Genomic DNA, 85,944 nt, shown 5'->3' on the forward strand with positions numbered 1-85,944 from the left:
TTGATTAGAAAAGACGCCTTCCTATTAAAGAAAAGCGCCCGATTGTGGTTGGATCTGTCACTTTAAAGAAGAAATGAAATCAAAGCATTGAATGTGCCATTTTCAAACATAATATAAATTCCTAGCCCTATAAAAACAATTGGAACAATCCAACGTTCATATTTCTCAATTTTTTCCGATACAAAATTCACGTGGGCTAAACGATAGCCGACATAGAGTAAAACACCAATCATAATTAAAATAACAATAATAGTAACAAGGATTTCAGTCGCATTTAACGTTGTGAAATACGGTACATAAATGGAAAAGTCATCCGCACTGGAAGCCAATACGATAAAAGTGACTGACAGCCATAATTGATTAAACCTATCTGAGGAAAATATGGACAAAATTTTGCCTTCATCTTCATCCTCTTCTCCTTTAATCCATATTTTGATACCTAAGTAAAGTGGTAAAAGTCCAAGTAGTCCTATAACCCATTGTTGGGGAATTAGGTTTGCAACTCCTAGAGCAACTAAAAGGCTTACTCCTATAACAATTATCGTTCCAACATACTTTCCTATCCAAATATGTTTTTCCTGTCCTTTTTTTATTTGTGAAAACAGGAGAATCAAAATAACAAGGTAATCAATCCCTGTTGCTATATAAACGGCAGCTGCTGTAAGTATCGTTGTAATCATTTTCCCACCTCCAACATATTCTCCCTATTGAGTTTATGATGGTTCCTATGTGTCAACGCAATCGTCATTATTTCCTTGATACGTGCATCATCTAATGAATAAAATGCAAGTTTCCCTTCTTTTCGATACGTCACAACGCCTTGCTTATAAAGTCTTCGTAAATGTTGAGATGCATTTGCAACTGTCGTACCTATAATATTTGCTATATCGCAAACACACAGTTCTTCATCCTGACACAAAACATATGCGATTTTTGCTCTTTTTTCATCAGCAATAGCTTTTAACAATTGGACAACACTAGAAATATCTACTGTCTGCAAATCCCCTTGTATTCGATTGACCTTTTCTTCGTCATAACAATAAATCTCACAAGTATCTTTTTTATTCATATCCTCACCCTATTCTCATTCAAGTATTTGATTGAATATAGTATAACTTTCTTTTATTTATCATTCAAGTAAATACTTTAATGATAAATAAAAAAAATTAGGATTTCCTAATTCTAATAAAAATTCCTCAACTAAACTGCCAGTTAGCAGTTGTTATGATCCACTCTTTTAAAACTAAAACAAAATGATTTTTAAAAATTGACCACAGTCAATTACCATCATCAATAATTATCCTATACTAGAGTCAACAACAAAAGAAAAGGTGAAATGTGGAGGGAAACAACATGCAGAGATTTATATTAGGCAAAAAAAATCAGATTACATTAATCAGTGCCATTTTAATTGTTCTTGGATTCTTTGGTCATTTTGGTTTAGAAAGTATGTTCATTTTCAACTGGTCGCTCATTATTGCGTCCATTCTTGGAATCGCACCGATTGCAATTCAAGCGTATCAAGCATTAAAAGTAAAGGTCGTCAGTATTGATGTTTTAGTCACCATTGCTGTAATTGGTGCTGTGTTAATTCAAAACTACGAAGAATCAGCCATCGTTACGTTCTTGTTCTTATTTGGTTCTTATTTAGAACAACGTACCTTAAACAAAACACGATCTGCCATTAAAGAATTAACAGAATTGGCACCAGAAAGTGCTTTGAAACAAATGGACAATGAGGAATTTGAAGAAGTTGAAGTGGATGATGTAGATGAAGGCGACATATTATTAGTGAAAACTGGTGCAAAAGTGCCTGTAGATGGAACGGTACTGGAGGGTGTTGGTCATATTAATGAAGCAAGTATAACAGGTGAGTCTCTACCAGTAAGTAAATTAAAGGGTTCGGAAGTTTTCGCTGGAACCATTTTGGAAAATGGAACGATTCAAATCCAAGCTGACCGTGTTGGGGAAGATACGACATTTGGTCGCATTATCGAATTGGTAGAAGAGGCGCAGGATTCGAAATCAGAAGCAGAACGTTTCATTGATCGATTTTCCAAATACTATACACCAGCCGTTTTAGTCCTTGGTATTATTGTTTGGCTGTTTTCGCAAAATGTGGAACTCGCTATCACTGTTCTTGTTTTAGGATGTCCAGGAGCATTAGTCATCGGTGTCCCTGTATCCAACGTTTCCGGAATTGGAAATGGTGCACGAAATGGAGTCCTTTTAAAGGGAAGTGAAGTCATCAATGATTTCAGTAAAGTAGACACGATTGTTTTTGATAAAACAGGAACATTGACAATAGGAAACCCAGAAGTAGCAGAAAAGGAATTTTATGGAGAGAATACAAAAGAAGTTCTTGGATATTTGGCAAGTGTTGAACGTGAATCAGATCACCCATTAGCAAAAGCAGTCCTACAAGATATTGGTGAGACGAACTTTTCCACTGTAGAAGAAACGGAAGTGGTGAAAGGTGGCGGGATTGTCGCAACAGTAGATGGTCACCGTATCGCAGTTGGTAATGTAGCTTTAATGGAAAAAGAAAATGTCGTATTAAATGAAAAGGTCAAAAAAGATGTGGAACGCTTTGAACAAAATGGGAACTCCCTTGTCCTTACAGCAGTTGACGGGGTATTACACGTTCTGATGGGCATTCGAGATCAAATTCGCCCAGGTGTGAAACAAGACTTACAAAACTTGAAAAAACTTGGTGTGAAAAATCTTGTCGTCCTTTCTGGTGATAATCAGGGAACCGTAGATTTAGTTGCTCGAGAACTTGGATTAACAGAAGCACACGGTCATATGCTTCCAGAAGGAAAATCCGCATATATTGAAAAAATGCAAGCAAAAGGCCAAATCATTGCCTTTGTCGGTGACGGAGTGAATGATAGTCCTTCATTAGCCTTAGCGGATATCGGAATCGCCATGGGAAGTGGAACAGATGTTGCAATTGAAACATCGGATGTCGTTTTAATGAATTCTGACTTTAGTCGTTTACCACACGCATTAGGCTTAACAAAATCAACTGCAAGAAACATGAAACAAAATATTGCCATTGCAGTAGGTGTCGTATTAATCTTATTAGCCAGCTTACTGTTTAGTGAATGGATGAATATGTCTATCGGAATGTTGGTTCATGAAGCAAGTATCTTAGTTGTTATTTTCAACGGGATGAGATTGCTTCGATACCGTTTAAGAGGATAATTTTAATAGAAAGCGGTCTTGACGAATGATAAAGGGGAAGTATTCAGGTAGGAAAAACAAAATACTCCCCTACTTTTTTCTTATAACTTGATTTGCGTCAATTTCATATCGTTGAACCTGAGCTATACTTAAATTGTAAAGAAGAAGAGGGAAAACAAAAAAATCAAAGATAAGATGAAAGGAGAAATAATTCATGCAAAAAGCAGTTATTCAATTAGAAACATTATCTTGTCCATCTTGTATGCAAAAGATTGAAAATGCGGTGAAAGGATTAAACGGGGTTAATCAAGATAGCTTAAAAGTATTATTCAATGCAAGTAAAGTGAAAGTAGATTTTGATTCCGAAACGGTAGACATCGAAAAGATTGAAAAGGCAATTAAAGACCTAGGCTATCCAGTCATCAAATCAAAGGTAAAAGCAGCCTAAGGTACAATTAATATTGAAGTTGATCCAATGTATGTTTAGTAATAATGGCAACAAATAGTTAAAATAATAGGGAGGAAAAGAAACATGGTACAAGACAAAACACCACACGAAAGACTGCAAGAAGAGCAAAAACACAAAGAACACGTGCACCATACAAAAATTAATGCAGCAGCCATCGCAGATCATATTTTAGGCAATATCCATACAATGCATGTAAAGTTGCATCAGTATCATTGGTATGTGAAAGGACCGCATTTCTTCAGTATCCATGACAAATTGAATGAAATGTACAACACAAATGAAGAGTGGTTCGATAAAATTGCAGAACGCCTAATTGCTTCCGGTCATAAGCCAGCTTCTACAACTACTGAATTTGAAAAGTATTCTATGCTTTCGGAAGACCCTGCTGACAAGTATTTGAAAGCGGAAGAAATGGTTGAAAATGTAATTGAAGATTTCAGAAGCACCCGCGGCTTAACCGTTCGCGCGATCCATTTGGCACAAGAAGAAGGCGATGATGCATTTGAAGATACACTGATTGCTTTCAAAAGTCATTTGAATGAAAATATCTGGATGCTGCAGGCCTATCTTGGCAAAGAAGCATTAGAAGACGACGATGATTTTGACGAGGATGACGACGAAGAGTAAATCTTCCTTTCGTAGCCGGGGGTACCAGTCATTGCGTTAGACATCAACAATAATTTTTTGCAGCCCCTCTCATGATGAGAGGGGCTGCTTTTTGATACTTCTTGTTCATAAAAATAACTTTTTACCACTTTGCCCCATTCGCAGTCAGACGATGATTTCATATGTACACAAGCACGCAATCGATCCAAAATAATATCCTCTATTCCAATTACATAAACATGAAGATTATTCTCTAATTGTAACTCAATAACCTTGGCATCATCTGCATCTTCTAACATATCATTAGGAATCTCGATGCTAATCATCAATTCCTTATGATACCAGTGCCGACCTTCTGATATAAACCCAGGGGATTTCAAATATCTGTCTGCAATTTTTCGCTGACTAAAAATAATGTCTATATCCGCTGTTGTATATTCACTTCGGGTATAAATTTCTACAGCTAACCCTCCAACACTAATTGGTTTCAATTTTTCTTGTTCAAATAACTTTGTAAGAATTGCTGTAGTTTGTAACATCTTCTCGAATTTTGATTTCCCTTTCAACTTAGATAGCTGAAATCTAGCATCTTCAATCGAACTCATAATACCACTTCCGTTCTGTGATATATTTTACTTTCCCATTTTCCTCGGTCTTTTCCCAGCGTTTGACGCATAGTATATCCAGTATTTTCTGTTCATCGATGTCTCGTTTACGCATACGAACGATCCTTTCGCTTTTTCTATCCCTAGCAATGATTCGTTCTACATCAGATTTCCGACTCTCTATAAAATGGTTAAGATCATTTATGTTTAGTTTTTCCATGTAGAGCACCTCAAAAAATATCCCCTCATTTTATTTCTGGCTTTTATAATCCAAAATAAATTTATTCTACCTTATTTTCTGTATCCTTCTTTTAGAATTGCACCCTTTACTTTAATAACTTTGGGTCTATTTATTTTTAATGTTATCAGAAAAAAGTTTGACAAGGAATAAAGCTACAACTGCTAATCGGTAACGTTTATCAAATGTTAAAGAATCACAGTCTTTCATAAATTCATCTAATTCTATTTCATCTATTTTTGCATATAAAGCCAATGTTTCATTTGAAATTTGAAATTCTCCATTTAAGATTTCAATAATTGCTTTAACTCTTTCATCTGCTGTTACGAGAGTCATTCCGTCTGATAATAAACCAATCATTGACACAATATGCCCTTTTTGTTCGTGAGATAAATGTTCTAAATCATTTTTATGATTTGCAAATTCCATTACTGTTTTTTCATCAAGACCACTGATTAAACCAAAAGTGTAAGGGGTTATTTTATAGTCCTCAAGAATGATCTTTAAATCATCTCTTGGGTCTCCACTTTTTATATCCATCGTTAAATCCTCCCGAAAGTATATCTTTATACAACATTAGTTCAAATACCAATTGTTTAAATTCCTTCTTGAAATAACCTTGTCATTTACATACAGAAAAGCACTATCGTTGTTGCGGTAATGCACCCTATAGCATAATAAGAAATTTGAATAAAAAATAACTTTATTCAAAGAATAAAATAAAGGACTTAAAGTGGAGGTAGCAATGAAAAGATTTAACGTAATATTTATAGTTTGTTTAACGTTAATTATTCTAATTGGATTTGATAAACAACAAAATTTGATATTCGCCAATATTAAAGTAGATATAAAAGATAATATTCTAAGATATGAAGTAATATTAAAAACAGAAGATGGTTCACCAATCAAAAGTAATTTTGATTATCAAGGGCACAGAATCCAAGGTTTTGAATTAGCAGTTATACCAAACAAACCATTAGCACAACTTATGGAACTTGAGGATAATGGGTCAAAGTATACAAAGATGCTTCCACATTCGGGAGGAACTTCATCTCTTTCCGAAGATGAACTTCTTATATATGCTGAATATGTTATTAAAAAAGGTTCCAACACGAATAAAATTAAGAAACTCGCAAGTGATGAGGCAACTTTATTTATCTTTGATGGTGCTAACAAAATAAAGGAACTACCACTTGCAACGCAATAGGTGATTACCTCCTATTGCGTTCCTAATTAGTCTTTTTAAACCACAGGCTCTGCCTGTGTGCAAACAAAACTTGTAGAGTTGTAACAGAAAAAATCTCCAAACGTTATAATAGAACTTGGCCGCCAAACCAAATTCAAATAACGAGAGGAGAGCAACTCATGTCGAGTGACAATAGTTTATCACACACAAGATGGAATTGTAAGTACCATATTGTGTTCATACCAAAATACAGAAGAAAGATTGTATACGGGAAATTAAGAAGAGATATCGGAGCTATACTTAGAAGATTGTGTGAAATGAAAGATGTGGAAATCATTGAAGCACATGCAATGCCAGATCATATCCACATGTTAGTGAAAATACCACCAAAGATGTCCGTATCGTATTTTATGGGATATCTAAAAGGTAAGAGTTCTTTAATGATCCACGATAGACATGCCAATTTAAAATATAATCATGGAAATCGTATATTTTGGGCCAAAGGATATTACGTAAGTACGGTAGGCTTAAATGAAAAAACGATCGCCAAATATATTCGAGAGCAAGAAATGGAGGATCGTCTCCGAGACAACATGAGTAAACGAGAATACGTGGATCCATTCAAAGATAAATAGAGAGTAAACGGTTGGGGGTCACTTTAGGGGTCACTTTAGGGGCCACTTTAGTGGCTGTGTTGGTAAGATGCCCTTATAGGGCGAAACTAAAACCGCCGGTTCTACCGGCGGATATTTACTTTATAAAATCTAAATTAGAGATATAATTCCTTATTCAAGATAAGCCACCCGTTAGTGCAATAAGAAAAGTGCCTTTTTAGTCAAAAATTTACACTTGAAATCACAAATAGAATTATTTTAGACGGTTCTCCAAGGATTCGATTGCCAGTTTGATTGCAGTTAAACGACGCTCATTTAGTGTTTTTTGGGAACTACCTTCTTTTGCTTTTGCTATCTGTTTTTCTATAGATGGAATGATACCTTGTAGAATATCTTTAGAAGTCAAAATATCTTCTTCATCATAGGAAAATTCCCCCTTTTCCCAAGCGTCTTTGAGGCTCTCCAAACCAATTTTTACGGAATTCCGTCTCTTTTTAACAAGGGTTGTATTTGAACCTTTTTCTATCATACTATTATAAGCATTTGAAAGTTTGTTTAAAGTTGACTCCAATGATTTAATTGACAAATCCTGGATTTCTCGACTAACATTCTTCATATGCAAACCTCCATCTTCATTTTATTGGTAATCCGTTTTGTAGAACAAAAGGTAAATAATTCTCCAATATACATTTTACCCAAAACATAATTAACCGTCTCCAACTCTTCTGCCAGTTAGTTTAAGTGAAACAATTCACAAACTCCACCTATTGTTACGGAAATATCTTCCCAAACTGACAATGGTAAATAATAACAATTATTTCACCAAAAAAATTCCCTTTAGACAAATTATAACTAAAGGGGTATGACGATACAACGTTAAATTAAATTTACTTTAAGCAATTTTTGCACAAAACACAAGAAAGATAATAATAAACGGAATTCCTAACACCCATATCCAAAACTCAACAGAGCCAACCATGCTCAAATAAAATTCAGTATGCATAAACCACTGGAAAACAGCCAAAAATATTATCCCACAAATGGTAGAAAAAGTGATAAACAGTACTAGCAAAAACATAACTAATACTGTTTTCTTCACCGCCCGAATCATAGCAACCATTACGAAAAACCTCTTTCACTAAATAAACCATATAGTTTTCTTCCCAGCATTTCTAAAGCTTCCTTTTTCAGCTCATAGTATCTTGTCTTTCCGATAAACAACTGAGGATAAATAACTTCATCACAGTATCTGGAACCATCATTACGCTTCTTCATGTACTTTAATTCAATTAATTTTTGTTCAGCTGGAGCAAGAGATTCCACTGCATATAATAATGTGTCTAACCATTCACTCGCTTGAACAGATTTTAGAGCAAATTGTTCTGTTTTACTATTGTTAAGATTTGATCCACCTGGTGTATCCGATATGACGGAAGTAATACTAGGTACGTGTGTTTTTTGCGACATTGCCTTTATTTTAAAATAACGGTCTAACCAGTTTTCCTCTGCATATTCAATATAAAATTGCTGTTCATCTTTTAAAAATGATTCAATTTCTTCTTTCGTAAAAACTCCTTCAATTTCAGCAGCAAAATTCATTTATCATCATCCTTTCTTATAAATGGAAATTTATATATTGCTTCATTTCAACTTCTTGTTCCTTTTCAATAGATGGATGATACTTTGATAAAGAATGAAGTACCCAAGCTATTCGTTTAAAGCATTCAGAAGCACATTGTAAATCACCCTTTTCAACTGACTCTAATGCTTGACCTAAATTAGTATCGTAAAGATCCCACTCTTTCTGCTCAAAGTTTTTCATACTTAGTGTCATTTCATCACCTCCTATGTGAAATGGCATTCAGTAAAGCGCTAATACGATCATATAATGATTGTGGAGACGAATAACATTCATGCTGTTCATCAGATACTATCTCGTACATTCCATATCTATTTTTCGTTACTTTTAGTTTTGTTTCAGGAATTAATAAAGAATGATTTACCTTTACACGCAATATATCTTCATAAATAGGATCATTTTCTTTCCCAAGATATTCATAAACATGCGTTTGTTCAATCGCATCATTCATTTTGTTCCTCCTTCCACTTCTCATATCACTTTTTTAAAACTATCTTACATGCTTCTCTTTTCTGACTGCTGGATTTTGAATTGCATACAACAGTTCACCGATATATTTTGCTTCCTCGCTATTATTTCCGTAAAGTTGCTGCATAAATAGTTGATAGGATGAAAGTGCTTCACCAATAAAATGTGCCTCTGAATAACTTGCGTGTATATTAATTTCCTTTTTATTAGTGCTATTTATAGCTTGCAAAACGATACCTCCCCAAATTCTTTTAACCACATATATCGCATTTAACTATCCTTCAATGAATGCTATAATATCTATGAGTAAGTCGGGAACGTTGCAGAGATACTAGGCATATCTTTTATTGTGACGTTCCTGTTCTATTAATCTTTTTTTAGTTTCTTCTGCCGTTGGTACATATTTGTCGCTAACAGCACTTTTATGCCTGTTCCACTCCATCCATTTATGTTCTGTGTCTTCTTGACTGTCCTTAGGGTCAAATACCATTACACTTTTCATTCCTTGCCACATTTAAAATCTCTCCTTTCGTCTATAACTTTCTCCTTCAAGTCGGATTGCTTTTGCTAAATCCATCATCCGATCAATAATACGATTGCCATGATTCCCATATTTTTCAGTAAGCATTTTCTCAGAATAATTCGTAGAACAAATAACTGATTTATTGAGTCGCATATCGAATATCTTATACAACACATCAGATGCCCAACTTTCATGTCCATATTCGTTTGCTTTCACATATTCAGAGCCAATATCATCAAGTACCAACAAATCTAATTCATCTATCATTTGGAAAATCTGCATTTCGCTTATGCTAGAATCCGGACTGTATGTGTTCTTGATAAAATCGAATAAATCAGTGACCTTGATATAGAGCGTTTTATAACCTTGTTGCCGCAGCGTTTTCGTGATTGCAAAAGATAAATGGCTTTTCCCCAGACCACAATCTCCACTAAATAGAAGTGAATGAACACCATCAAAGGTTTTCACATATTTTATTGCTGCTTTTTTTGCTTCGGATTGCGACGTTTCTTTCGGTATATAGGAATCAATCGTTGCTTGTTTCAAATCATGTGTAACTCGCTCAAAAGTTGCAATAAATCGTTTTTCTTTTAGTCTTTCTCTTTCTTCCTTTGTTGGTACGTTTAGCTCTTCTAATAACTGTTGTTCCATACAATGTTTACATGCTCCAAGAACACCTTTGGGAGTTTCATATAATTTGTATAGATTTCCGCATTGCTCACATTCCTTTTCACGACATTCTTTAAAAGGTAAAGATTTTTTAAGCAGCGTTCCTATAGCTTCCATCGATAACACCCCCTAAAATCTATCTCTATTCGGATCGTAATCTATTTGGCTTACAGCTTGCTTATTTCGGTTTTTGTGATTCTTATCGATTTCTTCAACGGTTAGTAAGGATTCGTTTTCCCAGTTTCTTAAGATGCCTTCCGTATATTTAAGTCGTCTAGCATCATTTTCACAAGCAATATTTAATGCCTTTAAAATGACTTCACTGGGATCCTTAAATGATGAATCATCCAACCACAACAACAACTGTTTTTTTGCATGAATGTTATTTACACCAAATCCGTTTTTATCCCAGAACTGAATAATCTGCGCTACGTCTTTATCTTGTTCTTGTTCTATTTCTATATCTTGTTCTTTATCTCTTTCTAGTTCTTCTTCTGTACCATCACGTGACGTCACGCTAACGTCAACTGTTTTATTTTCTAGTAATTGCTGCTTCTTTCTTTCGCGATACCTTTTGTTACGCTCTGCATTCAACTTCCTTACACGGTCCATTCCTTCAACATTTTGATGCTTTTCCCAGTTCGAAATTCGAATAAATGAATCATCATCAATAAAGATCATCCCGAACTCCCTTAGTGTTTTTAAAGCGAGCCTTACTGTATTGAGTGACCTATCAAATATAGTTGCAAGCATTTCCTCTGTATACGGGACATTTTCGTTCAAATAAATATAACCGTTGGCATTTGTTCTCCCGGCCTGTGACAGAAGTTTAATCCAAATGATTAGAATGGTATCAGCCTCTGGAAGCTTCTCTATAAGTTTTATTTTTTCATCATCAAACATGGCAGTACTTAACTTAATCCATTTAATGTTGCCCATTTTTTACCTCCAGAATTAAACAGGTTTAAATAATTTCAGGCAATTTAGATGCTTAATTCCCCTCCTACATACTCTTTTAGTAACTTTGGTGAGATATGGTATGTCCATTTACTAGACATTTGAATTGCAATACCAATTGGTAAAATATCTCGTTGTAATCCAATTCGAACAAATTGTTCAGATTTACCTAAAATCTTTGCTGCCTCAGAAACTTTAATATTCATGCTTTCTTTCTCATCAACACTTGTTTCCAAATTAATCCCTCCAAACGAATTGTTTTACCTTTTATTCAGTTGATAATGCTGTGTCATAATAAAATACTTCATGGAAACTTAAATCGTTAAAGCTCCGCAGAACACCTGCAATAAACTTACCTCCCGGATTTCTCTTGCCATTCATAATTCGGTTAACAGTAGTTTGCGTAACTCCTACCTTATCCGCAAATTGACTTTGAGAAATATCCTTGTCTTTCAAATATGCCTTCAAAAAGTCTAAATTAATTAAAATGACATTTACATCTTTCAAATGAACCCTCCTTTTACCTTTTGGTAATTATTTTTAGTAATATAAGTGTAGAAGGGTATCAGTGTTTAGGAGAGAAAACTATGAGCAATCAATTTGGAGAATATCTAAAAGCAAAAAGGGATGAAAAAGGTTACACCATCAATCAACTTTCTTTGTATTCAGGTATTAGCGCTGCGCAATTGTCCAGAATCGAAAATGGAAAAAGAGGCATTCCCAAAGCCGAGAATATCCAAAAACTTGCGGAAGCACTATCCATTCCTTATGATGAAATAATGAGGGTGGCTGGTTATTACAAACCAAACAACACCAAGCAAGAGGAAGATCTTCCTGAGCTGTCAGATAAGGAAGAGCGTGATATAGCTAAGGATCTAGAAAAGATGATAAATAACTTATCTAATGATGATGCATACTCACAATTCGATGGAAGGGCGATAGATGAAATGGATAAAGAAGATAGAGAACTACTAATTGCTTCATTGGAAAATTCACTTCGCATGGCTAAACGAATGGCAAAACAAAAGTTTACCCCCAACAAATATAAAAAATAAGGTATTCTATGGCGCATTTAATGCCTAGGAATACAGCAATAAAACTTATTGATAAATATGGAACAAATTGCCCTTTTGAAATAGCAGAGCGTAAAGGTATCATGATTATTTTTGAATCTCTGGGGGGATCTTTGGGATACTACACTTGCTACAAAAGGATTCAATCTATCCATATTAATGATAATATAGATGAGACATTGCAAAGATTTGTCTGTGCTCATGAATTAGGCCATTCGTTATTGCATAAAAGTGAAAATGCACCTTTTTTAAAGAAGAACACCTTCTTTACTACAAACAAAAATGAGGTAGAGGCTAATACATTTGCAGTTGAATTGCTTATTCCAGATAAATGTATTTATGAATTTAAAGATACAAGCGTTACCATAAATGAAGTAGCTCAAACGTATGGCGTTCCAGAAGAAATGTGCAATCTGAAAAAAATTGATCATATAAAGTAGGTATGCAAATATTGCATTCTTTTTTTTAACACATATATAGAACATATATTCCCATATGTCTATCCTGCTGATATGAAAGGTGGTAAGGAAATTGAAAAATCCAAATGGATACGGCTCCGTATGCAAATTGTCCGGTAAACGAAGAAAACCATTCGCGGTCATAGTCACTACTGGATGGAATGACGAAGGAAAACAAAGACGGGAGTATCTAGGATATTATAAAAGCAGAAGAGAGGCCATGGTAGCATTAGCTGATTATAATAATAACCCGTATGATTTATCAGCTGGCAAGCTCACATTTAAAGAAGTATATGAACGCTTAATAAAAGAACGTTTCCCTAAAATTTCAAAATCAAATCAACTTGGCTATGAAATGGCTTTTAGAAGATCAGAACCTTTACACGATATGAAATTTAATGAAGTAAGGAAGGCTCATCTACAATCTGTAATTGATAACTGTGATAAATCATGGGGTACAAAGAAAAAAATAAAAGTATTATTTAATCAAATGTATAAACATGCTTTAGAAAACGATTTAACACATAAAGATTATGCTAGATTTGTCGAGCTTCCAAAAAATGATACAAAGAATTCCAGAAAACCATTTACTTTGGATGAGATTAATATTCTTTGGGAAAACATCGACCGCTTCGATGACATTGATTCTGTTTTAATTATGATTTACACTGGTTTGCGCCCTGGGGAACTTGTGGAAGTAAAAAATAAAAGTATTCAATTAGATGAAAGGTATTTTCGGGGTGGCTTCAAAACGGAAGCTGGGACGAATAGGGTCATACCAATTCATAAAAAAATCCATAAATTAATTGAAAATCGTATGGATCCTAATAATGAATATCTGATTACAAACTTTGAGGGTAGTAAGTTGAGTTATTATGTTTATTATCACGAGAAGTTTAAAAAGATTATGCAGCAACTAGAATTAAATCATAGACCACACGATTGCAGACATACCTTCGCAACCCTTATGGATAATGCTGATGCAAATAAACTATCAATCAAACGGATCATGGGTCACGCAGCTAAAGATATCACTGATAAAGTTTATACGCATAAAGATATCAAGCAGCTTCTTATGGCAATTGACAGGCTATAAGAAAGCTGCTTTTTGTAGCTTTGAAACAAAGTTTGATCAGAAAGGCATGACAAGCCTGGATAATACCCTAATCAAGACGAATCCATTTTGAAAAAAGGATTGTTCAAAATGGATTCTCTCTTTGTGAAATGATATACATTTTTTATAAAAAGGTTTGACCATTTTCCTCCTTTTGGTGTTAAACAAACGCGCCCGATTGTTGTATTGTATTTTTTGATTTTTTCATGAGATAACATTTAAATACAAGTCAATATTATTGACAAAATAATTTAATTATGCTATAATTTACAGTTATTATATTTTCGTATATAATAAGATTCTCCTGGCCAGGGGAATCTGGGTGTTTTTGCCCAACCCCTCGAAAAGGCCCATTTCAAAACAATCAAAAAATATAACCCCTAATACATTCAGACATTAAAGATTCGCTTCATACTCTTTGACCCTTCTATAAAACGTGTTGCTTTTCATGCCCACTCGTTTCATGGCTTCGACTGCCGTGATTTTATTGTGTTTCCATTCGGGATAAACAGCTTTAAAGGTATCATCGATCTTATGTTTTTTCCTCCCGAACTTTACACCATTTTGCTTAGCAATTCGAATGCCTTCCTCTTGTCTTTCTCTTGTTCGTTTGCGTTCATCCTCAGCCATGTAACTCAATAATTGCAGGATTAAATCGGAGATCAAGGTTTCAAGACCATCCAAGTCTTTATATTTCATTGTGTTAAGCAAAGGCATATCTAACACGGCAATATCAATTTGCTTGGTTTTGACGAGGTCTTGCCATTCGTCCAAAATCATTTGTTTATTACGTCCCAGTCGATCCAACGATTTGATATATAAAGCGTCTCCTTCTCGAAACATTCGTTTCATCAATTGGTACTCAGGCCTCTTAAAGTCTTTACCGCTCGCTTTGTCTACAAATATATATTCCTCTGGAATGCCAATGTCTTTGGCAGCTTCAAATTGCCTTTCTAATGATTGATCTTTGCTGCTGACTCGTGCATAAAAAAAGGATCTCACGATGTCCCACACCTTCCCTAAATGAATGATTGATTTCTTAGATGATATATAGAAAAACTTATATAACTATTATAGATTTGTTTCAAAATATCTACAAGTTTATAGACATGTTTCAAAATGATTTATGTTATACTTATGACATATAAAACAACGATAAAAGGACTCTTTCAAAAGGTTTACTTTTTGAAATAGGGAAAGGAAGGAGAAACGATGACGGTTGAAACCACGAAAACACACCAAAAACGAATAAGCATTTTGGGGGAGGATGAATTTACAGCACTCTTTGAAAGGCCGCATTTTACATATGAAGATCGTTGTTATTATTTTTCCCTTTCCCAGCCCGAGAAAGAGTTGCTACAAAATCTGCATTCCTTTAAATCTAAAGTTTATTTCGTGCTGCAACTTGGTTATTTCAAGGCCAAGCACCTATTTTTCACATTTGATCTCCATGAAGTAAAGGAAGATCTTCAATACGTGCTGAAACAACATTTTAATGATAGAAAAATGGTTGATTTAAGTACCGTTCATAAGTCAACTCGTTTCAAGCAGCAACAATTGATCCTTGAACGATTCAATTACCGCAGTTGTGGTTCTGAGGAAAGAAAACAAATTGAAAAAAAGGCCTATCATGCCGTCACCATTTCCGGTAAACCCATTTTTATCTTCCGTGAAATCATGAATTATTTAAATGAACAACGTATTGTTGTGCCAGGATACAGTTTTATTCAAGAAACAGTGAGTCAGGCAATCACCTTTGAACAAAATCGATTAACAGCCATCATGCATAACCATCTAAAACAGCCTGATATCCAGGCATTGAAGGCACTACTCGAAGATGCTCAAGGGTTATATGAAATCACACTGCTTAAACGTGAACCTAAGGATTTTAGCCTGAAAGAAATCAAACGTGAGATTGACCGAGGGGAGCAAATCCAGTCTTTATACCAACTTGCTCACACCCTTTTGCCCAAGTTAGGCGTTTCGAATGAAAGCATTAAATACTTTGCTTCATTGGTCAATTATTACTCTGTTTACAAACTCAAAAGGCTGGATGAGTGGTTGGTGTACGTTTATTTATTATGCTTTGTGTATTATCGCTATCAGCGTATGAATGACAATCTGATCAATACCTTGATTTACAATGTTCGGCGATACATCGATGAATCCAAGTCAACGGCTAAAGATCAAATATATCAGCACTATGCGGAAAATCGACAAAACATGAAAAAGGCTGGCGAAGTGCTTCAATTACTCACTGACGACAGCATTGAGGCTGACACCCCTTTTGGCGATATTCAAGCGAGAGCTTTTTCTATCTTGGAACGGCAAAAACTTACTAATCTTGCCGATCAAATCGCCACGAATGCAAAGTGGGATGAAACAATTCTCCAATGGGAACACATTGACCAATTAGCTCGTCAATTTAAACGTCATTTACGCCCTTTGCTGCTTATGGTTAAATTTGCTGCTCCCTCCAAAAATGATCCACTTATGGAGGCTATAGATTTTATAAAGCAAGCTTTTCATCAAAATAAACCGTTAGGGCAATATGCTGCAGATCATTTACCTCAACTCTTTATATCGGATAGTATGAGGCGTTACATCTATGAACAAGACCCTGATGAGGAAAAGAACATCAAAGTTGATCGCTATGAGTTTCTTATTTATCGGCTTTTGCGTAATCGACTGGAAGCAGGGGATGCTTTCTGTCGTGAAAGCATTCGATTTCGTAGTTTTGAGGATGATCTCATTGATGATGAAAAGTGGCAACAGAAAGACAAATTGTTGGCTGATGCTGGTTTAATAACTTTCCGCCAGCCTATCCATGAGCATTTAGATAAATTAAAGCAACAGCTAGAAAGACGCTTAACAGAGGTGAACCAACGAATTGCGTCTGGCGAAAATGAACATGTTCATAAAAAACGGGGACGCTATGGCCGATGGACGCTTTCCAATACGCGAGATACGGAATCCATTAATCATACCTTTTTTGATGCACTGAGCCCGATTGATATTGGAAGTGTTTTGCACTACGCCAATCAACACTGTTCCTTTATGGAAGCGTTTGACCACATTTTAGGTCGTTATGCCAAACAGCCAAGAGAGGATCATGTTTTAGTTGCTTGTTTGATTGCTTGGGGTACAAACATGGGCTTGGGAAGAATGGGGGAAATCTCTGATATTCGTTATCCTTCGCTTTCAGCTACATCGGATAACTTTATTCGTTTAGAAACGTTAAAAGAAGCCAATGACCGAATCAGTAATGCCGTAACAGAGCTGCCAATCTTTCACCATTACGATATCGATGATACCATTCATTCCAGCAGTGATGGCCAAAAATTCGAAACGCAAATTAATACCATGAATTCGCGTCATTCACCTAAATATTTCGGCTTGAAAAAGGGGATTGTTTCTTACACTATGGTTGCTAACCATATTCCCGTCAACGCCCGGATTATTGGAGCAAATGAGCATGAAAGTCATTACGTATTTGACATCCTATATAACAACACAACCGATGTTCAGCCCGAAGTGCATTCTACTGATACTCATGGAACCAATGAAGTAAATTTTGCCATTCTTCACTTTTTCAGTTATCAGTTTGCTCCTCGTTACAAGGATATTTATGGCACCGTCAGCAGATCATTATACGGTTTCCAACATCCAAGTCACTACGGTGATATGTTAATTAAACCCGTTCGAAAAATCAACACAGATCTGATTGCTGAGGAATGGGAGAATATCCAGCGTATTGTTTTATCTTTAGCCCTTAAATCCACAACACAGAGCATCATCGTTGGGAAATTAAGTGCCTATGCCCGTAAAAACAGAACCAAGCGTGCATTATGGGAGTACGATAACATCATCAAAAGCCTATATTTTCTGGATTACATTGATTCGCCACCCTTACGCCGGAATGTGCAACGAACCTTAAACCGGGGTGAGAGTTACCATAAATTACGCCGGGCTGTATCGCATGCTAATTTTGGTAAACTACGTTTCAAAACCGAACAAGAACAACAAATTTGGAATGAATGTAGCCGTCTCATTGCTAATTGCATCATCTATTACAATGCCAGCATTTTATCAAACATCCTGACTTACAGAGAAAATCAGGGACAGGATTCAGATGTATTAAAGCAAATTTCTCCCGTGGCATGGCAACACATCAATTTGTATGGTCATTATGAATTTAATAAGTCACATGAATCGATCGATATGGATGCCATCACTAAAAGATTGAATCACTTTCCGGCAATACCAAACAATTAACTGATAACAATCCATGATCAGATTTACAATACACAAAGGTGCTACTTCGATTAAGAAGACACCTTTTTTTACTACAATTTGTTACTTCTATTCGGGGATTGCGCCCATCCCACCTTTTTTGGGGGGATGGGCAGAAACATCCTTATTCCATCAGTTCAATAACAATTTATTATTTTTTAATACATAGTTATTGAATTACAATAAATGTGTATGTTATTATAATAATAATGATGGATAAGCGAGGTGCTTTTAATGCAACGAGGAACAACACTCTTTTTAAGAATAGCTGTTTATCTTATTGGGATTATGGTACTTGCCTTGTTTATATTTTGGTTGCCTAGATTAGCAGACGATACAGCAGAAATGTTTCCGAAGTTTTCCTATTTACGATTTCCCGTTTTAATCGGTTTGTATGTAACAGGAATTCCGTTTTACTTTGCTTTGTATAAAGCCTTGAAACTTTTAACTTACATTGATAAAAACAATGCCTTCTCGAAGCTATCGGTAAATGCATTAAGATACATAAAATACTGTGCAATAACAATTAGCGTCTTATACGCCATAGGAGCTATCTTCTTATTGACTCAAAACGCTTTACATCCCGGAATAGCAATTATCATATTTACAATTATTTTTAGTTCCGTTGTTATTGCAGTCTTTACTATGGTTCTTCAGAAGTTGTTGAAAAGTGCTTTAGATATAAAATCAGAAAATGATTTAACGGTCTGAGGTGAAAACAGTGGCAATTATAATCAACATTGATGTGATGTTGGCAAAAAGAAAAATGAGTGTAACAGAATTATCCGAGAAGGTAGGAATCACAATGGCTAACATATCTATTTTAAAAAATGGAAAGGCAAAAGCGATTCGATTATCTACTTTAGAATCCATTTGCAGGGCATTGGATTGTGAGCCGGGAGATATTCTAGAATATCAAAAGGATTAGCTAATCAATACCAGGTAATGAAATGAAGGCCGGTACTTATTACATAAATTGAAAGGAAGTGTTAATCATTACAGTTTCATTAATATTTTTAGTGATTGTAGGTGTCATTGTACTTGCAATGTTTATTGCGCCGATGATTATAGCCATTAAAAAAAGTGAAAAAGGAAAACGTCCCTATAGTATTTCTTACGTAGTAGTAGGACTATTGATTTTTCAATGGGTGTTTTTCCTGGTTGGCGGCTACACTTTACTACCTGTGAATGTTGCGGATTCATTGTTTGTACCCATATGGTTAGTGTTGTGTGTAGGGAGTGCAATCACAGCTATCGTTGAATTCAAAAACAACAAGTTTTTTTCTATTCCCGTTGGAGGCCTAACAATAATTAGTTTTTTATTTAGTGTCCTTGCCTATGGAATAGGGGAAATGTGATTATCTGTTTATTTTGTTTCTGTTAAACAATAAAGCGGGCTAGATTATTGCATAAATAATCTAGCCTACAGATGGTTTAATGTTTATGATATTTTGTATAGTGCCCCTGTTTGTAAGAGCAATATGCTGCTCTGTATTTTTGATTACATTTATTATGCGCTTTACAATATCTTAGTGCGCCATAGTCGCAGTCACTGTGATAAAAATTAATAATCGCTTGTGGCTTCCATTTTTGTAGGTGCTTATTATTGCTTTTTGGGCCATTAAATCTATTACAATGGACTGGATCTCCATATTTAAATGTCTTTGAACCATAAGGGGGCATTTTCACTTTCGCTAATCCAATTTTGTGTTCTCCAGAACTGTCATGCTCGTCCATGTTCCCGATTATTTCATTTAAATTCTGTTCTAAGATTACTTCATATTCTCCATTTTCATTCTTTCTGATGGTTTCTTTATTATTTTCATCACTTTCAACCTCAATTGTTTCGGGGTTACCTTCTACCTCAAAACGACCATCATTTATTTCTGTTTTTTTCCCATTCACTATTAAAGTGTTTTCATTATTATGACCATCATGATTTTCAGGCTCTGTGCTTTCCAGCATCTTATTTTCAGGAGGAAGATAACCATCTTTTATAGCCTTATCAATTTCTTCCGGAACCGAGCGATATTGTACAAGAACCCCATCTTCTAATTCCCATCCAATTTCTTTTAGGTCTTCCTTTTCTTTAGGTGTTGCACTGTCCCAATCTGTTTCTGGAGCGGTATATTTAATAATGATTTTACCTTTCTCCGGTTTTGTTTGGTCTTTGCTTATTGTTTTGTTAGTACCTGTTGTCGCAAACGCTGAGGTAATTGGAACAATAGCGATTAAAGAGAGTATCGCAATAAAAAATGTGACGTAAATTGCCTTTCTTTTCATTAATACAACCCCTTTTCTATTTTATATATAAATGCTATCATAGCCTCGCATTAAATGTAAGCATTTTCCCAAAAATATAAATAATGATTAATTCAAAAACTTAATAACCCCCATCAATATTTATAACAATCCCGTTAGAAGGTACAAACCTTGTGAAAGACGCTTTAAACCTAACTTTTTTTGTTTCAAATTAAAGTAATGTAAAAGGGTGTAACCATTTTGACGAGGTTTGAGGTTAATTTAAATATTCTGAAACATACCTTTTCGAGGGGTTGGGCAAAAACACCCAATCTTATTTTTATTATATGGGGGAATCAATGTATGGAGAAAAATGAATCCAGTTTAACTTCCTTAATTTCAGCTTTTGGTCGAGCATACCATAGTAAATATGACACACCAAAGATTTTTGATGATTATATTGCAAAAGATTTAATTACCCAAAAGGAATTTGAAGATATTCGTAAAAACATGATTCAAGGAATTCAATTTTTTAATCATGAAATTGCTATAAAATTTCAAGATCAACCCGATGAAATATTAAAATGGATTACACAAGTTCAACTCTCACCAACTCCATTAGCACGTGCTGCCTATTGTGAAAAAGTATTATTCCATGAGATAGTACTAGGAGCTGAACAATATGTCATTCTAGGAGCTGGATTGGATACATTTTGTTTTCGGAACCCAGAATTAGACCCTAAGTTGGAAATATTTGAAGTTGATTATCCGTCTACACAAGATTTTAAAAGGAATAGGCTAGCCAAATCTAATTATCAAATTCCTTATAATTTTCACTTTGTTCCAATGGATTTCACCAAAGATATTATCCTACAAAACCTTATTGATGAGGGTTTTCAACCAAACAAAAAAACCTTTTATAGTCTCTTAGGTGTTTCCTATTACTTAACAAAAGAAGAAATTTCAAATTTAATTAAAGAATTATTTGCAGAGATTCCATTGGGAAGTTCCATCGTTTTTGATTATGCAGATGATAAACTATTTGAAGAAAAAGGATTGTCTAACCGAGTTCAGAATATGGTGCAAATGGCATCCGCTAGTGGCGAACCAATGAAATCATGTTTTACTTATGACGAAATAGAAATATTGTTAGAAGATGCAGGATTACTTATTTACGAACATTTATCACCCGATGTTATAAATAATAAATTCTTTAGCGATCGTTCGGATTATTTAAAAGCCTTTGAAACGATTCATTACATCCATGCTGTAAAAAAATAATTATTTGTTTAATATCAGCTTACCCCTTAATCCTCTATTTGATTGAGGGGTAGGCTTATTATTAATTATTACACAATCTGGCCCTTTAACGGCGCAATGCTTATTCAACAACTGCGCCCTATAAAGGAATAAACACAATAAACACTATAGTTTGAATTTCTTTAGTTAAGGGTGAGAATAAACTCTTCAACATCCTTACCACGCGCGTTTGCATACCCGCTATCTTCACCCGAAATCATGAACCCACATCTTTTTAAAACCTTTATGGATCCAGTATTGTCTTTTGCAGCGCGAGCATAAAGTGGACGAATTGAAACCTGTTTTAGAAATTCTTGTAAAGCGTTGGTTGCGATTCCCTTACCCCAGTATTCCTTTCCAATCCAATAGGTTACTTCTGGTTTTCCGGACTGCTCGAAGTGTACAATATGGCCAACTACGGTGTTCTCAACAATGATAGTTTGCTTAATAATATTCTTATTCGTAAGTATTTTGTTCCAGTGTTCAGCGAAGCTATTCCAATCATTAGGGTCCTTACTTGTAAAGGCGGCCATTTGGTTTGCCTCACTGTCCCGTTGATGCTTAAAAAAAATAGGAAGGTCATCCTCATCCACATTCCGAAGCACTAAATTGCTCATTAAACTCACCCTCTGTCGTTTACTTTATTCTAGCAAACGTACGTTCCCTAAGCAATATATTTTATCGTGTAAAACCACCTTGATATGCTTAGTACCAATTCATTTCCTTGTTCAACAAAATGGCCCTAATATGCAAGATGGGTGCTTCTCCTTATTAGGGAATAGCGCCCGATGAATCAACAATATGCGCAAGGCTTATTCCGCGAATGAGCCCTATTGCTGGAGATCAAACCCTTTAAATTAGTATTAAAAGATTGTTTATAAACGAGTACATATGCGTAATTGATTTCCATCAGGATCTACGACTGTCATCATACGAAGTCCTTCAAGATCCTCATTTGGAGGTTCCGTAATACGGATATCTTTTTTACTCTTTAATTCGTAGTACCATTTATCAACATTGGGAACAAATAAGTGAATTAACCCACCCGTTTCGCAGTCTCCAGTATGTTCAGTTAAATAAATAGTCATTTCGTCCTTAGTGATCTGAACAAAAACAGGAAAATCAGGTTCAAACCGATGCTCCCAATCAATTTGAAATCCCATTCCTTCTACGTAAAACGCCTTACTCTTTTTATAATCAGTAATGCGGAATGCAGGAACCACTTTTTGCATATTGACATCCTCCATGATAAGTTATTTCTAATTTTCAACAAGCAGGTTAGATGATCCTGCCTATTTAGTCTTTTTTAAAAAAATTAACCTCTAAATATCTTTTAGCCAGTAAACTTTGACAATCTGTCCCTTAAATGAAAACAGACGTATTTCTTAGAGAAACGCGCCCTAGTCTGGAATAAAGTCTAAACTATGTATTACTTTACATTAAATTTCTTGATACAAGCCAATCCTATTTCCGTATGGGTCTTCAAAAGAACACCAAGCAGCTGGGACACCTTCTCTGGTGTTAACACTTTCTATCTCTATGTTTAAAACTTCCACAAGCCTTCTTCTTTCATTTTCAATGTCTTCTACACCTAACCTCAATGGACCATTCCCATTTGTTGGTTCACCTTTAGCAACCTGAAGCCACGTGTTAGGAACAATCTCCCACTCTGCAAAGTCCCCGTGTGGTATGAAGTCAGGTTTCCTGTTAAAAAGCTTTTCATACCACTTTATCCCCTTTTCATAATCAGTAATTCTCACTTGAAATGTTACACCGGTATTCTTCTCCATTGACATTACCCCCCATTAAAGTAAACTGCTGCTCTTTTGTACAAAAATAAAATCAGATATAATACTACTTCGACAACCTCAGAAGCTTCTGCTTATACAACAAAATGGCCCGTTTGTTGCACTATCCCAATCCATCTTATCAATGTAATTGTATCAAACCTAATTTCAAAACCACAGTTTCTTTTTCTCTAAATTATTTGTCTGCTACTTGTATGTTACGTGTATGCTACGTGTGAATTTCCCCCTGTTTTTAAAGCACCGCATATACAGTAAAATCCCCCAACCATAGGTGGTTGAGGGATTTGCAAGTGTTGATTTATTAACGTTTTGAGAACTGTGGTGCACGACGTGCTTTTTTAAGACCGTATTTATAACGTTCTTTCATACGAGCATCACGAGTTAGGTAACCCTCTGATTTTAGAGCGCTACGGTACTCAGGATCAGCTTCTAGCAATGCACGTGCAACTCCGTGACGGATAGCTCCTGCTTGACCAGTGAAGCCGCCACCATGAACGTTGACAATAATGTCATATGTTCCTTGTGTTTCTGTTGCTACAAGTGGTTGGTTTAAAATTAACAACTGTGTTTCATATGGGAAATAATCAGCTGCATTACGACCGTTAATTGTAATGTTGCCTGTACCAGGTACTAAACGTACGCGCGCAGTTGATTTTTTACGACGACCTGTGCCATAGTATTGTACTTGTGCCAAAATGATTTACCTCCTTTTAATTACCCACGAAGCTCATAAACTTCTGGTTTTTGTGCTTGATGATTGTGTTCAGCGCCTCTGAATACATGAAGCTTCTTAGCCATTCTGCGACCTAAAGGACCGTTTGGAAGCATTCCTTTAACTGCCATCTCTAGCATACGCTCAGGATATTTTGTACGCATTTCCTCTGCATTACGTTCTTTTAAACCACCAGGGTGGTTTGTATGACGGTAGTATTTTTTATCTGTTAGTTTATTACCAGTTAATTCAATTTTCTCTGCGTTAATGATGATGACATGGTCACCTGTATCTGCATGTGGCGTGTAAGTTGGTTTATGCTTTCCACGAAGGATCGCAGCAACTTCACTTGCTAAACGACCTAATCGTTTGCCTTCTGCATCAACAACTAGCCATTTGCGTTCGATATTATTTTCATTTGCCATGAAAGTTGTGCGCATGTGTCTTTCCCTCCAAAATAATTAAATTCAAATTTCTATTCGTTCGTCTATTTCAACATAATTAGTTTCCGGGGCTAATCATGGTTTAGAAATAAAATGCCATTAATCATAATACACCAAATATCACTATTATGTCAAGGTTTATTCCTCTTCAACTTTACGAGATCGCCTTTTTTCACCCATAGAGCAAAGAATGCTTTAATATAGGCTCTTTACCATGTCCCACCCAAATGCGCACCACCCTATTTATTCCGTTTGGATTAGTAGTTACACTCTTCCAAATGGTTTGTGTTGCCGCAAATCACTACCCTTATCACTTGCAAGAATAATTAGTATTTCACACGACACAAATAGAGGCCTTGTGCGGGCACTGTTTCTCCTACTGCACGTCTATCCCTTTTTGACAGTAAAACAGCTATATCAGACGCTTCTCGCCTTCCTTGACCTATGTCTAATATTACACCAACGATGATGCGCACCATATTATATAAAAATCCGCTGCCGCGAAAAATAAATTCGATTTCGGCGCCTCTTTTTTCACAGGTTACTTGATAAAGCGTACGCTGTTTGCTCCCTCTTGTTGTTGCTTTAGCAGAGGAAAAGGTTGTAAAATCATGCGTTCCTTCCAAATAACGGCATGCTACTTGCATGGAAGCAACGTCTAATGCATACGGGAAAAAATAAGCATAATGGCGTCTAAATACATCCGGTTCCTTTGCATGATAAACATAATAACGATATTCCTTCTCTACTACATCATACCTAGCGTGGAACGTATTAGGAACCACTTCTACCTGCTTAACATAAATGTCATCAGGGAGCAAGGTGTTTAATGCTTGCTTCCAATTGTACATAGGGATGTTGTATGGAGAATCAAAGTGAATCGTCTGTCCTTTCGCATGAACGCCTGTATCGGTTCTCCCTGAAGGATGAATGCGTACAGGTTCACCTTTATGCATTTTTTGTAATGCTTTTTCTAGTATTCCTTGTACGGTTCTTTTTCCAGGTTGGATTTGAAAGCCCGAGAAATGAGAGCCGTCATATTGAAGTGTACATTTTAGTCGTTCCATGTTTTTGCAGCCTTTCTATCTAGTTCCTTGTAAAAAATAGTCCTAAGATGACGAATATAAATAAAATGTATATTCCTACGTCTAGCTTCGTAAATTTTAATTCTCGTAACTTGGTACGACCTTCGCCACCTTGATAGCCTCTCGCTTCCATCGCCATAGCTAGCTCTTCTGCTCGTTTGAAAGCACTGACGAATAAGGGAACGAGCAATGGCACGACGGCTTGTATGCGATCTTTGAGCTTCCCTGTTCGAAAGTCAACGCCACGTGACGCTTGCGCTTTTGAGATTTTATCTGTTTCTTGTAACAACGTTGGAATGAAACGGAGTGATATCGACATCATTAACGCCAATTCATGAACCGGAAATTTCACTTTTTTTAATGGTTGCAACATGCTTTCAATCGCATCCGTTATTTCTATCGGTGTTGTTGTCAATGTTAGTAGCGACGTGACTAAAATAAGTAGAAAGAATCGCATGGAAATAGCAAAACCTTGAATTAACCCACCAGAGTATACTTGAAAGGTAAAAATCTCGAATACGACATCACCTTCTTTTGTAATAATTACATGGAGTAGAAAGGTAAAAATAATTAAAAACCATACAGGCATTAAACCCTTTAAAACAAATCGTAATGGTACACGAGATGTTATCATACTTAAAAGTGCGAAAACAGTTAATATTGTATAGCTCCACACATTGTTCGCTAAAAAGACGACAAACACAAAGATAAATATAATTGTAATCTTCGTTCGTGGGTCTAATCGGTGAACAACGGAGTTCCCTGGTACGTACTGACCAATAACCATGGCATTATTCATGGCTTTTCCCTCCTTTAAGCACGGCGGTAATAGCAGTTGCTAATTCGCGCTCAGACTGCTTCGTAAAAGGGAGTTTGGTGTGAAATTTTTCATTCCAACGATTAATAAAGGCTACCATTTCGGGAACATCCAGTTGAACTTGTTGCAATGCTTCCTTTTGCACAAACACTTCCTCTGGTTTCCCTTCCATATATTTACTACCTTTATTTAAAATAATGACATGATCCGCATACGTAACGGCATCCTCCATGCTATGTGTGACGAGTATCGTTGTAAGCTGTTCAGACCGATGGCGTTCATAAAACATCTCCATCATTTCTTTTTGCCCTCTTGGATCAAGTCCTGCAGTCGGTTCATCTAAGACAAGGACGTTTGGTTTTGTAGCTAAAACACCAGCAATAGCGACCCTGCGCATTTGCCCACCACTTAAATCAAAGGGGGAGCGCTCTACATAATCTGCTGATAAACCAACAGCTTGTAATGCTTCTGTCACTCGCCGTTGTATTTCGCTATCCCCAACACCAAAATTTTTAGGTCCAAAGCTAATATCCTTCGCAACCGTCTCTTCAAATAGTTGATGCTCCGGATATTGAAATACGACACCGACCTTGCTTCTTAGCTGTTTCATATGTTTCGGCTTTTTTTCTGCCGTGAGCTCAAAGTCTCCTATCTTTACTTTTCCTGCTGTCGGCTGAACAAGACCATTTAAATGCTGAATTAAAGTTGATTTCCCTGAACCCGTATGACCTACAATGGCTACAAATGTTCCAGAAGGGATATGAAAGCTTAATTGGTCAATCGCTTTATGAGCAAATGGGGAGTGCTGTTGATAGATATAGCTTACGTTCTCGAATGTAATGTCCATAGTTCCTCCAACAGTTCTTCATGATTTAATGGTTCTTTTGTGATGGGAATGCCCGTCTGTTTTAAAGCTTTTGCTAAGGAAGCAATAAACGGAACATCTAATCCAATTGCAAGTAGATCATCTTGCTTAGAAAAAAGCTCTCTCGGATGAGACTCGTCCCAAACTTGACCTTCATTCATTACAATAACCCGATCTGCTTGGACAATTTCTTGCAGGTCGTGTGTAATTGTTAGTAAGGATACATCCTTATTTGCTTGCAAATGAGCGACGGTTTGCATAATATCTCTTCTTCCTCTTGGGTCTAACATCGCTGTTGCTTCATCTAAAATAAGCACTTTGGGAGATACAGCTAGCACGCTTGCAATAGCTATACGTTGCTTTTGTCCACCAGATAGACGATGAGGCTCCGTTAAGCGATAATCCACCATGCCAACTGCATGTAACACATCATCAAGTCGCTGTAGCATTTCCTCTCTTGGAAAACCTCTATTCTCCATGCCAAATGCAACATCGTCTTGTACCGTTGTACCTACAAATTGATTATCTGGATTTTGAAACACCATGCCGACATCTTTACGTACATCCCAAATGGTATCTTCCTGCACTTTTTTCCCAGCTACATAAATTTCCCCTTCTTGCGGAAATAAAAGTCCATTCATTAATTTAGCTATGGTAGATTTCCCCGAACCATTATGACCAATAATGGCAACCCATTCTTCGCGATCGATCTCAAAGCTACAGTTTTTCAGTACCCATGGCTGCTCTGCTCCATATCGAAATGATACATTTCTAAACTCTACCAATTTTTCATTGCTACTCATCTAAACTCCTCCTCTTGCCAAAAAGGGTACTTGTTACAAAACGCAAATTATAGTATTAGAAAAACTTGGCTTGTCGCCGCATCTTATGGTGGAAGCCGTTGGTTTGCTGATACTATAATCCTAGAAACTTTATACTTTCCTATAGACAAAAAAAGGGCTTGGATGTACCTCGTAGAAGAGATTCAGTCCTGCCCTTGTCGCCTGTGGTTACATTAAACTAGTTCAATGATTGCCATTTTCGCACCATCACCTTGACGAGCGCCCAGTTTAAGAACACGTGTGTACCCACCTTGACGGTCTTCGTAACGCGGAGCCACATCATTGAAAAGCTTCTGAATAACGTTTTGATCTTCATTAGCTTCTTGATTATATAGAAATGAGGCTGCTTGACGGCGTGCGTGCAGATCCCCACGTTTGCCTAATGTAATCATTTTATCAACAACGGATTTTAACTCCTTCGCTTTGGCTTCTGTTGTTTCAATCCGCTCATGAATAATTAAATCAGAAGCAAGATTACGAAGTAGCGCCATGCGTTGATCCGATGTACGACCTAATTTTCTAGCCATGGACTATCCCTCCCTTTCTTTGATGACTTTTAAAAACTTCCATTCAAACGACCTTGTATACTCACATTAGGTCTACCTTGTTTTATCTTTTCCTACGCACATCCTCTACTCTTCGTAAAAAAGCGATGACAGATCCTTTTCCAAAACGCAAAAAAGTGATGCAACGAACGAAAGCAAACTAAAAATACTGAATGGAGTAATTCGTATATGCAAGCACTATTTATCCGTGTGCCGTAATTTTCTAATGATGTCTATATGATTAGTCATCGTCTCGCAAGCCAAGACCTAAATCGTTAAGCTTCACTTTTACTTCTTCTAACGACTTACGTCCAAGATTGCGTACCTTCATCATATCTTCTTCAGATTTATTTGCTAGTTCTTGTACGGTGTTAATCCCAGCACGCTTTAGACAGTTATAGGACCTGACAGAAAGATCAAGTTCTTCAATCGTCATTTCCATCACTTTTTCTTTTTGGTCTTCTTCCTTCTCGACCATCACTTCAGCGTTTTTCGCTTCATCTGTTAAACCTACAAAAATATTAAGATGCTCTGTAAAGACTTTCGCACCTAAAGAAACAGCTTCTTCTGGACGAATACTGCCATCTGTACGTACATCTAATGTTAATTTATCAAAGTTAGCTACTTGACCAACACGTGTATTCTCTACTTGGTAGGTTACACGTGATACTGGAGTAAAAATGGAGTCAACTGGAATTATCCCGATTGGCTGATCATCACGTTTGTTTGCTTCAGCAGGTCGATACCCACGTCCACGTTCTGCAGTAATTTTCATATACAAGCTGCCTTTGTTATTCAATGTAGCAATTAACAAATCCGGATTTAGGACCTCTACATCACTATCATAGGTTAGATCTGCAGCCGTAACTTTTCCTTCTCCCTGCACATCAATCTCCAATGTCTTTTCTTCATCTGAGTAGATTTTTAGCGCTAATTTTTTCAAGTTCAAAATAATTGTTGTTACATCTTCAACAACACCATCAATCGTTGAAAATTCATGTAGCGCTCCATCAATTTGAACTGAAGTCACAGCAGCACCTGGAAGTGAGGATAGTAGGATACGACGCAAGGAGTTTCCTAGAGTGGTACCATATCCACGTTCAAGCGGTTCGACTACGAATTTTCCAAATGTAGCATCATCGCTGATTTCTACCGTCTCAATTTTTGGTTTTTCAATTTCGATCATTTCATAAAACCCTCCTTTAAAACGTCGAAACCCCGGTTAGACAGCGGTCTAACCGAAATTCCTCAAAAATGCAGTTGGCGTTTCTGCACTACTTGTAAATCTTTCGTACGTTCTTGTCTTCTGGAAGCTCTATTCCTAAAGGAAAACCAACCTTTAGACTTTTAGCTATCATAACCCATTATAGACAGGGTGACAAATTATATACGGTATAATTATACACGACGACGTTTTGGTGGGCGGCAACCGTTATGTGGTACTGGCGTTACATCACGAATAGCTGTAACTTCCAAACCTGCTGCCTGAAGAGAACGAATAGCTGCTTCACGGCCGGCTCCTGGTCCTTTAACGGTTACTTCAAGAGTTTTCATACCATGGTCAATTGCAGATTTAGCAGCAGTTTCAGCTGCCATTTGGGCAGCAAATGGAGTAGATTTCTTTGAACCTTTAAAGCCCAATGCACCAGCAGAACTCCATCCAAGAACATTTCCTTGCGTATCTGTAATCGTAACGATGGTGTTATTAAATGTTGAACGGATATGGGATATACCTGACTCAATATTTTTTTTCACACGACGTTTACGTGCGCTTGACTTTTGTGCCATTACCTTTTAACCTCCTTTAACATTTATTTTTTCTTTCCAGCGATCGCGCGACGCGGCCCTTTACGAGTACGTGAATTATTTTTTGTTTTTTGTCCACGAAGAGGAAGTCCACGACGATGGCGGATTCCGCGATATGAGCCGATCTCGATAAGACGTTTAATATTTAGAGATACTTCACGACGAAGGTCTCCTTCAATGGTATACTCGTCTGTAGCTTTACGAATTCTTCCTAATTCGTCCTCAGTAAGGTCGCGTACACGAGTGTCTTCAGAAACGCCTGCTTCTTTAAGGATTTTTTGAGCAGTAGTTTTTCCAATACCGTAAATATACGTTAGGGAAATGACTACGCGTTTATCACGTGGGACATCAATACCTGCAATACGTGCCATAAAGCTTTAACACCTCCTGTTTGTTATCCTTGTTTTTGTTTATGCTTTGGATTTTCACAAATAACCATTACTTTACCATTTCGTTTAATGACTTTACATTTTTCGCAAATGGGTTTTACAGATGCTCTTACTTTCATCATCTTTACCTCCTTTAATATCGGAGCTCACTTATTTATAACGGTACGTAATACGTCCTCTAGTTAAATCATACGGAGAAAGTTCAACCGTTACTTTGTCGCCAGGAAGAATGCGAATAAAGTGCATACGAATTTTCCCGGATACGTGGGCTAATACAGTATGACCGTTTTCCAATTCGACTTTAAACATCGCATTCGGCAATGTTTCGGTTACGGTTCCTTCCACTTCAATTACATCGTCTTTCGCCATCGTGTTGATCTCCCTTCTTCAAATCAGTCACAACTTCATTGATAAATTTCGCTATGGCAAATCGCAGTTTACCATTTGTGACACGACCAGTTTCTAGAAGGCTGTTTTGGACTTCTGGAGAAATATAATCCATTAACTCGATATGATGAAGATTCTTTTTCTTTGGTCGATCATATTTACGTTTTTCCCCATCTGCAAGCAAGACATACTTATCATCGACAGATTTAATAACGACTGCATATTGACCCGCTTCACGACCTTGCATAATTCGAACAACTTGACCTATCCGCGGTATCGAATCATCTTCGTTCAACAACGATCACCTTCACTTAGGCTATAGTTTATATAAGTGCCTGTTTATTGAAAAGAATTACTCACTTTTATATCCTGTGTCACCTTATTATCTATATAGAAATATGCCGCACTGTACTTCACGACTTATTATAACTTTTCATTACTAGAAATGCACTTCATACAATTCTAAGGCTATTATTGTACTTTAGCTTGAATATCTTGAAACACTTGATCAATATCCTGATCGCCATTAACTGTTACTAGATATCCTTTTTCATTATAAAAGTCTAATAACGGCTTCGTCTGTTCTATATTTACAGATAGACGCTTTTTCACCGTAGCTGGCTTATCGTCATCACGTTGGATTAAGGTTGAGCCATCTTTATCACAGACCCCGTCTTCTTTTGGCGGATTATAAACTACATGGTACGTTGTTCCGCATGTTGGACAAATTCTACGACCAGTTAGACGCTCCACTAATTTTTCTTCTGGTACATCTACATGAATGACGTAATCAATGGATTGATTGATATCCTGCAATAGACTTTGTAATGCTTCTGCTTGAGCAATAGTCCTTGGGAAACCATCCAATAAAAATCCATGTTTACAATCATTTTTACTCAAGCGTTCTTTAACAATACCATTCGTAACTTCATCTGGAACAAGTTCTCCTCGGTCCATGTACGCTTTTGCTTTTTTACCTAAGTCTGTTCCCTCTTTAATAGCTAAACGGAACATATCTCCTGTTGAAATATGAGGGATATCATATTTTTCGTTTATTTTCTCTGCCTGTGTGCCTTTTCCAGCACCGGGCAGGCCCATTAAAATTAAGTTCAACAGATTTCCCCTCGCTCTCGTCTTCGGCAAAATTACTTAATAAAACCTTTATAGTGACGTTTCACCAATTGACTTTCCAATTGCTTCATCGTCTGAAGCGCTACTCCTACAACAATCAGTAAACTAGTTCCGCCAATTTGTATGGACTGCGGCAAGTTAGCAACGCCGCTTAAAGCAAGCGGTAAGACAGATACAGCAGCTAAGAATAGTGCACCTACGAATGTGAGACGGTACAGTACTCTAGTCAAATAGGCCTCTGTGTTTTTACCTGGACGAATCCCAGGTACATAACCACCTTGTTTTTGTAAATTCTCAGCCATTTGCTCTGGGTTTACTTGAACAAACGTATAGAAATACGTAAAGGCGATAATTAACGCAACATAGATAACCATACCTATCGGCTGTGTATAATCAAAGATACGTTGGATGGTTGCAGCAATATCGTTTCCTTCAAAGAAGGTCGCAATTGTACTTGGCGCCATAATAAACGCAATGGCAAAGATAACTGGAATAACACCAGCAGCGTTCACTTTTAAAGGTAAGTGTGTTGACTGACCGCCTACTGGAGAACGATTGACAAGTTTTTTTGCATATTGAACGGGTATTTTACGTAACGCTTGTTGAATAAAAATAACTCCAACGGTTACGGCAACCACAACCAAAGCAATCAACGCAACAATAACAATATTAATGAACAGTTCTTCGCCAGGGTTAATAAAATACTGGCTGTATAGCTGTTGTACGCCATTTGGTACTGCTGCAACAATACCTGCAAAAATGATAATCGAAATTCCATTACCGACTCCATTCGCAGTAATTTGTTCTCCAAGCCACATTAAAAATGCTGTCCCACTCGTTAAAACAATGGCAATCACAATAAATTTCATGGGACCAGGATCAGCAATTAACATACCACCAGCCATAGCATTAAATCCTACTGACATAGCAATCGCTTGGATAAAAGCAAGCACAATGGTACCGTAACGCGTGACTTGGGCAAGCTTTTTTCTGCCTGCATCACCTTGTTTTTTCCACTCAGCAAATTTAGGTACGACATCCATTTGTAGCAATTGCATAATAATAGACGCCGTAATATAAGGCATAATCCCCATCGCAAAGATGGAGAAATTTTGCAATGCGCCACCACCGAATGTGTTTAAAAAGCCAAACACATTTTGGGAATTCATAAAGTCAATTGCCTGCTTATCAGTAAATGGCACAGGTATAAACGTGCCAAGACGGAAGACAACCAACATTAATAGCGTGAAAATTATTTTCCGTCTTATATCACCTACGCGCATAAAATTGGAGATTGTACGGAACATTAAATCACCTCTGTTTGACCGCCCGCTGCCTCGATTGCTTCTTTAGCGGAAGCAGAGAACTTGTGAGCTTTTACTGTTAGTTTTTTCTCGATCGAGCCGTTGCCAAGTACTTTAATACCTGCTTTCAACTTGCTAACTACGCCTTCTTCCAGTAATAGCTCAGGTGTTATTTCTGTGCCTTCTTCAAACCGATTTAACGTTTCTACATTTACAATAGCAAACTCTTTACGATGAATGTTTGTAAACCCACGTTTTGGCAAGCGTTGGAATAGTGGTAACTGACCACCTTCAAACCCTGGACGAGTACCGCCACCAGAGCGCGCTTTTTGACCTTTATGTCCACGTCCTGATGTTTTCCCGTTGCCAGATGACATTCCACGACCTACACGATTACGGTTTTTACGTGTACCTTCTGCAGCCTTCAATTCATGAAGTTTCATGCGAGCACCTCCTCTTACGCTTATTTCTTATTTAAACCTCTTTAACCGTTAGTAAATGAGATACTTTATTGACCATGCCGCGAAGAGCTGGAGTATCTTCATGAACAACCGATTGACGAATTTTCTTTAATCCCAATGCTTGAACAGTTTTTCTTTGAACTTCTGTTCCACCAATAACACTGCGCGTGAGGGTTATTTCTAGTTTTTTAGACATAACAGTTCCCTCCTTATCCTAACAGTTCTTCTACAGACTTTCCACGTAGTTTTGCTACATCTTCTGCGCGCTTTAAGTTTGTTAAACCATTGATTGTTGCACGAATCATATTAATCGGCGTATTAGAACCTAATGATTTTGTTAGTATATCACCAACACCAGCAAGCTCTAAAATCGCACGTACTGGACCACCAGAGATAACTCCTGTACCTTCCGTAGCTGGTTTCAACAATACATTACCTGAGCCAAATCGACCATGAATTGCATGTGGGATGGTAGTTCCAACAATAGGTACTGTAATTAAATTTTTCTTCGCATCATCTACTGCTTTTTTAATTGCTTCTGGTACTTCTTGTGCTTTTCCTGTACCAAAACCTACATGACCATTCTTGTCTCCGACAACAACTAGAGCTGCAAAGCGGAAATTACGACCACCTTTAACAACTTTTGCAACACGGTTTACCGCAACAACACGTTCTTCAAGATCTAATTTGTTCGGATCAATGTTTTTATTCATGTATGTCCCTCCTTTATCGTTTAAAATTCAAGACCTGCTTCTCTTGCAGCCTCTGCTAAAGCTTTCACACGTCCATGATAAAGGTAGCCACCGCGGTCAAAGACAACCGATTTGTAACCTTTATCCTGAGCACGTTTAGCTATTGCTTCTCCGACTTGTCTTGCTGCTTCTACATTACCAGTTGCACCTGTTAAGTTCAACTCGTTATCTTTTGTAGAGGCACTAACCACTGTGTTTCCACTTGTATCATCAATAAGCTGTACATAGATGTGTTTATTTGAACGGTAGACGTTTAGACGAGGACGCTGTGCTGTTCCGTGAACGGTTTTACGTACACGAGCGTGCCTTCTCTTACGCACCATATTTTTATCAGGTTTTGTAATCACTTAGGTCACTCCTTTCTGCTACCTAATCTTACTTGGCAGTTTTACCTTCTTTACGACGTACATATTCACCTTCGTAACGGATTCCTTTACCTTTATAAGGCTCTGGTGGGCGAATTGCTCTAATTTTAGAAGCAACAGCTCCAACAAGCTCCTTATCAATACCTTTAACAATAAGTTGTGTGTTTTTTGGTACGTCAATTTCAATCCCGTCAATTGGATCGATTTCTACAGGGTGTGAGTAACCAGCGTTGACGATTACTTTATTTCCCTGCTTCTGCGCACGGTAACCAACACCGATGATTTCAAGCGATTTTTCAAACCCTTTACTTACACCTTCAACCATATTGTTAATGAGGCTACGTGTCGTACCGTGTAATGCGCGATGATCCTTATGATCGCTTGGGCGCTCTAGCTTAATCACGTTGCCTTCCATGTTAACTTTAATATCTTGATGTAGATTTCTTGTTAATTCACCTTTAGGTCCTTTAACTGTAACGACAGTTCCATCGAATTTCACTTCTACTCCTTCAGGAACTTCGATTGGCTTCAGTCCTATACGAGACATTTCATGCACCTCCTCTTCTTTAACTACTCTATTACCACACGTATGCTAATACTTCGCCGCCAACAGCTTGAGAACGCGCTTCTTTGTCAGAAAGCACACCTTTTGAAGTTGAAACGATAGCAATTCCTAAACCGTTAAGTACACGTGGTACTTCATCAGCTTTCGCATAAACACGTAATCCTGGTTTACTTATACGTTTAATACCTGTAATTACACGCTCTTCGTTTGCTCCATATTTAAGGAAGATGCGAAGAACACCTTGCTTGTTATCTTCTACAAGCTCATAATCTGTAACGAAACCTTCTCGTTTAAGAATATCAGCGATCTCTTTTTTCATCTTTGATGCTGGAAGCTCTAACTTTTCATGTCTTACCATATTCGCATTACGAATGCGAGTAAGCATATCTGCAATTGGATCTGTCATAACCATTCATCATTACCTCCTTCCCAAAATCGGGTTTTACCAGCTTGCTTTTTTGACACCAGGAATTTGACCTTTATAGGCAAGTTCACGGAAACAAATACGGCAAAGTTTAAATTTACGGATTACAGAATGCGGACGTCCACAGCGCTCACAGCGTGTATATTCACGTACTTGGTATTTTTGCGGACGTTTTTGCTTTGCAATCATTGATTTTTTAGCCACTATTTTCCCTCCTTGTATTCGCTCTTTTGCTTACTTTTGGAAAGGCATGCCTAACTGAGTAAGAAGTTCACGAGCTTCTTCATCCGTGTTAGATGTTGTTACGATAACAATGTCCATCCCACGAATCTTACTCACTTTATCATAATTAATTTCTGGGAAAATAAGCTGTTCTTTCACTCCTAAAGTGTAGTTTCCACGACCATCAAATGCCTTTTTAGACACACCACGGAAGTCACGTACACGTGGAAGTGATACAGCAACTAGTTTTTGTAAAAATTCGTACATACGCTCACCGCGAAGGGTTACTTTAGCACCAATCGGCATTCCTTCACGTAGGCGGAATCCAGCGATCGATTTTTTTGCACGAGTAATCATTGGCTTTTGTCCAGAAATTAACGCCAACTCTTCGACAGCATTATCCAAAGCTTTTGAGTTCTGAACTGCATCACCAACACCCATGTTCACTACTATTTTTTCAATAGCTGGTACTTGCATTACAGACTCATAGTTAAATTTATTCATTAAAGATGGTAGTACTTCATCTTGATATTTTTTCTTTAATTGATTCATCATGTCGCCCTCCTTTCGCTGAACCTATTTATCTAACGCTTCTCCGGATTTCTTAGCGATACGGACTTTCTTTCCATCACGTACTTCGTAACCAACACGGGTTGGCTCTCCGGTTTTACGATCTATTGGCATCACGTTAGAAACATGAATTGGTGCCTCCTGATTAAGAATTCCACCTTGTGGATTTTCTTGGGAAGGTTTGGCATGTTTTTTAATCATGTTAATTCCTTCTACAAGCACACGCTCTTTTTTCGGGTATGCTTCTAAGATAGTGCCTTCTTTTCCGCGGTCTTTGCCGGAAATAACTTTTACTTTATCACCTTTTTTTACATGCATGCTTAACGCACCTCCTAACAAGGCTAAATTTTAGCTTATAAAGGCTGTTCAAAATTTATAGGAAGAAGGCATCTTGAAATTCTGGTTGACTTTAAAAGCCTGTTGAAAATCAAAATTCAATCATCCTCTTTTTGAACACACACTTATAATACTTCTGGAGCAAGAGATACGATTTTCATGAATTTTGCATCACGCAATTCACGTGCAACTGGTCCAAAAATACGAGTTCCTCTTGGACTCTTATCATCACGAACAATTACCGCTGCATTTTCATCAAAACGAATATATGAACCATCTTTACGACGTGCACCAGATTTCGAACGTACAATAACAGCTCTTACAACATCACCTTTTTTGACAACGCCGCCTGGTGTTGCTTCTTTTACCGTACAAACAACAACGTCGCCAATATTAGCGGTTTTTCGTCCGGATCCGCCCAATACTTTAATAGTTAATAGTTCACGTGCACCAGAGTTATCTGCAACTTTTAAACGTGTTTCCTGTTGAATCATATCGCTGTAACCTCCCTTCGGATACCTTCCGAGCGAACTTTATTATATAATTACCGCTTCTTCAACAATCTCAACGAGGCGAAAATGTTTTGTAGCTGATAGCGGACGAGTTTCCATGATGCTTACGATATCGCCAACTTTTGCTTGGTTATTCTCATCATGTGCTTTGAATTTTTTTGAATATTTAACACGCTTGCCGTATAGCTTGTGGAATTTATATGTTTCCACTAGAACAGAAATGGTTTTATCCATTTTGTCAGAGACAACACGTCCAGTGTAAACTTTACGATCATTACGTTCTGTCATTTTGAGGTTTACCTCCTCTCGAGATTCTAGTTATTTACGCTTAATTCACGCTGACGAACAACAGTTTTCATGCGAGCAATTGACTTTCTTACCTGACGAATACGCGCAGTGTTTTCTAGTTGGCCAGTTGCAAGCTGGAAGCGTAAGTTGAATAGCTCTTCTTTTAAGTCTTTTACTTTTTGTTCAATTTCGGCAGTGGTTAGTTCTCTAATCTCATTAGCCTTCATTGCTTTCACCACCAATTTCTTCACGTTTTACAAATTTTGTTTTAATCGGAAGTTTGTGAGAAGCAAGACGTAACGCTTCACGAGCAACTTCTTCTGGTACACCAGCGATTTCAAACATGATTTTTCCTGGTTTTACTACTGCTACCCATCCTTCTGGAGCACCTTTACCGGAACCCATACGAACCTCTAGGGGTTTTGCAGTATATGGCTTGTCAGGAAAGATTTTTATCCAAACTTTACCGCCACGTTTCATGTAACGAGTCATTGCAATACGAGCAGCCTCGATTTGACGGCTAGTAATCCACGACGCTTCTACTGCTTGTAGACCATATTCACCGAAAGCAACACTTGTGCCACCTTTGGCTTGGCCTCTCATTTTACCACGATGTTGTCTACGATATTTCACACGTTTAGGCATTAACATAATGCAGTGCCCCCTTCCTTATTTGTCAGTTTTCGTTGGAAGGACTTCTCCACGGTATACCCACACTTTGACACCTAACTTACCATACGTAGTGTCTGCTTCTGCTGTACCGTAATCGATATCAGCTCTTAATGTGTGTAGTGGTACTGTCCCTTCACTATAATGTTCCGCACGAGCGATGTCTGCGCCACCAAGACGTCCGGATACTTGTGTTTTAATTCCTTTTGCGCCAGCACGCATCGCACGTTGAATGGATTGCTTTTGTGCACGACGGAAAGAAATACGGTTTTCTAATTGACGAGCAATATTTTCAGCAACTAATGTTGCATCAAGATCTACTTTTTTAATTTCTACAATATTGATGTGAACTCGCTTGCCAGTTAAGCTATTTAAAGCTTTACGCAAAGATTCCACTTCAGAACCGCCTTTACCGATAACCATACCTGGTTTACCAGTATGAATCGTAATATTCACTCGGTTTGCTGCACGCTCAATATCAATAGATGAAACAGCAGCTATCTTCAAGCGGTTTTCCAAGTATTCTCTAATCTTAATGTCTTCATGTAATAAGTCTGCATAGTCCTTGCCGGCATACCATTTTGACTCCCAGTCTTTAATGACGCCAACGCGAAGACCAGTTGGATTTACTTTTTGACCCACTGACTAACCCTCCTTTTTTTCTGTTACCACTACTGTAATGTGGCTTGTGCGTTTATTAATTCTACTTGCACGACCTTGTGCACGTGGACGGAAACGTTTCAAAGTAGCGCCTTCGTTTACATATGCTTCTGAAATGACCAGGTTATCTGTATCCATTTCATAATTGTGCTCTGCATTAGCAATCGCAGAGTTTAATACTTTTTCTACGACTGGAGAAGCACCGCGTTGTGTATGGCGTAAAATCGCAATTGCTTCACCTACATTTTTTCCTCGAATAAGATCAACGACTAATCGTACTTTACGAGGAGCAATACGAACCGATTTTGCAACGGCTTTAGCTTGCATGTTGTGTGCCTCCTCTCCTATTAGCGTTTTGTTTTCTTATCATCGCCACCGTGCCCTTTAAAGGTACGTGTTGGCGCGAATTCACCTAATTTATGTCCGACCATGTCTTCTGTAACGTAGACTGGTACATGCTTACGTCCGTCATATACCGCTATTGTATGTCCTACAAAATTAGGAAATATAGTTGAACGACGTGACCAAGTTTTAATTACTTGTTTTTTATCACTTTCGTTTAATGCTTCGATTTTTGACATAAGATGGTCATCTGCAAAAGGTCCTTTTTTCAAACTACGACCCATGGATAAACCTCCTTTCGCATTGGAGAGACGGGCTTATCTTCCCGCCACTATTTTTAATTATTTTTTACGTTTACGAACGATATACTTATCAGATGGCTTGTTGCGTTGACGTGTCTTGTAACCAAGTGTTGGCTTACCCCATGGTGACATTGGTGATTTACGACCGATTGGCGCGCGTCCTTCACCACCACCGTGTGGGTGATCATTCGGGTTCATAACAGACCCACGAACAGTTGGGCGAATACCTAACCAACGAGAACGACCTGCTTTACCTACACGGATAAGCTCATGTTCAATATTACCAACTTGACCGACAGTTGCACGGCAAGAAGACAGAATTAAACGAACTTCTCCTGAAGATAAACGAACTAACGTGTATTTACCATCACGACCAAGAACTTGTGCTTCTGCACCCGCTGAACGAACAAGCTGTCCGCCACGTCCTGGCTTCAACTCAACATTATGAATAATTGTACCTACTGGGATATTTACTAATGGTAATGCATTTCCCATTTTAATATCCGCATCTTCACCAGAAATAACTTCTTGCCCCACTTTTATACCTTTTGGAGCTAATATATAACGTTTTTCACCATCAACATAATGAATTAATGCGATGTTTGCTGAACGGTTTGGATCATATTCAATAGTAGCAACGCGTCCTGGTATACCATCTTTATCACGCTTGAAATCGATGATACGGTATTGACGCTTGTGACCGCCACCTTGATGACGAACGGTTAACTTCCCTTGATGATTACGACCACCACGTTTGTGTAGTGGAGCTAAAAGGGATTTTTCAGGCGTATCTGTAGTGATTTCTGCAAAATCAGATACGGACATATTACGTCTACCGTTGGACGTTGGTCTGAATTTTTTAATCGCCATCTTTATTTCCCTCCTTCACGAACTTTATAATTTATGCTTCAAAGAAATCTAATTCTTTACTGTCTTCAGAAAGCTGAACAACAGCTTTTTTACGATCTGAACGGTATCCACCGTAACGACCCATACGCTTGAACTTACCTTTTACATTTAACGTGTTCACTTTGATTACTTTCACTCCAAAAACTTGTTCAACAGCGTTTTTTATCTCTGTTTTATTCGCTTGAGGAGTTACTTCAAACGTGTACTTTTTTTCTGCCATTAAATCAGCTGAATGTTCTGTAATGACAGGGCGCTTTATAATATCACGTGGATCTTTCATTATGCAAGCACCTCCCCTGCTTTTTCAGCTGCCTCTTTTGTTAAGATCAGCTTGTCATGGCCAAGCAAGTCTAATACATTCATTTCTTCCACTGTTAAAATAGAGACAGCCGGAAGATTATTTACGGAACGAACAACGTTCTCTTCTTTTTCAGTTACAACAATTAAAGCTTTTGCATCTACATTTAATGCTGCTAGCATTTTTACTGCTTCTTTTGTTTTTGGTTCAGCAAAAATAAGACTTTCCAAAACGACAAGATTATTTTCTTTTGTTTTTGAAGAAAGCGCAGATTTAAGTGCTAAGCGACGGACTTTCTTTGGCAATTTATAGCTATAGCTGCGTGGTGTTGGTCCAAATACAGTACCTCCGCCAACCCACTGTGGGGAACGAATAGAACCTTGACGTGCACGACCAGTTCCTTTCTGACGCCATGGTTTACGACCACCACCGCGTACTTCAGAACGGTTTTTTACCGCATGCGTACCTTGACGTAAAGACGCACGTTGCATAACTACTGCATCATGTAATACATGCTCATTTGGTTCAATTCCAAATACAGCTTCGTTTAATTCCAATTCACCAGCTTGAGCTCCATCTTGTTTTAGTAGTGCTACTTTAGGCATGACATATCCTCCCTTCGTCTGTATGATTAGTTAGCCTTGACTGCACTCGTTATTTTTACGAATGATTTCTTTGCACCTGGGACATTACCTTTTACTAGTAGTAGATTACGTTCTTCATCTACTTTTACTACTTCAAGGTTTTGGATCGTTACTTGTTCTCCACCCATACGTCCTGGAAGTGGTCTTCCTTTAAATACACGCATTGGGTCAACCGCACCTAACGAACCTGGTGATCTGTGATAGTGAGAACCATGAGTTTCTGGTCCACGTTGTTGATTGTGACGCTTAATTGAACCTTGGAATCCTTTACCTTTTGTAGTTCCTGTCACATCAATTTTATCACCAGAAGCAAATACGTTTACGCTCACTTCCTGACCAACTTCATACTCGTCAAGCTTCGCGTTACGGATTTCACGAACGTAGCGCTTAGGGTTTGTGTTTGCTTTTTCAGCATGACCTTTTTCCGCTTTATTCGTACGTGATTCCTTTACGTCAGCAACACCTAGTTGGATTGCTTCATAACCATCATTTTCTAATGTTCTCTTTTGTAATACGACGTTTGGCTCAGCTTCAATTACAGTTACAGGCATTAGTTCTCCTGTTTCAGAGAATAGCTGAGTCATGCCGATTTTACGACCTAAGATTCCTTTCGTCATCCGTTACACCTCCTATTTAAAACTTTCATTTATAGTTTAATTTCAATGTCTACACCAGACGGTAAGTCTAAACGCATTAGTGAATCAACAGTTTGCGGTGTAGGGTTAACAATGTCGATGAGACGTTTATGTGTACGCATCTCAAACTGCTCACGTGAATCCTTATATTTATGAACCGCACGTAAAACCGTGTAGACTGATTTTTCAGTAGGTAGTGGGATTGGTCCAGATACATTAGCACCAGAACGTTTCGCTGTATCTACAATTTTTTCAGCTGATTGATCTAAAATACGGTGATCATAAGCTTTCAAACGGATTCTAATCTTTTCTTTTGCCATTATTTTCCCTCCTTTATTCGCCCATTTAAAATAGACATACTCTGCAGAAATTTCTTGGTAACTCCCGCCATGGCAAAGGGGCCGGGTGTGCCAACAACCTTCTACTTCATCGCCTTAAGCAAGCAACATTCTTATTATATAGAATGTTATTTGTTTCTGCAATCTTTTTTATGAATAATGATTGCACATCTACATATTATACTTACTTTGCTACTTGATTGCAAGGGGTTATACAAAAAATTTATTAATAAGTTTAGTCAAAACAGACTGCTTTTAATCGTAGTAAATAGATTTAAGAATTATCAATAGGAATTTTTAAATGGCAAGGTGTAATAACGTATTATAGGAAGGGATCTTTTAGGTAAGGAAGGATTAAGGGGAACGGTTAAATAACAGTTATTCCATAAAGTAATTGCTCCTATGTTTCGGTCATCTAAATAGAGATGAAGAAAAACAGAGGTTTATCTTTTATTCTTGTTGAGAGATACGCTATCATGTTGACTACCTTTCAAAAAGCGTTAGAAAATTTGGCTTAGCGACAAGTAGCATGCCGAAAAAAATGCCTTTGTTTTATTTTTCTATATTGTAAAAAACACAGATTACGTCGTCACGTAACCTGTGTTTCATAACTTGGTGTTTACTCAATAATTTCTGATACAACACCAGAACCAACTGTACGGCCACCTTCACGAATAGAGAAGCGAGTACCGTCTTCAATAGCAATTGGTGAAATAAGCTCAACTGTCATTTCAATGTTATCGCCAGGCATTACCATTTCTGTTCCTTCTGGAAGTTGGATAACACCAGTTACATCCGTTGTACGGAAGTAAAACTGTGGACGATAGTTAGCAAAGAATGGAGTGTGACGTCCACCTTCTTCTTTAGATAGAACATAAACTTCTGCTTTAAACTTTGTGTGTGGTGTAATTGAACCAGGTTTTGCTAGTACTTGACCACGGTTAATATCTTCACGTGCCACACCACGAAGTAGTGCACCAATGTTGTCACCAGCTTCTGCATAGTCTAGAAGCTTACGGAACATTTCTACACCAGTAACTGTAGTTTTTTGAGCTGCTTCGTTTAAGCCGATGATTTCAACTTCATCACCAACACGTACTTCTCCACGCTCAACACGACCAGTTGCAACAGTACCACGACCTGTAATAGAGAATACGTCCTCTACAGGCATCATGAATGGTTTGTCTTTATCGCGGTCTGGAGTTGGAATGTACTCGTCAACAGCTTCCATTAATTCAACGATTTTTGCTTCGTATTCTTCTACTCCTTCAATTGCTTTCAAAGCAGAGCCAGCAATTACAGGAACATCATCACCAGGGAAGTCGTACTCTGTTAATAGATCGCGAACTTCCATTTCTACTAATTCTAATAGCTCTTCATCGTCTACCATATCTACTTTGTTTAGAAATACTACAATAGAAGGTACCCCAACGTTACGAGATAGTAGGATGTGCTCACGAGTTTGTGGCATTGGACCATCAGCTGCAGATACTACTAGGATTGCTCCGTCCATTTGTGCAGCACCAGTGATCATGTTTTTAACATAGTCAGCGTGACCTGGGCAGTCAACGTGCGCATAGTGACGAGTATCCGTTTCATATTCTACGTGAGAAGTTGCAATAGTAATTCCACGCTCTTTTTCTTCTGGTGCATTATCAATTTGATCATACGCCATTTGCGTACCTTTACCAGATTTCTTATGCATTACAATTGTAATTGCAGCAGTTAGCGTTGTTTTACCATGGTCAACGTGTCCAATTGTTCCAATGTTAACGTGACTTTTCGAGCGGTCGAACTTTTCTTTAGCCATTTATAGTTCCTCCTTTAAATAAATGAAAAAGTTTATTTTAGAATGTATAAGTAGCAAGAAACAATGGATGAACATCACTTCTTAGCCTTTAATACAAGTTATACTTTAGATTTATGAAAAAATCAATTATTGACCAGCATTTTTCTTAATAATTTCTTCAGAAATACTCTTTGGTACTTCCTCGTAGTGATCAAAGTACATCGTAAATGTACCACGACCTTGTGTGTTAGAACGCAATGCTGTAGCGTAACCGAACATTTCAGAAAGTGGAACGAAGCCTTTTACCACTTGGGCAGGACCTCTAGCTTCCATACCTTCTACACGTCCGCGACGAGAAGTAATATCACCCATGATGTCTCCCATATATTCTTCTGGGATAACAATTTCTACTTTAGCAATCGGCTCAAGAAGAACTGGGTTACACTTATTTTTAGCAGCTTTTAGTGCCATAGAGGCAGCTACTTTAAATGCCATTTCGTTAGAGTCCACATCATGATAGCTTCCATCATACAAAGTTGCTTTAATATCAATTAGTGGATATCCGGCTAATACACCATTTTCCATTGATTCTTCAATACCAGCTTGAACAGATGGAATGTATTCACGTGGTACAACCCCACCAACAATTTTGTTCACAAATTCAAAGCCAGCGCCTTCTTCGTTAGGTTCAAATTTAACCCAAACGTGTCCGTATTGTCCACGACCACCAGATTGGCGAACAAATTTACCTTCTACTTCAGCAGCAGATCGGAATGTCTCACGATATGCAACCTGTGGCGCACCAACGTTTGCTTCTACTTTGAATTCACGCTTCAAGCGGTCAACGATAACGTCAAGATGAAGTTCACCCATACCTGAAATAATCGTTTGGCCTGTTTCTTCATTTGTTTCTGTTTTAAAGGTTGGGTCTTCTTCAGCTAGTTTACCTAAAGCAATACCCATTTTGTCTTGGTCGGCTTTTGTTTTTGGTTCAATAGCAACTCCGATTACCGGTTCTGGGAAATCCATAGATTCAAGAATAACTAAATTCTTTTCATCACAAAGCGTATCACCAGTAGATGTATCTTTTAAACCAACAGCAGCTGCAATTTCACCAGCATATACAGTGGAAATCTCTTGTCTTGAATTTGCGTGCATTTGTAGGATACGTCCAACACGCTCACGCTTATCTTTTACAGAGTTTTTCACATAAGAACCAGCATCTAGTGTACCTGAATATACTCGGAAGAAAGTAAGCTTACCAACATATGGATCTGTCATTACTTTAAATGCCAATGCTGAGAACGGTGCATTGTCTGTAGATGGACGAGTTACTTTTTCCTCCGTACCAGGGACAATCCCTTCAATATCAGCAACATCCGTAGGTGCTGGAAGGTAATCAATAACACCATCAAGCATTAATTGTACACCTTTATTTTTGAATGCTGACCCACAATATACTGGATAGAATTCAACATCTAGTGTAGCTTTTCGGATAGCGACTCTTAACTCATCCTTAGAGATTTCTTCACCCTCTAAGTATTTCATCATTAAGTCTTCGTCAAGTTCAGCAACAGCTTCAATTAAGCTATTACGCCATTCTTGAGCTTTATCCATTAAATCAGCCGGAATTTCACGAGTCTCTGCACGAGTACCGAGGTCATCTTCATAGAAGAATGCCTGCATGTCAATGAGGTCGATAATTCCTTCAAAGTTATCTTCTGCACCTACCGGAAGTTGAACCGGATGTGCATTAGCGCCTAGACGATCTTTTAACGTTTTTGTTGCATAAAGAAAATCAGCGCCGATCTTATCCATTTTGTTAATAAAAACAATACGTGGAACCCCGTATGTTGTAGCTTGGCGCCATACTGTTTCCGTTTGTGGCTCCACACCTGACTGTGCATCAAGAACGGTTACGGCACCGTCTAACACACGTAATGAACGTTCAACTTCAACAGTGAAATCCACGTGTCCAGGTGTGTCAATAATGTTAATTCGATGGTTTTTCCATTGAGCAGTCGTTGCAGCAGAAGTAATAGTAATACCTCTTTCCTGCTCTTGCTCCATCCAGTCCATCTGTGATGCACCTTCATGCGTTTCACCAATTTTATGAATGCGTCCTGTATAGAAAAGAATACGCTCCGTAGTAGTAGTTTTACCTGCATCAATGTGTGCCATAATACCAATATTTCGCGTCTTTTCCAAGGAGAACTCTCTAGCCATGTATTCTTCTCCTTTCTAGCTTGAATTTGATTTATTATTTTACCAGCGGTAATGAGCAAATGCTTTGTTAGCTTCTGCCATTTTATGCAGTTCTTCGCGTTTCTTCACAGAAGCACCTGTATTGTTAGAAGCATCTAAAATTTCATTAGCAAGACGTTCTTCCATTGTTTTTTCTCCGCGTAAACGAGAGTAGTTAACAATATAACGTAGTCCTAGCGCTTGACGACGTTCTGGACGTACTTCCATTGGTACTTGGTAGTTTGATCCACCAACACGACGTGCACGTACTTCAAGAACAGGCATAACATTTTTCATCGCTTGTTCAAATACTTCCATTGCATTTTGACCGCTTCTTTCAGCAACCAATTCAAATGCTTTATAAAGAATTTTTTGTGCTTTTCCTCTTTTTCCATCAACCATAATTTGATTGATTAAACGAGTCACAAGTTTTGAGTTGTAAAGCGGATCTGGTAAGACATCGCGTTTAGGTACTGGGCCTTTACGTGGCATATGTCCTTCCTCCTTTCCTCTTGGGCTTATTTAAAATATGCTTATTTTTTCGGTCTTTTCGTACCGTACTTAGAACGACCTTGCATTCTACCTTCTACACCTGCTGTATCCAACGCACCACGAACAATGTGATAACGAACACCAGGTAAGTCTTTCACACGACCACCACGAAGAAGTACAACGCTGTGTTCCTGAAGATTATGACCAATTCCAGGAATGTATGCTGTTACTTCCATGTTGTTAGACAAACGCACACGAGCATATTTACGAAGTGCTGAGTTTGGTTTCTTCGGCGTTAATGTTCCAACACGTGTACATACACCACGTTTTTGTGGAGAGTTTTGGTCTGTGAATGTTTTCTTAAAGCTGTTATACCCCTTGTTTAGAGCTGGAGAATCAGACTTTTTTGGTTTGCTTACACGACCTTTACGCACTAATTGGTTAATTGTTGGCATAACTATTTCCTCCTTTCCGTCATGAATATATCACTAATTCAGCTTGAATTTTTGTAATCCCACACATCCAGGTGGTTCATCTTTGGGTAAAAAAACAGTTTTTTATGAATAACTCAATTCTGTTTTATACCAACAGCGGCTGCACCGACCTCGATACCACATGCTACTCCTAATTTCTTTTTAGAATCGACATGATGACAAGGAATGCCCAATTCTTCAGCTAAATGTGTAACCTTTTGTATCATATGTTGATCTGCATCAACAGCAACAAACACTTCACTAATATGCCCATTTTTCATGGCTTTGAGCGTTTGTTTTGTTCCGATAACTACACTAGATTTCACTTGCATTACTTTTTCATAAGACATCTCATATCCTCCAAAGCATCAAGTATAACCGGAAGCACCTTGAATATTCTACCACTCTGCATTTTTTATGTCAACATGATTTACATATTTTTTACGCTTCCGCTTAAAAACTTATTCTATTTTGTATAGAACTGGTGAGTCTCCCACATCAAAATTGATATGGGAGAACTACTTCATCCAGTTACTGAACAGTTTCCGTTTCTTCAATTGGCTCAGCTGTAATTGGTTCAGCTGTAGCAGGTTTAATACGACGATAACGTTGCATACCTGTTCCAGCAGGTACAAGTTTACCGATGATAACATTTTCTTTCAAACCAAGAAGCTCATCACGTTTTCCTTTAATAGCCGCATCCGTTAATACTCTAGTTGTTTCTTGGAAAGATGCAGCAGATAAGAAGGAATCTGTCTCAAGTGATGCTTTTGTAATACCAAGTAATACTGGTTTACCTATAGCCGGTTGCTGTCCATCTTGTAACACTTTATGGTTTGCGTCACGGAACTGGTGCAACTCTAATAAAGAACCTGGCAGAACATCTGTATCCCCAGAGTCAATTACGCGAATCTTACGAAGCATTTGGCGAACCATTACTTCTACGTGTTTATCGCCAATTTCAACACCTTGCATACGGTATACACGTTGCACTTCACGCAACAGATAGTTTTGTACACCTTCTACACCTTGAACGCGTAATAAGTCCTTAGGATCAATAGAACCTTCTGTTAGTTCTTGACCAGCAATAACCTTGTCACCAATGGTCACCTTCATGCGAGCATTGTAAGGTACTGCGTAAGAGCGTTGTTCAACATCGCCTTGAACGACAATCTCTTGTTTATCTTTCACTTCTTTAATTTCTTGTACGGTTCCGTATATTTCACTAATAACAGCTTGCCCTTTCGGATTACGAGCTTCAAACAACTCTTGAATACGTGGCAAACCTTGTGTAATATCGTCCCCAGCTACCCCACCAGTATGGAAAGTACGCATCGTTAGCTGTGTTCCTGGCTCACCAATGGATTGAGCTGCAATAATTCCTACTGCTTCCCCAACCTCTACATCAGCACCAGTTGCCAAGTTTCTTCCATAACATTTTTGACATACACCATGCTTCGTATTACATGTGAATGCACTACGTATGGTTACTTTTTCAATACCAGCATTGGTAATTTCTTTTGCTTGGTCCTCGCTAATAATTTCATTTGCTCCAACAATGACTTCATTCGTTTCTGGATGCTTAATACCATAGAATGCCGTACGTCCAATTAAGCGATCAACTAATGGTTCGATCATTTCCGTACCATCTTGTAAAGCAGTTACAGCCAAGCCACGATCTGTCCCACAATCATCTTCTCGTATGATAACGTCTTGCGCTACGTCAACAAGACGACGTGTTAGGTACCCTGAGTCAGCTGTTTTCAATGCTGTATCCGCAAGACCTTTACGAGCACCGTGCGTAGATATAAAGTACTCTAATACAGTTAGACCTTCACGGAAGCTTGATTTAATCGGTAATTCAATAATCTTACCAGCCGGGTTAGCCATTAAACCACGCATACCTGCAAGCTGCGTAAAGTTTGAGGCGTTACCACGAGCACCAGAATCACTCATCATATAAATCGGGTTTCTTTCGCTAAGGGATAACATCAACTTATCCTGTATCGTATCTTTGGCTTGTGACCAAATTGCAATAACGCGGTCGTATCTTTCATCATCCGTAATTAAACCTCTACGGAATTGTTTTAGTACTTTGTCGACTTTGTTTTGTGCTTCTTCAAGGATTGTTTCTTTTTCTTTAAGTACAACAATATCAGAAACACCGACTGTCATACCTGCTTTTGTGGAATAACTAAAGCCAAGATCCTTCATTCTATCAAGCATTTTAGATGTTTCACTAATTTTAAACCGTTTGAAGACTTCAGCAATAATATCTCCTAAAAAGCCTTTCTTAAATGGTTTAACCAACTCAAATGACTTAATAAGCTCAGGGATATTCGCACCCTTTTCCACAAAATACTTTTCTGGTGTATGATACTCTAAGTTCTCTTTTGTTGGCTCATTTATATAAGGGAAAGAGTCTGATAAGATTTCGTTGAAAATCAGCTTCCCAACTGTTGTAATAAGCAATTGTGATTTTTGCTTTTCCGTAAATGTTTGATTATTCAAACCTGATGCGTGTACAGCAACACGGGTGTGTAGATGTACATACCCATTCCGATAAGCCAATACCGCTTCATTTGTATCGTTAAAGACAGATCCTTCTCCGATAGCATTTTCTCGTTCTAAAGTAAGATAATAGTTTCCTAATACCATATCCTGAGATGGTGTTACAACTGGTTTTCCATCTTTTGGATTTAAAATGTTTTGAGCTGCAAGCATTAAAATTCTTGCTTCCGCTTGAGCTTCTCCAGACAATGGTACGTGCACAGCCATTTGGTCCCCATCAAAGTCGGCATTATACGCCGTACAAACTAATGGGTGCAAACGAATTGCACGACCTTCTACAAGTGTCGGCTCAAAAGCTTGGATTCCAAGTCTGTGTAACGTTGGTGCGCGGTTAAGCAATACTGGATGCTCTTTAATAACTTCTTCTAAGACATCCCACACTTCAGGATGCACACGCTCAATTTTCCGTTTGGCAGACTTGATATTATGTGCAATTCCTTTTTCCACTAACTCTCTCATCACAAATGGCTTAAATAACTCTAAGGCCATTTCTTTTGGCAGTCCACATTGGTACATTTTCAAATGCGGCCCAACTACGATAACAGAACGGCCGGAATAATCCACACGTTTACCAAGTAGGTTTTGACGGAAACGTCCTTGTTTCCCTTTCAACATATGAGACAAGGATTTCAATGGACGGTTTCCTGGTCCAGTTACTGGACGACCACGACGACCATTGTCAATTAGGGCATCTACTGCTTCCTGAAGCATACGCTTTTCGTTTTGAACAATAATGCTTGGCGCTCCAAGATCTAATAGACGTTTTAACCGATTGTTTCGGTTAATTACACGACGGTATAAATCATTTAAATCAGAAGTAGCAAAACGCCCCCCATCGAGCTGCACCATTGGGCGAATTTCAGGTGGAATGACTGGTAACACGTCTAAAATCATCCAAGACGTTTCGTTTCCAGAATGACGGAACGATTCTAATACTTCTAAACGCTTGATCGCACGTGTTCTACGTTGTCCTTGTGCTGTTTTTAGTTCTTCTTTTAAAATACCTGCTTCTTTTTCTAAGTCTATATCCTGAAGCAATTTACGGATCGCTTCAGCTCCCATTTGCGCTTTAAAAGACTTACCGTATTTATCGTAGTATGCACGGTATTCTTTTTCAGATAGGAGTTGCTTTTTCTCTAACGGTGTGTCACCTGCTTCCGTAACGATATAAGCAGCGAAGTAAATGACTTCCTCTAACGCACGAGGTGACATATCTAAAACAAGCCCCATACGACTTGGAATACCTTTAAAGTACCATATGTGAGATACAGGTGCAGCAAGTTCAATATGCCCCATCCGCTCACGACGAACTTTTGCTTTTGTCACTTCAACACCACAGCGATCACAAACCACGCCTTTATAGCGCACGCGCTTATATTTTCCACAGTGACATTCCCAATCTTTTTGTGGACCAAAAATCCGCTCACAGAACAATCCGTCTTTTTCTGGCTTCAATGTTCGATAATTAATCGTTTCTGGTTTTTTTACCTCACCATGTGACCAAGAGCGAATTTTCTCTGGTGAAGCTAAACCAATTTTCATATACTCAAAGTTATTTACATCTAGCAAGGGGTCAACCTCCCTCTTAGTGTCCGATTTTACCAAGCTATCAACGGTTACTTTAAGAAAACACAGCTACTATTTTATTTCATTTAAGCTACTGTTCACTGCAACTAACAACTATTCTTGTAATCATTACTTTTGGTGTGAATTTATTAGAAATACTTGACTTGTCGCCTCGTATTTATCACGATGTTGTTTTATCCTATAGGTCCTAAAATCTTATACTTTATATAGCACAAGAGAAGTAGAAGGTCAGCCTTACAATGTAAAGCTGCCCTTATCCTTTATTTAGCTTTCTTCCACTTCTATATTTAGCTTACTAGCTTGTTGTGTATCTTCTTCTTCTAGTTCCATCATGTCAATTTCTTCTTCATCACTAGATAACATTTTTACATCCATACCTAGACTTTGCAGCTCTTTGATAAGTACTTTGAAGGATTCAGGAACTCCTGGTTCAGGTACATTATCCCCTTTGACAATGGATTCGTATGCTTTCACACGTCCCACTACATCGTCCGATTTAACTGTTAGAATTTCCTGTAGGGTATATGCTGCACCGTAAGCTTCTAAAGCCCACACTTCCATCTCTCCAAAACGCTGACCACCAAATTGTGCTTTACCACCCAATGGCTGTTGCGTTACAAGGGAGTATGGCCCAGTAGAACGAGCGTGTAATTTATCGTCTACCATATGAGCAAGCTTAATCATATACATAACACCGACAGATACTCGATTGTCAAACGGCTCTCCAGATCTTCCGTCATAAAGAATTGTTTTCGCATCACGAGGCATGCCAGCTTCTTCTAATGTTTCCCAAACATCGTCTTCTGTCGCTCCATCAAATACTGGTGTGGCAACATGAATGCCTAGTGCACGTGCCGCCATTCCTAGATGGAGTTCAAATACCTGTCCGATATTCATACGGGATGGTACCCCTAATGGGTTTAACATAATGTCAATTGGCGTTCCATCAGGCAAGAAAGGCATATCTTCTTCAGGAAGAATTTTAGAAATAACACCCTTATTTCCGTGACGACCTGCCATCTTATCGCCTTCGTGAATCTTCCGTTTCTGTACGATATATACACGTACAAGCTCATTAACTCCCGGTGGAAGTTCATCGCCATCCTCGCGGTTAAAGATCTTCACATCAAGCACAATACCTCCAGCACCGTGCGGCACACGTAAGGAAGTATCACGAACTTCTCGTGCCTTTTCACCAAAGATAGCATGCAACAAACGCTCTTCGGCAGATAGTTCCGTTACACCTTTTGGCGTTACTTTTCCAACTAAGATGTCTCCATCTGTTACTTCAGCACCAACACGAATAATTCCATATTCATTGAGGTTCTTTAATGCATCTTCACCAACATTAGGAATATCTCTTGTAATTTCTTCTGGACCTAATTTCGTATCACGCGCCTCGGATTCATATTCTTCAATATGGATCGATGTATACACATCATCTTTTACAAGGCGTTCGCTCATGATAATTGCATCCTCGTAGTTATAACCTTCCCACGTCATAAAACCGACGAGTACGTTTCGGCCAAGTGCTAATTCTCCGTCTTCCATAGAAGGGCCATCAGCAAGGATTTCTCCTTTCATGACGCGGTCGCCTTCACTTACAATCGGGCGTTGGTTATAGCAAGTTCCTTGGTTAGAACGTATATATTTTTGTAACTTATACTGATCGAGATCACCTTTTACTTCGCGCCCATCAACAACAGATGTTCTGCGTACAAATACCTGTTTGGCTTCTACACGCTCCACAACACCTTCATGGCGACAAATAACAGCAGCCCCAGAGTCCTTGCCGTTCACATATTCCATTCCTGTTCCAACGATTGGCGCTTCTGGTTGCATTAATGGAACAGCTTGTCGTTGCATGTTCGCACCCATCAATGCACGGTTAGAGTCATCATTCTCAAGGAAAGGAATACAAGCTGTTGCGGCAGATACGACCTGCTTTGGTGATACATCCATATAATCGAGTTTTTCTCTAGCGACAATCGTGTTTTCCCCACGGAAACGCGCGATGACCTCGTCTTCAGCAAATGTGCCATCATCATCCAATTTTGCGTTAGCTTGCGCAACGATATAGTTATCCTCTTCGTCAGCAGTTAGATAATCAATGTGGGCAGTTACTTTGCCTGTCTCTGGGTCTACACGTCGGTAAGGCGTTTCAATAAATCCGAACTTATTCACTTTCGCATAGCTAGAAAGTGAGTTGATTAATCCGATGTTCGGTCCTTCTGGTGTCTCAATTGGGCACATACGACCATAGTGAGAGTAGTGAACGTCACGAACTTCAAACCCTGCACGCTCTCTTGTTAAACCGCCTGGGCCTAGTGCGGATAGACGTCGTTTATGCGTTAATTCAGCGAGTGGATTCGTTTGATCCATAAACTGTGACAATTGGGAGCTACCAAAGAATTCCTTGATGGAAGCAATAACGGGCCGAATATTAATTAATTGCTGTGGCGTTATGCTAGACGTGTCCTGGATGGACATTCTTTCACGTACCACACGCTCCATTCGAGATAACCCGATACGAAATTGGTTCTGTAAAAGTTCTCCTACAGAACGAAGTCTACGGTTACCTAGATGATCAATATCATCTGTCCCTCCTACTTGATGTAGCAAGTTAAAGAAATAACTGATGGATGCTAATATGTCAGCAGGCATAATATTCTTCACACTTGCATCAACACCTGCATTGCCGATTACATTTAACACTCTTTCTCCACTTGGGTCGGTAGGGTCAACAATTTTTATAGACTGCAGATGAATGGACTCATCCAACACGCCTTCTTTTGGTTGTAATTCTTTATGACCTAACTTATCTTCTTTGCGTTCTAGATAAGGAATTAATTTATCTAATAGCTTTCTTTCTAGCTTATCACCTTTTTCAGCTAACACTTCTCCAGTTTCAGGATCGACAATAGTTTCAGCTAATACTTGGTTAAACAAGCGGTTTTTTATATGCAGCTTTTTATTCATTTTATAACGACCTACATGCGCTAAGTCATAACGCTTTGGGTCAAAGAAGCGAGATACGAGCAAGCTTTTTGCATTTTCAACGGTAGGTGGCTCACCAGGACGTAAACGCTCATAAATTTCCAATAATGCCTTTTCTGTTGTTTCCGTATTATCCTTTTCGAGCGTGTTTTTCAGGTATTCATTCTCCCCAATGAGTTCAATGATTTCCTGATCATCACCAAAACCAAGCGCTCGTAATAATACTGTGATTGGCAATTTACGTGTACGATCAATTCGGACATGGACAACATCCTTTGCGTCCGTTTCAAATTCCAACCATGCGCCACGGTTTGGAATAACGGTTGCAGCTACGCCTCGTTTACCATTTTTATCAATTTTTTCATTGTAATACACGCTTGGCGACCTTACGAGCTGAGATACAATGACACGTTCTGCTCCATTAATAACAAACGTTCCTGTATCTGTCATTAAAGGAAAATCGCCCATAAATACTTCCTGTTCTTTCACTTCGCCGGTTTCATTATTAATTAAGCGAACCTTCACACGAAGCGGAGCATTATACGTAACATCTCGCTCTTTCGATTCATCCACAGGATACTTGGGCTCTCCTAAACTGTAGTCAACAAACTCTAGTGATAAATTGCCTGTAAAGTCTTCGATTGGAGAAATATCTTTAAACATTTCTCGAAGTCCTTCCTCTAAAAACCAATCATAAGAAGCTGTTTGGATTTCAATTAAATTCGGCAATTCTAGCACTTCGCTGATTCGTGCGTAGCTTCTGCGCTGGCGGTGCCGCCCATATTGAACTAGTTGTCCTGTCAACTGCTTCACCCCTTAAATCATCCATTTATTCGTAGATTGTCATTCTACGTAAAATTTATTATAATAAGAAAAACCAAGCAAAAGAGCTAGCTAAAAATTCGATAAAGCGACCATGCTATCTAGATCGACTTCACGACTTTTTGAACTCATGCTTAAAGAAGCGAAAAGCCCCCCTTGGTTTTTCGTATATCAACAAAAGTAGTATAATCATGCAAAGTTACATTACATAAAAAACTCTGCGCTTTACACTAGCAAAAAACAAATAAAACACCTATTTTACCATTGTTTCCCAACAATCTAAAAATATACTAGTGCTTTCATTCTTTATTCGCTTGACATAATAAGCGCCATGTTAGCATTTTCCTATCTTACCATAAGACATCCTCTTGGTCAAACCTTAACTGCTCGAAATATATAATAACCTTTACGCTTGGCGACAGTATCTACTTCCGCGAACAATTGCTCCAATTTTTTCTTCGCTGAAGGCGCTCCTTGCTTTTTTTGGATTACCACCCATAAAGCCCCACCTCGAACTAATACTTGCTCTGCTTGCTCAAACATCTCATGCACAACCAACTTACCAGCTCGAATTGGCGGGTTTGTAATTATAGCTGCAAACATTCGATCCATAACAGCTGATAATTTATCACTTTGCAAACACGTAATATTTTCCACTGTATTTTGCGCTGCGTTTTTTTTCGCTAGTTCCAATGCTCGCTCATTAATATCAACCATTACAATATGTCGATCTTTATATTGATCTGCTACCGTTATACCGATCGGCCCATAACCGCAACCAAGATCCAAGAAATCTCCTACTATATCAGGAGGAGTAAACTGTTCCAATAAAAAGCGACTTCCGAAATCGACTTCATTTTTCGAGAACACACCTACATCACTTGTAAAGGTGTATTTTTTTCCATTCGCATTGTATAGCCATGTTTTTGATGAACTTGTCGTTTGGGGTTTTTGTGAAAAGTAATGCTCACTCATTCCAGCACCTACTTTGTTTTTATTGAAGACGCTCATCAGCTACGTATGCATGCTTAAGCAAACTGATGATTCCACGAAATAAGACTGAGGTATATAGAAAGCCCGCCGCAATCATTACGACGAGCTCAGTTTGAACAAAATTACTTCACTTCTACAGTTGCGCCTGCTTCTTCTAACTTACCTTTAACTTCTTCAGCGTCCTCTTTAGATACACCTTCTTTTACAGGTTTTGGAGCATTATCAACTAATTCTTTCGCATCTTTTAGTCCTAGACCAGTGATTTCACGTACTGCTTTAACAACTTTGATTTTTGATGCACCAGCGTCGTTAAGAACAACATCAAATTCTGTTTGCTCTTCAGCAGCTTCAGCGCCACCAGCAGCACCAGCTACCGCTACAGGTGCTGCAGCTGTTACTCCAAATTCTTCTTCAATTGCTTTTACTAAATCATTTAGTTCTAATACAGTCATTTCTTTTACTGCTTCAATGATTTGTTCTTTCGTCATGATTTTTTCCTCCTAAAAATTGTTTTTTATACCGCTACACGCAAATTATGCGCCTTGTTCTTCTTTTTGTTCCGCCACCGCTTTTGCTGCATACGCAAGATTACGGATCGGTGCTTGAAGCACGCTAAGAAGCATAGAGACCATACCTTCGTAATTTGGAAGATCGGCAAGCTCTTGCAATTGGTCGATTGTAGCAACACTACCTTGAATAACGCCACCTTTGATTTCAAGCGCCTCATTTTCTTTAGCAAATTTTTTAATAATGCGAGCTGGAGCTACAGCATCATCTTTACTAAATGCAAGCGCAGAAGGACCAACCAAAACATCACTTAGTTCGTTTAGTTCAGCAGCTTCTACTGCACGACGAGTCATGGTGTTTTTGTAGACTTTGAAATCAACGCCTTCTTCACGTAGTTGTTTACGTAGTTCGGTTACTGCAGCAACATCTAAACCACGATAATCCACTACTACGACAGTTTCACTAGAAACAAGCTTATCTTTAATTTCTTCCACTAATTGTTTCTTTTGCTCAATAATACTAGACATTCTTCCACCTCCTAAAAAATCGTGATTATACCGTATCGCTTTGGCACATAAGTGCAAATAAAAAGCCCTCACGTAGACATGAGAGCTTATTCATCGATTGGAATATAAACCGTATATATTCCAATTTATCTATAAACACCTCGGCAGGATAATTAAGCGCAATGACGCCCCTACTGTCTACGGTACATCCTATTCTATTAATTACAGACTACAGTATAGCGAAACATACTGACAAAGTCAACAACTTTTTATTAGTGCGCCATGCTAGAAACATCAACGCGAATTCCTGGTCCCATTGTAGAAGACACAGACGCATTCTTCATATAAGTTCCTTTAGCAGCTTGCGGTTTCACTTTTACAAGTGTTTCTGTAATAGCAACAAAGTTTTCAATTAACTTCTCGTTATCGAATGACACTTTACCAATTGGAACATGCACATTGGAAGACTTATCGACACGATATTCTACTTTACCAGCTTTTACATCGTTGATAGCTTTTTCTACATCAAATGTAACTGTTCCAGTCTTAGGGTTTGGCATAAGACCTTTTGGACCTAACACTCTTCCTAGTTTACCAACCTCTGCCATCATGTCTGGAGTTGCAACAACAACATCGAAGTCGAACCAACCTTGGTTGATTTTGTTAATGTAATCTGCATCTCCTACATAGTCAGCTCCAGCAGCTTCTGCTTCTTTCGCTTTCTCGCCTTTTGCGAAAACAAGCACACGTTGTGTTTTACCTGTACCATGTGGTAAAACCATCGCTCCTCTGATTTGCTGATCTGCTTTCTTAGGATCAACACCTAAACGAAAAGCAGCTTCAACCGTCTCATCGAAATTAGCTTTGGCAGCTTCTTTTACAAGCGCAATTGCTTCAGATACTTCATACGCTTTTGAACGATCAACAAGCTTTAATGCTTCTTGATGTTTTTTTCCTTTTTTAGCCATTTTATTTCCTCCTCAAATGTGGTTATAACGGTATTACCTCCCACTTATAAAAGCAAACACGCTTTTATAAAGGCAAAGCGGATGAAGAACTTATTGGGAAGTCATCCGCTTCACGAAAAAGGTTGCGTAGGGAATCCAACCGCAACCTATACCGTACTAGTGACTTCAAAAAAATCAAATAATACAATCCATTCACAACAAACATCACGAAAGCGAAGCACAATTAGTCTTCGATCGCAATACCCATACTACGCGCTGTTCCTTCAACCATGCGCATCGCTGCTTCTACATCAGCAGCATTTAAGTCAGGCATTTTTGTTTCTGCAATTTCTTTTACTTTATCGCGCTTAACTGTTGCTACTTTATTACGATTTGGTTCACCAGAAGCAGTTTCAATGCCTGCTGCTTTTTTAAGCAAAACAGCTGCTGGTGGAGTTTTTGTAATAAACGTAAACGAACGGTCTTCAAACACTGTTATCTCAACAGGAATAATCATACCCGCTTGATCTTGCGTACGTGCGTTAAATTCTTTACAAAAGCCCATGATATTAACACCTGCTTGACCAAGTGCTGGTCCTACTGGTGGTGCCGGATTTGCTTTTCCAGCTGGGATTTGTAGTTTCACAAGTTTAATCACTTTTTTAGCCACGAGACACACCTCCTTAAAGTCCGTGATGTGGTAATAGGGGACGCTCGTTTTTTCCCCTCCCACTCCTATTGTTCTAACCGAATGGCTAGTTACAAGAATAACAAAAGAATTTTAGCATGAATATCAGAAAAATGCAAGGATATATATGCTAACTTGCGTAAACCTACTTTATAAGGAACTACTCTTAAAGTCTGTCAAAAGTTATTAAACCCACGTTAAAAAACTTGACTTATCGCAAAGTTTTATGGAGAAAGTCTGTCAAAAAAACCTTATACTTTCCTATAGTAGAACAAACTATTTGCACGTGACAAACACTCCAATTTTATAACGACAAATGCTCTAATCGAGCTTTTCTATTTGTGAGAAATCTAATTCTACAGGTGTTTCTCTTCCGAACATGTTTACGTGAACTTTCACCTTTTGCTTATCTGTGTCTATGCTTTCAACAGTACCGGTGAAGTCTGTAAACGGACCATCCGTCACACGAACATTCTCTTTAATTTCAAAATTAAATTGTACAGGATTTTCCGCAACACCCATACGTTTTAATACTGTTTCTACTTCTTCTGGCAATAACGGCGTTGGCTTCGTTCCACCACCACTTGAACCAATAAACCCTGTTACTCCAGGAGTATTTCGAACGACATACCATGAATCATCTGTCATAATCATCTCTGTGAGCACGTATCCTGGGAAGAATTTCTTCTTCGTTACCTTTTTCTTGCCGTTTTTTATTTCTGTCTCTTCATCCTCGGGAACAATAACGCGAAATATTTTATCTTCCATCCCCATGGACTCCACACGCTTTTCTAAGTTCGTTTTCACTTTATTTTCATAACCAGAATACGTATGTACGACATACCAATTTTTTTCCATTTATTTGGACAACAGTTCTTGTCCTTCCCTCCCTTTTTGTACTATACAAAACTTCATTTCAGTTTATTTCATTTTTTACATGCACCAAACATGCAACGTTTTAAATCCATATCACAAATAGACTATATGTGGTTAAACTTTTTTGCTCCAACCTAAAAAACCCGATTGATACCGGGTTCCACAAAAACTCATTATTTAGTTCCTTATCATTATAGCATAAAACCGACACAAATATTCAATCATTAGGAAAATCAAAGTAAGTTTAAAATTTGCGTGATTCCAAGGTCAATTAAAAAGAAGAATAACGCTATAAAAGCAACCGTTGTAATAACCGTTATGGTATAGCTAGTTAACTCTTTGCGATTCGGCCAGCTAACTTTCTTCATTTCTCTTGAAACGTTTTTTAAAAAACGAAACATGCTTGTACCCCCTACACCTGAAAATGACGACTTTGTTATAGTCATGCTATTTATTTCGCACATTACATCGCGAAAATCTATTTTGTTTCCCGATGCAATGTATGTTTACCACAATGTTTACAATACTTATTTACTTCAAGCCGTACAGGTTGTGTGGATACATTTTTATTCGTTGTATAATTTCTACTAGCACAAACTGCACACGCTAAAGTGATTTTCTTATTCATTCCCTCACCTCGAGCGGAGAGTTTCTAATACTATTTTACTCTAGCATGGTTGCAAAAATGTGTCAATCCTCCCTATGAAGTAATTTCCGCCTCCGCAATTAACTGCTCCAATTTACGCTTTACTCGTTGTAGTGCATTATCGATCGACTTAACATGACGATTAAGCGCAACTGATATTTCATGGTACGTCCTTCCATCTAAATAAAGTTGCAGTACTTTCTTCTCTAATCCGCTCAATAATTCTGATAATTTCGCTTCTACGTCTCCATATTTTTCCTGGTTCACAAGCAGTTCTTGTGGATCAATATCTTTTGATCCTGCGATGACATCTAATAAAGTGCGATCTGTCTCTTCATCATAAATCGGCTTGTCCAAAGACACATACGAATTTAGCGGAATGTGTTTTTGTCTTGTCGCTGTCTTAATCGCTGTAATGATTTGCCTTGTTACACATAATTCAGCAAAAGCTTTAAATGAGGATAGCTTTTTTCCATCATAATCGCGAATAGCCTTATATAAACCGATCATTCCTTCTTGGACAATGTCCTCTTTATCCGCGCCAATTAAAAAATACGTCCGTGCTTTTGCACGTACAAAATTACGATACTTGTGTATCAAATAATTTAAAGCGTGACTGTTCCCCTGATGAATAAGCTGCACAATACTCTCATCGTCCAGCTTATTTAAGCGTTGATCGCCCATCTCTATTTGATTGACATTCACCAAGATGCCCCCCCGACTACACGCAGTCCATTTAAAGCTTATTATACAGGAAGCGCTTTAAAGTCGTCAATATTAGAGAAGTGAGAGTGTTTGTAGTACTACATCTTCCCTCTTCTCCATTTTTCAAAAGTCTCTAACGTTTTCGGATCTAATGTAATTTTTGAATTTGCTTGTTTCTTATAATGCTTTTCTATCGTCTTTTCAATGTTCTGTTGTATATTATTCGTTTCTATCCATAGCTCTCGAGCAGATTTCCTTAAAGCTCCACTTCCAAAAATTGTTCGTTGCTCTGCAAAATCAGATGTTGCTACGTATACTTGCGTACGGATATCTTTTACCTCTTTTACTAATTTTTCAATACATTCATCGGCTGTTTCTTTTTCTTTTGTATAAATAACTTCTACATTATACGCAGTTGTTTTTGTCTCTACCCCGTGTACATAATAAGCATCAAATACAACAATGACACGAAAACCTGAATACGCTTGGTATTCAGCCATCCATTCGATTAAACGATCTCGGGCTTGCCCAATATCTTTTTCTTTTAACCGCTGAAGTTCATCCCATGCTCCAATGATGTTATATCCATCTACAATGACAACAATCATCGCTTATTCACCATAAGGATTCCTTTTCCGATACACCTCATATAATAAAAGGCTACAAGCAACGGAAGCGTTAAGAGAGGATACCTTCCCCTTCATGGGTAAGCTTACTGTCCAATCACATTTTTTCTTTACTAGACGGCTCATCCCTTTCCCTTCGTTTCCCACTACAATAGCGAGCGGCAGCGTACCTTCTAATTGCCGATAATCCTCTGATGCATCCGCTTCTGTACCAACTACCCAAATATTACGTTCCTTCAATGCTTCAATAGTATTAGCAATATTCGTTACGCGAACAACCGGTACATGCTCCATTGCCCCAGCTGCTGTTTTGGCTACAGTTGCAGTTAAACCTACGGATCGACGCTTTGGAATAATGACGCCGTGTGCCCCTACAGCATCTGCCGTCCGTAAAATAGAACCTAAATTATGCGGGTCTTCTAATTCATCTAAAATCAAAAAGAATGCTGCTTCATTTCGTTTTTCAGCTTGGTGAAATAGATCATCTAGCGTTGCATATGTATACGATGCGACATATGCGACCACCCCTTGATGGCTTCCTCCTTTAGCTAACTGATCTAATTTATGTTTGGGAACTTTTTGAACGACAGTATGTGCCGTTTTCCCTAATTGAAAAAACTTTGCTTGTACGGAAGAGTTTAACTGTTCGGATACAAACACTTTATTTATCGACCTCCCCGACTTCATCGCTTCTATAACAGGATTTTTACCAATTATCAGCTCCTGATCCATATTCGGTTCCACTCCTTTCTGTTAACTGAATCGCTTCTTCAATAAGTTGTTCTAACCGTTCTTTATCATTTCCTAAATAAAGATAACCGATTAATGCTTCGAAGGCTGTACTGTAGCGATATGTTTGAACGCGTATGTTTTTGGGAATAGAGCCTGACTTTGCATTTCTTCCTCTTGTCACTACCCGTACTTCTTCTGCGGTTAACTTGTCCACCTTTAGCCAGTGGCGAACAACAGTTGCTTGCGCTTTTCCTGACACATAACGGATTGCTTGTTGATGTAATTGCTGTGGTTTTACTTGACCTTGTTGAAGGAGGTGCTCTCTTACATACAATTCATAGACAGCATCTCCCATATAGGCAAGGGCAAGGCTTTTCAATTGTTTTACATCTTGCTCCATGGTTATCCTCTTTTCCATCGTACTCCTTGAGGCGTATCTTCTAAAATGATATTTTTTTCTTTTAGCATATCTCTAATTTCATCAGCACGAGCGAAATCACGAGCTTTTCTTGCGGTATTACGTTCTTCAATTAATGCCTCAATCTCTGCATCTAGTAGCTCCTGTTCCACCTCTAATTCAATTCCAAGAACCTTTAAGAAAGAGTGTATGACTTGTTGGAAAGCTGCAATTACCTCGCTTGATGTCTGTTTTTGTTGCAAGTAGACATTCGCTTCTTTCGCTACTTCAAAAAGAACTGAAATTGCATTGGCAGTATGAAAGTCATCATCCATCTCCGCCTCAAATTGCTGCTTCCATTGCGCTAGCTTTTGCAACCAATCCTCTTTATGATCTACAAGATCCATGCTAGAAGGTTTGCGGTGCTCTAAATTAAAATAAGCTGTTTTTATTCGCTCTAAACTGTTTTCTGCACTCTGTAATAACTCCTCAGAAAAGTTAATCGGGTGACGATAATGGACACTAAGCATAAAGAAACGAATGACTTGTGGATCATACTGTTGGATTAAATCGCGAGCTAATAAAAAGTTTCCTAGTGATTTGGACATTTTTTCATTATCAATGTTGATATAACCATTATGCATCCAATAGTTAGCAAATGTTTTTCCCGTCAGAGCTTCCGATTGCGCTATTTCGTTCTCATGGTGTGGAAAAGCAAGGTCTTGCCCTCCTGCATGAATATCAATTGTCTCCCCAAGGTATTTTTTTACCATGGCAGAGCACTCAATATGCCATCCGGGGCGCCCTTTTCCCCACGGCGAATCCCAAGCAATCTCTCCATCCTTTGCCTTTTTCCATAAAGCAAAGTCAAGTGGATCTGTTTTCTTCTCACCAACTTGAATTCGAGCTCCAGACCTTAGCTCATCGACAGATTGATGAGATAACTTTCCATATCCTTTAAACTCCCGAGGTTTAAAATAGACATCACCTTGCACTTCATAAGCAACACCTGTTTCAATAAGCTTCTCAATAAAGGCGATAATATCAGCCATTGTTTCTGTTACTCGAGGGTTATGTGTAGCTTCTTTTACCCCTAAAGCACCAACATCTTCTAAATAAGCGGAAATAAACCGGTTAGCTACCTCTGGCACTTCCTTACCGAGCTCATTGGCAACTTTAATTAACTTATCGTCCACATCCGTAAAATTGAGCACATAATCTACTTCAAAACCCTTGTACTCTAAATAACGTCTCACTGTATCAAAGACAATTGCAGGTCTTGCATTACCAATATGAATATAGTTATATACAGTCGGTCCGCAAACATACATGCTCACTTTGCCCTGTTCTATTGGTTTAAACACTTCTTTTTTACGTGTTAACGTATTGTATATTTTAATGGACATCGTGTTTTTTCCCTTCCTTTAATTTAGCTATTTCTTCCTTTAATGCATCAATTTCCTGCTGTAAATATTCACATCGATTTGCTACTGGATCAGGTAGTTTGTGATGATTTAAGTCTTTAGTAACCTTTTCTCCGCGGTGCTTTACAATTTTGCCCGGGATACCGACTACGGTAGCATTATCGGGCACATCCTTTAAAACAACAGACCCGCCACCTACTTTTGCGCTTTCCCCAATTGTTATGGATCCAAGCACTTTGGCTCCTGTTGCAATCAGCGCATTATCTTTTATCGTCGGATGCCGCTTTCCCTTTTCTTTTCCAGTACCACCTAACGTTACCCCTTGAAAAATCGTTACATTATTGCCAATTTCGCATGTTTCACCAATAACAACTCCCATTCCATGGTCAATAAATAAACGTCTACCAATTATCGCACCTGGGTGAATTTCAATTCCAGTAAAGAAACGGTTCATTTGTGAGATGACACGGGCAATAAAAAACATTTTACGCTTATATAACGCGTGGGCAATACGGTGCGACCAAACAGCATGAAGACCTGAATACGTTAAAAAAACTTCAAAATAAGAGCGTGCAGCTGGGTCCTGCTCGAATACAGCATCCATATCATCTTTCATTCGTTTCCAAATGCCCATCCTCCAGCCTCCTTCCCCATGATTAATGTAATACATAAAGGATGTAAAACCTATCTATTATATTTAGCTTCATTCTTAGCCGTAAAGCTTTTTCTGCAAAATCTCCTTGTTAGACATCTATTTTCATTAACAATAGTAGCTCCATTCATGCAAGCTTTCGTGCTAAATACAAGTATCATTGTTTGCGGTTTACATTCACGGTGTATAGCAAAGGATTTGATAACAATGAACCAATCGAGTAGAGGGAAAAGTTAAGTAACTTTACGCCCCTCTCACACCACCGTACGTACCGTTCGGTATACGGCGGTTCAATAGTTTGAGTGTACGAACTGGTATTGTAGAGCGATGTCTTTATATCCTCTCGATGCCAGTTCTTTATCTGTTAATGAACGATGGAGTACATAACTACTGGATATAACCCAGTAGCCCTTTCTTGTATTCGACCATTCATAAGCTTTATGTTTATCGATACCTAAGCGAATTAGATTTTTCCTTTTTGTGCGTGGGTTTTTCCACTGCTTCCAGAGATATTGTCTAATTCTTCGCTTCAACCATCCATTGAGATTCTTTATAAATCCTTTCATTTCCCCTATGCCATAGTAGTTTATCCAACCTGTCATAAGTTGTTGGATTTCTTTAAGAATCACTTCGAGATGTCGTCCACGATTGCGTTTGGTGATCCGCTTGAGTTTCCTTTTGACGGTCACTTTCGCTTTATTATGCGGACGAATTTTGACACCCTTCTTCGTAGCTAATAAGCAGAAGCCAAGAAACTTACGTTTCAAAGGACTTCCAACCGCACTCTTTTCTCGGTTAACAGTTAAACTCAGATCCTTCTCAAGAAAGTTCGTTATATTATCCATTACCCGATATCCTGCTCTCCTGCTTTTCACATAGATATTACAGTCGTCCGCATAGCGGACGAATCTGTGACCACGCTTTTCTAATCGTTGGTCTAATTCATTCAGATAAATATTACTGAGTAACGGCGATAAGTTTCCACCTTGCGGCGTTCCTTCTTCCGATTTCTCAAAGATACCGTTTATCATAATTCCACTCAATAAATACTGTCTTACCAAGCGAAGCACGCGCTTATCATCTATCTGTTTTTCCACGAAATACATCAGTTTGTCATGATTTACCGTATCGAAGTAGGATTTCATATCCAAATCCACCACATATTTGTACCCTTGTTCGTAGTATGACTTTGCCCGTATGATGGCTTGATGTGCACTACGTTTTGGACGAAACCCAAAACTATTATCGGAGAACTTTGGTTCAAATATTGGTTGGAGCACTTGGTTAATCGCTTGTTGAAGCATCCGGTCGATGACTGTCGGAATCCCCAGTTTTCTCTTTCCACCGTCTGGTTTCGGGATTTCAACCCGCAGGACGGGTTGCGGTTTGTATTTTTCTTGATATAACTGGAGTAATAGTTCCTCTTTATGTTCCTTCAAGTATGGAAGTAGTTGGTCGCACGTCATACCGTCTACACCGGCTGCCCCCTTATTTCTGACGACTTGAAGGTAAGCTTGATTGAGATTGTTCCTTGACAGGATTCTTTCAAACAGATTGGATACACCATTTTGATTGTTCTTTTCACCATGTAAGCCACTATGCGCTTCGACATACCCTTCATGTTCCACACTATCTCTCTGCCGATAGCCAGATTCTCCTGTTTTCTGCAGTTGTCGCACCTTACACACCTCCTAGAGCTTTCAAAACGACTATTGTTCGGTCCTTCATGTTTCGTCAAGTAACATTACTATGACCTCTGCTGACTTCTTGTGATTCACCAAGACGTCATCGTCTTGGTTGTGCTGGTTTGTTATCATTCAACTCCCACTGCACCCTCACAAGACCTCCCCCGGTAAGAGCGAAAACTTTCCTCCCATGTAACTGCTAGATTTACTGTATAGGTTTCGGGCAGTATTGGACTTCAGTTTGTTAGGCAACCTTATCCGACCTAATTCAGCCTTCTATCTAGTTTCTGTTCGTCAGTTCAGGAGTTTGCGTCCGACTTCCTTCAGCCACTACCTCGCGATAGCCACCTTGTCTTTCGCTAACAGTTCCTACTGCCATGCCTGTAGTGGACTTTCACCACCAAGTTTTCGCCCATGCAGGGCGCACCTAAAAAAGCGTCTCTGGGTATGCATACTCAGAGACGCTTTCATGCGCGGTTCCACTCTGTTTGAAGGATAAATAAATTCCTTCCAACTTAAACTTATAACGGTAAGCGCCGCCGTTATGTACTACTATTCCACAACGGACTTCAGAGGAGCACTTCAAAAGCAATCCTAAAAACCACTTCCAGCCAAGGTGATTCTCTCTGTGTTAGTTTATTGCTTTTTACTTTCCCTCGTCATCGTTCCTTATTTATGTAATATTACTATATTACATTTTACGTAAGTTGTGAATCATTACGCTTTAAGTTTCTTTAATACAGCGTCTAAATGGCTAATGACGGTATCTTTTCCTAGTAGTTCAATTGCCATCGGTAATTCTGGTCCATGAGTTTGTCCCGTAGTAGCTACACGGATCGGCATAAATAGTTTCTTACCTCGATGCCCCGTTTCTTTTTGTGTTGCTTTAATCTGAGCTTTAATAGAGTCGGCTGTAAAATCATCCAAATGAAGGAGCTTATCTGTGAAGACTTGTAATACCTCTGGAACTTGCTCTCCTTCAAGAACTTCCCAAGCAGCGTCATCAAAGCTGAGCTCTTTAGAGAAAAACATCTCCGTTAATTCTACAATTTCTGCACCATAACGCAATTGCTCTTTGTATAATGCAATAACCTTCTCAACCCATTCCCTTGTCTCTTCATCCATATCGTTCGGCAGCTTTTCAGCCTTTACTAAATGTGGTAGTGCCAAGTCAATCACTTCTGAAAGGTCTGTCGCTTTTATATACGCATTATTCATCCACTTCAATTTATGACGGTCAAAGATAGCTGCAGACGTAGATAAGCGATTTGGATCAAAGATATCAATTAAAGTTGGCTTATCAAAAATTTCCTCTTCCCCAACCGGAGACCAACCTAGTAACGTAATAAAATTAAACAAAGCTTCTGGCAAATAGCCTAAGTCATGGTACTGTTCAATGAATTGAATAATATGCTGGTCACGCTTGCTTAATTTTTTCCGTTCTTCGTTAAGAATCAGTGTCATATGGCCAAATTTTGGCGGCTGCCAACCAAATGCATCATATATCATCATTTGTTTTGGAGTATTGGAAATATGTTCTTCTCCTCGTAATACGTGCGTAATTTCCATTAGATGGTCATCAATAGCTACGGCAAAGTTATACGTCGGAATACCGTTTTTCTTTACAATAACCCAATCACCAAAATCACTAGATTCAAATGTAATATCGCCTCTTACCATATCATTAAATGTATATGTCTTATTTTCAGGAACTCGCATACGGATGCTTGGTAAACGCCCCTCCTCTTCAAAGGCTGCGATTTGTGCTTCCGTTAAATCACGATGGGCGCCAGAATATTTTGGAACTTGGCCGTTAGCGCGCTGTTGCTCTCTTTCCGCTTCAAGCTCCTCCTCTGTCATATAGCATTTGTATGCCAAGCCTCTTTCTAACAGCTCGTCCACATATTTTTGATAAATATCAAGACGCTCCATCTGACGGTACGGACCGTAATCGCCACCTACATCAGCGCCTTCATCCCATTCAACACCTAACCATTTTAAAAACTTTAGCTGGCTTTCTTCGCCACCTGCTACGTTTCGTTTCTCGTCTGTGTCTTCAATGCGAATAATCATTTTTCCATTGAAATGTTTTGCATATAAGTAATTAAATAATGCTGTACGTGCGTTTCCGATATGCAAATGACCTGTTGGACTTGGTGCATAACGTACTCGAACCTGATTTGTCATGGCTCTTCCCCTTTCTACAATCAAACATGAATTAGATAAATTTAGCTTACCGCCAACTCTTTATGGCGGAATAACGCCGTTGTTTTTCTTATTCTATAAACCTTAAAACTGTATACTTTCCTAAAATAAAATGAATCATACTCCTATGTTTTAGAGACTTAAAATGTGATACAGGAGATTTTTTGTATGACAGCGCCTTGCTTTTAAATTCTATATTAAATTATACGGTTCTTGCTCGTATAACAAAAGTGATAACAACCATTGTTATCACTTTTGTTCATCCTTTATATGTTATACCTTTTTACAGTGCTTTTTCAAGTAATTTTGGTTTTGCAAATATCATTCGTCCAGCAGACGTTTGCAAGACACTCGTAATTAGCACTTCGATTGTTTTGCCGATATAGTCTCTACCTTCTTCCACAACAATCATGGTTCCATCATCAAGGTAAGCGACCCCTTGATTATGTTCTTTCCCATCTTTTATAACATGTACGGTTAATTCTTCCCCAGGCAGGACAACAGGCTTCACAGCATTCGCCAAATCATTAATGTTTAATACAGACACACTTTGCAAGTCACAAACTTTATTCAAGTTAAAGTCATTGGTTACAACGATACCATCAATTACTTTAGCCAATTTGATTAATTTGCTATCCACCTCATGAATATCTTCGAAGTCCCCTTCATAGATTTCCACTTTTACAGGTAAATCTTTCTGGATCCGATTTAACACGTCTAAACCTCTACGTCCACGGTTTCTCTTTAATACATCAGATGAATCAGCAATATGTTGCAGCTCGCCAAGTACGAATTGCGGAATAACAACCGTTCCTTCCAAGAAGTTCGTTTGGCAAATGTCAGCGATCCGTCCATCAATAATGACACTTGTATCCAATATCTTTGCTTTAGGTTGTATGGTTGTATTTGTTACATCACTTTCTGGGATTTTTCGCTTTTCTTTTTCCTTACGATTCATATTAAATAAATTGACAATATCTTCACGACGGCGAAAACCGACTTGAAAACCTAGATACCCTAATATAATCGTTATAAATAATGGAAGAACTTGTGAAACTAATACATTAAGATCTCCCAAAGGTATGGTGATTAAATACGCGATAATTAAACCAGCCATCAAACCTAACGTCCCTGAAAATAAATCACCAGCAGGTAGACGAATAAGTGCTTCCTCTATCCATTTTAAAAACCCTACAATATAATCGACAAGCCAATATGATATGAGAAAGAAAATAATAGCACCGATCGCCATTCCTATATAGGGAGAGAACATCCAATTAGCATCGGCAATATTTAATAAAGCTAAAAACAAAGGAACATAAAGATAACCTATAGTTCCTCCTAAAATAATGAAAAACAAATGCACAATCTTTTTCATCAGCAATGCCACCTCCTAACTTATATTATTGCCTAAGATGAAAAAAAATAATCCTTGAATAATATTTATAATGAAATAATTTCCATATGATAGTTTATAAACTTCCAAGTAATGAACAATCCTTTAAACGTTGGAGTAAATAAGCATTTTCAAACGCCCTTATCCTACAAACCTTTCATTTATACTTCTTACTAATGAAATAAAAACAAAACTTATCTACTTACCCCGATTTGTAATGCTTCTTGCACCGTGTTTACACCGATAATTTCGATGTTATTTGGCGTTGTCCAACCTCCCAAATTATTTTTAGGACAAATAACGCGTTTAAATCCTAGTTTGGCAGCTTCTTGAACACGTTGTTCAATGCGAGATACCCGTCTTATTTCTCCCGTCAGTCCGACTTCCCCAATAAAAATATCTTCCGGCTTTGTTGGTTGATCACGGAAGCTAGAAGCAATACTAACAGCAATTGCTAAATCAATGGCAGGTTCATCAAGTCTAACACCACCAGCAACTTTAATATATGCATCTTGGTTTTGCAGCATTAAACCGACACGTTTTTCTAACACTGCCATCAGTAGTGGAACACGGTTCTGATCTACTCCTGTCGCCATTCTACGAGGGTTACCAAACGCTGTAGGAGAAATTAATGCCTGTATCTCTACCAATACTGGTCTTGTTCCCTCCATAGAAGCTACGACGGTAGACCCCGAAGCTCCTTGTGAACGTTCTTCCAAAAATATTTCTGAAGGGTTTAAAACTTCGCGTAGCCCCGCTTCCTTCATCTCAAAGATGCCCATTTCATTCGTACTACCAAACCGATTTTTCACACCTCTTAAAATACGGTACGTATGATGACGCTCCCCTTCAAAATATAGCACAGCGTCCACCATATGCTCTAAAAGCCTTGGGCCAGCAATCGTCCCCTCTTTCGTCACGTGTCCCACAATAAAGATGGGTATTCCATTCGTTTTAGCAATTTTCATCAATTCAGATGTACATTCTCTTACTTGAGAAACACTGCCCGGTGCACTAGTAATCTCTTCACGATAGACCGTTTGAATGGAATCAATAACGACAAATGATGGTTTTATTGCTTCGATTTGATTTGCTATATCAAGTAAACTTGTTTCTGCTAACACATATAACTCGTCGGAAGTTACACCTAAACGATCAGCACGCAACTTTGTCTGTCTCGTTGATTCTTCCCCGGAAATGTATAAAACAGACAGACTTTTATCTGCCAATTGAGATGATATTTGTAATAATAGGGTAGACTTTCCAATCCCTGGATCACCACCAACTAGAACGAGAGAGCCTGGCACAATGCCGCCGCCGAGCACACGGTTAAACTCTTTCATATCTGTTGTCACTCTCGGTTCTTGTTGTGATTTAATTGCTGTAATTTTTTCAGGCTTTCCTACTGACCTATTACCTGTTTGAAAAGCTTGCTTTTGTCTCCCACCAGTAATTTCAATCTCTTCTACAAACGTATTCCAATTATTACAACCAGGACACTTGCCAAGCCATTTTGCTACTTCATACCCACAATCCTGACAAACAAATTTCGTTTTACGCTTCGCCAACCTATCACTACCCCTTCACTTATCTATTATATACGATTTTAGCAACCATAAAGTTACAGGTTCCTATCAATTTGAATAGGAATTCCATAGTCGTGCCACAAATCTTCCCTATTTCATACTGCTTAAAGCTAAAAATGGATTCACTTTTTTCGAAAAGACACTTCTTGTTGCTTCAATTTACTTAAAAGCAGCGTTTTGTTATTCGAAAAACTTGGCTATCGCCAAAGTCTTTATCCGCTTATACTATAAACCTTAAAAAATTTATACTTTCCTATAGTATAAAAAACTCGCCTGCGAGTGCTTTCGCGATTTTCCTAACGCAAGTCATCTTTTGCTTTTCACCAATTCTTTATATAGAAAGCATTCGTTTTGCTTATACGATAAGCCTTAAAATTTTATGCTTTCTATTGCTTATTTTTATTAGTTTAACATATTTTGGCGTTAAAAGAATGATTCTCATCATCTATATTATTGCAACATAGCAGGACGTTTTCCCTAAACCTATCTATCTTATTACAACAACTTTACTTATCGACAAATCTTTCGCATAAGCCTTCGTTTTTCTTATACGATAAAACCTTATACTTTTCTATAGTACAAATTAGGTCATATTTGTTTCTTAGAATAATACTTCTTTTCTTTTTGTAAATAAATTTCTTAAAGCATTAATTTGGTTCTAAATAAACAATCCTTTCGTGAAGCTACCTCCTCACGAAAGGATTGGTTTGTCAGAAAAACTTGGCTATTAACAAGTCTTTATGGCGATGACCATGGCTGCCGCTTTCCGTTACTACTTATCATCATATAGATAAGACTAAGGAAGTATAATAAATTCTCCTTTATTGTTTAAACCAATTTTTACTTTTTGACCTTTTTCAATTGTTCCTTTTAAAAGCTCTTCAGACAATAAATCCTCTACATTCTTTTGAATCGAGCGACGAAGCGGTCTTGCTCCATATTCAGGATCGAAACCTTCATTGGCAATCTTTTCAATTGCCTTATCTGTTAGCGAGAACTCGATATCTTGTTCTTTTAAACGTTTTTGCAGTTGTTGAATCATTAGCGTTACAATCTGCTTCATATGTTTTTTCTCTAAGGAATGGAAAACAATTGTTTCATCTATACGGTTTAAAAATTCTGGTCGAAATGCTTTTTTTAGCTCTTCCGTTACTTTTGATTTCATATTTTTATAATCCTGGTCTTCTTCCCCTAAATTAAAGCCAACATATTTATTTCGCTTTAATTCGCTCGCACCAACATTCGATGTCATAATTAATACCGTATTACGAAAATCGACCACGCGACCTTTGGAGTCGGTTAAACGACCATCTTCAAGAACTTGTAATAAGATATTGAACACTTCCGGATGAGCCTTTTCTACTTCATCTAAAAGCACAACGGAATACGGTTTTCTACGGACTTTTTCAGTTAGTTGACCGCCTTCTTCATATCCTACATAGCCAGGAGGTGGGCCAACTAAACGAGAAGTAGCATGCTTTTCCATATACTCCGACATATCAATTCGAATCATGGCATCCTCATCCGCAAACATGGCTTCCGCTAAGGCACGAGCTAATTCCGTTTTCCCAACCCCTGTTGGTCCTAAAAATATAAACGAACCAATTGGGCGTTTCGGATCTTTCAACCCTGCTCGAGCTCTACGGATTGCTTTAGAAACGGCATTTACAGCTTCTTCTTGACCGATTACTCGATTGTGAAGGATCTCCTCCATGTTAAGCAAACGTTCGCTCTCATCCTTCGTTAGTTTTGCTACAGGGACACCCGTCCAGATAGATACAACACTCGCAATGTCTTCTACTGTAACCTCCGTATCGGTTTGTCCTTGCTTTTCTTTCCATTTTGTCTTCGTCTCAGCTACTTCTTCACGTAACCGTTGCTCGGAATCACGAAGCGATGCGGCTTTTTCAAACTCTTGACTTTGTACAGCTGCATCCTTTTCCTTACGAACCTCTTCCAACTTATGTTCTAATTTCTTCAGGTTTGGTGGTACAGTATAGGATTTTAAACGCACCTTCGATCCTGCTTCATCAATTAAATCAATCGCCTTATCTGGTAAGAACCGGTCAGTTATATAACGATCCGATAGATTAGCAGCTGCTTCAATTGCTTCATCTGTTATCGTAACACGATGATGTGCTTCGTAACGATCACGTAAGCCTTTTAAAATTTGGATCGTTTCTTCCAACGTTGGTTCATCAACTTGAATAGGCTGGAATCTGCGCTCAAGCGCTGCATCTTTTTCAATATATTTACGATACTCATCTAATGTCGTAGCACCAATACACTGTAACTCACCACGGGCAAGTGATGGCTTTAAAATATTTGACGCATCAATCGCACCTTCTGCCCCACCAGCGCCAATTAAAGTGTGCAATTCATCAATAAATAAGATAATGTTACCAGCTCGACGAATTTCTTCCATTACCTTTTTCAAACGATCTTCGAACTCACCACGATATTTTGTTCCTGCCACAACCGTTCCCATATCTAGCGTCATCACGCGCTTATCTCGTAATGTTTCTGGTACTTCATTTTGAATAATTTGTTGTGCAAGCCCTTCTGCAACCGCTGTTTTTCCTACACCAGGCTCGCCAATTAATACAGGGTTGTTTTTCGTACGGCGACTTAACACTTGAATAACCCGTTCGATTTCCTTACTACGTCCAATAACTGGATCAATATTGCCTTCTTTGGCGCTCACCGTTAAATCACGTGCTAACGAATCAAGTGTTGGGGTATTCGCATTGGATTGTTGCGCACGCCCCTGACGATTTGCTTGCGATTCATTACTACCTAAAAGCTGTAAAACTTGCTGTCTAGCTTTGTTCAGGCTAACCCCTAAATTATTTAAAACTCTAGCAGCAACGCCCTCTCCTTCTCGGATAAGCCCTAATAGTATGTGCTCTGTGCCAACATATGAATGCCCAAGCTTACGTGCTTCATCTTGGCAAAGTTCTACCACTTTTTTCGCACGTGGTGTATAGTGAATTGTTTGCATTGGCTGTTTCCCTACGCCAATTAGTTTTTCCACCTCTTCTTGAATTTTGGAAATCTCCAATCCAAGTGATTGTAATGCTTTTGCAGCAATACCTTCTCCTTCGCGGACAAGTCCTAGTAAAATATGTTCTGTCCCGATATTATTATGCCCTAATCTTACAGCCTCCTCTTGGGAGAGTGCGAGTACTTTTTGTGCTCTTTCGGTAAAACGTCCAGACATCATATATTCGTTTCCTCCTATCTATTCCTCTAATTGCAACCGCTGACGAATAAGAGAAGCTCGCAATTGGTCACGTTCACTTGCTGCTAATGTTTTTTTGGCATAGTGCTGTAAAAATCCTGGTTGAGTCAAAATCATTAGTTCATTTAAAATATTTCTTGATACATTTTTCAATAAACCTACATCAATACCTAACCTTACATTGGATAAGCATGTTGCAGCCTCTTTTGATTCTAAAATTCTTGCATATGCCAATACACCATAAGAACGAAAAATTCGATCTTCCAACTTCTCTTTCGATTGCTCCATTATCCGATGTCTCGCATAACGTTCCTGTTCAATTAATTGCTTCACAACACTTTGCAAATCAGCAACGATATCCTCTTCTGATTTTCCAAGCGTAATCTGATTAGATATTTGAAAAATGTTTCCTTGCGCTTCACTACCTTCGCCATAAATACCTCGTACAACGAGACCTAACTGGTTAATTGCTGGTATCATGCGATTGATTTGTTTTGTTAAAACTAACGCGGGCAAATGCATCATAACAGAAGCACGCATTCCAGTTCCTACATTCGTCGGACAACTTGTCAAGTAACCTCGTTTTTCATCAAAAGCATAATTGATTTTTTCTTCTAGCCAATCATCAAATTCGAATGCTTGTTGCAGGGCCTCTGCTATTTGAAAACCTGGGAAATAAAGTTGCAAGCGAATATGGTCTTCTTCATTGATCATAAGAGATACTTGCTCATTTTCAGAAATAAGCACAGATGCAGCTTCAGATTGCTTTGCTAACAACGGACTAATCAAATGTTTTTCGACTAATACACGTTTTTCAATAGCGGATAGATCACGAATGGATACAAATGCTAAATCTTTATACACTCCATAAGTTTGTCCTTCATACTTTTCTTGAAAAAAACTCCTTATTTCCTCTAACTCTTTTGGATCAGCAGCTATTGGATAAGGTATATTAGCAAAATTTCGAGCAAGGCGAATACGGCTACTTAAAACAATATCGCTATCTGGACCATCTTTCCGCATCCACGGGCTAATCGCTTCATTCATAAATTGCTGCAATGTCATGATTGATCACCTGCCTCTGCCTGACCGTCATCTTGATTTAAAGCTTTAATTTGATCTCTTACTTTTGCTGCTTCTTCAAATTCTTCATTCTCAATTAACTTTTTCAAATGCAGTTTTAAATCTTCTAGCTGTTTTTTCTTATGCAAATCTCCACCTTGTCGTTTAGGGATTTTCCCATTATGCTTTACATTCCCCGCATGGACTCTTCGAAATATCGAGTCTAAACGATCGTTAAAAGTTTCATAACAAACAGCACAGCCAAATTTTCCTACTTGCTTAAATTGAGAAAAAGTCATTTCGCATTTTGGACATTGTAAGTCCTTTGTCTGATGATAACTTTCCGTGTGTGGATTTGACAAGCTGGAGGTGTCAAAATTAAATAACCCAGAAAGTAAATGATGTAGCGAATATCCATCTTCTGAATAGTTCATATACCCTTTATCCTTCGCACAAACATTACAAACATGAACCTCCATTTTTTGCCCTTGAATCACTTGTGTGAAATGAAGGGTTGCAGGACGTTTGTGACATTCTTGGCATTGCATGTTCACACTCCCCTTTATTTATTTAAATACTTAAGCGTTGTAAGCATGGATGTTAATACGCGTGCACGAATTTCATCTCGTAAAGGCAATTGGAATGGAAGCGTCGTTCTTTCAATAGCGCTTAACATAATCTTAGCCTCGCGTTCCGTAATTAACTCTTCTTCAAGTAACCTTTCTAATATACCGACTGCTTTTTGCTGAGATACAGATGGATTAATCATTTCAATAATTTCATCAATCAACTTGGACTCTTCTTGGTGAATAACCCGCATAATTCGAATAAAACCACCGCCACCACGCTTACTTTCCACAATATAACCTTTTTCAGCAGTAAAGCGTGTATTAATTACATAATTAATTTGTGAGGGGACACATTGAAATTGGTCAGCTATCTCACTTCGTTTAATTTCAATTACATTCTTCCCTTTTGATTGAAGGATTTGCTTCAAATAACTTTCAATTATATCTGATATATTACCCATATGCCCACCCCCTTTTGTATAGAGTAACGGTTTTGACTTTGACTATCTTTGACTATACTTTTATTATACGGGAATTTAAAGAAGATGCAAATACAATACTATGTTTATTGTAGACAAAAATAACTCATAAAAAACACATAATAAAAAAACCTTCTATGAATGGGAATTTCACGACAAAAGTCTTTTTATTACGACAAACCGTATTACCATAGAAAACTTGACTTATCGTCAAGTCTTATGGCGGAAACCGTATTTTTGCTTATAATATATTAAAAAATCCGACACATTCCTATAGTGTAAAAAAGATTTTGCCAAACATTTTAGAATTTTGAAAGGTACGCCTTTTTTATATAAAAGAAACGGACGTAATTCATTCGAACGAGTATCGCCCATTTTTATACCTCGTTATTAGGAATTCCCCTGTTTGTTTTTCTCTATCTAACCTTTCTTAAACAACAGTTTGACCTGTTCCTAACCTTCCGCCGATATTTCAACAACTTGGCTTATCGTCAAAATTTTAAGAATAAAATTCACACTTTGCTACAACGTAAAAAAAGATGAGTATTCCACTATCTGGAGTTCCCATCTTATACGAACACTTTTAAATACATCCTTATAACTATATGCTTTTTATTTTAATTCAGTAACATTTCTAACATGGTTAATACGAGAAATTTCATCAAATAAAGTTAGACGTTCTGCATTCGTTATTCCTTCTGTATTAATAAAAATATTACGGTAATTATTATCTGATTTTGATATTTCTACTTTTTTAATAGAAACGTAATGGTTGTCAAACACTGCAACCACCTCATTTACGGGCAAGTCTGGGAGTGTAACGATTTGAATAACGTGGGAAACTTTTCCTTTTTTAAATAGGCGTTCAAAATTATTAAGGAATATAAGGCTGAGTAATATTATTGCAGTTGTTACTACTGCTGCCCCATACATACCAACACCTACTACCAGACCTAACCCTGCAACTGTCCAAATAGATGCAGCTGTCGTTAAACCTCTTATCGTGCCACCATATACAATGATGGTACCAGCACCTAAAAACCCAATTCCACTTATCACATACGAAGGTATTCTTGCAGGGTCAAAACGGATATTCTCGTAATGCTCTAGAAAAAATTCAAATCCAAATAAAGAAAGTAGCATCATTAGACAAGAGCCAACGCCTACTAAAATATGGGTGCGAAATCCAGCTGAATGATTTTTTAACTCCCTTTCAAACCCGATTAATCCAGAAAGGCATAATGCGATAAGTAAACGAGTTAAAATAACATAAAAATGATCCCCCAATAGTTCATTGATTATTTCTTTCATACTAAATCCCCCAATTGTTAATAAATATAGCCTTTTATTTTATATATATGTGAACAAGATGAGGTTTATTTTTAATGAAGCCCTAATTAAATTAAACTTGTTCTTATTTCAAGAAGAAGTAGGAACTATGCGTTTCCTAATAATAATCAATATCCGCAAGAAGTATGATCTAAGAAGCTAGCTATATGTTGGTTTAAGTGGAGTGGATCGGTTACACTTTTTCAGCATACAATCTCTCCTCTTACTAACAAGAGTTGATATTGAAATAACTTTGGCGCAAGCGCCCGTTTAGCAACATAGCGAGTGGAACGAATCAACGGAGATAAAGGATTCATGTCCTCGCCATGAACCGATGATAACTTATCGTAAGGCAATTCGTGAAGTCCATGGACGCTGAATCCAGACGTGGCTAATCAGTTATTTCCTTATCCTTAAGCATCTTTTATCCTTTCTTATTTTATAAAATAAAAAAACTGACCATCTTTTTGATGAATCAGCTTTTTTGCTAATCGCCTGGCGGCGTCCTACTCTTGCAGGGACAAAGTCCCAACTACCATCGGCGCTGGAGAGCTTAACTACTGTGTTCGGCATGGGAACAGGTGTGACCTCTCCGCCATTACTACCAGGCAAAGTTGCTATCTGTTATGTTGTGCTTCAAAGAGGCACAAATCTTATTATAATCGTTTTTGTGAAAAAATCAAGATCTTTGTTGAAAAAAGTCATTTTTTCCTTGTTACCTTGAAAACTAAATAAGAGATCATTCAACGTACATCTACCAAAAAGGTTAGTTAAGTCCTCGATCGATTAGTATTCGTCAGCTCCACGTGTCACCACGCTTCCACCTCGAACCTATCAACCTCATCATCTCTGAGGGATCTTACTCACTTATAGTGATGGGAAGTCTCATCTTGAGGGGGGCTTCATGCTTAGATGCTTTCAGCACTTATCCCTGCCACACGTAGCTACCCAGCTATGCTCCTGGCGGAACAACTGGTACACCAGCGGTGTGTCCATCCCGGTCCTCTCGTACTAAGGACAGCTCCTCTCAAACCTCCTGCGCCCACGACGGATAGGGACCGAACTGTCTCACGACGTTCTGAACCCAGCTCGCGTACCGCTTTAATGGGCGAACAGCCCAACCCTTGGGACCGACTACAGCCCCAGGATGCGATGAGCCGACATCGAGGTGCCAAACCTCCCCGTCGATGTGAACTCTTGGGGGAGATAAGCCTGTTATCCCCGGGGTAGCTTTTATCCGTTGAGCGATGGCCCTTCCATGCGGAACCACCGGATCACTAAGCCCGACTTTCGTCCCTGCTCGACTTGTAGGTCTCGCAGTCAAGCTCCCTTCTGCCTTTACACTCTGCGAATGATTTCCAACCATTCTGAGGGAACCTTTGGGCGCCTCCGTTACCTTTTGGGAGGCGACCGCCCCAGTCAAACTGCCCGCCTGACACTGTCTCCGGACCGGATTACGGCCCTGGGTTAGAAGGTTCGTACAGCCAGGGTGGTATCCCACGGTTGCCTCCACGTAAGCTAGCGCTCACGCTTCGATGGCTCCCACCTATCCTGTACAAGCTGTACCAACATTCAATATCAGGCTACAGTAAAGCTCCACGGGGTCTTTCCGTCCTGTCGCGGGTAATGCGCATCTTCACGCATAGTATAATTTCACCGGGTCTCTCGTTGAGACAGTGCCCAAGTCGTTGCACCTTTCGTGCGGGTCGGAACTTACCCGACAAGGAATTTCGCTACCTTAGGACCGTTATAGTTACGGCCGCCGTTTACTGGGGCTTCGGTTCTACGCTTCGCACCGAAGTGCTAACGCTTCCCCTTAACCTTCCAGCACCGGGCAGGTGTCAGCCCCTATACTTCGCCTTTCGGCTTCGCAGAGACCTGTGTTTTTGCTAAACAGTCGCTTGGGCCTATTCACTGCGGCTCCTCCTTAAAGGAGCACCCCTTCTCCCGAAGTTACGGGGTCATTTTGCCGAGTTCCTTAACGAGAGTTCTCCCGCTCACCTTAGGATTCTCTCCTCGCCTACCTGTGTCGGTTTGCGGTACGGGCACCTATGAACTCACTAGAGGCTTTTCTTGGCAGTGTGAAATCCGGAACTTCGGTACTCTATTTCCCTCCCCATCACAGCTTGAAATTGTCGAACGGATTTGCCTATCCGACTTTCTCACTGCTTGGGCGCACACGTCCATCGGTGCGCATTCCTTATCCTACTGCGTCCCCCCATCGTTCAAACGTTCATGAGGTGGTACAGGAATATCTACCTGTTGTCCATCGCCTACGCCTTTCGGCCTCGGCTTAGGTCCCGACTAACCCTGAGAGGACGAGCCTTCCTCAGGAAACCTTAGGCTTTCGGTGAAAGAGATTCTCACTCTTTTTTCGCTACTCATACCGGCATTCTCACTTCTAAGCGCTCCACCAGTCCTCACGATCTGACTTCTCAGCACTTAGAACGCTCTCCTACCATTGTTCGTAAGAACAATCCGCAGCTTCGGTGATACGTTTAGCCCCGGTACATTTTCGGCGCAGAGTCACTCGACCAGTGAGCTATTACGCACTCTTTAAATGGTGGCTGCTTCTAAGCCAACATCCTGGTTGTCTGGGCAACTCCACATCCTTTTCCACTTAACGTATACTTTGGGACCTTAGCTGGCGGTCTGGGCTGTTTCCCTTTCGACTATGAACCTTATCACCCATAGTCTGACTCCCAAGGATAAGTAGCTGGCATTCGGAGTTTGACTGAATTCGGTAACCCGATGAGGGCCCCTAGTTCAATCAGTGCTCTACCTCCAGTACTCTTTCCTTGAGGCTAGCCCTAAAGCTATTTCGGAGAGAACCAGCTATCTCCGTGTTCGATTGGCATTTCACCCCTACCCACACCTCATCCCCGCATTTTTCAACATACGTGGGTTCGGGCCTCCAGTCAGTGTTACCTGACCTTCACCCTGGACATGGGTAGATCACACGGTTTCGGGTCTACGACCGCATACTATATTCGCCCTGTTCAGACTCGCTTTCGCTACGGCTCCGTGTCTTCCACTTAACCTTGCATACGATCGTAACTCGCCGGTCCATTCTACAAAAGGTACGCCGTCACCCATTAACGGGCTTCGACTACTTGTAGGCACACGGTTTCAGGTTCTATTTCACTCCCCTCCCGGGGTGCTTTTCACCTTTCCCTCACGGTACTGGTTCACTATCGGTCACTAGGGAGTATTTAGCCTTGGGAGATGGTCCTCCCGGATTCCGACGGAATTCCTCGTGTTCCGCCGTACTCAGGATCCACTCCGGAGGAGATTCTTTTTCGATTACAGGGCTGTTACCTTCTTTGGCCGACCTTTCCAGATCGCTTCATCTAAAGAATCTCTTGATAACTCCAATGGAGTGTCCTACAACCCCAGAAGGCAAGCCTTCTGGTTTGGGCTAATTCCGTTTCGCTCGCCGCTACTCGGGAAATCGCGTTTGCTTTCTCTTCCTCCGGGTACTGAGATGTTTCAGTTCCCCGGGTATGCCTCTTCTACCCTATGAATTCAGATAGAAGTACTGCTCCATTACGAGCAGCGGGTTCCCCCATTCGGAAATTCCTGGATCGATGTCTACTTACGACTCCCCAGGACATATCGGTGTTAGTCCCGTCCTTCTTCGGCTCCTAGTGCCAAGGCATCCACCGTGCGCCCTTATTCACTTAACTAATCTTACATTTTTATCTATGAATAAGCATATTGCTTTTCAGTTTTTGGTTTGATGTCGTTGTTACTCTTATTTAGTTTTCAAGGTACAAGCTTCCACAGGATGTGGTGACTTCTGTGTTCGTCACAGGACGTGACGGGTTTTAACAGAAGATCCTTCTATCTCATCCTTGAGAGACAAGCATTTACTCTCTCAAAACTGAACCAAACAACCAAGTATGTTTCCTTCATAATCCTTAGAAAGGAGGTGATCCAGCCGCACCTTCCGATACGGCTACCTTGTTACGACTTCACCCCAATCATTGGTCCCACCTTCGGCGGCTGGCTCCAAAAGGTTACCTCACCGACTTCGGGTGTTACCAACTCTCGTGGTGTGACGGGCGGTGTGTACAAGACCCGGGAACGTATTCACCGCGGCATGCTGATCCGCGATTACTAGCGATTCCGGCTTCATGCAGGCGAGTTGCAGCCTGCAATCCGAACTGAGAATGGTTTTATGGGATTTGCTTGGCCTCGCGGCTTCGCTGCCCTTTGTTCCATCCATTGTAGCACGTGTGTAGCCCAGGTCATAAGGGGCATGATGATTTGACGTCATCCCCACCTTCCTCCGGTTTGTCACCGGCAGTCACCTTAGAGTGCCCAACTAAATGCTGGCAACTAAGATCAAGGGTTGCGCTCGTTGCGGGACTTAACCCAACATCTCACGACACGAGCTGACGACAACCATGCACCACCTGTCACTCTGTCCCCGAAGGGAATGCCCTATCTCTAGGGGTGTCAGAGGATGTCAAGACCTGGTAAGGTTCTTCGCGTTGCTTCGAATTAAACCACATGCTCCACCGCTTGTGCGGGTCCCCGTCAATTCTTTTGAGTTTCAGCCTTGCGGCCGTACTCCCCAGGCGGAGTGCTTAATGCGTTAACTTCAGCACTAAGGGGCGGAAACCCCCTAACACCTAGCACTCATCGTTTACGGCGTGGACTACCAGGGTATCTAATCCTGTTCGCTACCCACGCTTTCGCACCTCAGCGTCAGTTACAGACCAGAGAGTCGCCTTCGCCACTGGTGTTCCTCCACATCTCTACGCATTTCACCGCTACACGTGGAATTCCACTCTCCTCTTCTGTACTCAAGTCCTCCAGTTTCCAATGGCCCTCCACGGTTAAGCCGTGGGCTTTCACATCAGACTTAAAGGACCGCCTGCGCGCGCTTTACGCCCAATAATTCCGGACAACGCTTGCCCCCTACGTATTACCGCGGCTGCTGGCACGTAGTTAGCCGGGGCTTTCTGGTTAGGTACCGTCAAGGTGCCAACCTATTCGAATGGCACTTGTTCTTCCCTAACAACAGAGTTTTACGATCCGAAAACCTTCATCACTCACGCGGCGTTGCTCCGTCAGACTTTCGTCCATTGCGGAAGATTCCCTACTGCTGCCTCCCGTAGGAGTCTGGGCCGTGTCTCAGTCCCAGTGTGGCCGATCACCCTCTCAGGTCGGCTACGCATCGTTGCCTTGGTGAGCCTTTACCTCACCAACTAGCTAATGCGCCGCGGGCCCATCTGTAAGTGACAGCATATGCCGCCTTTTAACATTGCGTCATGCGACGCTTTGTTTCATCCGGTATTAGCCCCGGTTTCCCGGAGTTATCCCAGTCTTACAGGTAGGTTGCCCACGTGTTACTCACCCGTCCGCCGCTCGTTCCACAAGCGTCACTCCCGAAGGAGATCTGCTTGCTTCCCGCGCTCGACTTGCATGTATTAGGCACGCCGCCAGCGTTCGTCCTGAGCCAAGATCAAACTCTCCATAAAAGTTTGTGATGATGAACACCGTTCTTCATCATTCTTAGCTTCTTCTGAGATTTCTCTCAGTTTATTTCTTAAGAAAAACAGGGTTTGTTTTTCCTTGACATACTGGTTGTTTTGTTCAGTTTTCAAAGAGCAAATATATTATGGTGGAGCCTAGCGGGATCGAACCGCTGACCTCCTGCGTGCAAGGCAGGCGCTCTCCCAGCTGAGCTAAGGCCCCGAAAAAATGGTCGGGAAGACAGGATTTGAACCTGCGACCCCATGGTCCCAAACCATGTGCTCTACCAAGCTGAGCTACTTCCCGTAATATGGCGCGCCCGAGAGGAGTCGAACCCCTAACCTCTTGATCCGTAGTCAAACGCTCTATCCAATTGAGCTACGGGCGCTTATGGTGCCGAGGGCCGGACTCGAACCGGCACGGTAGAAACCTACCGCAGGATTTTAAGTCCTGTGCGTCTGCCAATTCCGCCACCCCGGCTTGGCTTTGGAGCGGAAGACGGGATTCGAACCCGCGACCCCCACCTTGGCAAGGTGGTGTTCTACCACTGAACTACTTCCGCATAAATACCAAACTTCGAACTTTTGTGGTGCGGGTGGAGGGAGTCGAACCCCCACGTCCGAAGACACTAGATCCTAAGTCTAGCGCGTCTGCCAATTCCGCCACACCCGCAATATTAAATGTGTAATGGTGAGCCATGGAGGATTCGAACCTCCGACCCTCTGATTAAAAGTCAGATGCTCTACCGACTGAGCTAATGGCTCGTATGCTTTTATGATACAGTATATTATCTCTAGGCTAAATGGTGCCGGCCAGAGGACTTGAACCCCCAACCTACTGATTACAAGTCAGTTGCTCTACCAATTGAGCTAGGCCGGCAATGGTGGAGGATGCAGGGCTCGAACCTGCGACCCCTTGCTTGTAAGGCAAGTGCTCTCCCAGCTGAGCTAATCCTCCAAATACCACAATACTGGTCGGTGTATACTGAATTGAAAATGTACATCGCCTGGCGGCGTCCTACTCTTGCAGGGACAAAGTCCCAACTACCATCGGCGCTGGAGAGCTTAACTACTGTGTTCGGCATGGGAACAGGTGTGACCTCTCCGCCATTACTACCAGGCAAAGTTGCTATCTGTTATGTTGTGCTTCAAAGAGGCACAAATCTTATTA

General features: G+C 39.1%; 100 protein-coding genes, 9 tRNA genes, 4 rRNA genes and 2 other annotated features. Of the genes, 13 read left to right on the plus strand and 100 right to left on the minus strand.

The features are described 5' to 3' along the window. Positions 1 to 62: 62 nt before the first annotated feature. On the minus strand, positions 63 to 680 hold the full coding sequence (locus tag B2C77_RS20715) for a CadD family cadmium resistance transporter (RefSeq protein WP_077706741.1): 618 nt from the start codon (positions 678 to 680) through the stop codon (positions 63 to 65). Further along, entirely contained in the window at positions 677 to 1,069 is a 393-nt protein-coding gene (locus B2C77_RS20720) for an ArsR/SmtB family transcription factor (RefSeq protein WP_077706742.1), read from the minus strand. The genes B2C77_RS20715 and B2C77_RS20720 overlap by 4 nt, the downstream gene beginning before the upstream one ends. A gap of 284 nt (positions 1,070 to 1,353) precedes the next feature. Between B2C77_RS20720 and B2C77_RS20725 the strand changes: the two genes are divergently transcribed. The 3 genes from B2C77_RS20725 to B2C77_RS20735 all read left to right on the plus strand — a co-directional run bounded on the left by B2C77_RS20725 (position 1,354) and on the right by B2C77_RS20735 (position 4,282). Beyond that, complete coding sequence (locus B2C77_RS20725) at positions 1,354 to 3,207, plus strand: heavy metal translocating P-type ATPase (RefSeq protein ID WP_077706743.1); 1,854 nt, start codon at positions 1,354 to 1,356, stop codon at positions 3,205 to 3,207. 193 nt (positions 3,208 to 3,400) lie between these two features. Next, complete coding sequence (locus B2C77_RS20730; protein WP_077706744.1) at positions 3,401 to 3,634, plus strand: heavy-metal-associated domain-containing protein; 234 nt, start codon at positions 3,401 to 3,403, stop codon at positions 3,632 to 3,634. An 84-nt stretch (positions 3,635 to 3,718) separates the two neighbouring features. Then, positions 3,719 to 4,282, plus strand: a complete 564-nt coding sequence (locus B2C77_RS20735) for a Dps family protein (RefSeq protein ID WP_077706745.1) — start codon at positions 3,719 to 3,721, stop codon at positions 4,280 to 4,282. Here the strand turns inward: B2C77_RS20735 and B2C77_RS21500 are convergent. The 3 genes from B2C77_RS21500 to B2C77_RS20745 form a co-directional block, all read right to left on the minus strand. Continuing rightward, the gene (locus tag B2C77_RS21500; protein WP_079710092.1) at positions 4,219 to 4,866 is read right to left on the minus strand and encodes a hypothetical protein; all 648 of its coding nucleotides are present in this window, start codon (positions 4,864 to 4,866) and stop codon (positions 4,219 to 4,221) included. The genes B2C77_RS20735 and B2C77_RS21500 overlap by 64 nt on opposite strands. Next, positions 4,853 to 5,086, minus strand: coding sequence for a hypothetical protein (locus B2C77_RS20740; protein ID WP_077707001.1), 234 nt, complete (start codon positions 5,084 to 5,086; stop codon positions 4,853 to 4,855). Before B2C77_RS20740 ends, B2C77_RS21500 begins: the two co-directional genes overlap by 14 nt. A 126-nt stretch (positions 5,087 to 5,212) precedes the next feature. Next, positions 5,213 to 5,644: an HTH domain-containing protein gene (locus tag B2C77_RS20745; RefSeq protein ID WP_077706746.1), complete on the minus strand. Its 432-nt coding sequence runs from the start codon at positions 5,642 to 5,644 to the stop codon at positions 5,213 to 5,215. 205 nt (positions 5,645 to 5,849) lie between these two features. Here B2C77_RS20745 and B2C77_RS20750 point away from each other — a divergent pair, with 205 nt between their 5' ends. Together B2C77_RS20750 and tnpA are read left to right on the plus strand one after the other, a co-directional pair. After that, entirely contained in the window at positions 5,850 to 6,311 is a 462-nt protein-coding gene (locus B2C77_RS20750; RefSeq protein WP_077706747.1) for a hypothetical protein, read from the plus strand. A gap of 158 nt (positions 6,312 to 6,469) precedes the next feature. Next, positions 6,470 to 6,925, plus strand: coding sequence for an IS200/IS605 family transposase (gene tnpA, locus B2C77_RS20755; RefSeq protein ID WP_077706748.1), 456 nt, complete (start codon positions 6,470 to 6,472; stop codon positions 6,923 to 6,925). 232 nt (positions 6,926 to 7,157) lie between these two features. On the opposite strand, the gene B2C77_RS20760 is transcribed toward tnpA, so the two are convergent. The 11 genes from B2C77_RS20760 to B2C77_RS20810 all read right to left on the minus strand — a co-directional run bounded on the left by B2C77_RS20760 (position 7,158) and on the right by B2C77_RS20810 (position 11,667). Beyond that, positions 7,158 to 7,520, minus strand: coding sequence for a hypothetical protein (locus tag B2C77_RS20760; protein WP_031547087.1), 363 nt, complete (start codon positions 7,518 to 7,520; stop codon positions 7,158 to 7,160). A gap of 276 nt (positions 7,521 to 7,796) precedes the next feature. Beyond that, positions 7,797 to 8,024 carry a hypothetical protein gene (locus B2C77_RS20765; protein WP_066189322.1) on the minus strand — a complete coding sequence of 76 codons (228 nt, stop codon included), beginning with the start codon at positions 8,022 to 8,024 and terminating at the stop codon, positions 7,797 to 7,799. Continuing rightward, complete coding sequence (locus B2C77_RS20770; RefSeq protein WP_066189319.1) at positions 8,024 to 8,503, minus strand: ArpU family phage packaging/lysis transcriptional regulator; 480 nt, start codon at positions 8,501 to 8,503, stop codon at positions 8,024 to 8,026. Before B2C77_RS20770 ends, B2C77_RS20765 begins: the two co-directional genes overlap by 1 nt. 16 nt (positions 8,504 to 8,519) lie before the next feature. After that, the gene (locus B2C77_RS20775; protein WP_077706749.1) at positions 8,520 to 8,738 is read right to left on the minus strand and encodes a hypothetical protein; all 219 of its coding nucleotides are present in this window, start codon (positions 8,736 to 8,738) and stop codon (positions 8,520 to 8,522) included. A 4-nt stretch (positions 8,739 to 8,742) separates the two neighbouring features. Next, positions 8,743 to 8,994, minus strand: a complete 252-nt coding sequence (locus B2C77_RS20780; protein ID WP_077706750.1) for a hypothetical protein — start codon at positions 8,992 to 8,994, stop codon at positions 8,743 to 8,745. 39 nt (positions 8,995 to 9,033) lie between these two features. Further along, entirely contained in the window at positions 9,034 to 9,240 is a 207-nt protein-coding gene (locus tag B2C77_RS20785) for a hypothetical protein (RefSeq protein WP_077706751.1), read from the minus strand. A 102-nt stretch (positions 9,241 to 9,342) separates the two neighbouring features. Next, positions 9,343 to 9,525, minus strand: a complete 183-nt coding sequence (locus tag B2C77_RS20790) for a hypothetical protein (RefSeq protein ID WP_077706752.1) — start codon at positions 9,523 to 9,525, stop codon at positions 9,343 to 9,345. Then, a complete protein-coding gene (locus B2C77_RS20795) occupies positions 9,526 to 10,320 on the minus strand; it encodes an ATP-binding protein (protein ID WP_077706753.1) in 795 nt (264 codons plus the stop codon). Positions 10,321 to 10,332: 12 nt separating this feature from the next. Next, a complete protein-coding gene (locus B2C77_RS20800) occupies positions 10,333 to 11,142 on the minus strand; it encodes a phage replisome organizer N-terminal domain-containing protein (RefSeq protein ID WP_077706754.1) in 810 nt (269 codons plus the stop codon). Between the two features lie 44 nt (positions 11,143 to 11,186). Then, positions 11,187 to 11,396, minus strand: coding sequence for a hypothetical protein (locus tag B2C77_RS20805; protein WP_217697396.1), 210 nt, complete (start codon positions 11,394 to 11,396; stop codon positions 11,187 to 11,189). A gap of 31 nt (positions 11,397 to 11,427) precedes the next feature. Further along, positions 11,428 to 11,667, minus strand: a complete 240-nt coding sequence (locus B2C77_RS20810) for a helix-turn-helix transcriptional regulator (protein ID WP_077706755.1) — start codon at positions 11,665 to 11,667, stop codon at positions 11,428 to 11,430. 80 nt (positions 11,668 to 11,747) lie between these two features. Between B2C77_RS20810 and B2C77_RS20815 the strand changes: the two genes are divergently transcribed. The 3 genes from B2C77_RS20815 (at position 11,748) to B2C77_RS20825 (ending at position 13,787) form a co-directional block, all read left to right on the plus strand. After that, on the plus strand, positions 11,748 to 12,215 hold the full coding sequence (locus B2C77_RS20815; protein WP_058950424.1) for a helix-turn-helix domain-containing protein: 468 nt from the start codon (positions 11,748 to 11,750) through the stop codon (positions 12,213 to 12,215). Positions 12,216 to 12,223: 8 nt separating this feature from the next. After that, complete coding sequence (locus tag B2C77_RS20820; protein ID WP_010652048.1) at positions 12,224 to 12,673, plus strand: ImmA/IrrE family metallo-endopeptidase; 450 nt, start codon at positions 12,224 to 12,226, stop codon at positions 12,671 to 12,673. Between the two features lie 91 nt (positions 12,674 to 12,764). Continuing rightward, the gene (locus B2C77_RS20825) at positions 12,765 to 13,787 is read left to right on the plus strand and encodes a tyrosine-type recombinase/integrase (protein ID WP_077706756.1); all 1,023 of its coding nucleotides are present in this window, start codon (positions 12,765 to 12,767) and stop codon (positions 13,785 to 13,787) included. 414 nt (positions 13,788 to 14,201) lie between these two features. Here B2C77_RS20825 and B2C77_RS20830 read toward each other — a convergent pair whose 3' ends face one another. Further along, positions 14,202 to 14,807, minus strand: coding sequence for a recombinase family protein (locus tag B2C77_RS20830; RefSeq protein ID WP_077706757.1), 606 nt, complete (start codon positions 14,805 to 14,807; stop codon positions 14,202 to 14,204). Positions 14,808 to 15,017: 210 nt separating this feature from the next. Between B2C77_RS20830 and B2C77_RS20835 the strand changes: the two genes are divergently transcribed. From B2C77_RS20835 to B2C77_RS20850, 4 genes are all read left to right on the plus strand, one after another. Continuing rightward, positions 15,018 to 18,080 (plus strand): Tn3 family transposase, encoded by a 3,063-nt coding sequence (locus tag B2C77_RS20835; RefSeq protein WP_077706758.1) that lies wholly within the window; start codon positions 15,018 to 15,020, stop codon positions 18,078 to 18,080. Positions 18,081 to 18,332: 252 nt separating this feature from the next. Next, entirely contained in the window at positions 18,333 to 18,809 is a 477-nt protein-coding gene (locus tag B2C77_RS20840; RefSeq protein WP_077706759.1) for a DUF2975 domain-containing protein, read from the plus strand. Between the two features lie 10 nt (positions 18,810 to 18,819). Continuing rightward, complete coding sequence (locus B2C77_RS20845; RefSeq protein ID WP_077706760.1) at positions 18,820 to 19,026, plus strand: helix-turn-helix domain-containing protein; 207 nt, start codon at positions 18,820 to 18,822, stop codon at positions 19,024 to 19,026. Between the two features lie 58 nt (positions 19,027 to 19,084). Then, positions 19,085 to 19,456 (plus strand): hypothetical protein, encoded by a 372-nt coding sequence (locus tag B2C77_RS20850; protein WP_141130781.1) that lies wholly within the window; start codon positions 19,085 to 19,087, stop codon positions 19,454 to 19,456. 76 nt (positions 19,457 to 19,532) lie between these two features. On the opposite strand, the gene B2C77_RS20855 is transcribed toward B2C77_RS20850, so the two are convergent. After that, positions 19,533 to 20,381 carry a hypothetical protein gene (locus tag B2C77_RS20855; protein ID WP_077706762.1) on the minus strand — a complete coding sequence of 283 codons (849 nt, stop codon included), beginning with the start codon at positions 20,379 to 20,381 and terminating at the stop codon, positions 19,533 to 19,535. 321 nt (positions 20,382 to 20,702) lie between these two features. Between B2C77_RS20855 and B2C77_RS20860 the strand changes: the two genes are divergently transcribed. Beyond that, complete coding sequence (locus tag B2C77_RS20860; protein WP_077706763.1) at positions 20,703 to 21,620, plus strand: class I SAM-dependent methyltransferase; 918 nt, start codon at positions 20,703 to 20,705, stop codon at positions 21,618 to 21,620. Between the two features lie 161 nt (positions 21,621 to 21,781). On the opposite strand, the gene B2C77_RS20865 is transcribed toward B2C77_RS20860, so the two are convergent. The 82 genes from B2C77_RS20865 to rrf (B2C77_RS21270) form a co-directional block, all read right to left on the minus strand. After that, positions 21,782 to 22,255 carry a GNAT family N-acetyltransferase gene (locus B2C77_RS20865; RefSeq protein ID WP_036578618.1) on the minus strand — a complete coding sequence of 158 codons (474 nt, stop codon included), beginning with the start codon at positions 22,253 to 22,255 and terminating at the stop codon, positions 21,782 to 21,784. A gap of 258 nt (positions 22,256 to 22,513) precedes the next feature. Next, complete coding sequence (locus tag B2C77_RS20870) at positions 22,514 to 22,870, minus strand: glyoxalase superfamily protein (protein ID WP_036578620.1); 357 nt, start codon at positions 22,868 to 22,870, stop codon at positions 22,514 to 22,516. A 207-nt stretch (positions 22,871 to 23,077) separates the two neighbouring features. Then, a complete protein-coding gene (locus B2C77_RS20875; protein ID WP_141130782.1) occupies positions 23,078 to 23,428 on the minus strand; it encodes a VOC family protein in 351 nt (116 codons plus the stop codon). 319 nt (positions 23,429 to 23,747) lie between these two features. Then, positions 23,748 to 24,140 (minus strand): 30S ribosomal protein S9, encoded by a 393-nt coding sequence (gene rpsI / locus B2C77_RS20880; protein ID WP_073012653.1) that lies wholly within the window; start codon positions 24,138 to 24,140, stop codon positions 23,748 to 23,750. 20 nt (positions 24,141 to 24,160) lie between these two features. Beyond that, on the minus strand, positions 24,161 to 24,598 hold the full coding sequence (rplM, locus tag B2C77_RS20885) for a 50S ribosomal protein L13 (RefSeq protein WP_077706765.1): 438 nt from the start codon (positions 24,596 to 24,598) through the stop codon (positions 24,161 to 24,163). Between the two features lie 329 nt (positions 24,599 to 24,927). Continuing rightward, the gene (truA, locus tag B2C77_RS20890; protein ID WP_077706766.1) at positions 24,928 to 25,668 is read right to left on the minus strand and encodes a tRNA pseudouridine(38-40) synthase TruA; all 741 of its coding nucleotides are present in this window, start codon (positions 25,666 to 25,668) and stop codon (positions 24,928 to 24,930) included. Positions 25,669 to 25,687: 19 nt separating this feature from the next. Beyond that, on the minus strand, positions 25,688 to 26,485 hold the full coding sequence (locus B2C77_RS20895) for an energy-coupling factor transporter transmembrane component T family protein (RefSeq protein WP_077706767.1): 798 nt from the start codon (positions 26,483 to 26,485) through the stop codon (positions 25,688 to 25,690). Next, a complete protein-coding gene (locus tag B2C77_RS20900) occupies positions 26,478 to 27,350 on the minus strand; it encodes an energy-coupling factor ABC transporter ATP-binding protein (RefSeq protein ID WP_077706768.1) in 873 nt (290 codons plus the stop codon). Before B2C77_RS20900 ends, B2C77_RS20895 begins: the two co-directional genes overlap by 8 nt. Then, on the minus strand, positions 27,326 to 28,171 hold the full coding sequence (locus tag B2C77_RS20905) for an energy-coupling factor ABC transporter ATP-binding protein (protein WP_073012640.1): 846 nt from the start codon (positions 28,169 to 28,171) through the stop codon (positions 27,326 to 27,328). Before B2C77_RS20905 ends, B2C77_RS20900 begins: the two co-directional genes overlap by 25 nt. A 212-nt stretch (positions 28,172 to 28,383) precedes the next feature. Next, the gene (gene rplQ / locus B2C77_RS20910; RefSeq protein ID WP_073012637.1) at positions 28,384 to 28,737 is read right to left on the minus strand and encodes a 50S ribosomal protein L17; all 354 of its coding nucleotides are present in this window, start codon (positions 28,735 to 28,737) and stop codon (positions 28,384 to 28,386) included. A gap of 259 nt (positions 28,738 to 28,996) precedes the next feature. Next, positions 28,997 to 29,941, minus strand: a complete 945-nt coding sequence (locus tag B2C77_RS20915; RefSeq protein ID WP_077706769.1) for a DNA-directed RNA polymerase subunit alpha — start codon at positions 29,939 to 29,941, stop codon at positions 28,997 to 28,999. Between the two features lie 212 nt (positions 29,942 to 30,153). Next, a complete protein-coding gene (gene rpsK / locus B2C77_RS20920) occupies positions 30,154 to 30,543 on the minus strand; it encodes a 30S ribosomal protein S11 (RefSeq protein ID WP_073012631.1) in 390 nt (129 codons plus the stop codon). A 23-nt stretch (positions 30,544 to 30,566) separates the two neighbouring features. Then, positions 30,567 to 30,932, minus strand: coding sequence for a 30S ribosomal protein S13 (rpsM, locus tag B2C77_RS20925; protein ID WP_073012629.1), 366 nt, complete (start codon positions 30,930 to 30,932; stop codon positions 30,567 to 30,569). A 23-nt stretch (positions 30,933 to 30,955) separates the two neighbouring features. Then, a complete protein-coding gene (gene rpmJ / locus B2C77_RS20930) occupies positions 30,956 to 31,069 on the minus strand; it encodes a 50S ribosomal protein L36 (RefSeq protein WP_005999442.1) in 114 nt (37 codons plus the stop codon). 31 nt (positions 31,070 to 31,100) lie between these two features. Continuing rightward, positions 31,101 to 31,319, minus strand: a complete 219-nt coding sequence (gene infA / locus B2C77_RS20935; protein WP_003354757.1) for a translation initiation factor IF-1 — start codon at positions 31,317 to 31,319, stop codon at positions 31,101 to 31,103. After that, on the minus strand, positions 31,297 to 31,632 hold the full coding sequence (locus B2C77_RS20940) for a KOW domain-containing RNA-binding protein (RefSeq protein ID WP_073012626.1): 336 nt from the start codon (positions 31,630 to 31,632) through the stop codon (positions 31,297 to 31,299). The genes infA and B2C77_RS20940 overlap by 23 nt, the downstream gene beginning before the upstream one ends. 176 nt (positions 31,633 to 31,808) lie before the next feature. Continuing rightward, positions 31,809 to 32,450 carry an adenylate kinase gene (locus tag B2C77_RS20945; protein ID WP_073012624.1) on the minus strand — a complete coding sequence of 214 codons (642 nt, stop codon included), beginning with the start codon at positions 32,448 to 32,450 and terminating at the stop codon, positions 31,809 to 31,811. Between the two features lie 32 nt (positions 32,451 to 32,482). Beyond that, positions 32,483 to 33,775, minus strand: coding sequence for a preprotein translocase subunit SecY (gene secY / locus B2C77_RS20950; protein WP_077706770.1), 1,293 nt, complete (start codon positions 33,773 to 33,775; stop codon positions 32,483 to 32,485). Further along, the gene (rplO, locus tag B2C77_RS20955; protein WP_073012618.1) at positions 33,775 to 34,215 is read right to left on the minus strand and encodes a 50S ribosomal protein L15; all 441 of its coding nucleotides are present in this window, start codon (positions 34,213 to 34,215) and stop codon (positions 33,775 to 33,777) included. The genes secY and rplO overlap by 1 nt, the downstream gene beginning before the upstream one ends. A gap of 31 nt (positions 34,216 to 34,246) precedes the next feature. Continuing rightward, positions 34,247 to 34,429, minus strand: coding sequence for a 50S ribosomal protein L30 (gene rpmD / locus B2C77_RS20960; protein WP_073012615.1), 183 nt, complete (start codon positions 34,427 to 34,429; stop codon positions 34,247 to 34,249). A 13-nt stretch (positions 34,430 to 34,442) separates the two neighbouring features. Then, on the minus strand, positions 34,443 to 34,946 hold the full coding sequence (gene rpsE, locus B2C77_RS20965; protein WP_073012612.1) for a 30S ribosomal protein S5: 504 nt from the start codon (positions 34,944 to 34,946) through the stop codon (positions 34,443 to 34,445). Between the two features lie 20 nt (positions 34,947 to 34,966). Further along, complete coding sequence (gene rplR / locus B2C77_RS20970) at positions 34,967 to 35,332, minus strand: 50S ribosomal protein L18 (RefSeq protein ID WP_073012609.1); 366 nt, start codon at positions 35,330 to 35,332, stop codon at positions 34,967 to 34,969. A 28-nt stretch (positions 35,333 to 35,360) separates the two neighbouring features. After that, positions 35,361 to 35,897 (minus strand): 50S ribosomal protein L6, encoded by a 537-nt coding sequence (rplF, locus tag B2C77_RS20975; protein WP_077706771.1) that lies wholly within the window; start codon positions 35,895 to 35,897, stop codon positions 35,361 to 35,363. Positions 35,898 to 35,928: 31 nt separating this feature from the next. Continuing rightward, positions 35,929 to 36,327 (minus strand): 30S ribosomal protein S8, encoded by a 399-nt coding sequence (rpsH, locus tag B2C77_RS20980; RefSeq protein WP_073012603.1) that lies wholly within the window; start codon positions 36,325 to 36,327, stop codon positions 35,929 to 35,931. A 30-nt stretch (positions 36,328 to 36,357) separates the two neighbouring features. Beyond that, positions 36,358 to 36,543, minus strand: coding sequence for a type Z 30S ribosomal protein S14 (locus tag B2C77_RS20985; RefSeq protein WP_019375521.1), 186 nt, complete (start codon positions 36,541 to 36,543; stop codon positions 36,358 to 36,360). Positions 36,544 to 36,573: 30 nt separating this feature from the next. Then, positions 36,574 to 37,113 (minus strand): 50S ribosomal protein L5, encoded by a 540-nt coding sequence (gene rplE, locus B2C77_RS20990; protein WP_073012600.1) that lies wholly within the window; start codon positions 37,111 to 37,113, stop codon positions 36,574 to 36,576. 24 nt (positions 37,114 to 37,137) lie between these two features. Continuing rightward, the gene (gene rplX / locus B2C77_RS20995; RefSeq protein WP_073012598.1) at positions 37,138 to 37,449 is read right to left on the minus strand and encodes a 50S ribosomal protein L24; all 312 of its coding nucleotides are present in this window, start codon (positions 37,447 to 37,449) and stop codon (positions 37,138 to 37,140) included. Positions 37,450 to 37,592: 143 nt separating this feature from the next. Continuing rightward, positions 37,593 to 37,961, minus strand: coding sequence for a 50S ribosomal protein L14 (rplN, locus tag B2C77_RS21000; RefSeq protein WP_073012595.1), 369 nt, complete (start codon positions 37,959 to 37,961; stop codon positions 37,593 to 37,595). Between the two features lie 42 nt (positions 37,962 to 38,003). Beyond that, on the minus strand, positions 38,004 to 38,267 hold the full coding sequence (gene rpsQ, locus B2C77_RS21005; RefSeq protein ID WP_050349629.1) for a 30S ribosomal protein S17: 264 nt from the start codon (positions 38,265 to 38,267) through the stop codon (positions 38,004 to 38,006). A gap of 26 nt (positions 38,268 to 38,293) precedes the next feature. Continuing rightward, positions 38,294 to 38,494, minus strand: coding sequence for a 50S ribosomal protein L29 (gene rpmC, locus B2C77_RS21010; protein WP_073012592.1), 201 nt, complete (start codon positions 38,492 to 38,494; stop codon positions 38,294 to 38,296). Continuing rightward, complete coding sequence (rplP, locus tag B2C77_RS21015) at positions 38,484 to 38,918, minus strand: 50S ribosomal protein L16 (RefSeq protein ID WP_073012590.1); 435 nt, start codon at positions 38,916 to 38,918, stop codon at positions 38,484 to 38,486. Before rplP ends, rpmC begins: the two co-directional genes overlap by 11 nt. A gap of 18 nt (positions 38,919 to 38,936) precedes the next feature. Continuing rightward, positions 38,937 to 39,578: a 30S ribosomal protein S3 gene (gene rpsC / locus B2C77_RS21020; protein WP_077706772.1), complete on the minus strand. Its 642-nt coding sequence runs from the start codon at positions 39,576 to 39,578 to the stop codon at positions 38,937 to 38,939. Between the two features lie 3 nt (positions 39,579 to 39,581). Continuing rightward, positions 39,582 to 39,923: a 50S ribosomal protein L22 gene (gene rplV, locus B2C77_RS21025; protein WP_073012585.1), complete on the minus strand. Its 342-nt coding sequence runs from the start codon at positions 39,921 to 39,923 to the stop codon at positions 39,582 to 39,584. Between the two features lie 20 nt (positions 39,924 to 39,943). Further along, positions 39,944 to 40,222 (minus strand): 30S ribosomal protein S19, encoded by a 279-nt coding sequence (rpsS, locus tag B2C77_RS21030; RefSeq protein ID WP_073012582.1) that lies wholly within the window; start codon positions 40,220 to 40,222, stop codon positions 39,944 to 39,946. Positions 40,223 to 40,279: 57 nt separating this feature from the next. Next, the gene (gene rplB, locus B2C77_RS21035) at positions 40,280 to 41,110 is read right to left on the minus strand and encodes a 50S ribosomal protein L2 (RefSeq protein WP_077706773.1); all 831 of its coding nucleotides are present in this window, start codon (positions 41,108 to 41,110) and stop codon (positions 40,280 to 40,282) included. A 31-nt stretch (positions 41,111 to 41,141) separates the two neighbouring features. Next, positions 41,142 to 41,429, minus strand: coding sequence for a 50S ribosomal protein L23 (rplW, locus tag B2C77_RS21040; protein WP_073012576.1), 288 nt, complete (start codon positions 41,427 to 41,429; stop codon positions 41,142 to 41,144). After that, complete coding sequence (gene rplD, locus B2C77_RS21045) at positions 41,429 to 42,052, minus strand: 50S ribosomal protein L4 (RefSeq protein ID WP_077706774.1); 624 nt, start codon at positions 42,050 to 42,052, stop codon at positions 41,429 to 41,431. The genes rplW and rplD overlap by 1 nt, the downstream gene beginning before the upstream one ends. A 26-nt stretch (positions 42,053 to 42,078) precedes the next feature. After that, on the minus strand, positions 42,079 to 42,708 hold the full coding sequence (gene rplC, locus B2C77_RS21050; protein WP_077706775.1) for a 50S ribosomal protein L3: 630 nt from the start codon (positions 42,706 to 42,708) through the stop codon (positions 42,079 to 42,081). A 29-nt stretch (positions 42,709 to 42,737) separates the two neighbouring features. Further along, positions 42,738 to 43,046 (minus strand): 30S ribosomal protein S10, encoded by a 309-nt coding sequence (gene rpsJ / locus B2C77_RS21055; RefSeq protein ID WP_021292712.1) that lies wholly within the window; start codon positions 43,044 to 43,046, stop codon positions 42,738 to 42,740. A 637-nt stretch (positions 43,047 to 43,683) separates the two neighbouring features. Next, positions 43,684 to 44,874: an elongation factor Tu gene (tuf, locus tag B2C77_RS21060; protein ID WP_073012567.1), complete on the minus strand. Its 1,191-nt coding sequence runs from the start codon at positions 44,872 to 44,874 to the stop codon at positions 43,684 to 43,686. A gap of 126 nt (positions 44,875 to 45,000) precedes the next feature. Further along, complete coding sequence (gene fusA / locus B2C77_RS21065) at positions 45,001 to 47,079, minus strand: elongation factor G (protein ID WP_073012564.1); 2,079 nt, start codon at positions 47,077 to 47,079, stop codon at positions 45,001 to 45,003. A 39-nt stretch (positions 47,080 to 47,118) separates the two neighbouring features. After that, positions 47,119 to 47,589 (minus strand): 30S ribosomal protein S7, encoded by a 471-nt coding sequence (rpsG, locus tag B2C77_RS21070; protein ID WP_073012561.1) that lies wholly within the window; start codon positions 47,587 to 47,589, stop codon positions 47,119 to 47,121. Positions 47,590 to 47,630: 41 nt separating this feature from the next. Further along, positions 47,631 to 48,044 (minus strand): 30S ribosomal protein S12, encoded by a 414-nt coding sequence (gene rpsL / locus B2C77_RS21075; protein ID WP_073012557.1) that lies wholly within the window; start codon positions 48,042 to 48,044, stop codon positions 47,631 to 47,633. A 113-nt stretch (positions 48,045 to 48,157) separates the two neighbouring features. Next, positions 48,158 to 48,412, minus strand: coding sequence for a 50S ribosomal protein L7ae-like protein (locus tag B2C77_RS21080; protein ID WP_077706776.1), 255 nt, complete (start codon positions 48,410 to 48,412; stop codon positions 48,158 to 48,160). A 181-nt stretch (positions 48,413 to 48,593) separates the two neighbouring features. Next, complete coding sequence (gene rpoC / locus B2C77_RS21085) at positions 48,594 to 52,202, minus strand: DNA-directed RNA polymerase subunit beta' (RefSeq protein WP_077706777.1); 3,609 nt, start codon at positions 52,200 to 52,202, stop codon at positions 48,594 to 48,596. A 282-nt stretch (positions 52,203 to 52,484) separates the two neighbouring features. Then, positions 52,485 to 56,021 (minus strand): DNA-directed RNA polymerase subunit beta, encoded by a 3,537-nt coding sequence (rpoB, locus tag B2C77_RS21090; protein ID WP_077706778.1) that lies wholly within the window; start codon positions 56,019 to 56,021, stop codon positions 52,485 to 52,487. Between the two features lie 390 nt (positions 56,022 to 56,411). After that, positions 56,412 to 57,014: a class I SAM-dependent methyltransferase gene (locus B2C77_RS21095; RefSeq protein ID WP_077706779.1), complete on the minus strand. Its 603-nt coding sequence runs from the start codon at positions 57,012 to 57,014 to the stop codon at positions 56,412 to 56,414. 140 nt (positions 57,015 to 57,154) lie between these two features. After that, positions 57,155 to 57,520: a 50S ribosomal protein L7/L12 gene (rplL, locus tag B2C77_RS21100; protein WP_073012543.1), complete on the minus strand. Its 366-nt coding sequence runs from the start codon at positions 57,518 to 57,520 to the stop codon at positions 57,155 to 57,157. A gap of 45 nt (positions 57,521 to 57,565) precedes the next feature. Beyond that, positions 57,566 to 58,066 (minus strand): 50S ribosomal protein L10, encoded by a 501-nt coding sequence (gene rplJ / locus B2C77_RS21105; protein ID WP_073012540.1) that lies wholly within the window; start codon positions 58,064 to 58,066, stop codon positions 57,566 to 57,568. 49 nt (positions 58,067 to 58,115) lie between these two features. Continuing rightward, positions 58,116 to 58,267, minus strand: a sequence feature (ribosomal protein L10 leader region). A 50-nt stretch (positions 58,268 to 58,317) separates the two neighbouring features. After that, complete coding sequence (gene rplA, locus B2C77_RS21110) at positions 58,318 to 59,013, minus strand: 50S ribosomal protein L1 (RefSeq protein ID WP_077706780.1); 696 nt, start codon at positions 59,011 to 59,013, stop codon at positions 58,318 to 58,320. Positions 59,014 to 59,236: 223 nt separating this feature from the next. Then, positions 59,237 to 59,662: a 50S ribosomal protein L11 gene (gene rplK, locus B2C77_RS21115; protein WP_141130783.1), complete on the minus strand. Its 426-nt coding sequence runs from the start codon at positions 59,660 to 59,662 to the stop codon at positions 59,237 to 59,239. Positions 59,663 to 60,001: 339 nt separating this feature from the next. Continuing rightward, a complete protein-coding gene (gene nusG, locus B2C77_RS21120) occupies positions 60,002 to 60,538 on the minus strand; it encodes a transcription termination/antitermination protein NusG (protein WP_077706782.1) in 537 nt (178 codons plus the stop codon). Positions 60,539 to 60,789: 251 nt separating this feature from the next. Beyond that, the gene (gene secE / locus B2C77_RS21125; RefSeq protein WP_077706783.1) at positions 60,790 to 60,957 is read right to left on the minus strand and encodes a preprotein translocase subunit SecE; all 168 of its coding nucleotides are present in this window, start codon (positions 60,955 to 60,957) and stop codon (positions 60,790 to 60,792) included. A 77-nt stretch (positions 60,958 to 61,034) separates the two neighbouring features. Then, on the minus strand, positions 61,035 to 61,184 hold the full coding sequence (gene rpmG, locus B2C77_RS21130) for a 50S ribosomal protein L33 (protein WP_073012526.1): 150 nt from the start codon (positions 61,182 to 61,184) through the stop codon (positions 61,035 to 61,037). A gap of 72 nt (positions 61,185 to 61,256) precedes the next feature. After that, positions 61,257 to 61,886: an RNA polymerase sporulation sigma factor SigH gene (gene sigH / locus B2C77_RS21135; RefSeq protein ID WP_101934222.1), complete on the minus strand. Its 630-nt coding sequence runs from the start codon at positions 61,884 to 61,886 to the stop codon at positions 61,257 to 61,259. Positions 61,887 to 62,005: 119 nt separating this feature from the next. Continuing rightward, positions 62,006 to 62,515, minus strand: coding sequence for an NYN domain-containing protein (locus B2C77_RS21140; protein WP_077706785.1), 510 nt, complete (start codon positions 62,513 to 62,515; stop codon positions 62,006 to 62,008). 3 nt (positions 62,516 to 62,518) lie between these two features. Beyond that, a complete protein-coding gene (rlmB, locus tag B2C77_RS21145) occupies positions 62,519 to 63,265 on the minus strand; it encodes a 23S rRNA (guanosine(2251)-2'-O)-methyltransferase RlmB (protein WP_077706786.1) in 747 nt (248 codons plus the stop codon). Then, positions 63,240 to 63,683: a Mini-ribonuclease 3 gene (locus B2C77_RS21150; protein WP_254844026.1), complete on the minus strand. Its 444-nt coding sequence runs from the start codon at positions 63,681 to 63,683 to the stop codon at positions 63,240 to 63,242. The genes rlmB and B2C77_RS21150 overlap by 26 nt, the downstream gene beginning before the upstream one ends. Next, positions 63,668 to 65,068 (minus strand): cysteine--tRNA ligase, encoded by a 1,401-nt coding sequence (cysS, locus tag B2C77_RS21155; protein ID WP_077706787.1) that lies wholly within the window; start codon positions 65,066 to 65,068, stop codon positions 63,668 to 63,670. Before cysS ends, B2C77_RS21150 begins: the two co-directional genes overlap by 16 nt. Then, positions 65,058 to 65,720 (minus strand): serine O-acetyltransferase, encoded by a 663-nt coding sequence (cysE, locus tag B2C77_RS21160; RefSeq protein ID WP_077706788.1) that lies wholly within the window; start codon positions 65,718 to 65,720, stop codon positions 65,058 to 65,060. Before cysE ends, cysS begins: the two co-directional genes overlap by 11 nt. A gap of 308 nt (positions 65,721 to 66,028) precedes the next feature. Continuing rightward, the gene (gene ltrA / locus B2C77_RS21165; protein ID WP_077701832.1) at positions 66,029 to 67,417 is read right to left on the minus strand and encodes a group II intron reverse transcriptase/maturase; all 1,389 of its coding nucleotides are present in this window, start codon (positions 67,415 to 67,417) and stop codon (positions 66,029 to 66,031) included. Between the two features lie 460 nt (positions 67,418 to 67,877). Continuing rightward, positions 67,878 to 68,095 (minus strand) — a binding site (T-box leader). Positions 68,096 to 68,140: 45 nt separating this feature from the next. Continuing rightward, positions 68,141 to 69,610: a glutamate--tRNA ligase gene (gene gltX / locus B2C77_RS21170; RefSeq protein ID WP_077706789.1), complete on the minus strand. Its 1,470-nt coding sequence runs from the start codon at positions 69,608 to 69,610 to the stop codon at positions 68,141 to 68,143. A 301-nt stretch (positions 69,611 to 69,911) separates the two neighbouring features. After that, complete coding sequence (locus B2C77_RS21175; protein ID WP_073012680.1) at positions 69,912 to 71,009, minus strand: PIN/TRAM domain-containing protein; 1,098 nt, start codon at positions 71,007 to 71,009, stop codon at positions 69,912 to 69,914. 209 nt (positions 71,010 to 71,218) lie between these two features. Continuing rightward, positions 71,219 to 72,592 carry a DNA repair protein RadA gene (gene radA / locus B2C77_RS21180; RefSeq protein WP_077706790.1) on the minus strand — a complete coding sequence of 458 codons (1,374 nt, stop codon included), beginning with the start codon at positions 72,590 to 72,592 and terminating at the stop codon, positions 71,219 to 71,221. An 814-nt stretch (positions 72,593 to 73,406) separates the two neighbouring features. Then, the gene (gene clpC, locus B2C77_RS21185) at positions 73,407 to 75,833 is read right to left on the minus strand and encodes an ATP-dependent protease ATP-binding subunit ClpC (protein ID WP_077706791.1); all 2,427 of its coding nucleotides are present in this window, start codon (positions 75,831 to 75,833) and stop codon (positions 73,407 to 73,409) included. An 18-nt stretch (positions 75,834 to 75,851) separates the two neighbouring features. Next, positions 75,852 to 76,916: a protein-arginine kinase McsB gene (gene mcsB, locus B2C77_RS21190; protein ID WP_077706792.1), complete on the minus strand. Its 1,065-nt coding sequence runs from the start codon at positions 76,914 to 76,916 to the stop codon at positions 75,852 to 75,854. After that, positions 76,913 to 77,461, minus strand: coding sequence for a protein-arginine kinase activator protein McsA (gene mcsA, locus B2C77_RS21195; RefSeq protein WP_077706793.1), 549 nt, complete (start codon positions 77,459 to 77,461; stop codon positions 76,913 to 76,915). Before mcsA ends, mcsB begins: the two co-directional genes overlap by 4 nt. Positions 77,462 to 77,475: 14 nt before the next feature. Then, on the minus strand, positions 77,476 to 77,943 hold the full coding sequence (locus tag B2C77_RS21200; RefSeq protein WP_077706794.1) for a CtsR family transcriptional regulator: 468 nt from the start codon (positions 77,941 to 77,943) through the stop codon (positions 77,476 to 77,478). Between the two features lie 630 nt (positions 77,944 to 78,573). Continuing rightward, complete coding sequence (locus B2C77_RS21205) at positions 78,574 to 79,272, minus strand: MgtC/SapB family protein (protein ID WP_077706795.1); 699 nt, start codon at positions 79,270 to 79,272, stop codon at positions 78,574 to 78,576. A gap of 511 nt (positions 79,273 to 79,783) precedes the next feature. Continuing rightward, positions 79,784 to 79,899 (minus strand): 5S ribosomal RNA (gene rrf / locus B2C77_RS21210). A 157-nt stretch (positions 79,900 to 80,056) separates the two neighbouring features. Continuing rightward, positions 80,057 to 82,976: ribosomal RNA gene (locus tag B2C77_RS21215) — 23S ribosomal RNA — on the minus strand. 238 nt (positions 82,977 to 83,214) lie between these two features. Beyond that, a 16S ribosomal RNA gene (locus B2C77_RS21220) occupies positions 83,215 to 84,779 on the minus strand. A 141-nt stretch (positions 84,780 to 84,920) separates the two neighbouring features. After that, positions 84,921 to 84,996, minus strand: a tRNA-Ala gene (locus tag B2C77_RS21225). Between the two features lie 7 nt (positions 84,997 to 85,003). Then, a tRNA-Pro gene (locus B2C77_RS21230) sits at positions 85,004 to 85,080 on the minus strand. A gap of 5 nt (positions 85,081 to 85,085) precedes the next feature. Continuing rightward, a tRNA-Arg gene (locus tag B2C77_RS21235) sits at positions 85,086 to 85,162 on the minus strand. A gap of 3 nt (positions 85,163 to 85,165) precedes the next feature. Next, a tRNA-Leu gene (locus B2C77_RS21240) sits at positions 85,166 to 85,254 on the minus strand. A 7-nt stretch (positions 85,255 to 85,261) separates the two neighbouring features. Next, positions 85,262 to 85,336: transfer RNA gene (locus tag B2C77_RS21245), tRNA-Gly, on the minus strand. 25 nt (positions 85,337 to 85,361) lie between these two features. Further along, positions 85,362 to 85,446, minus strand: a tRNA-Leu gene (locus tag B2C77_RS21250). Positions 85,447 to 85,462: 16 nt separating this feature from the next. Further along, positions 85,463 to 85,538, minus strand: a tRNA-Lys gene (locus B2C77_RS21255). Between the two features lie 39 nt (positions 85,539 to 85,577). Further along, positions 85,578 to 85,653, minus strand: a tRNA-Thr gene (locus B2C77_RS21260). Between the two features lie 2 nt (positions 85,654 to 85,655). Continuing rightward, a tRNA-Val gene (locus B2C77_RS21265) sits at positions 85,656 to 85,731 on the minus strand. A gap of 47 nt (positions 85,732 to 85,778) precedes the next feature. Then, a 5S ribosomal RNA gene (gene rrf, locus B2C77_RS21270) occupies positions 85,779 to 85,894 on the minus strand. The 16S, 23S and 5S rRNA genes sit together here with 9 tRNA genes alongside, the layout of an rRNA operon. Between the last annotated feature and the right edge of the window lie 50 nt (positions 85,895 to 85,944).

This window comes from Virgibacillus dokdonensis, from assembly GCF_900166595.1.
In the GTDB taxonomy this organism is placed as follows: Bacteria; Bacillota; Bacilli; order Bacillales; family Amphibacillaceae; genus Virgibacillus; species Virgibacillus dokdonensis.

Excerpts from the sequence above, each read along its gene's own strand:
- B2C77_RS20715 (WP_077706741.1), bottom strand. The coding sequence starts at position 680 with ATGATTACAACGATACTTACAGCAGCTGCCGTTTATATAGCAACAGGG.
- B2C77_RS20720 (WP_077706742.1), bottom strand. The coding sequence starts at position 1,069 with ATGAATAAAAAAGATACTTGTGAGATTTATTGTTATGACGAAGAAAAG.
- B2C77_RS20725 (WP_077706743.1), top strand. The coding sequence starts at position 1,354 with ATGCAGAGATTTATATTAGGCAAAAAAAATCAGATTACATTAATCAGT.
- B2C77_RS20730 (WP_077706744.1), top strand. The coding sequence starts at position 3,401 with ATGCAAAAAGCAGTTATTCAATTAGAAACATTATCTTGTCCATCTTGT.
- B2C77_RS20735 (WP_077706745.1), top strand. The coding sequence starts at position 3,719 with ATGGTACAAGACAAAACACCACACGAAAGACTGCAAGAAGAGCAAAAA.
- B2C77_RS21500 (WP_079710092.1), bottom strand. The coding sequence starts at position 4,866 with ATGAGTTCGATTGAAGATGCTAGATTTCAGCTATCTAAGTTGAAAGGG.
- B2C77_RS20740 (WP_077707001.1), bottom strand. The coding sequence starts at position 5,086 with ATGGAAAAACTAAACATAAATGATCTTAACCATTTTATAGAGAGTCGG.
- B2C77_RS20745 (WP_077706746.1), bottom strand. The coding sequence starts at position 5,644 with ATGGATATAAAAAGTGGAGACCCAAGAGATGATTTAAAGATCATTCTT.
- B2C77_RS20750 (WP_077706747.1), top strand. The coding sequence starts at position 5,850 with ATGAAAAGATTTAACGTAATATTTATAGTTTGTTTAACGTTAATTATT.
- tnpA (WP_077706748.1), top strand. The coding sequence starts at position 6,470 with ATGTCGAGTGACAATAGTTTATCACACACAAGATGGAATTGTAAGTAC.
- B2C77_RS20760 (WP_031547087.1), bottom strand. The coding sequence starts at position 7,520 with ATGAAGAATGTTAGTCGAGAAATCCAGGATTTGTCAATTAAATCATTG.
- B2C77_RS20765 (WP_066189322.1), bottom strand. The coding sequence starts at position 8,024 with ATGGTTGCTATGATTCGGGCGGTGAAGAAAACAGTATTAGTTATGTTT.
- B2C77_RS20770 (WP_066189319.1), bottom strand. The coding sequence starts at position 8,503 with ATGAATTTTGCTGCTGAAATTGAAGGAGTTTTTACGAAAGAAGAAATT.
- B2C77_RS20775 (WP_077706749.1), bottom strand. The coding sequence starts at position 8,738 with ATGACACTAAGTATGAAAAACTTTGAGCAGAAAGAGTGGGATCTTTAC.
- B2C77_RS20780 (WP_077706750.1), bottom strand. The coding sequence starts at position 8,994 with ATGAATGATGCGATTGAACAAACGCATGTTTATGAATATCTTGGGAAA.
- B2C77_RS20790 (WP_077706752.1), bottom strand. The coding sequence starts at position 9,525 with ATGTGGCAAGGAATGAAAAGTGTAATGGTATTTGACCCTAAGGACAGT.
- B2C77_RS20795 (WP_077706753.1), bottom strand. The coding sequence starts at position 10,320 with ATGGAAGCTATAGGAACGCTGCTTAAAAAATCTTTACCTTTTAAAGAA.
- B2C77_RS20800 (WP_077706754.1), bottom strand. The coding sequence starts at position 11,142 with ATGGGCAACATTAAATGGATTAAGTTAAGTACTGCCATGTTTGATGAT.
- B2C77_RS20815 (WP_058950424.1), top strand. The coding sequence starts at position 11,748 with ATGAGCAATCAATTTGGAGAATATCTAAAAGCAAAAAGGGATGAAAAA.
- B2C77_RS20820 (WP_010652048.1), top strand. The coding sequence starts at position 12,224 with ATGGCGCATTTAATGCCTAGGAATACAGCAATAAAACTTATTGATAAA.
- B2C77_RS20835 (WP_077706758.1), top strand. The coding sequence starts at position 15,018 with ATGACGGTTGAAACCACGAAAACACACCAAAAACGAATAAGCATTTTG.
- B2C77_RS20840 (WP_077706759.1), top strand. The coding sequence starts at position 18,333 with ATGCAACGAGGAACAACACTCTTTTTAAGAATAGCTGTTTATCTTATT.
- B2C77_RS20855 (WP_077706762.1), bottom strand. The coding sequence starts at position 20,381 with ATGAAAAGAAAGGCAATTTACGTCACATTTTTTATTGCGATACTCTCT.
- B2C77_RS20860 (WP_077706763.1), top strand. The coding sequence starts at position 20,703 with ATGGAGAAAAATGAATCCAGTTTAACTTCCTTAATTTCAGCTTTTGGT.
- B2C77_RS20865 (WP_036578618.1), bottom strand. The coding sequence starts at position 22,255 with ATGAGCAATTTAGTGCTTCGGAATGTGGATGAGGATGACCTTCCTATT.
- B2C77_RS20870 (WP_036578620.1), bottom strand. The coding sequence starts at position 22,870 with ATGCAAAAAGTGGTTCCTGCATTCCGCATTACTGATTATAAAAAGAGT.
- B2C77_RS20875 (WP_141130782.1), bottom strand. The coding sequence starts at position 23,428 with ATGGAGAAGAATACCGGTGTAACATTTCAAGTGAGAATTACTGATTAT.
- rplM (WP_077706765.1), bottom strand. The coding sequence starts at position 24,598 with ATGCGCACAACTTTCATGGCAAATGAAAATAATATCGAACGCAAATGG.
- truA (WP_077706766.1), bottom strand. The coding sequence starts at position 25,668 with ATGGAACGACTAAAATGTACACTTCAATATGACGGCTCTCATTTCTCG.
- B2C77_RS20895 (WP_077706767.1), bottom strand. The coding sequence starts at position 26,485 with ATGAATAATGCCATGGTTATTGGTCAGTACGTACCAGGGAACTCCGTT.
- B2C77_RS20900 (WP_077706768.1), bottom strand. The coding sequence starts at position 27,350 with ATGGACATTACATTCGAGAACGTAAGCTATATCTATCAACAGCACTCC.
- B2C77_RS20905 (WP_073012640.1), bottom strand. The coding sequence starts at position 28,171 with ATGAGTAGCAATGAAAAATTGGTAGAGTTTAGAAATGTATCATTTCGA.
- rplQ (WP_073012637.1), bottom strand. The coding sequence starts at position 28,737 with ATGGCTAGAAAATTAGGTCGTACATCGGATCAACGCATGGCGCTACTT.
- B2C77_RS20915 (WP_077706769.1), bottom strand. The coding sequence starts at position 29,941 with ATGATCGAAATTGAAAAACCAAAAATTGAGACGGTAGAAATCAGCGAT.
- rpsK (WP_073012631.1), bottom strand. The coding sequence starts at position 30,543 with ATGGCACAAAAGTCAAGCGCACGTAAACGTCGTGTGAAAAAAAATATT.
- rpsM (WP_073012629.1), bottom strand. The coding sequence starts at position 30,932 with ATGGCACGTATTGCAGGTATTGATGTCCCACGTGATAAACGCGTAGTC.
- rpmJ (WP_005999442.1), bottom strand. The coding sequence starts at position 31,069 with ATGAAAGTAAGAGCATCTGTAAAACCCATTTGCGAAAAATGTAAAGTC.
- infA (WP_003354757.1), bottom strand. The coding sequence starts at position 31,319 with ATGGCGAAAGACGATGTAATTGAAGTGGAAGGAACCGTAACCGAAACA.
- secY (WP_077706770.1), bottom strand. The coding sequence starts at position 33,775 with ATGTTCCGTACAATCTCCAATTTTATGCGCGTAGGTGATATAAGACGG.
- rplO (WP_073012618.1), bottom strand. The coding sequence starts at position 34,215 with ATGAAACTTCATGAATTGAAGGCTGCAGAAGGTACACGTAAAAACCGT.
- rpmD (WP_073012615.1), bottom strand. The coding sequence starts at position 34,429 with ATGTCTAAAAAACTAGAAATAACCCTCACGCGCAGTGTTATTGGTGGA.
- rpsE (WP_073012612.1), bottom strand. The coding sequence starts at position 34,946 with ATGAATAAAAACATTGATCCGAACAAATTAGATCTTGAAGAACGTGTT.
- rplF (WP_077706771.1), bottom strand. The coding sequence starts at position 35,897 with ATGTCTCGTATAGGACTGAAGCCAATCGAAGTTCCTGAAGGAGTAGAA.
- rpsH (WP_073012603.1), bottom strand. The coding sequence starts at position 36,327 with ATGGTTATGACAGATCCAATTGCAGATATGCTTACTCGCATTCGTAAT.
- rplE (WP_073012600.1), bottom strand. The coding sequence starts at position 37,113 with ATGAATCAATTAAAGAAAAAATATCAAGATGAAGTACTACCATCTTTA.
- rplX (WP_073012598.1), bottom strand. The coding sequence starts at position 37,449 with ATGCATGTAAAAAAAGGTGATAAAGTAAAAGTTATTTCCGGCAAAGAC.
- rplN (WP_073012595.1), bottom strand. The coding sequence starts at position 37,961 with ATGATTCAACAGGAAACACGTTTAAAAGTTGCAGATAACTCTGGTGCA.
- rpsQ (WP_050349629.1), bottom strand. The coding sequence starts at position 38,267 with ATGACAGAACGTAATGATCGTAAAGTTTACACTGGACGTGTTGTCTCT.
- rpmC (WP_073012592.1), bottom strand. The coding sequence starts at position 38,494 with ATGAAGGCTAATGAGATTAGAGAACTAACCACTGCCGAAATTGAACAA.
- rplP (WP_073012590.1), bottom strand. The coding sequence starts at position 38,918 with ATGTTAATGCCTAAACGTGTGAAATATCGTAGACAACATCGTGGTAAA.
- rplV (WP_073012585.1), bottom strand. The coding sequence starts at position 39,923 with ATGCAAGCTAAAGCCGTTGCAAAATCGGTTCGTATTGCTCCTCGTAAA.
- rpsS (WP_073012582.1), bottom strand. The coding sequence starts at position 40,222 with ATGGGTCGTAGTTTGAAAAAAGGACCTTTTGCAGATGACCATCTTATG.
- rplB (WP_077706773.1), bottom strand. The coding sequence starts at position 41,110 with ATGGCGATTAAAAAATTCAGACCAACGTCCAACGGTAGACGTAATATG.
- rplW (WP_073012576.1), bottom strand. The coding sequence starts at position 41,429 with ATGAAAGATCCACGTGATATTATAAAGCGCCCTGTCATTACAGAACAT.
- rplD (WP_077706774.1), bottom strand. The coding sequence starts at position 42,052 with ATGCCTAAAGTAGCACTACTAAAACAAGATGGAGCTCAAGCTGGTGAA.
- rplC (WP_077706775.1), bottom strand. The coding sequence starts at position 42,708 with ATGACGAAAGGAATCTTAGGTCGTAAAATCGGCATGACTCAGCTATTC.
- rpsJ (WP_021292712.1), bottom strand. The coding sequence starts at position 43,046 with ATGGCAAAAGAAAAGATTAGAATCCGTTTGAAAGCTTATGATCACCGT.
- tuf (WP_073012567.1), bottom strand. The coding sequence starts at position 44,874 with ATGGCTAAAGAAAAGTTCGACCGCTCGAAAAGTCACGTTAACATTGGA.
- fusA (WP_073012564.1), bottom strand. The coding sequence starts at position 47,079 with ATGGCTAGAGAGTTCTCCTTGGAAAAGACGCGAAATATTGGTATTATG.
- rpsG (WP_073012561.1), bottom strand. The coding sequence starts at position 47,589 with ATGCCACGTAAAGGCCCAGTACCTAAACGCGATGTCTTACCAGATCCG.
- rpsL (WP_073012557.1), bottom strand. The coding sequence starts at position 48,044 with ATGCCAACAATTAACCAATTAGTGCGTAAAGGTCGTGTAAGCAAACCA.
- B2C77_RS21080 (WP_077706776.1), bottom strand. The coding sequence starts at position 48,412 with ATGTCTTATGAAAAAGTAATGCAAGTGAAATCTAGTGTAGTTATCGGA.
- B2C77_RS21095 (WP_077706779.1), bottom strand. The coding sequence starts at position 57,014 with ATGAGTGAGCATTACTTTTCACAAAAACCCCAAACGACAAGTTCATCA.
- rplL (WP_073012543.1), bottom strand. The coding sequence starts at position 57,520 with ATGACGAAAGAACAAATCATTGAAGCAGTAAAAGAAATGACTGTATTA.
- rplJ (WP_073012540.1), bottom strand. The coding sequence starts at position 58,066 with ATGTCTAGTATTATTGAGCAAAAGAAACAATTAGTGGAAGAAATTAAA.
- rplA (WP_077706780.1), bottom strand. The coding sequence starts at position 59,013 with ATGGCTAAAAAAGGAAAAAAACATCAAGAAGCATTAAAGCTTGTTGAT.
- nusG (WP_077706782.1), bottom strand. The coding sequence starts at position 60,538 with ATGGAAAAAAATTGGTATGTCGTACATACGTATTCTGGTTATGAAAAT.
- secE (WP_077706783.1), bottom strand. The coding sequence starts at position 60,957 with ATGTTTCGTTTTTTAAAAAACGTTTCAAGAGAAATGAAGAAAGTTAGC.
- rpmG (WP_073012526.1), bottom strand. The coding sequence starts at position 61,184 with ATGAATAAGAAAATCACTTTAGCGTGTGCAGTTTGTGCTAGTAGAAAT.
- sigH (WP_101934222.1), bottom strand. The coding sequence starts at position 61,886 with ATGGGCGATCAACGCTTAAATAAGCTGGACGATGAGAGTATTGTGCAG.
- B2C77_RS21140 (WP_077706785.1), bottom strand. The coding sequence starts at position 62,515 with ATGATTGTTGTCATTGTAGATGGATATAACATCATTGGAGCATGGGAT.
- rlmB (WP_077706786.1), bottom strand. The coding sequence starts at position 63,265 with ATGGATCAGGAGCTGATAATTGGTAAAAATCCTGTTATAGAAGCGATG.
- B2C77_RS21150 (WP_254844026.1), bottom strand. The coding sequence starts at position 63,683 with ATGGAAAAGAGGATAACCATGGAGCAAGATGTAAAACAATTGAAAAGC.
- cysS (WP_077706787.1), bottom strand. The coding sequence starts at position 65,068 with ATGTCCATTAAAATATACAATACGTTAACACGTAAAAAAGAAGTGTTT.
- cysE (WP_077706788.1), bottom strand. The coding sequence starts at position 65,720 with ATGGGCATTTGGAAACGAATGAAAGATGATATGGATGCTGTATTCGAG.
- gltX (WP_077706789.1), bottom strand. The coding sequence starts at position 69,610 with ATGACAAATCAGGTTCGAGTACGTTATGCACCAAGTCCAACAGGTCAT.
- clpC (WP_077706791.1), bottom strand. The coding sequence starts at position 75,833 with ATGATGTCTGGACGTTTTACCGAAAGAGCACAAAAAGTACTCGCACTC.
- mcsB (WP_077706792.1), bottom strand. The coding sequence starts at position 76,916 with ATGACATTGCAGCAATTTATGAATGAAGCGATTAGCCCGTGGATGCGG.
- mcsA (WP_077706793.1), bottom strand. The coding sequence starts at position 77,461 with ATGCAATGCCAAGAATGTCACAAACGTCCTGCAACCCTTCATTTCACA.
- B2C77_RS21200 (WP_077706794.1), bottom strand. The coding sequence starts at position 77,943 with ATGGGTAATATATCAGATATAATTGAAAGTTATTTGAAGCAAATCCTT.
- B2C77_RS21205 (WP_077706795.1), bottom strand. The coding sequence starts at position 79,272 with ATGAAAGAAATAATCAATGAACTATTGGGGGATCATTTTTATGTTATT.